This window comes from Sphingomonas chungangi, assembly GCF_013778325.1.
GTDB lineage: Bacteria > Pseudomonadota > Alphaproteobacteria > Sphingomonadales > Sphingomonadaceae > Solisphingomonas > Solisphingomonas chungangi.
Genome location: NZ_JACEIB010000008.1, coordinates 1 through 111,581 on the forward strand (window position 1 = coordinate 1; position 111,581 = coordinate 111,581).

Consider the following 111,581-nt stretch of genomic DNA (forward strand, 5'->3'; position numbering starts at 1 on the left):
TGAACCTGCTGCGCTTCATTCCGTCCGACTCCTTCGCGTCGGACTCTACCCAAAATCGGTCACATTCCAGGGGCGCACGTCAACAGCCATGCCATCACCCGACTCAAACAACGAAAAATCCGCGGAAGAAACACGCAGCCGCATCATGCGGGCGGTGCGACGAGCCAATACCCGACCCGAAATTGTGGTTCGCAGGCTGTTGCATCGAATGGGACTCAGATTTCGCCTCCATCGACGCGGGTTACCGGGTACACCGGATATTGTCCTACCGGGGCGCCACACGGCGATCTTCGTGCATGGCTGCTTCTGGCACCGACATTCGGGATGCCGGATGGCGTCCATGCCGAAAACACGTATCGACTTTTGGCAGCAAAAGTTCGACCGCAACGTCGAGCGTGACCGCGACAACGAGCGAGCCTTGGTCGATCAGGGCTGGCGTGTGCTGACCGTATGGGAATGCGAGACTCGCGACCTAGAGGCGCTAGCGGAGCGGTTGCGACACCTCTTTCACATCGAGCGCTCCAAGTCGGCTGACGCAGACAGCGCAAGCAGCGGCGGCCGTTGCTGCGAAACTTAAATACTAGAGCATCAGCCGAATCATCGGACCGGTGCGCTGCATATTTGCTGCCCACCTGTTTGGGGCACATTACTCCTGCAAAAACACGCTTGCTGCCTGCTGCACAGCGGCCGAAGGCGCGGCACGAGACGGCGATGACAGCATCTTGCTGTCCATTCGCTGTCCACCCCCGCCCCCTCACCGCACCCTCACCGCATCACCACGGACGACAAGCATAGGAAAACCCCGAAAAACCAATGGTTTTCCGGGGTTAATCTGGTGGGCGCGGCAAGGATTGAACTTGCGACCACTGCGATGTCAACACAGTGCTCTACCACTGAGCTACGCGCCCGTGGGGGGTGCCTCTAGCCATGCGGTCATCCGATGGCAAGCGGCTTTCCTCCGATTTTTACAGGTCGCCCTCCGCCACCGTGCCGAGGCCGAAGATGCGGTCCACCTCCAGCACCAGATCGCGCAGGTGGAAGGGCTTGGAAAGCACCTTGGCGTTCGGATGGGTGATGCCGCCCTTCAGCGCCACCGCCGCGAAACCGGTGATGAACATCACGCGCATGTCGGGCGCGATGCGGCCCGCGCGCTGCGCAAGCTCGATGCCGTCCATCTCGGGCATCACGATATCGGTGAGCAGCAGGTCGAAGCTCTCGCTTTCCAGCAAGGGCAGCGCCGCCGTGCCGCAATCGACCGCGGTGACGTGATAGCCGACCTTCTCCAGCGCGCGCGTCAGATACTCGCGCATCGAGTTGTCGTCCTCGGCCAGCAAAATCCTGATCATCGTCCGTCCAAACGCCCCCGCCGGCTGTCTTGATCCCTGGCGGGCTTGACCCCGCTCCTGCGCGTCGATCGTTAAGATTCGGCAAGTGCCGAACGCTTGCCCGACGCGCTTGCGATCCCTAGCAGATTAGCATGACCGCGCATCCACCGGAACCGAGCGCCTATGCCAGGTTGGGACAGGCCGGCGCGCGTTCGCCGCTGGTCGTCGCGGTGCCGCATGCCGGGCGCCATTATCCGCCCGAGATGCTCGCGGCGGCGCGCCTTCCCCAATCCGCGCTGGAGACGATCGAGGACCGTCATGCCGATCTGCTGGTGGCCGATGCCGTGCAGGCCGGCGCGGTGGCGATCGTGGCGCGGATGGCGCGGGCCTATGTCGATCTCAACCGCGATGAGCGCGAGATCGATCCGGTGCTGCTGGGCGAGCGTGCCGCAGCCGGAACCTGGCTGACGTCGCCCAAGGTCGCCGGCGGGCTCGGCGCGATACCAAGCCGGATCGCGGCGGGCGGCACCGTCTGGGCGAGGCGGTTCGATGCCGAGGAGATCGAGGCGCGGATGACCGCGGCGCATCGGCCCTATCATGCCGCGATCGGGCAGGCGATGGACGAGGCGGTGGCGGTACACGGCATCGCCATCCTGATCGACTGCCACTCCATGCCCCCTCTGGCGGGCCGGGGCGCGCATGCTCGCCTCGTGGTGGGCGACCGGCATGGCCGTTCCGCCGAGCCGCGATTCGTCGCCGCCGCGATCGACGCGGCCAAGCGCGAAGGTCTCACGGTCGCGCGCAACCACCCCTATGCGGGCGGCCATACGCTGGACCGGCACGGCAATCCCCGCGAGGGCCGTCACGCCATCCAGATCGAGCTGGATCGCAGCCTGTATCTCGATGCCCAATTGCGGATGCCTACCGAAGGCCTCAGCCGTGCCCGCCGGATCATCGCTGCCATCGCCCTGGCGCTGGAAGACGAAGCGCGGGGCACCCTGCTGGCTGCCGAATAAAAAAACCGCCCCGCGTTTTCACGCGGAGCGGCCAAGGTTCAGGGAGGAACGCGCCCGAAGGCGCGTCGTGCGCGATCACGAAGGGGGGCATGACCGCGCACTTCTCTAAATAGGCGAGCGCGCGATTGGTTCAAGAGATTCGGTGCAAAAAAATCACGGCTTCGACTAAATGTGTATGCGAGCCGATTAAATGCTTGACTCGAAGCGATCAGCCGCCCGGCAGCATCCGCGCCACCGTGCCGTCCCGATCGACGAAACGGTGCTTCAGCGCGGCGCAGATGTGCAGCACCAGCAGCGCGATCATGAGGTAGGCGAGCTGCTCGTGCCGCTCGGCGACCATGTGGCTGACCTCCTTGTCCTGTGCGACCGGAAACATCGGCAGCGGGAAGAGGCCGAAGAATTCGAGCGGGTGGCGCTTGGGGCTGGCCGAAGTGAAGACCCAGCCCGACAGCGGAATCAGGATCATCAACGCATAGAGCAGCCAATGCACCGCATGCGCCAGCCCCTTCTCCCATTTCTTGACCGTCGCGGGCAGCGGCGGCGGCCGGTGGGTGAAGCGCCAACCGAGCCGGACCAGGCTCAGGATCAGCACCAGCATGCCGATCGACTTGTGCAAGGGGATCGCGCCGCGCAGCAGCGATTCGTGCAGCAGCCCGATCGTGAGATTGATGATGACGAGGACTGCGATCGTCCAGTGCAGCACGATCGCCACCCGGGTGTAGCGAGCGGTCCCGCCGAAACCGAACACAGTCCCCATATCGACCCTCCCTAGGCGATCATCCCAGCATCGGTCCGTTTGGCGGCGGCAGCATGCCACGCTGGGACTGGCGGCCGAAGATATCCGCCATGCGCTGCAGCGAGAATAGGTGCGCGTAGACGAGCGCCATCAGCCCGTTCTGCAGCCACTTGCGGGCGACGTCGCCGCGCAGGTTCTTCACCGCATCCTCGGAGATGATCTGGAAGCCGCGATAGATGTAGGGCTGCGCCGCGCCGGTCGGCTGCGCGCTGAACTCGCCATCGGTCAGCAGCTTCTGCTCCTTGATGTCGTTGAAGAAGCCAGTGGTCATCGCGCTGGCCTGCTCCACCTGCTCGCAGAATTGCAGGACCGCCTTGGTCCGCTCGCTGGGCTGGCCGTCCTGGAAGATCGGCTCGCCCTCGTCGAACTGACCGATCACCTCGGAGGTGGGATCGACGCATAGCGAGAGATCGTCCGTGTCCGGGCTGAGCCGCGCGAGCAGGAACGGGTAGCGGCGGACATAGGCCGGCACGTACCAGTCGTCCGGGAACATGCCGCGCTCGTCGACGATGACGTTCACGCCTTCGTTCAGACCCATCAGCGCGAGCGGCACGGGGTTGTCGCCCAGCGAGAAGACGATCGGGTAGAAGCGGCTCGCCTGGATGAACTCTTCGACCAGCAGCGGCACGGCATGCGCGTTGTTGAGGAACTTCGCGCCATCCACCGCGCGCAGCTTCCAGTCGCCATGCTGCTGCGACGAGATCGGGACGAGTTCGTTATAGAAAAGCGGCAGGCCCTGCTGGGGTGCGCTCGCCATGACATCTTACTCCTGAAAAATCCGGTCGGCACGGCCCCCCCGCCCCGACGAAGCCCCGTCGTCTATTGGCCGGAGCCGTCTTCTGCAAGCGGCAGCAGGGCTCCGGGGTTCATGATTCCGGCCGGATCGAGCGCCGCCTTGATCGCGCGCATCGACGCCAGTCGCACCAGATCCGCCAGCGCGGCGAAGTCGGCGCGCTTGAACCGGCCGATGCCATGTTCGGCGGAAAGCGTCCCACCCGCCTCGGTAACGAGGCCGTGGACGAAGCGCGAGACGGCGGCCGCCTGCGCGGCGAACCAGGCCTTGTCGTCGCCGCCCGCCGGCGCGCGGACGTTGAAGTGGACGTTGCCGTCGCCGAGATGGCCAAAGGCGATCGGGCGCGTGCCGGGAAAGCGTGCAACCACTGCCGCGCTCGCCTGCGCCATGAAGGCCGGCATGTCGGCAACCGGCACGGCGATGTCGTGCTTGGCGGCCATGCCGTCGCGCGCCTCGGCTTCGGAAAGGCTCTCGCGCAGCTTCCAAAGTGCTTCCGCCTGCGCCTCGCTAGCCGCGACCATCGCGTCGCCGGCAAGCCCGGCCTCGATCGCGCCCATCAGTTCCGACTGAAGCCGCTCGCCGATATCCGCGCCGCCCACCGCTTCGACGAGCACATTCCACTCCCACGCGTGGGACAATGGGGGCCGCGTATCGGGGATGTGGCGCAGCACCAGTGCCAGCCCCTCCGCAGGCACGAGCTCGAAGCTTTCGACGGCTTCGCCCAGCCGATCCTCCAGCCGCCGCAACAGGGTGAGCGCGTCGCGCGCCGAGCGCAGCCCGATCCAAGCCACAGCGCGCGCCTCGAACGCCGACACCAGCCGCAACGTCGCGGCGGTGACGAGTCCGAGCGTCCCTTCGCCTCCAATCAACAGCTGCTTGAGATCGTACCCCCGATTGTCCTTGCGCAAAGGCGCGAGGCCCTGGAACAGCGAACCATCGGGCAGCACCGCCTCGAGCCCCAGTACCAGCGACCGCATCGGCCCGAAGCGCAACACCTGCGTGCCGCCCGCATTGGTCGAGACGAGACCGCCCACCGTCGCATTGCCCTTGGCGGCCAGAGACAAGGGGAAGCGCCGCCTCCGCTCCCCCACCGCTATGTGGAGATCGGCAAGCACAACACCCGCCTCCGCAACTACGGCGTTGTCTTCTGTCGAGATCGAACGGATCGCCCGCATCCGCCGCATCGACACGAGGAGCGCCCGCCCCTCTGCCGGCCCGGCCGGCGTCGCGCCGCCGACCATCGAGCTGTTGCCGCCCTGCGGCACGATCGCGACGCCTTCGGCGCCTGCACACGCCACCACGAAGGCCGCATCCTCCGCCGTCGCGGGCGAGACAAGCGCCGCCGCCGCCCCGGTCACTCGCCGGCGCCAGTCGGTCAGCCATGGCGCGAGATCGGCCGGATCGGTGGTGAAGCCGCGCGGCCCGAGCCGCGCGGCAAGCGCGCGCAGTAAGTCGGGGGAAGGCATCGGATAAGCCATGCTCGTTCCTAGCTTCCCACCCCGATCCGAGACAATCGCCATTGTCCGGACATGCATTTCACCACTGAAATTCATCGACTGTTCAACACCGTCCGGTCAGCGTCCCCGCCGTCATGACAAGGATCCCCATGAGCCGGCGGCGATGATCTCGCTCGCGCTGGCCTCCCTTCTCGCGGTTCCCTCTGCCCAACCGGCGCCGCACGGCGACGCGGCGAACGGCATCCAGGTCGCCGACGTCGTGGTCAGCCAGTCGATCATCATCCGCGTGCCCGCGCGGCGGTCCCAGCGCTACCGGCCCGCCGGAGAGCCGCCGGCGGCACCGGCCTTCAAGGAGCATAAGGGGCCGAAATGCATTGATGCCGCCACGATCGGCGGTGCTGCGGTGACGGCCCCCAACAGCGTCGATTTCATCGTGAAAGGCGGCAAGCGCATGCGCGCCGTCCTGGAAGACGAATGCCCTGCGCTCGATTATTATTCGGGTTTCTACTTCCGCGCGCCCGCCGACGGCAAGCTTTGTGCGGATCGCGACTCGATCCATACCCGCTCGGGCGGCGAGTGCCAAATCGACAAATTCCGCGCGCTGACGCCGATAGATCCCGGCAGATAGCCCCTTCCGCCTTGACTCTGGCGGCTTAAACCTTCAGCGCGGCGACGTTCCCGCGTGCAGGCTCGCATGCGGGCCAATCCGGATTCCCGCATGAGCTTCGCCGATCTCGGCCTGTCCGACGAAACCCTCCGCGCCGTCACCGAGGCGGGCTATACGGAGCCGACGCCCGTGCAGGCGGCCGCGATCCAGCCCGTGCTGATGATGCGCGACCTGATCGCCATCGCGCAGACCGGCACCGGCAAGACGGCGAGCTTCGTGCTGCCGATGATCGACATCCTCGCTCACGGTCGCGCCCGCGCCCGCATGCCGCGCTCGCTGATCCTCGAGCCGACGCGCGAGCTGGCCGCGCAGGTCGCCGAGAATTTCGAGAAGTACGGCAAGTATCACAAGCTCTCGATGGCGCTGCTGATCGGCGGCGTGCAGATGGGCGACCAGGTGGCGGCGCTGGAAAAGGGCGTCGACGTCCTCATCGCGACGCCCGGCCGCCTGATGGACCTGTTCCAGCGTGGCAAGATCCTGCTCACCGGCTGCTCGATGCTCGTCATCGACGAGGCGGACCGGATGCTCGACATGGGCTTCATCCCCGACATCGAGGAAATCTGCACCAAGCTGCCGACCAGCCGGCAGACCCTGCTCTTCTCGGCCACCATGCCGCCGCCGATCAAGAAGCTGGCGGACAAGTTCCTGTCCAACCCCAAGCAGATCGAGGTGGCGCGCACCGGCTCGACCAACGCCTCGATCGAGCAGGCGCTGGTCAGCACCACCTCGCGCGGCAAGCGCGACACCCTGCGCGGCCTGCTGCGCGCCGAGGACGTGAAGACCGCGATCATCTTCGCCAACCGCAAGACCACGGTGCGCGAGCTCAACCAGTCGCTCAAGCGCCATGGCTTCGCATCCGGCGAGATCCATGGCGATATGGAGCAGGCGCAGCGTATCGCCGAGCTCGATCGCTTCAAGGCGGGCGACATCAACATCCTCGTCGCCTCCGACGTCGCCGCGCGCGGGCTCGACATCAAGGGCGTCAGCCACGTCTTCAACTTCGACGCGCCCTGGCATCCGGACGACTATGTCCACCGCATCGGCCGCACCGGCCGCGCGGGCGCGACGGGCAAGGCCTTCACCCTCATCACCGATGAGGACGCCGAGAACATCGCCAACATCGAGAAGCTGACCGGCCAGACCATCCCGCGCATCGAGGGCGCCAAGGCCGAAGCGCCCGCTCCGCGCGAGGCCCGCCCTGCGCGTACCCCGCGCGAGGAACGTGCCCCCCGTGAGGAGCGCACGCCTCGCGAGGAGCGCGGCTCCGGCCGCCGCGACCGGGATCGCGCTCCGCGCGAACGCGATCGCCGTGATGCCTCGGCCCCGCAATATGCAGCCGGACCCGAGCCGATCGCGGCCGATGCCGACGCCAACTGGAACGGCCCCGTGCCGGCCTTCCTCAGGGTCAGCTTCGAGGACTGACCTCTTTCCGTAACCGTTTCGCCATTTCTTAACGCCTCACCGCTATCACCATTCCAGCGCACGGATCTCGGATCCGCCGGGGGGCGGCAACCGTGGGCATGAGGGATGGGGCGGCCGCGCACGTGAGCGAGAGCAGAGGCACATTCGATCGCATCCGTGCCCTTCTGGAGGAGGGCGCGATCGCGCCCACGCCGTCCAACTACGATTTCCTCTATCGCTACGTCACCGGTGCCGACCCGCAGCTCGTCGATGCGGTGGACGTCGCGCGCCGGAATAACGGCGCTCTCGCCGATCGCACCATCGCCCATATCCGCCGCGAGCTTTATGGCACCGGCCGTCAGGGCGTGGGCCGCATCCTCGAGGATACCGAGGCGCAGCTGGCGCGGATGAACGACTATGTCGAACGCCAGGATGCTGGCGCGCGCGACTATGCCAGCAAGCTCAGCCGTTCGGACATCGATGCCTCCGCCACGCTGGAGCGCCAGCGTCAGATGCTCGCCGAGATGATCGAGGCGACCAACCACATGCTTTCGACGACTGAGCAGCTGCAGGCCGAGCTCGCCGCGTCGAGCCGCGAGATCGACATCCTGAAGCAGGATCTCGAGATCGCCCGCGTCGATGCGCGTTCGGACGCGCTGACTGGCCTTTCCAACCGCAAGGCCTGCTGCGACTATCTGGACGCGCAGCTCGAGCGCGCCCGCAATGAGGGTCGCCCGCTCAGCCTGATCTTCCTCGACATCGATCACTTCAAGAAGTTCAACGACAATTTCGGCCACCGTATGGGCGACGAGGTGCTGCGCCTCGTCTCGGCGAGCCTCGAGCGCTTCTTCCACGGCCGCGGCTTCGTCGCGCGCTGGGGCGGCGAGGAGTTCGTGATCGTGATGCCGATGCACGAGGCTGAGGAGGCAAGCCAGTTCGCCGAGCGTTTCCGCCAGCATATCGGCAGCCGCGCGGTGAAGGCGCGCCAGTCCGGCCGCGAGGTCGGTCGGGTCACGCTGTCGCTGGGCGTGGCCGGGCTGCTGCCCGAGGACAGTGCCCAGACGCTGATCGACCGTGCCGACGCCGCGCTCTACGACGCCAAGGCCGACGGCCGCGACCGCGTGGTCTGCTGGAAGGCCGCAGCGTAAGGCGCGAGCCTTACTGGCAGGCCATCCCCGGATCGAGCAGCTTGCGGACGACCCACTCGCCGGTCTTTTCATCCTGCCTTCCGATCAGCTCGTACACGCAGGCGCCGTGGAAGAGGAAGTTGCCCTTGCGGAAGCTCGCCATCTGCTCGCCCGACTGGAAGTGCCAGGGCGGCTGAGGCCCCGGCCGGCCACGCGAATCGAGCGTCCAGATATAAGCGCGTTCACCGGATGCGAGATTCCATACCTCGATCGGAGGGCCGTAATGCGCAGCGACATCGGTGATCGGCCGACCGCGATAGCCCGAAAGATCGGTCGATGCGCACCCCGCCAGCATGACGCACAGACAATCCGCTTCACGGCGATACGCCAGCCCGGCCGGCGGTCGATCATCCCGGTCATGGCCCCTCCCTGCCGTAACGAGGCAGCGGGAAGCGACCGCCTGCGTCAATCCCGCCGCCGCTAACGGCTTTTCAACCCTTTCCAGGCGATAAGCGACGCTCGACTATCCACGGAAGGCCGCTCATGCTCAAACTCTGTGCCGGCATCTGCTGCCTGATGGGCGCGGTCGTGATCACGTATATCGTCGGCTCGGGCGGCGCGGGCCGCTCGGCCGCCATAGCGCCGGCGTGGATCTACGCCCACTATTGAGCGCGGACGTCAGGCCGACGCCCGCTCCCGCGTCGCGCTGAAGCGCACCTTGGGCGCGCGCTCGGCGACGTAGTTCACCTCCCAGGCATCACGCGCGAGGAAGACGGGGGCGCCGTCGCGGTCCTCGGCCATCGCGCCCCCGCGCCCTTCCATGAAAGCCTTGAGATCGGCCGGGTCATCGGCCGAGAGCCACCGGGCGGTTTCGAACGGCGCGGGCTCGAACTCGGCGGCGACGTTGTACTCGGCCTGGAGGCGCGAGATCAACACTTCGAGCTGGAGCTGGCCGACCACGCCGACGATCCACTGCGATCCGACCAGCGGCTTGAAGAGCTGGGTGACGCCCTCTTCCGCCATGTCGACGAGCGCGGTGCGCAGCTGCTTGGTCTTGGTCGGGTCCAGAAGCCGGATACGGCGAAGGATTTCCGGCGCGAAGTTGGGAATCCCGGTGAAGGTGATCGCCTCGCCCTCGGTCAGCGTGTCGCCGACGCGCAGCACGCCGTGGTTGGGGATACCGATGATGTCGCCGGGCAGCGCCGTCTCGGCCAGCTCGCGATCCTGCGCGAAGAAGAAGATCGGCGAGTTGATCGCGATCGTCTTGCCGGTCTGCACCTGCTTCAGCTTCATGCCGCGCCTGAACTTGCCCGAACAGACGCGAAGAAACGCAATTCGGTCACGGTGTTGCGGGTTCATGTTCGCCTGCACCTTGAAGATGAAGCCCGAGACATTGCCTTCGTCCGGCGTGATCGGGCGCGGGATGGCGGGCTGCTGGCGCGGCGGCGGGGCATAGTCGCCGATCGCGCCGATCAGTGCGTCGACGCCATATTCACGCAGCGCGGAGCCGAAGAAGACCGGCGTCTGGTCGCCGTGACGGTAAGCGGCGAGGTCGAAGCCGCCATAGCCACCCAGCGCCAGTTCCGCCTCCTCGCGCAGCCGCGCGGCGCCTTCGGGCGATACGAGGGTTTCGAGGCGCGGATCGTCGAGACCGGTCAGATGTTCGTCGGTTTTATCAGGCCTTGACAGAGTATTGCGCCGGAAATCGAAGAGACCTTCGTAGATGCCGCCCATGCCGATCGGCCAGTTCATCGGCGTGACGTCGAGCGCCAGCTTGTCGGCCACCTCGTCCAGCAGCACGAAGGGATCGAGGCCTTCGCGATCGACCTTGTTGATGAAGGTGGCGATCGGCACGGAGCGCAGGCGGCACACCTCGAACAGCTTGCGGGTCTGCGCCTCGATCCCCTTGGCGGCATCGATCACCATCACCGCCGAATCCACGGCGGTCAGCGTGCGGTAGGTGTCTTCCGAGAAGTCCTCGTGGCCCGGCGTGTCGAGCAGGTTGAAGGTCAGCGTCTCGCCGGTCGAACTCGGTCGCTCGAAGGTCATCACGCTCGACGTGACCGAGATTCCGCGCTGCTGCTCGATCTTCATCCAGTCCGATCGGGCGCGGCGGTTGTTGCCGCGCGCGCGGACCTCGCCGGCGAGGTGGATCGCACCGCCGGCGAGCAGCAGCTTCTCCGTCAGCGTGGTCTTGCCCGCGTCCGGGTGGGAGATGATCGCGAAGGTGCGGCGGCTCTCGGAAGGATTCATGCGCGGCCATGTAGCGTATCGGCCCGCAAAAGCGAGGGGGCGCTATTGCGGATCGGGCTTCCGGTGATTGGGCAACTCCTTGGGGTGCGCCTTCGCCCAATCCCGGGCGACATCGTTGAGCGAATGCGGCTGATAGACGCGGATACCCGAATTCGCCGGCTGAACGAGCGGCGCGGACGACATCGGCGCCGGCGCGGAGCGGCCGGCCTGATTGTCGATCCGCGCGCCGATGCGGTGGGCGCCATTGCTGCCCGACGGGCTATGATCCGCGAACAGGTTGTTGTGCGCATCCTCCATCGTCTGGGCGACGGCGGGCATCGGCAAAACGGCAACGGCAATAGCAATCAGTGCGCGCATCGGTGTCTCCCTGCCGGATCATATCCCATCACTGGGCTGCCAGCACGTTGTTGCTGCGGTCATGATCGGGCAGCCTGTGATCCGGATCGAGCGTCGCCCTCACCACCCGCTTGCCCGGCGCGATCACGATGTCGCTCGCCGTCTGCCGGATCCACGTCTCGGCTGGCAGGTGAATGTCCTCATGCGAGCTGTCCGCATATTCGACGCGCAGCGTCACCGGCATCACCATCGGGTCGCGATTCTCGACCGTCACCAACGTGCCGCCGTTCGCGGCCGGAGCGATCTTCGTCACCGCAACGTCATAGGTCGAATTGGTGAGGTACCAGCCGCGCCACCACCAGCTCAGATCCTCGCCCGCCTCGCTCTCCATGAAGCGGAAGAAGTCGGAGGGCTTGGGGTGCTTGAACGCCCACAGCGCGATGAAACGGCGGAAGGCGGGATCGAAACGCTCCGGCCCGAGAATCTCGTTGCGCAGCAGGACGAGCCCCAGCGCCGACTTGAAGTAGGTTACGGGGTGGCGATACTTTTCGATCACCGTGTCCGCGCGGCTGAGGATCGGCGGCGCGGCCGGATCGGCGAGGATCGGCAATATCTCGTCCACCGGGTTGCCGCCGCCCGGTGCGAACTCGCTGTCGCGCTTCGGGCCGAACTCGCCCTTGTTGAAATCGTCGCTCTCGAACGTGTCGATGAAGGTGTTGAAGCCCTCGTCCATCCAGGCGTCGCGCCTTTCGTCGAAGCCGACCATCATCGGGAACCACGAATGCCCGATCTCGTGGGCGGTGATCCAGAACAGCTCCTTGTCCTTGTCGGTGATGCCGTCGAAGACGATGCCCGGATATTCCATGCCGGATGCCGGCCCGGCGATGTTGATCGCCGCCGGCCACGCATAGGGGTACCAGCGCTTCGACATATTCTCGACCGTGTCCTTGACGTACTGGGTCGAGCGGTCCCACGCCTGCGGCCCGGCGCTCTCGGCCGGATAGTAGGACATGGCGAGCGAGGTCTTGCCGTTCGGCAGGATGATCCGCGCGGCATCCCAAGCGAACGCGTCGGACGCGGAGAAGGCGACGTCGCGCGTATCCTCCATCCGATAATGCCACGTTTTCGTGCCCGCCGCCGGGGCGGTGCCGATTTCCGACGGGGCCACGATCTTCACCGTCGCATCTGAGTTCGCGGCCTGAGCGAGCCGCGCCCGCTGCCGTGCGGTCAGCACCTCCTGCGGGTTCTGGAGCGCGCCCGATCCGGCGACGATCATGTTCGCCGGCACCGTCACCCAATAATCGAAATCGCCGTATTCGAGATAGAATTCCTGCGCGAGATACGGGAGCGTGTCCCACCCGCGCACGTCGTCATAGACGGCCATGCGCGGATACCATTGGGCGAGGTCATAGATCGCACCGCCCTTCACCGGACCCCACGCCATGCGCCCGCCGAAGGCGCCGGGAATATCGAAGCGGTAGCGGACATGGACCGTCACTTGCCCGCCCTTGCCCGCAAGGGGTGTCGGCAGGCGGATCTGGAGGCGGGTGTCGCTCTCGACGGTCTGAGCCGCGACGCGCTTGCCGCCCTGCTCCACCTCGACGCTCTCGATCGTATAGCCGTCGGTCGAGCCGGCGCTCATATATTTCGCCATTGCCGGCTCGGCGCCGTCCTTGCCGCGCGAATGCGGGCGGTACAGGTTCTGGTCGAGTTGGAGCCACAGCACGTCCAGCGTATCGGGCGAATTGTTGGTGTAGCGGATCGCCTCCTCGCCGGAGAGCGCATGGGCTTTCGTGTCGATCGTCGCGCGGATCTGGTAGTCGGCGCGGTTCTGCCACCATGAAGGCCCCGGCTGGCCGCTGCCCGAACGGACCGGATTGATCGGCCCCGGCAGACTCAGCGGCGCGAAGGCTGTGTGAGGATCGTAACCGGCAGCCTGCGCGCCACTTACCGCCAAAGCCGCCACACCGATCCACAAGCTCGCCCGCATCAACGCCTCCGCCACATAACGGTACGTTCGTGCAACAAGTCGTTGCCGGATGCGAGCGGGAATGTCAGCCGAGACAGTAGACGATCGCCTCGATCGCGCGCCGGGTCTCGTCGACCGAGCCGACCGCGATCGTGTCGACTCCGGCCTTGTCGGGCACCGAATAATCGTTGCCACCGGGATAGACGGCATCGCCCATGAAGATCATCTCGGACTTGGCGATGCCCGATTCCTTGACGAGGCGCTCGATCCCATAGGCCTTGTCGACGCCCTTGCGGGTCACGTCGATCGAGGTCGATCCGCCGATATTGACGGAGAGATCCGGCAGTTCCTGCTGCGCCGCTTTCTGCATAGCCTCGCGCTTCCTGCGATCCGGGTCCCATGCCTTCTTGGCATCCAGTGGCGCGTCCTGCCCGCATCCGGAGAAGGTGATCTGGCTGCCGCGATCCTCGATCTGCGGCCCCCATGTCTTCTCGTTGCGGAAGCCCGCCGCATCCACCGCCTTGTCCAGCGCGGCGAGGATATCGCGCTTCTCGGCCGCCGAGAAATCCTCGCGATAGACCGCACGCCAGTGACCGTCGGTGCAACGATACAGCTTGGTGCCGGTGGTCGGCATGATCCAGAGCCTCTCGCGCAGCGCCTTCCGGGGAAGCCGCCCGACCACCTGCTTCTCGAACTGCGGCCAGTCGCCGCCTGAGATCACGCAGACATGCGCAACTTCCGTCAGCCGCGCGAGACGATCGGCCATGTCCTCGTCGAGCGGAGCCTTGCTCTCCGCGAGCGTCCCGTCGAGATCGAATGCGATAAGCTTCTTCATGGGCAGCATTACTCGCGAAACGGGGGAATGATCCGGGTTGACCATTGCTCAATGCATCCCAGATAGGATCTTCGCGTTTCCATCCTGAAACAAGCCCCTTGCGCACCGCATGGAAATGATGTTCGGCGCGCAGGATTTCTTTTGTCATAAATCCGTAACAGGAGAGTTCCCGATCCGTCAGGTTGCTGCCCTTCCCTACCGCGTCGAAGCCGATGGATCGATGCGCGTGATGCTGATCACCAGTCGGGAGACGCAGCGCTGGGTGATCCCGAAGGGTAATCCGATCAAGGGTTTGCGCGCGCACGAGGCCGCGGCGCAGGAGGCATTCGAGGAAGCGGGGATCGAGGGCATTCCGTGCCCGGCGCTGATCGGCCAGTATCGCTACACCAAGCGTCGCAAGACCGGCGTGGCGCGGGTCGTCGACGTCGATGTATTCCCCCTCGCCGTGACCGGCCAGGCTACCGAATGGCCCGAGCAGGACGAGCGGACCTGCAACTGGTTCACGCTCGCCAACGCCGCCAGCGCGGTCGACGAGCCGGAACTCAAGGGCATTATCGCGGGCTTCCGCGAGCCGCCGCCGACGCCCAGCATCGGCGATCGCGGCGTCGCGATGCGCGAGGAAATGGGGAGGAAGTTCGCCTTGCTGCGCTGGTTCCAGAAACTGCTGCCATCCGAAGGTCGCTTCTTCGAACTGTTCGAGGCGCACACGGCGACCCTGGTGGCCGGCGCCGATTCTCTGGCACGCATGCTGCAGGGCGGGCCGGACCTCGACGCCCACATCCGCGAGATCGTGACGCAGGAGCAGAATGCCGACGATATCGCGCGCGAAGTGCTGCAGGACGTGCGCCGCACCTACGTCACCCCGTTCGACCGCTCGGCGATCACGGGGCTGATCGGCGTGATGGACGACGCCATCGATCAGATGAACCAGACCGCCAAGGCGGTGCAGCTGTTCGAGGTGCGCGAGTTCGCGCCACAGATGCGCGACATGGCAGGCATCATCGTCGAGGCCGCGCGGGTGACACAGGAGGCGATCCCGCTGCTCCGTTCGCTCGCCCACAATGCCGGGCGGCTGCATACGCTCACCGGTCGCCTGGTCGAACTGGAAGGCCATGCCGACGAGATCCACGACCGGGGCCTGAAGGCGCTGTTCAAGGCGAGCCAGAGCGATCCCATGCGCTTCGTGGTCGGCCAGGAGATTTACGCCCACCTCGAGAAGATCACGGATCGCTTCGAGGATGTGGCGAACGAGATCCAGGGTCTCGTGATCGATCACGCCTGATCCGATGGGTCATCTCGCTTTCCCGCTGCTGGTCGCGCTGATCGGCGTGGCCTTGCTGTTCGACTGGCTGAACGGATTGCACGACGCCGCCAACTCGATCGCGACCGTGGTCTCCACGCGCGTGCTCAAGCCGCAATATGCGGTGGCGTGGGCGGCCTTCTTCAACTTCATCGCCTTCCTGTTCTTCGGCACCCACGTCGCCTCGACGGTCGGCAAGGGGATCGTCGATGCGCATGTGATCGACGCCGGGGTGATCTTCGGCGCGCTGATGGGCGCGATCGTCTGGAACGTGCTGACCTGGGTGCTGGGTATCCCCTCCTCCTCGTCGCACGCGCTGGTCGGCGGGCTGATCGGGGCCGGCACCGCCAAGGCGGGCCTCTCCGCCGTGGTGTGGAGCGGCGTGATCAAGACGGCGGCCGCGATCGTGCTGTCACCCACCATCGGCCTGCTGCTGGCGCTGGTGCTGGTGCTGATCGTCGCGTGGACCTCGATCCGGATGACGCCGCTGCAGGTCGATCGCCGCTTCCGCAAGCTCCAGCTGGTCTCGGCCTCGCTCTATTCGCTCGGACACGGCGGCAACGACGCGCAGAAGACGATGGGGATCATCGCGGTATTGCTCTATTCGCAGGGGATGCTCGGCGGCGAGTTCCATGTGCCTTTGTGGGTGGTGCTGTCCTGCCAGACGGCGATGGGGCTCGGCACGCTGATGGGCGGGTGGAAGATCGTCCACACCATGGGATCGAAGATCACCCGCCTGACCCCGCCGCAGGGCTTCTGCGCGGAGACGGGCGGCGCGATCACCCTGTTCCTCGCGACGTTGGGCGGCATCCCGGTATCGACCACGCACACCATCACCGGCGCGATCGTCGGCGTGGGCGCGTCACGGCGGATGTCGGCGGTGCGCTGGAACGTCGCATCCGGCATCGTCGTGGCGTGGGTCGTGACGATCCCGGCCGCCGCGATCGTCGGCGCGCTGTTCTACGAGCTGACGCGGCTGTTCTGATCGGCCGCGAAATGCCTATATCGGCGCCATGGCCGATCTCTTCGCCGATACTGTCTCGCAAGCCGCCGTCCCGGCCGATAATGCCCCGCTCGCCGACCGGCTGAGACCGCGCATGCTGTCCGAAGTCGTCGGGCAGGAGCATCTGACGGGGCCCGAGGGCGCGATCGGGCGGATGGTGGCGGCGGGGCGCCTCTCGTCGATGATCCTGTGGGGCCCGCCCGGCACCGGAAAGACCACCATCGCGCGCCTGCTCGCCGACGCGGTGGAGTTGCGCTTCGTTGCGATCTCGGCGGTATTCTCGGGCGTTGCGGACCTCAAGAAGGTGTTCGCCGAAGCGCGTGATCATGCCCGCACCGGTACGCGCACCTTGCTGTTCGTGGACGAGATCCACCGCTTCAACCGCGCCCAGCAAGACGGCTTCCTGCCTTATGTCGAGGATGGCACGGTCATCCTCGTCGGCGCGACCACCGAAAATCCGAGCTTCGAACTCAACGCCGCGTTGCTCTCACGCTCGCAGGTGTTGATCCTCAATCGTCTTGGCTCGGGCGCGCTCGGCGAACTGCTCAACCGCGCCGAACAGATTGAGGATCGCCCCCTTCCCGTCACACCGGAAGCACGCGGCGCGCTGATCGCCTCGGCGGACGGCGATGGCCGCTTCCTGCTCAACCAAGCCGAGACTTTGTTCGCGATCGAGGTGGAGGAGCCGCTCGATCCTCAAGCGCTCGCCGCTCTGCTCCACCGCCGCATGGCCGTGTACGACAAGGATCGCGAGGGGCATTACAACCTCATCTCCGCGCTCCACAAGGCGGTGCGGGGCTCCGATCCGCAGGCGGCGCTCTACTACCTCGCGCGGATGCTGGAGGGCGGCGAGCAGCCCTTGTTTATCGCGCGGCGGCTGGTGCGGATGGCGATCGAGGATATCGGGCTGGCCGATCCGCAGGCGCTGGTCCAGTGCATCGCCGCCAAGGATTGCTACGATTTCCTCGGCTCTCCCGAAGGCGAACTGGCGCTGGCGCAGGCCTGTCTCTATGTCGCCACCGCGCCCAAATCGAACGCCGGCTACAAGGCCTTCGGCGCGGCGAAGCGGTCGGCGAAAGAAACCGGGTCACTGATGCCGCCCAAGAACATTCTCAATGCCCCGACCAAGCTGATGAAGCAGGTCGGCTATGGCAGCGGCTATCAGTATGACCATGACACCGAAGATGCCTTCTCCGGTGACAATTACTGGCCCGAGGAGATGGCGCCGCAGACCTTCTACACCCCCGCCCCACGAGGCTTCGAGGCGAAGATCCAGGAGCGGCTGGCCTACTGGGACCGCTTGAGGAAGGAGCGGCAGGGCGAATGATCTGGGACGATGTCGTCGCGCACGCGCTGACCCTGCCCGGCACCGAGCTGACAGCCTACTATGGCGGCCCGGCGGTCAAGGCGAACGGCCACCCGCTCGTCACGCCGGGGCGCGAGAAGGGCAGCTTCTGCCTGCACATCGATCAGGACACCAAGGCTATCCTGATGGAAACCAGTCCGGAAACCTTCTGGCAAACGTCGCATTATGACGGCTGGCCTTCGGTCTTGGTCCGCTACGACAGCGCCGATCCAGAGCGGGTGCTGGCGATGATCGAGCGCTCGCACGATTGGGCGATGAGCCGTAAGCGGCCGCGCCCTCGCAAGCGGTGAGACACTTCGAGCGCTTCGCCTGCATCGACTGGTCTGGCGCGACGGGAGCGTTCCAGCCCGGCATCGCCGTCGCCGTGTGCGAGCGGGGCGGACCACCGGCGCTCGTGCAATCGCAGGGGCAACACTGGTCGCGCGAAGAAGTACTGCACTGGCTGCCGGAGCAGGGCGATTGCCTGATAGGCTTCGATTTCTCCGCCTCGCTGCCCTTCGTCGATGCCCACGCATTCTTTCCCGGCTGGAGCGAGAGTCCCCCCGATGCCCGCACGCTCTGGGCACTGGTCGATCGCATAGCGAGCGACGAACCGAATCTCGGCGCCAACCGCTTCGTCGACCATCCCGAAGCATCACGCTATTTCCGCCGCCACGGCGGGCGCACCGGCGATCGCTTCGGCCACGGGATCGGCCGGATGCGCGTGATCGAAAGTGCCGCACGAACCGCCGGCGTGACCCCGACCTCCAGCTTCAATCTCGTCGGCGCCTCCCAAGTGGGCAAGGCGAGCCTCACGGCGATGCGCCTGCTCCATCAGCTGGGCGGCCGTGTGCCCGTCTGGCCGTTCGATCCGGTGCCGGAAAGCGGGCCGCTGATGGTCGAGCTCTATACGAGCCTTGCCGCCCGCGCCGCCGGTGTGCCCAAGGGCCGCAGCAAGCTGCGCGACGCGCAATCGCTCGACGCAGCGCTGGCCGCGCTGGGCGATCCGCCGCATGCAGCGCTCGCCCGCTATGACGACCATATCACCGACGCCATGATCGGCGCCGCATGGCTGCGCCGCGCCGCCGGGAACGAGGCGCTGTGGCACCCGACCGCGCTCACCCCGTCGCTCGCACGCACCGAAGGCTGGACCTTCGGCCTTTCATGACGCAAAGAGCGCCGGCATTTTGTTTTTGGGCCGGATTAGCACAGCGGTAGTGCAGCGGTTTTGTAAACCGAAGGTCGGGGGTTCGATCCCCTCATCCGGCACCACATCCCGATCATCGCGACGCGCGCGCGACCAAGCGACGCTTTCCGTCGACCAGCCTCCATGTAACGCGCTTGCAACAACATTTCGGCTCCGTCACCATGGTGCTGCAGGGGTGTTTCGGATGTAGGCGTCTAGACCTGTGCTGAAGCGTCGTGCCCCTGTGCAAAGAAGGGGTCCGTCTTAATGAAACAGTGGCTTCACTGCGCCTCCGTCGCGTCCGCGGCACTCGCCTGCGCAATCGCCCAGCCTGCCTTCGCCCAATCGAGCACGCCGCCCGCAGGCGACACGGCCGGCACGCCGGCGGCGACGCCGAATAGCGAGATCATCGTCACCGGATCGCGCATCCGCCACAACGCGTTCGACCAGCCCTCGCCCGTCACCTTCGTGGACAAGGCGGACATCGACCGGACCGGCCTCTCCGCCATTGCCGACGTGCTGCAGCGCCTGCCGAGTGCGGGCGGCGGCCTCAACACCAAGAACAACAGCTCGGGCAATCTGGGCAACCCGCAGGACGGCGGCGGCGTCGGCGCCGGCGCGGCGGAGATCGACCTGCGCTATCTCGGCTCCAAGCGTACGCTCGTGATGGTCGACTCGATGCGCTTCGTGAACGCATCGTCGGCATCGGGCGTGCCCGGTTCGGTCGACCTCAACTCGATCCCGCAGGCGGCGATCGAGCGCGTCGAGGTGCTACAGGACGGCGCCTCCTCGATCTACGGATCGGATGCGATCGCGGGCGTGGTCAACATCATCACCAAAACCAAGCAGGACGGCCTCGAAGTCTCGCTCCAGCACGGCCTCTACAAGGAGGGCGACGGCTTCACGCGCAATTACGACGCCAGCTACGGCTTCCACCTCGACGGCGCCGGCACCGATGTCGTGTTCGGCGGCAGCTACACCCAGCAGAAGCCGGTGTTCCGCGCCGATCGCGCCTTCGCGCTCTTCTCGCATCCCTTCATCACCTCGTGCGACAGCAGTTGCTCGTCTGCGACGCCGCTCGGCCGCTTCATCATCGGCGACGATTTCGACGGCACGCTGAACGGCGTCGTCCAGGGCAGGCCAGCCTACGACCCGGCCGATCCCTACGGCCCGACCAGCGACTTCCACGCTTTCAGCAATGCGGATCGCTATAATACCGCGCCGCTCAACTACCTGCTGACCCCGTACAAGCGCTACGCCGCCTTCGCCACGGTCACGCAGCCGCTCGGCGATCACATGAAGTTCAGCAGCAAGTTCTTCTTCAACCGTCGGCAGTCGGCCAACCAGGCGGCGCCGTTGCCGCTATTCGTCGGTCCCGGCGCGGGCAACGGCAACCTGCTCGACAATATCGATATCTCCGGCAGCAATCCCTACAATCCGTTCGGCGACCTGTGGGCCGGAAACCCCAATGAGCCGGCCGCCAACTACGGCGAGGTCGCCCGCCGCCTCGTCGAAAACGGCCCGCGCCACTACACCCAGACGGTCGACACCTATTATGGCACCGCGACGCTCAGCGGCGACTTCCAGCTGTTCGGCCACCAGTGGAACTGGGACGTCAACGGCGTTTACGGCAGGACCAGCGCGCACCAGACCTTCACCGGCAACGTCAACGCCCTGCACGTCCAGCAAGCACTGGGGCCGATCGCCAACTGCACCGATCCGTGCGTGCCGCTCGACCTGTTCGGCGGCGAGGGCACGATCACGCAGGCGATGCTCAACTGGATAGCCTTCACCGAGCATGACAAGTCGATGCAGAAGATCTGGGACGGCACCGTCAACGTCACCGGCGGCCTGTTCGACCTTCCCGCCGGTACGGTGAGCGTGGCGCTCGGCTACGAGCATCGCCACCTCGCGGGAAGCTTCACGCCCGATCCGATCATCCAGGCCGGCCATGGCGCCGATATTCCCGCGCAGGCGACCGCCGGCAGCTACAACGTCAACGAGGTCTATGGCGAGCTTTCGGTGCCGCTGCTCAAGGACAAGCCGTTCTTCGAGGCGCTGAACGCCTCGTTCGCGGCGCGTTATTCCGACTACTCCACCTCGGGCTCCAAGGTGACGCTGAAGGGCGGCGGCGACTGGAAGCCGGTGAAGGACGTGATGCTGCGCGGCACCTATGCGCAAGGCTTCAGGGCTCCCGCGATCGGCGAGTTGTTCGGATCGCTCTCCCGCTTCGACGCGCCGGTCACCGATCCGTGCAATGGACTGAACGCGCCGGGCTTCAACGCCACCGTCCGGCAGAACTGCATCAACGCCGGCGTGCCCTCCACCGGCAACTTCAACCAGACCGGATCGCAGCTCGGCGTGCTGACCGGCGGCAACACCGCGCTCAAGCCGGAAACCTCGCGCAGCTGGGTCGGCGGCGGCGTCTATTCGGCCAGCTGGGCGCAGAACTGGGCGCGCGTGCTGACGCTGGAGGCGAGCTACTTCAACATCCGCATCAAGGACGCGATCGGCGCGGTCGATCCGCAGACCATCCTCGATCGCTGCGCCAATACCGGCGACGCGGTGAGCTGCAACGCGATCAGGCGCAACCCCTCGGGATCGCTGCAGGGCCAGGTGACGCAGATCGTCGGTACGCTCGAGAACATCTCCAGCATCAAGACCGACGGGCTCGATCTCAACCTGACCTACCGCTCGCCGACTTTCGCGGCGGGCAGCTTCGGCCTCTCGTGGCAGAACACCTTCACGCTCAAATATGACGAGATGTCGCCGACCGCCGACGGCACCAGCACAGTCAAGCGCGCGGGAACGGAATCGGGCACCCAGGCCTATCCCAAGTACAAGTCGGTCGCGACGATCGACTGGTCGCTGGACGGGTTTAGCGTCTCGATCACCGGCCGATACATCAACAAGGTGCATGAATCGGGCGGCGATTTCGCCGGTCACGAGCTGGGCGCCCGCCTGTACGGCGACGTGCAGTTCCTGTGGGACACCAAGGTCTCGGGCCGCGACTTCACCTTCGCGGTGGGCGTGAACAACATCGCCGGCACCGCGCCGCCGGCTTGCTACAGCTGCTCGCTCGCGAATTACGACCCGGCGGTCTACGATCTGCCGAGCCAGTTCTTCTACGCGCGCGTCGGCGTGAAGATGTGAGGCTGAGGGGCCTTCCGGCATTCCGCCGGGAGGTCCCGACGCTCCGGAGCATTTACCGAACGCAAACCTTGTTTCGCTACACCGCAGCCTTCCGTCGATCATCCGGGCTGCGCCATGTACCGTCTATCATCGCTCGGCCTCGCGGTCCTCATGTCCGTGACGTCGTGCGTACCGCCTGAGACGCTGGCACCATATCCGGTGGCCGAGGCCGCGCACCCCGCGCCCAAGGCGGCGCACTGGGTGTCGCCGGGCACGATCCTGGCCGCCATGCCCGAGATGCCGGTGGCCCCGCCGCCGCCGCCCGGCGAGGCGCCCGCCCCGATCGAAGGTGCCCCCTCCTTCGTCGCGCAGGAGCAGAGCGCCGACGACGCGAGCCGCGCGCTCGATTGCCTCACCGCCGCCGTCTATTACGAGGCGCGCTCGGAATCCGACGACGGCCAGCGAGCCGTCGCGCAGGTGGTGCTCAACCGCGTGCGCAATCCCGCCTTCCCGGGTTCCGTTTGCGGCGTGGTCTATCAGGGATCGTATCGCACGACCGGCTGCCAGTTCAGCTTCACCTGCGACGGCTCGCTCGCCCATCGCCGCGAGCCCGGCGCGTGGGAGCATGCCCGCGAGGTCGCATCCGCCGCACTTTCCGGCGACGTCTATGCCCCGATCGGTGCGGCGATGTATTATCACACCACCGCCGTGCACCCTTATTGGGAAGACAGCCTGACGCCGGTGACGACGATCGGCGCGCACATCTTCTATCGCTGGAGCAACGCGCTCGACAACAGCTTCGAGTTCCGCCAGCGCTACGCCGGCATCGAGCCTGTCGGCGCCGGCCAGAGCGGCTGGGATGACGCACGCGCTGTGCTGGTACGCTACGGCACCACCGAATCCGCGGGCGTGATGGTCCATCGCGGTGGCGCGACCGAGACGGATGTCGCCTCCTCCACTGGCGGGATCGATCCCTCGCAGCCGGCGACGCTGGCGACCATCGCGGGCGTCACCATACACACCGGCGGCGGCATGGCGAGCGGCGGCAACGCGCCGGGCGTGCGGCTGCACTACGGCAACGGCGCATCCAAGCCTGTCGAGGCGGCAGTTTCGGCGGCCGAGACGGCGGACGCCGCCCCGGCACCGGACGCACCGGCCGCCGATGCCGCTACTTCGCAGCCGACTTCGGCAGCTCGAGATTGAGGTAGGTCGTCACCAGGGCGGCGCGCAACGCGTCCTCTTTGGGCTCGACACCGGCGGCGTGGCCGCCCTCGATCGCCTCGTAATAGAAGAACGGATCGTGCAGATCCTCCAGCCGCGCCGCGAACTTGCGGGCGTGGCCGGGATGCACGCGATCGTCCCGCGTCGAGGTGTAGATGAAGGGCGTCGGGTAGCGCACGCCCGCCTTGAGGTTCTGGTAGGGCGAATATTTGGAGATGAACGCCCAGTCGGCGGGCACGTCGGGATTGCCGTATTCGCCCATCCATGAGGCGCCCGCGAGCAGGTGCGAGAAGCGCTTCATGTCGGTGAGCGGCGATCCGATGATCGCGGCGCCGAACAGGTCCGGCCGCTGGGTGATCGCCACCGACGCCATCAGCCCGCCGTTGGATCGGCCAGAGACGGCGATACGGCCCTTCTGCGTGATCCCCGCCTTCACCAGATCCTCCGCCACCGCGTAGAGATCGTCATAGGCGTTCTGCCGTTTCTCGCGCAGCGCCGCATCGTGCCAGGCGGGGCCGTACTCGCCGCCGCCCCGGATGTTGGCGAGGACATAGGCGTTGCCCTCCTCCACCCAGTAAAGCGCCGCAGGACCCGAGCGATAGGGCTCGTTGATCAGGTAGGTCGGCGTCTGCGCCAGCTCGAACCCGCCATAGGCATGCATGTAGGCGGGGACCGGCCCCTTCAGGTCCTTCCGGTGGACGAGAAAGTACGGGACCTTCGTGCCGTCCTTCGAGGTCGCGAAATGCTGTTCGACGACCATGTTCGAGGCATCGAATTTCGCGGGCAGCGCCTGCACCGCGGCCGGCGCCGCGCCGGGCGTCACGCGATAAAGCGTCGGCGGGGTCAGCATGCCCTCGACGGTCGCGAAGGCCATGTCGCTGTCCGATGCCGCGGCGTCGAGGTGGATGGTGGACTTGTCGGCGAGCGCGATGGGCTGCCCGCTCCACGTGCCGTTTGCCGCGCGGCTCAGCGCGACGAGGCGGCCGGACACATCATCGAGCAGCTTTACCCAGACCACCGACTTGCCGGCGCCGACGTCCTCGACCGCCTGGTGCGCATTCGGCTCGAATACCGTCTCGATCGCCGGCGTCTTGCCGGCCAGCGCATCGGGGATCGAATAGGCCACGACGCTGCCCGCCTTGTGGCCCTGCCAGTCGCTCTTCAGCGTCGCGATCGCGCGGCCGTCCAGCACGTCGTCGAGATCGGCATCGTCGGGCAGCGGCGACGGCACCAGCCTGCCGTCTCGCGCGATATGGCTGAGCTTGTGGTGATAGAAATCGACGCCGCGATCCACCACCGGCCAAGTCCGCCCGCCATCGACGATCACGCGCGCATTCACCGAGACGTCGCTCTGCTGCCCCTCGCTCACCAGCGTGGCGGCCGAGAGCGGCGTGCCGCGCTTCCACAGCTTCACGATCCGCGCATAGCCGGAATCCGTCATGCTGCCCGGCCCGAAATCGGTGCCGACGTACAGGGCGTTCGGCCCCGCCCAGCTGACTTCCGTCTTGGCCTCGGGAAGCGAGAAGCCGCCGTCGACGAACCGCGCGCTCGCCATGTCGAACTCGCGCTCGATCACCGCGTCGCCACCGCCGTCCGACAGCGCGACCATGCATTTCACATAGGCCGGCGACAGGCAGGTCGCCCCCTTGAAGACCCATTTCCTGCCCTCGGCCTTGCCCAGCGCGCCGACATCGATCAGCGTGCGCCAGACCGGCTTCCCCGCCGCGAAAGCGTCGAGCGGCGAGCTACGCCAGAGGCCGCGCGGATGCTCGGCATCCTGCCAGAAGTTGAGTACCTGCCCGCCCTGCACCCGATCCGGCTCGGCGATCTTCTGCGTATCGGACAGGAACGCCAGCGCGCGGGACTGGTATTCGACGAAGTGCGGCTGCTTCTCCAGCGAATCGAGCGTGCGCGCGTTCCACGCCTTCACCGTCGCCATCGCTCTGGCGCCGTCGACCTGCTCGAGATCCAGATGCGGATCGGCCGGCGACGGCATGGTTTCGGCGTGACCGCCTGCCGCCAGAAGACAGGCAGCGGCAATGCCCCAACCCAGTTCGCGAATTTGCACGGTGATGCCTCCCATTCCAGAACGCTCTCTCATAGGCGTGCGAAACATCCCGACGGAAGCGCGGAACTGCATCCCGCCAAAGTGCAGGCCATCCGCATTTGCAACAAGATTGATACAGACAGATACCAAGATTGCCGCATTGCAATCATCGTGTCAGCCGATCGCGTGCTGCATCCGCTTCGTCGCAGCATTATGCGAGGCTCAGATAAGATTCAAAGAAACTAACAAGTTGCCCGATGCTAATCCTGACTGACTGATGAATAGTGTGCCCGCATCGCAACACCACAGCGATCAAATGATGCGGCGCAATGGAAACAAGTCGCTGTAGCAAAACTGTCATTCCCAAAGCCTAGCGGCCCTCCCTATCGAACCATAGCGACCTGAACAGGGATTCGCTTCAAGGGGGTTGCTTAGACATGCTTACTACCAGAATCATCGCGCGCGCCTCGGTCTCGGCGCTGGCGCTCGCGGCCATCGCGCCGGCTTTTGCGCAGTCCACCGGTACGCAGGAATTCGACAAGAGCCAGATCGTCGTCACCGCCAAGAACGGCGACAGTTCGGTTGCGGGCACGGCCGTCTCGTCGACGCCCAAGGCGAAGACCGCGCTGACCGACGAATTCATCGGCCGCCAGCGCGCCGGCCAGTCGATCGACGACATCATCAACATGTTGCCGGGTGTCAGCTTCCAGAATAACGGCCCGTACGGCGATGCCGGCGGAACACTCACGATCCACGGCTTCGACTCGTCGCGCATCTCGCAGACGTTCGACGGCATCCCGCTCAATGACTCGGGCAATTACGCGCTCTACTCGCAGGAGCAGGTCGATCCCGAGATCATCAAGCAGGTGGAGGTCAGCACCGGCTCGACCGACATCGACAGCCCGACCGCCTCGGCGACCGGTGGCACCGTCAACTACACCATCCGAGATCCCAGCGAGGATTTCCACGTCCGCTTCGCGGGCTCGATGGGGCAGTGGCAGTTCATGCGCCTGTTCGGCGTCGTCGATACCGGCGATTTCACCAAGTACGGCACGCGTGCCTTCGTCTCCGCGAGCAAGCAGAGCGACGTCAATCCGTATGACTCGGGCTCCAAGCTCGATCGCAAGCAGGTCAACGCCAAGGTCTATCAGCCGATCGGCAGCAATGGCGACTTCGTCTCGGTGACCGGCTTCTACGATCGCAACCGCGGCGACCATTTCAACGACTTCACGCTCCAGGAATCGAGCTTCCCCGGCTCGGCGAGCGACATCAGCGCGAAGCCTCCGATCTGCACCGTCGCCGCTGCGACGCCGGGCAAGGCCGACAAGCCCAATGCCTGCGCCACATCGGCAGCGGGCTATTACGGCTACACCCAGAACCCCACGAACATCTGGCAGATCCACCTGAACTCGCGCTTCACGCTCGCCAACGGCCTGATCCTGACGGTCGAGCCGAACGTCGGCTATACCGAAGCCAACGGCGGCTCGATCGTGACCGCGACGGAAGGCAATTACACCAAGAAAGTGAATGGCCAGACCATCTACGGCTTCATCGGCGGCAAGCCCTATCTGGGTGGCGTCGATCTGAACGGCGACGGCGACACGCTCGACACGGTCAGCGTGGATGCGCCTTCTAACACGATCACCCACCGCTACGGCGTGATCGCCAACCTGATCTGGCACATCGCGCCCACCCAGACGGTGCGCGTGAACTATACGCTGGATCACGCCAAGCTCTACCAGACCGGCGAGCTCGGCTACCTCGCTGCCGATGGCCGCCCAGTCGCCTCCTTCCCGAAGAACGATCCGATCCTGGATGCCAGCGGAAACCCGATCGAGAAGCGCGACCGCCTGTCCTATTCGATCCTGAACCAGGTTTCGGGCGAGTATCGCGGCGAGTTCTTCGACAACAAGCTGGTGCTCCAGGCCGGCGTCCGCGCGCCGTTCTTCAAGCGCGACCTGAACAACCGCTGCGTTTCGGAATCGGGTGGCAACGGTTACGTCGACTGCTTCAACGATCCCGCCTCGCAGGCCGCCTTCCTTGCCGCCAACCCGTCCTACCAGGCACCGCAGAGCCGCCACGACAATTATAACAAGGTGCTGCCGAGCGCCGGTTTCACCTACAATTTCACGCCGCACGTGAGCGCGTTCGGTGATTACTCGCAGGGCCTACAGGTGCCGAGCACCGACACGCTCTACGACGGCTTCGCCTTCCCGGTCGGCGATCCGGCGGCAAAGCCCAAAATGGAGACGAGCTACAACTTCGAAGGCGGTCTGCGTTACAAGTCGCACAATATCCAAGCGCAGCTGTCCGGCTGGTACACCAGCTTCCACAACAAGATCGAGGAATCGACGATCGAGGACCCGCAGAACCCCGGCGGCCTCCCCATCACCGTCTATACCAATCTCGGGACCGTGCATAAGTACGGCTTCGACGGCAGCATCTCCTACGCGCCGGACCACCACTTCACGCTCTATGCGTTCGGTTCGTACCTGCACTCGAAGATTCTGGACAATCTCCAGCAGGGCCTCTGCACCGCCAACAACGTGAAATTCGGTGACTCGGGCGGCCTCACCGGCACCTGCATGAGCCGCACCCAGCCGATTATCCGCGCAACCGGCGGCAAGCAGGAATCGGGTTCGCCGTCCTACATGTTCGGCGGCCGCGTACAGGGCAGCTTCGGCCCGCTCGAAGTCGGCGTGCAGGCCAAGCGCACCGGCCCGCGCTACGTGAACGACCAGAATACGCCGGTCCTCAACGAGAACGATCTCAGCGAAGCCGTCTATCCGGCCAAGACGCCGTCCTACACGCTGGTCGATCTCGACGCGCGCCTGAACCTCGGGTTCCTCGGCCTCAACGACAAGACCTACCTGCAGCTGAACGTGACCAACCTGTTCGACAAATTCTATGTCGGCGGGTTCAGCGGCCAGGTCGGCAACCTCAACTATCCGGCGCAGTACGTCTATGTCGGCACGCCGAGAACCTTCAGCGGCACCGTCAACATCGCGTTCTGATCAACGGACCGGAAGGCTCGTTACGCTGGGGTGGCAGGCGCAAGCCTGCCGCCCCTTACTTTTTCGTCATGCCAGCATTTCGGCACTGACATCAGCGCGCAACACACGCATAAGATGCGCGCCGACAATGCCTTTTCCCCGCCTCCCCGCCTCGATGTTGCTCACCGCCTCGCTGCTGGCGCTCGCCGGCTGTGGGGGCGACAAGAAGCAGCCGCCCAAGCCGACCCCGACCGTCGGCGTCATCGTCGCCCAGCCCGGCAGCGCCGCGATGGCGACCGAGCTGCCGGGGCGCACCGACGCCTTCCAGGTATCGGACGTGCGGCCACAGGTGGCCGGCATCATCCTCAAGCGGCTCTTCACCGAGGGCGGTATCGTCCATCAGGGCCAGCCGCTCTATCTGATCGATCCGGCGCTCTATCGCGCCGCCGTCGCCCAGGCGCAGGGCCAGCTCGCCTCCGCCCAGGCGACCGCCGTCGCCGCTAAGCTCAAGGCGGATCGCTACACCGATCTCGAGAAGATCAACGCCGTCGCCAGGCAGGATGCCGCCGACGCCCGTGCCGCCGCCGGTGAGGCCGAGGCCGCGATCGTCCAGCAGCGCGCCAATCTGCAGACCGCGCAGATCAACCTTCATTACACGCGGGTCAACGCGCCGATCTCGGGCCGGATCAGCCGCTCGACGGTGACGCCCGGCGCTCTGGTGACGGCGAGCCAGACCGACGCGCTCGCCTCCATCACCCAGCTCGATCCGATCTACGTCGATATCCAGCAGAGCTCGACCCAGCTGCTCGCGCTCCGCCAGGCGATCGCCAAGGGCGGCGCGATGCCGGACAAGGCGGCGGTCAAGCTCAAGCTGGAGGACGGCACGGATTATCCGCTGACCGGCAGCCTCGAATTCTCCGAGGTGCAGGTCGATACCTCGACCGGCGCGGTGACGCTGCGCGCGCGCTTCCCCAACCCGAACGGCCTGCTCCTGCCGGGGATGTATGTCCGCGCGGTGGTAAGCCAGGCGGTGCAGCAGAATGTGTTCCGTTTGCCCGAGGCGGCGGTGACGCATGACGCCAAGGGCCAGGCATCGGTGCTGGTGGTCGGTGCGGACGGCAAGGTCGCCTCGAAGAAGGTGACCGACAACGGCCTCAGCGACAATCAGTGGGTCGTCTCCGGCGGCATCGCGGCCGGCGACAAGATCATCGTGCAAGGCAGCAGCAAGGCCAAGCCCGGCCAGGCGGTGCGCGCCGTTACGGCCAGCGACAACCCGGCCGTGATCGACCAGAAACCGGGCGGCCAGAAGGGCGCCGCCGACAGCAAGGGCGGTCAGTCGGGCGCCGCCCAATGATCTCGCGCTATTTCATCCAGCGGCCCATCTTCGCATGGGTGATCGCGATCGTGATCATGCTCGCCGGCATCGGCGCGCTGACCCGCCTGCCGATCGAGCAATATCCGGACATCTCGCCCCCCACGGTCGGCATCAACGCCACCTATCCGGGCGCGTCGGCCGAAGTGCTCGAGGATTCGGTCACGCAGGTTATCGAGCAGCAGCTGACCGGCCTGGACGGGCTGCTCTACTTCCAGTCGACGTCGAGCGATTCCGGCACCGTCACGATCACCGTCACCTTCGCCAACGGGACCAACCCGGACATCGCGCAGGTGCAGGTGCAAAACAAGGTGCAGCAGGCGCTGCCCCGCTTGCCCCAGCAGGTGCAGCAACAGGGCCTCACCGTCCAGAAGCGCCAGCCCGATTACCTGCTGATCGTCGGTCTCTACGACAGTTCGGACCAGTCGACCTCGGCGGACGTCGCCGACTTCATGGTCTCCAAGCTGCAGGACCCGCTGAGCCGCGTGAACGGCGTCGGCGAGGTGGACGCGTTCGGCACCCAATATGCGATGCGCGTCTGGCTGGACCCGTTCAAGCTGAACGCGCACCAACTGATGCCGTCGGACGTGACGAACGCGATCGAGGCGCAGAACGTGCAGGTCGGCGCCGGCCTGATCGGCGCGCAGCCATCGGCGCCCGGGCAGGAACTCAACGCCACCGTCACCGCCCAGTCGCGCCTGACGACCCCGCAGGAATTCCGCGATATCATCCTGAAAACCGAAACCGATGGTTCGGTGGTGCGCCTCAGCGACGTCGCGCGCGTCGAGCTCGGGCAGGAACAATATACGTCGGTCTCACGCTACGACGCCCACCCTGCCGCCGGTCTTGCGGTCAGCCTCGCGCCGGGTGCCGACGCGCTCAAGACCTCGGAGGCCGTCCGCGCCAAGGTGCAGCAACTGTCTGACACTTTCCCGGCCGGCTACAAGGTCGCCTACGTCCGCGACAGCACGGACTTCATCAAGCTCTCGGTCGCCGAAGTCGAGAAGACGCTGATCGAGGCGATCATCCTCGTCGTCATCGTCATGTACGTCTTCCTGCAGAGCTGGCGCGCCACTTTGATCCCGGCGATCGCGGTGCCGGTCGTGCTGCTCGGCACCTTCGGCATCCTCGCCGCCGCCGGCTATTCGGTGAACACGCTGACCCTGTTCGGCATGGTGCTGGCGATCGGCCTGCTCGTCGACGACGCGATCGTGGTCGTCGAGAATGTCGAGCGCATCATGGAGGAGGAGAAGCTCTCCCCCTATGATGCTACCGCCAAGTCGATGGAGGAAATCTCCGGCGCGCTGATCGGCATCGCCATGGTGCTCTCCGCCGTGTTCCTGCCGATGGCCTTCTTCGGCGGATCGACCGGCACGATCTATCGGCAGTTCTCGATCACCATCGTCTCCTCGATGGTGCTGTCCGTGATCGTCGCCCTGATCCTGACCCCGGCGCTGACATCCACCCTCCTCAAGCCCAAGCATGAGGAGGAGGGCCACAAGCGCGACAACGTCTTCACCCGCACGTCGGATCGTTTCTTCGGCTGGTTCAACCGCACCTTCGACAAGGGCGTCAATAAATATCAGGGCGGCGTCGGTTATGTGATCGAGCGCACGCGCTGGTTCATGATCGCCTTCGTGGGCGTCGTGGCGCTGCTCGGTTTCCTGTTCATCCGCCTGCCCACCGGCTTCCTGCCGACCGAGGATATCGGCCAGGCGATCGTGCAATATTTCCTGCCGGCCGGCGCAACGCAGGATCGCACCAACAAGGTCAGCCAGGCGGCCGAGAACTACTTCCTGCACAAGGAAGGCGACGTGCAAGACATGTTCGCCAATACCGGTCGCAGCTTCTCGGGTACCGGCGACAATACCGGCCAGGCTTTCCTGCTGCTCAAGCCGTGGGACGACCGCAAGGGATCGAAGAACAGTGCGCAGGCGGTCGTCGATCGCGCGCAGAAGGCGATGGGCGGCCTGCGCGACGCGCGTGTGTTGACGGTGCTGCCGCCCGCCATCCGCGGCCTCGGCCAGACCAACGGCTTCACGCTGGAGATCCAGAACCAGGGCAATCTCAGCCGCGAGGACTTCGCGGCGGCCAAGGACAAGATCATCGCCGAGGCCAATCAGGACCCGATCCTCGACGCGGTGCGCCTCGGCTCGCTGGAGGACACGCCCCACCTGCATATCGATGTCGACGAGGCGAAGGTCGGCGCGCTCGGCCTGGCGCAGGCGGACGTCAACTCCACCCTGTCAGCCGGGTTCGGCGGCACCTACGTCAACGACTTCATCGATCGCGGCCGGGTGAAGCGCGTCTACATCCAGGGCGACGCCCCCTATCGCGGATCGCCCGAGGATCTCGCCGACTGGCACGTCCGCTCGACCAACGGCACAATGGCCCCCTTCTCGTCCTTTTCGACGACCAGCTGGACCAAGGCGCCTTCGACGCTGCAACGCTTCAACGGCGTGTCATCCTACGAGATCCAGGGCCAGGCGTCGGCGAGCAGCAGCTCGGGCGCGGCGATGGACGAGATTCAGAAGCTTGCCGAGCAGGTTCCCGGGATCGGCACCAGCTGGTCCGGCCTCTCCTATCAGGAGCGGCTGTCGACTGGGCAGGCACCGTACCTTTATGCACTGTCGGTTCTGGTGATCTTCCTGTGCCTCGCGGCGCTCTACGAGAGCTGGTCGATCCCGATCTCGGTCCTGATGGTGATCCCCTTGGGCGTGATCGGCGCCGTGCTCGCGGTGATGGTGCGGGGTCTCGACAACGACATCTATTTCCAGGTCGGCCTGCTCACCACCATCGGCCTTTCGGCCAAGAACGCCATCCTGATCGTCGAGTTCGCCGAGTTCGCCGAGGAACGCGGCAAGACGCCGATGGAGGCCGCGATGGAAGCCGCCAAGCTGCGCCTGCGCCCGATCCTGATGACCTCGCTGGCCTTCGTGGCGGGCGTGATCCCGCTCGCCATCGCGACCGGTGCCGGCGCGCAGAGCCGCGTCGCGATCGGCACGGCGGTGGTCGGCGGCATGATCACCGCGACCAGCCTCGCCATCTTCTTCGTGCCGATGTTCTTCGTGCTGGTCCGCTGGCTGTTCACGCGCGGCGGGCACAAAGGCCACAGCGACGCGGCATTGGAGGCCTGACACCGCGATCAGGTTTGACGCGTGCGATTGCAAAGACTAGCGCGGCGATTGCAGGAGTGGATTCGCCACCCGGCGGGCGCGGTCGAGAGCCGCGCGGATGTCCGCAAGGATATCGCGAGATAAACCGGGCGGCCGAGGCCGACCCGCTCCGTCCGCGCCCGCCTTACCTCTTCGCGATCACGTAGAGCAGCATCGAGGCCAAGATCACGCCGATCAGCCCGCCGATCTCGGCCCGGCTGCCCAGCGCGATCGCGACCAGCATCGATCCCGAACCCAGCACCACCCACAGGCCCAGCCACGGCAGGCGGACAGGCTCCCCGGCCTGCGCCACTTCGCGCACACGCAGCCGCCATGCTGCAAGACAGCCTGCAATATAGAGCGCGCAACTCGCCAGCGCGGCGAGCACCACCAGCTCCTCGAACGTGCCCGTAACCGCCAGTATAACGCCGATCACCGCATGGGTTATGATGGCATTGGCGGGCACCTGCCGCTTCGAAAGCCGCCCGAGCGGCGCGGGCAGGAAGCCGTCGCGCGCGAAGGCGAAGAGCAGGCGCGGTGCGCCGAGCAGATCGCTGCCGAGCCAGATCGCCATCGACAGGGCCGTCCCGATCAGCAGCAGCAGGCCGAGACGCGGGTCGATCAGCGCCATGGCGTCCGCGAGCGGCGCCTTCGAGGCACCCAGCGCATCGCCGAGCAGCCCCTGGGCCACGCACTGGATGGTGATATAGGCCAGCGTCACGAAGGCCATCGCCGAGATCAGCGCGCGCGGCAGCGTACGCGCCGGATCGCGTACCTCCCCACTCGCGCCGAGCGAGGTTTCCATGCCCTGGAAGGCGAAGAGGGAGAGCAGTATCGCGCGTCCGATGCCGCCCGCATCGGGGGCCGCACCGATCGAGAGCTTGGCCGGATCGAGGAAGAACAAGCCGATGCCGACGAACAGCAGCAGCGGCACCAGCTTCACCGTCGCTCCGGCGGCGAGCAGACGCGAGGCGGTGCGCACCCCGAGCAGGTTGATCCCGACCAGCCCGCCCAGCACGCCGACGATGATCAGCAGTCGCGGCGCAGGCCCAGCGAGTGCCGGCACGAGCTTGCCCAGGGCATCGGCCAACCCGGCCGCGATGCCGCCCGACGCCAGCACGCAGCCGAGCCAAGTGAGGATGCCCGCCACCAGCCCCACCATCGGCCCGAACGCCTCGCCCACATATCCGTAGGGGCCGCCCGAGGTCGGCACCCGGCTGCCGGCCTCGGCGAAGCACAGCACCACCGCCGCCATCGCCAGAGCACAGAGCAGATAGGCGATTAGCGCATAGGGCCCGGCGGCACGCGCCATGCCGGCGGGCAGCGAGAAGATGCCCGCGCCGATCACCGCATTCACCGTTGCGGTGGCGAGGGCATAGGTGCCGATGCCGCGATCCAGCCCCTCGTCGCGCGCCGATCCGCCGCCGGCCATCAACGGCGCTCCGCCGCCGTCTTGTCCCGCTCAGCCCGGAATTCGCTGTCCTCGGACCAGTTCGGCCACTCGCGTGAATTGGCGAGATCGCGACCGAGATCGTAGAGCAGGCCCACATCCTGCGCCATGCCGGAGAGATCCCAATCGGCCGACCATTCGTCACCCGGCTGGTGGTATCGGTTGGCGGTATAGTCCTTGGCCAGCGCATCGCCCTTCTCGCGCCCGCCATTCACCAGGTCGCGGCCCGATCCGAAGCTGATCGCCGGCACCCCGCGCTTGGCCATCGAGAAATGGTCCGAACGATAGAAGCCGCCCGCCTCGACACGCGGATCGGGCGTGTAGGAGCGGCCCTGCTTCCTGCCTTCCGCGATTAGGTCGTCGAGCAGGCCGAGCTTCGCGGTGCCCGAGATCGTGAAATCCTTCGTCGGCCCCGTGACCGACAGCGCATCCATGTTGATCACGCCCGCCGTGGTCGCCAGCGGATAGACCGGGTTCGTCGCGTAAAATTCTGAGCCGAGAAGCCCCTTCTCCTCCGCCGTCACCGCCATGAAGACGAGGCTGCGATCGGTGCGCGGCAGCGAGGCGAAGGCGCGCGCCAGTTCCAGAAGCGCCGCCTGCCCGGTGCCGTTGTCGACCGCGCCGTTGTAGATACGATCGCCCTTCGCATCCGGTGCGCCGACTCCGAGATGATCCCAGTGGGCGGTGTACATCACCGTCTCGCCCGGATGCTTCGTGCCGGGCAGCCGCGCCAGCACATTGTGCGAGGTGATGGTGGAGACGTTGGCGGTGTAGGCGGCGCTCATCGTCGCCTTGAGCTCGACCGGCTTGAAATCGCGCGTCTGTGCCTGCTTCTTCAGCGCCTCGAAATCGAGACCGGAGGTCTGGAACAGCTTCACCGCCAGATCGCGCTGGATCCACGCCTCCATCGCCGTGTGGCTGGCCTTCGGATCCTTGCGGACGATATCGAACTGCGGGTTCGTGTTGCTGTTCTTGACCGTCGCCCAGCCATAGGAGGCAGGATCGGTCTCGTGGATCACGATCACGCCCGCCGCGCCCTGCCGCGCGCCTTCCTCATATTTGTAGGTCCAGCGGCCGTAATAAGTCATCGCCTTGCCGCCGAAATCGCCCTGCCCTGTTTCGTAATCGGGATCGTTGACCAGCACGACCATGATCTTGCCGTGCAGGTCGACGCCCTTGAAATCGTCCCAGTTGCGCTCGGGCGCCTTCACGCCGTAACCGACGAAGATGAGCGGCGCATTGTCGATGGCGATCGTCTTCTCGCCGTCCATCGGCGCGCGGATCGCGATTTCGTTACCCTGCACCAGCGGCGTCTTCGCGCCCGCAATGTCCATCGCGATGTCCGGCTGTCCGACGATCTCGGAACGGAGCAACGGCACGTCCTGAGTCCAGCCGCGCTTGCCGTTCTTCAATGGGCCGCCCGGCTGGAGCCCCGCAGCCTGGAATTGCTGGATCAGGTAAGCGAGCGTCTTGGTCTCGCCCGCGGTCGCTGGCCCCCGCCCCTCGAACGCATCGGACGACAGGGTGCGGATATGGCCGGACAGGCGCTGGGGCGAGAATAAGGGTTCGGGCGGCGTAATCGCCAGGACTCTGGCAGGAAGAGCGGCAAGCAGGCAGGCAAGCATGAAACGCATGTACGGCCCCTTTCTTGGCCCGCCGAACCTATCCGCCACGCCCGAAAAGAAAAGGCTGCCGCCCGATCATCCGGACCTTCTCGAGGCCTGTGTCGCAAATCCGCGCAGCTTCGTCGATTTTCGTTAACCAAAACTGGTAAATAATTCCCCAGATAAAAAGACCTGTAGCAAGATGCGAATCAGGCGGAGGCATGATAATCTGTGATCGCTCCGGGGGGACGCGTCATGTCAAAATTGCTCTGTTCCTTTCTTGGTCACAATCGAGATCGCAAAAGTGCCTGGCATGACGGCCTGGACTGGCGTGCTTATTGTCGAAGATGCGAAGCACCGATGATCATGGACCATCAGACCCAGATCTGGCGACTGTTCGAGCCGCGCCGCGATGACAGCCCCTTCCGCAAGCCATCGCCGCGCGATGAGCGCGATGACCCCTGATCAATCGATGGAAGCTCGGCGAATTTCGTCTATTCGCCCCGTCCGCGCACGATCTGGCGGGCCAGGCGATAGATCGTCCGGCGTTCCGGCGAACGGCTCTGCTGGGCCTTCATGAGCAGGATCGTTTCGGCCTGATCACCATGCTTGTCGATGGCTTCGACAGCCTCATCGCGTGCCAGCCTGCGCTCCCGATCACTCGGGAAAAAACCCATGAACGACATTTGCCTATCCCCGCCCGAATCGAGCGTTTGATAGACCTGCGGCGAAACAATTCCAAATGCTCATGCTGCACCGCACCCCGGAATGGCACATGCTTGCGGCAACTACTGGCCACGAAATTTTACGAGGCGACCACCATCCGATAGACACTTTTCATCGACATACGCGGCTCGGCACGCGTTTCAGGGGAAATCCGATGAAGTTCGTCTGGTTCACCAAGTCCAATGGCAAGCCCGTCGCGATCAATCCGAACGGATCGGCGCTATTTTCTGCGCTCACAACAATCCCGCAGAATCGCTGATCAGCTTCGGCAAGGACGATCAGGTGATCGTGGACGGCACACCCGAGCAGATCGTTGCGAAAATTCTCGACGCGACGGGCTGACTTTCGGAAAAATCTGCTGCCTGGATTCCCTGCGAGGATCGCAGGACCCGTTACACCAGTGTGTCAACCCGCTGTAAATACAATCCTCCTCGAGACGCATACCACACCCATTTGTCCCATGTTTGTGTCGCACTCGGCATGCCGAAAGCAGCGTCAGAGAAAAAGAAGTTTCTTCTCTGACGTCTCGGCGGAAGGTGATTGCCGTCAGCTCGAAGCCGCCCTTCCGAGCGCGGTACTCCCTTGCAGCGCTCCATCACTTCGATGGTCCGGGCGGCCGATCGCGTGGAGCACGCCGCACTGCGCTTTTGTCGGTCTGGAGCAGGCGTTCCGAGTGAAATCCGACATTGGCGATTGCCAACTTGCGAGTCTCCTGGGCCTGCGCCTAAGCCGCTGACGGTCACGAAATCGAAGGGACAGGCGCTCCATGCGGATATCATCCAGGCAGGTCGGCATGCTCGCGCTCTGTGCAGCACTCGCCGTCGAAACCGCGGCGGCGGCACCCCGACCGGCGTTCTCCAACGCCGGGACGATCCGCGCCGCCGACGATGGCTGGGACATCGTCAACTGGGATGAGGCGCACAAGCGGCTGCTGGTTGCCCATGGCAAGGACGTGCTCGTGATCGACCCGGGCCAGAGCGCCGAAGTGCGCTCGGTGGGCAGTATCGAACATGCTCACGGTGTGGCAGCGATCCCCGGCACCAACGCGCTTCTCGTCAGCAGTGCGCACGACAACACCGTGCGCATCCTCGACGAGACCAGCGGAGCCGAGGTGGCGCACATCCCAGTCGGTGCGGATCCCGACGCCGCGATTGTGTCTGCCAAAGGCGACAAGGCCTATGTGATGGATTCGGATGGCGGCGCGGTTTCCGAAATCGACCTCGCTCGCCATGTCGAGACGCGCAGGATCGCGCTCAAGCCTGGCCTCGAATTCCCGGTGCTGGTTTCCCCCGCCTTGCTTGCCGTGAACAACGAGACGGCCAGCGAGATCGACCTGGTCGACCTGCTCGCCGGAAAGGCCGCCGGCATCATCGCGTTGCCCGGTTGCGAGGGGCCGACGGGCATGGCCTACGATCCCGAGGCCGGGCTCTCGCTCAGCGCGTGCGGCAACGGCAAGGCTGCGCTTGTCGATCCCAAGACCCGGCAGATGGTGAGTCTCCTGTCCATCGGGCTCGGCCCCGACACCGCGATCTGGGACGGGGCGCATCATCGCTTCCTCGTCCCCTGCGGCAAGAGCGGGACGCTCTCGATCATCCGCATGGACGGCCGCAAGGCGGTCGAAGAACCATCGATCCCGACGGAGACGAGTGCGCGCACCGCCGCCCTCGACCCGGACACGGGCCGGCTCTATCTGCCCGCCGCCCGGTTCGGTCCGGCCGTACCCCCCGCCCACCACGGTCCGATGGTGGCCGGCAGCTTCCATATCCTCGTGATGGCTCCGGGTTCATGAAAGCGAATTCCGTAGGAATTGCGGAGTGGCCGACGATGCTCGCGCCGCGTTGACCAGGGTTCCGGCGGCCACGCTCGGTTTCTGGATCGTCAAGATCCTGTGCGCCACGCTGGGCGAGACCATGGGCGATTTCCTTGACAAGCCGGTCGCTTGCAACCCCATTCTCGCGGCTATGATCATCGTGCTGATTGCGCTGCTGCCGCAGCGTGCGGGGCAGCGCCCCGACACGATCAGCCGAACGCGCAGCTGACGCCTTAAGGCTGGGCCGTCAGTGCAATGGTGAACTGCTCCGGCGTGCAGAGCCCCGGATGATCCGGGACCGAGCATCCCTTCGGCATGAGCGCCACCTCATAGGGGTCGTCGGCAGCCAGCGGGCGAGCGGACCGGATCTGCTCGAGAGCCTGCGAGCGGTATGTTATGCGTACGTAGTGGCGGCCATTCCGGTCGTGCAGGCGCGTCAATACCAGCGCGCCTCCGGGAATCGGATCATCTGCGGCAAGACCCGGTACATGCCAATCGACCGCGAGCAGGCCGCCCAGATCGGCGACGTTCGCATCGTGGCCGGAGATCACCGTCACGATGGCCGGCCCCGACAACCCCTGCTCGATCAGCGGAATGATGGCGTTGAGATGGGCGGCGGCAAGATATCGGGGACGTGCCAGCAGGCGAAACTCGATCGCGTGGAATTCCGACAGCGCGGCGATATCACCGGCGTTCGCCCGGCCCCATCCGACCTCGGCGATGGGTTTGCCCTCCGCATATTCGAGCAGCAGCGTCTGGGCTGCGCTTGCTGCCTCGCCGAGCGCGCCCGTCAACTTGGGCGCCTTGCCCGGCGTCGCCGGAACGATCGCGCTCGGCTCACCACCGATGCCGCATCCGCCGGTCTCCCCTCCGCACAAGATCGCATCGAGTCGGGCGATGAGCGGCTTCGCCTGGATCGCAAGCGCTGCCACGCCACCCGGCCCGGCGGCGTTTCGCGCGGCTTCGGTCGCGCGATCCGGATCGTAGCCCGACTGCATGGCGGGGATACCATCGAACACCGGATCATGCTGCCCCTGTGGGGGGTGCTCGCTGACCAGCCCGCACGCCGGGGCTACCGCGTGGAGCCAGGTTTCGGCTGTCGCGATGGTGCGCTCATCGCTGTCGGCGATCACGCGGACCGTGCCGGCGGCAGGGCAACCCGTGGCCGGCAACAGTCCCGCGTGCCGCAATTCGGCTCCGTCCCAGTCGGCCATGCGCGTGATCGCCAGCGCACCATGCGCGGTGAGCCAGCCCGGCGGCACGTCCCAGCCCGGCCAAGCCTGGCTGGCGATTCCCGGCGGCATCGCCGGCTCATGCGTCGGTGGCCGCACGCCATGGCGCATCAGCATCACGACGTGATCCACGATGAGCCCGTCGGGGACCGGCATATGGGCGCTGCTCGCGAACGGCGCGCCCGCGAACAGGATGCCGGCGGCGGCGAGATGCGCGATCGTCCTCATGGTTGTTCCCTCGCTCATTCCGCCGTCCTATCGATCGAAGTTGATACGGACGCCGCCCAGGAAATCCCGGTCGTAATATTCGCGCTGCACGGGATATTGGCGGCTCGACGTCTGGGTGAATTCCAGCTTGGTGTTGGTGAGGTTCTTGGCCTCTGCGAACACATGGACGCGCGGGGTCACCGCAAAATCGATGCTCGCGTCGAGCCGGAAGCGCGGTTGCGAGTACAGGTCGGTCGCATCGGAATCGCCTACCGCCCACAGATTGCGCGATACATAGGTCGAGGCGACCTCCGCCTTGAAGCGCGGGCTCTCGTAGAAAAGCGATGCGTTGAAGTTGATCGGCGAGGTCTGCGGCAGGGTATGCGTTTCGCCCTGGCGGATTTCGCCATGCGAGCCGACCAGAGTGACGTTGCCGTCGAAGCCGAAACCGTCGAGCGGCTGCGGCAGGAAGGCGAAGCGTTCATGCACCTGAGCCTCGAGGCCATAGGCATGCGCCGCGCCGATGTTCGAGAAGCTGTCCAGTTCGACCACGGTGTCCGTGAAGGGGCCGCCCGTGTACGTCACGCCGCGCTGGGTGGTCGAGATGATGTAATTGTTGAACCACTTGTAGAAGACACCCACGGACAGGAAGCTGTCCTTGCTGAAGTAATATTCGATGGTGGCGTCGAGATTCTTGCCGTAGGTCGGCTTGAGGCTGGGATTGCCTTGGCTGACCACGTCGTTGACCGTGTCGTAGCTGCGCGCGGCGCTGATCTGCTGGAAGCCGGGGCGCCCGATCGCGGTCGAGAATGCGGCACGAACTTGCAGTTGGTCGTTCAAGCGGTAGCGCAGGTTGAGTGCAGGAAACACGTTCGTATAGCTGGTATGATTGGCGTTGAGCGTGACGTTGCCGGCTTCGTCGATGGCGTTGGCGCGGTAGGTCGCGCGGGTCGCCTCGACACGCACGCCACCGACCAGGGTCAAATTGCCGAACGTACCGGTATATTGGGCGTATCCGCCGTAAACGTCCTCGCTGTCATGCGCGAAGGCGGTCGGATCGTCGACGAGCGTATCCTGGGTCAGACCTTCGATCGCGTGGTAGTCGGGTTTGCTGCCGATATTGTAGGCGCCACCGTAGAATATGTCGTTCCCGCTGCTCGCATAATCCGCATAGGTCGCGCCGTCCGGCACCGACAGGTCCGCCGCCGCCGCGGAGGCATGACGCGCGCGCTGGCGCAGGTTTCCGCCGATCTTGATTGCGCCAATATCCTCGCCAAGCGGGACCGTGAGGTTCGCGATCGCGCTGAATTCGCTGTCGCTGTTGGCGGATGGCCCGTTATCACCCTTGAAGCTGGAGAAGTTCGAGGGATCGGTGATATCCGTGCCATCGGCAGTGTGGAAAACGGGGACGTCCGCGTTGGTGTTGTTATAAACTGCCGTCACGCCCTTGTCGGCGAAGGTCGTGGAGTAGGAATAGGGAAAACGGTCGCGGCCCTTCGTATAGGCGACCTTTCCATCGAGCTTGATCCCGCCAAAGCTGGTCTCGCCGCCGCCCTCGATCAGATCGTTGTGGACGATCTCCTTGGTCGAGATGGCTTTCTGGTCGAGCTCCACGCCGCTCGAGGTGATGTCTCCGGTCGCATTGTCCACGGAGACGATGTTGTCGGCGAGGTTCTTCAGGACGAATTCGTGCTTGTTTGCGCGCTCGACATAACCGGTGTCGAGTCCGCGCACATACAGGCGGGTGTTCTCGTCTGGACGGAAGACGATTCCGCCCGAAAGGCCCTGCCGGGTACGCTGGTAAATGTAACGCCGCGGCTGGACATCGTCGAACGCCTTGCTGGCTAGAAAGGCGCTGGTGCCGGCCGGAACGACGGTCGGGTCGTTGATATAATCCGCCTCGACATCGTCGATGTTGCGCTTGTCCCGATCATAAGCATAGGACAGCACGACGCTCAGTCGATGCTCGTTACCGGTCTGGCCGAACCCGCCGCCAACGGTGATGTCGCCCCGTTCGCGCAAGGTGCCGTGCAGCGTCTCGTCGCCAAGCCCGCCGCTCCCCTCGATGAGCAGCGACTGGTTCGCGGCGATGTCGCGGGGGAGGATGTTGACGAGGCCGCCGAGTCCTTCCGCGTCGTATTCGGGGTTGAGTGATTTGATCACCTCGATGCCGCCCAAGATGCCGGACGGAAAAGCGTCCAGCGCGACGGCGCGGCTTCCGCCCTGCGGTGAGGAGGGATTCGACGCGGTCAGGTGAACACCGTCATAACTTGTCCCGTTGAGGTCCGCGTCCATGCCGCGGATGTTGACGAACCGCCCCTCACCCGTGTCGGTCTCCAGCGAAACGCCGGGAATACGCTGCAGGGCCTCGGCGGCATTGGCATCGGGCAACGCGCGGATCTGTTCGCCGGACCGGATGTCGATCACGTTGGAGGCGTTGCGCTTCACCTCGCTGCTCTGCTGGCGGATGCCGGTCACGACGATCGTCGGCCCCGGTGCCGTGCTGGTGGCGTCGTCGGCCCATGCCGGCTGAGCGACGGCCAAACCCATGATCGCTACGGAAGTGCTTAGGATAGCTTTGGATGTCATGCCCGTTCCCCTGATCCGCGGGCGCTCGCCTAACCGCGCCCACGTCGCGCTGTGGCGGTGCGATGATTTTGTGACAGCCCGGCGAACGCCCTCACCGGTCGGGCGAATGTGGCCAACTGCCAATGTTTGTTGCACTTCGGAGACGCTCCGGACTCTTGGCGAGGAGGGCCTAGGTCGACTAGGGCTGACGGTGGAAGACCGTCGCGGGAGGCGTGCGTGGATGTCCTGGTGGTCGAAGACGACGCGCGCACCGGCGAGCTGATCTGCGCCGGCCTCGCTGCGCGAGGGCATCGTGCGACCCTCGTAGCCACGGGGTCCGCCGCGCTGGCCGCGATGGAGCGCGGCCGGTTCGATGCCGCCGTGCTAGACCGAATGCTACCCGACATGGATGGAATGGAGGCGCTGCGCGAACTCCGCCGCCGAGGCAGCCGCCTGCCGATCCTCGTCCTGACCGCGCTTGGCTCGGTGACCAATCGGGTCGAAGGCCTCGATGCGGGTGGAGACGACTACCTTGTCAAGCCCTTCGCGCTGGACGAACTGGTCGCGAGACTGGGTGCGCTCCACCGTCGCATAGCCGAGGCGCCCGCAAAAATCGTGATCGATGAATTGGAGATCGACCTCCTGTCCCGTCACGTTCATCGGGGCGGCCGCTACGTCCCGCTGCAACCCCGTGAATTCGACGTGCTGGCGCTGATGGCGCGCAATGTCGGGCGGCCGATCACGCGCAAGATGTTCCTCGAGCAGATCTGGCAGATCCATTATGACCCGAGCACCAACGTCGTGGACAGCCACGTCAGCCGGCTTCGCGGCAAGCTCCGAAGCTCGGGTCAAGGCGACCCGATCGAAACGATCCAAGGTATCGGCTATCGCCTGTGCGATTCTGGATAGGGTCGCGCGCAGCGCCGCCTACCGGCTGTCGTTTGCCTATACTGCCGTCTGTGCGACGGCCGTGGCCCTGCTCGGGGCAGCGATCTACATTGCGGCACATGCGTCGTTCGTGAGCCTGCAGGACGAGGATCTCGCCAAACAGACCGCGACGCTGAAGAAGGAATATGCCGAGGGTGGCCGACCGGATCTTCTCGCGGCGATCGTGAAGCACGCGCGCAGTCCCGCCAACAGCTTTCGCTATGGTCTCTACGTCGATGGGCGGGCGATCGCGAGCGACATCGACGCGCCCGCACAGCCGCCGGGAGTGCGCGATTTCGTCTATCGCGACGCACGAGGTGCTCGCGACGACGCACGCGGCGTCACCACCCGACTGCCCGACGGTAGCCTGCTGCTGGTCGCTGTCGACTCCGGCGGGCTGGAGCGTCTCGATGCCGTCATCATCACCTTGTTCTCGCTGGCGCTCGGCGTGATATTGATGCTCGGACTTGTCGGCGCCATCCTCCTGGGCCGCCATCTCGCCCGCCGGCTCGATCGCATATCGGCGACCGCTGAGGCCATCGCCGGCGGCGACCTGTCACACCGTCTCGATGTTCCATCAGGCAGCCTGGACGAGTTCGATCGTGTCGGGGCATCGCTCAACGCCATGCTCGACCGCATCACCGGCCTGTTGGAAGAGCTACGCCAGGTTTCAAACGACCTCGCACACGATCTGCGCACCCCGCTCGCCCGGTTGCGGAGCGAGATCGAATCCGGCTTGACGGCTCCGTCCGATGCGCCATCCCTGCGCGCAACTCTCGAGCGCGCCCAGGCGCAGAGTGACTCCCTGCTCTCCCTGTTCGGCGCAATCCTGTCGCTAGCCGAGGTCTCGGCCGGCGGGCGGCAGTTCGACTTCGTTGAGATCGAGCTCGGAGCCTTGGCGCGGGAGGTGTGCGAGATGCACGCGCCGGCGATCGAGGATAGCGGTCGCAGCCTCCACGTCTCGATGTCCCAGGAGGCTCTAACGATCCGGTGCGAACCCGCGCTGATACGGCAGGCGATCAGCAACCTGCTCGATAACGCCCTCATCCATACGCCGGCGGGCACCACGATCCGCCTCGTCGTCCAGCCCGCAGAGCATCAAGCCAGGATCATCGTCGAGGACGATGGCCCAGGCATCCCGGAGGAAGATATGCAACGCGTGCTCAAGCGCTTCGTCAGGCTCGATCGCAGCCGCCTGACCCCCGGGCACGGGCTCGGGCTCAGCTTTGTCGGGAGCGTCGCTGCTTTGCACGCGGGCTCGCTGGAGCTCGAGAGCGCCCGTCCGGGGCTGCGGGCTATCGTTCTGGTGAGCCGTGCGGCCGACGCGTCGGCTCGCAGCAATCGATCCTGGCCACCGGTCATTCCGGCGAGCGCTTCGCCCCTCCCTTTCGCACGGCCATCTTGACCTCCGGGCGGTATAGGAACCGATGCGACGCCCGGCACGATCGTCAGTCGACTGGCGGATGGCGTGGACTTACCACGTGCACAACGATCGGGACGTGCGAAATCGCGAAATCCAGGTGGTCCATGCTTGTCGACGGCGGCGAGCTGCGTCTCCGCACCCGCCCTCTCTTGGAGCCGGCGAAGCACACGGACCTGTTACATCGATCTGAGATGCGCCGACACCTTGATCGGCGTTGCGCCTCAGATACTTCGTGGATGCCTGCAAGAGCGTCGGCCCCGTTCAGACGGGCGTATTGGAATGCAGCACCCGAAACCCAAGCTATACGCCCCTGCGGCTGCAACCCGAAAAGAGCATCCCGATGCTCGAATTCCGTGCCGGGCCGGGGCAGCACTCGATCAGAAGCGTTCTGCCCGCACTCGGCCCGCGCCGCCAACTGCTCGGCTCCAAGCCGTTCGGCATGGGATGCGTCGTACATTTGTGTCGCACGAGCGGGATCACCCCGCCGCCCAGGCGGCGTAGAGCTCTGGATCACATCAATTTTGCGAAAATGCCTGGATGCCCCGCGAGGATTCGAACCTCGATTAACGGAGTCAGAGTCCGGAGTCTTACCTTTAGACGACGGGGCACCGACAGGCAGGCGCGCCATCTAGATTCGCACGGCCACGCTGTCAACGCCGCATGGCCTTGCGGCCGACCGTTCTCGCATATACGTTCATATCCAAGCAGCGGCGGGATCATCTGCCGGGACATGTACGAGGATGAGCGGCCGATGGCGCACGATGCCGCCAGCGTCCGGCCGCGTGCCGGGCCGAAACCCGGTTCGCAAGGCCGTAAGCCTCCGCCGCCGAGGCGGGATACCGAGCGCCGCACTTACGCCGCGCTCGATCTGGGCACCAACAATTGCCGTCTGCTGATCGCCCGGCCCTCGCCCGAGGGCTTCACGATCATCGACGCATTTTCGCGAATCGTGCGGCTGGGCGAAGGTCTCGCCACGTCCGGCCGGCTGTCCGACGCGGCGATCGAGCGGGCGATCGCGGCCTTGTCGATCTGCGCGGACAAGCTCCGGCGGCGCCACGTCACGCTGGTGCGCTCGGTCGCGACCGAGGCCTGCCGCCGCGCCGAGAACGGCCGCGACTTCGTGCAGCGCGTGCACGAGGAGACCGGCATCCGGCTCGACGTGATCGGTCCGGGCGAGGAGGCGCGGCTTGCGGTGCTCGGCTGCCAGGCGCTGCTCCCGACGGGCGAAGGCCCGGCCCTGATCTTCGACATCGGCGGCGGATCGACCGAGCTCGTGCTCTGCGAAACGATCGGGGACGGCACCTGCCGCATCCTCGACTGGTTCTCGGCGCCCTGGGGCGTCGTGTCGCTCACCGAGGCGGAAGGCGGCAAGCGCGGCGACGATGCCGCGCAGGCGCTGGCCGCCTACCAGCGCATGAAGTCCCGCGTCGCCGGCGCCTTCGCCGATTTCGCGCAGACGCTGCCCCGGCCCGAGATCGCGCCGCGCCTGCTCGGCACGTCCGGCACGGTGACCACGCTCGCCAGCCTGCATCTCGGCCTGCCCGCCTACGATCGCCGGGCCGTCGACGGCCTGGTGGTGCCGGCCGACGCAATGCGCGGGATCAGCACGCGTCTTTCCGGCATGACGGTCGCCGAGCGTGCCACTGTGCCCTGTGTCGGCAACGAGCGCGCCGATCTCGTCGTCGCGGGCTGCGCGATCCTGGAGGCGATCCTCGACATCTGGCCGGCGGAGCAGCTCGGCGTGGCGGATCGCGGCATCCGCGAGGGCATCCTGCGTTCGCTGATCGCGCGCGACGCGCATTTCGGCTAGGGGCCACGCATGACGACGAAACGCCCCGGCTCGGGGCTACGCCAGCGGGTCAAGACCGCGCGCAACCGCACTGCCGCCTCCACCCGCTGGCTCGAGCGCCAGCTGAACGATCCCTACGTGCAGCGGGCGAAAGCCGAGGGCTATCGCAGCCGCGCCGCCTACAAGCTGATCGAGCTGGACGAACGTTTCGGTTTCCTGCGCGGCGCGCAACGCGTCATCGATCTAGGCATCGCGCCGGGCGGCTGGACGCAGGTCGTGCGCAAGATGTGCCCCAGGGCCAAGATCGCGGGGATAGACCTGCTGCCGGTCGATCCGATCGACCAGGTGACCATCTTCCAGATGGACTTCCTCGACGACGACGCCCCGCGCCTGCTCGACGAGGCGCTGGGCGGGCCGGCCGACCTCGTTCTGTCGGACATGGCGGCCAACACCGTCGGCCACCAGCAGACCGATCACCTACGCACCATGGCGCTGGTCGAGGCGGCGCAACTTTTCTCGACAGAGGTGCTGAGAAAAGGCGGCACCTTCGTGGCGAAGGTGCTGGCCGGCGGCGCGGACAATGCGCTGGTGGCGGAACTGAAGCGTAACTTCTCGACGGTGAAACACGCCAAGCCACCGGCGAGCCGCAAGGAATCGAGCGAGTGGTACGTGGTGGCGCAGGGCTTCAAGGGGCGCCTGGAGGCCGAATGATCCGCTCGTCCTGAGCGAATTCGAAGGACGGGCCGCAAGCACAAACCCGAGGCACGCACTTCGACTTCGCTTTGTGCGAACGGGGTGGGTGTTGCAGGCGGAGAACCCCAACCACATATCCGCACCCGTAACCAAGAGCGGGAATTTCATGAGCGAAGACAAGATCGGCTGGCACGGCACCACGATCCTCTCGGTGCGGCGCGGCGGCAAGGTGGTGATCGCCGGCGACGGGCAGGTCTCCATGGGCAATACGGTGATGAAACCCAATGCACGCAAGGTGCGCACCCTCCACGACGGCAGCGTGATCGCGGGCTTCGCGGGCGCCACCGCCGACGCCTTCACCCTGTTCGAGCGGCTGGAGGCGAAGCTGGAGCGCCATTCCGGCCAGCTGATGCGTGCCGCCGTCGAGCTGGCGAAGGACTGGCGAACCGACAAGTATCTGCGCAACCTGGAGGCGTTGATGATCGTCGCCGACAAGGAGGTGACCCTGATCCTCACCGGCAACGGAGACGTGCTGGAGCCCGAGAACGGCATCGCGGCGATCGGCTCCGGCGGCAACTACGCGCTGTCCGCCGCGCGCGCGCTCGTCGACTATGAGCCCGATGCCGAGACGATCTGCCGCAAGGCCATGGCGATCGCCGCCGAGGTCTGCGTCTTCACCAACGACCGGCTGACCGTCGAGACGCTCGGCAGCGCCGCCCGACCAATCACCCCTCTCCCGCTTGCGGGAGAGGGAGGGGCCCACCGCGAAGCGGTGGGAGGGTGAGGATTCTTCTTAGAGGATCGTCGCCCAGCCTCGAAAAAGAAGACCCCCACCCAACCCTCTCCCGCGAAAAGTGGGAGAGGGCTTGAAGGACCAGGAATGAACGACGCCCTCACCCCCAAAGCCATCGTCCGCGCGCTGGACGAGCACATCATCGGCCAGACCGACGCCAAGCGCGCCGTCGCGGTGGCGCTGCGCAACCGCTGGCGCCGCCAGCGCCTCGGCGCCGACCTGCGCGACGAGGTTTCGCCGAAGAACATCCTGATGATCGGCCCCACCGGCTGCGGCAAGACCGAGATCAGCCGCCGCCTCGCCAGGCTGGCCGATGCGCCCTTCGTGAAGGTGGAGGCGACCAAGTTCACCGAGGTCGGCTATGTCGGCCGCGACGTCGAGCAGATCGCGCGCGATCTCGTCGAGGAGGCGATCCGGCTGGAGCGCGAGCGCCGTCGCGTCGCCGTGAAGGACAAGGCCGAGGAGGCCGCGCTCGGCCGCCTGCTCGATGCGCTGGTCGGCAAGGATGCGTCGGAGGCGACGCGCATTGCGTTCACCCAGCGCTTCAAGGACGGCACGCTCGACGACAAGGAGATCGAGCTGGAGCTGGAGGATCAGCCGCAGACCCCGTTCGAGATCCCCGGCATGGGCGGGCAGGTCGGCATGATCAACCTCAGCGACATGATGGGCAAGGCGTTCGGCGGCAACAAGCCGGTCAAGCGCCGCAAGCTCGCCGTGCACGATGCGTGGAAGAAACTGGTGGAGGAGGAGAGTGACAAGCGCCTCGACAGCGACGACCTCAACCGGGCGGCGCTGACGGACGCCGAGGCCAACGGCATCGTCTTCCTCGACGAGATCGACAAGATCGCGGTCAGCGACGTGCGCGGCGGTTCCGTCAGCCGCGAGGGCGTGCAGCGCGACCTGCTGCCGCTGATCGAGGGCACGACGGTCGCGACGAAATACGGCCCGATGAAGACCGACCATGTCCTCTTCATCGCGTCCGGCGCCTTCCATGTCGCCAAACCGAGCGATCTGCTCCCCGAATTGCAGGGCCGCCTGCCGATCCGCGTCGAACTGAAGGCGCTGACCGAGGCGGATTTCATCTCGATCCTCACCGACACGCGGGCGAGTCTGACCCAGCAATATGTCGGGCTGATCGGCACCGAGGGCGTGACGATCTCCTTCACCGACGACGGCATCCGGGCGATCGCGAAGATCGCCGCTCAGGTGAACGAGACGGTAGAGAATATCGGTGCGCGCCGGCTGCAAACGGTGATGGAGAAGCTTCTGGAAGAGGTCAGCTTCGATGCGGAAGACCGCAAGGGCGAGGCACTCGTCATCAACGCCGCCTATGTCGAGGCGCAGCTTGCCGACGTTGCGAAAAACACCGATCTCAGCCGTTATATTCTCTAGCCAGCCGCTTCCAGCCAGGCCCGGATCGCGGCGCTGACCGCGTCCGGCGCCTGCCATGGGGCGAAATGGCCCGCGTCGATCGCCGTCAGGGTGAAGTGCTCGATCAGTGCATCCAACCCCTCGATCTGGCAGGGCAGCAGCGCGACATCGCGCAGCGCCCATATCACGAGCGTCGGCATCGGCAGCGCCGGAAAGGGAGCGTCGAGAAACGCCGGGCGATCGGATATCTCGTCGATGCCGGGCACGATCACCGCGCTCGCGCGATACCAGTTCAGCATCGCCGTGAGCGCTCCGGGCTGCGACCATTGATCGAGATAGACCGGCTTCTCGTCCGCCATCGCATCGAGATCGGCATGCGGGCGGAAGCTGCTGTCGAAGAACGCGCTCAGCCCGATGCGCGCGACATGCTGCTCGAAATCCGGGTTGCGGAAGGCGGTGATATATTGGCTGGCCTCGCGCTGGTCCCGATCGTCGAACAGCGATCGCTGGAAGATCAGCGGGTGGGGCGCGTTGATGATGACCAGCCGTTCGATCCGATCGGCGAGCCTCAGCGCCGCCATCCAAGCGACCACCCCACCCCAGTCGTGACCGACCAGCGTGAACCGGTCGATGCCGAAATGGTCGGCGAGCGCCGCGAGATCCGCGACCATTCTCTCGGGCTTGTAGTCGCTGACCGCCATTGGCTTGTCCGATCGCGCGAAGGCGCGCTGATCGGGCGCGATCACGAAATGATCTTGCCCGAATTCGGCGATCTGGTGGCGCCAGGTGCGGTGTGATTCCGGAAAGCCGTGGAGAAAGATCATGGCGGGTTCGGCGCGGCTTCCGGCCAGCGCGACATTCAGCGCGATGCCGGTCGACAACCCGACCCGCTCAAGCTCGAATCCGCCCATCCGTCTCTCCCAGCCTTCTCGCGCCCGTATGGGGCCGCCTGTCGTTCGAGCATAGCGGCATCGGCAACGAAAGCTCCGCTTATCGCTCGATAAGGCCAAGCCGCTCGACACCGGGCCGATGCTCGCTCAAGAAGCTCGCGATGTTCGCACTTGCAGCACCCGTTCTCTTCGTTCTCATCTGGTCCACCGGCTTCGTCGTCGCGCGAGCGGTGGTCCCGTTCGTGTCGCCCGAATTGTTCCTGGCGGCACGCCTGTCCCTGACCACCCTGCTACTGGGCGCCGCAGCATTTGCCGCGCGCGAGACGTTTCCGCGCGGGCGGCGGCTCGGGCTGCATCTGCTCGCCGGCGCGATGTTGCACGGTTTCTACCTCTGCCTGAGCTGGTGGGCCGTCTCGCGCGGCATGCCGGCGGGGATCATGTCGCTGCTCGGCGCGCTCCAGCCGTTGATGGTGGCGGTGGCGAGTTTCCTGTTCCTGCACGAACGTCTGGCGCCACGCGGGTGGACGGGCCTTGCGGTTGCGATAACCGGTGTCGGCTGCGTGCTGGCGCCGACGGTGATGAAGGGCGGCGTCGGATCGGTCGACGTCTGGGGGACGATCGCGGCGGTTACCGCGATCATTGGCATGACGGCGGGCACGATGATCCAGCGCGGCGTGCTCGCCAGCGATCCGATCCGCGTGTCGGGCGCGGTGCAGAATGCCGGCGGCGCGGCGGTCGCGCTCCTCGCGACGCTGGCGATCGGGCAATATCGCTGGGAAAACGTGCCGATATTGTGGGCCGGCCTGGCCTGGTCAGTGCTGGCGCTGTCGGCCGCCGGCCTGTCGCTGCTGGTCTGGATGGTGCGCCATCAGGGTGCGACCCGCGTTTCGGCGCTGCTGCTGCTCGTGCCGATGCTCGCCGCGATCGAGGCGTGGATATTGTTCGGCGAGAGGCTCGGCCCGGTTCAGATCACCGGCTTCGCGCTGGCCCTGGGTGGCGTCCTGCTCGCCCGCGCCGCGCCCAGGCAACCGATCGCCGAGCCGGCCTGAAACTGGTCAAGGCGATGGCGGCGGGGCACCCACCTCGTCGAGCAGCAGCCACATCTCGGCCGGCAGCTTCGAGGCGAAGACCGCGATATCGAGCCCGGTGACGATCGATCGCACATAGGCCTTGTCGCTCGCCCCCGCCGTCACCATCGCGACGCGATCGCCGGCCCGGAACGTCCGACGCATCTGGGTAAGGATATGCTCCTCGCGCGCATAGCCCTGTCGGGTGGCCTGCGAGATATCGGAGAGCACCCTGATCGGTTTCCCCTCGCGGCGCAGGTCCCCGATCATCCGGCGGAGCGCGCTATAATGATCGTCGACATCCGCCTGCGTCCACTCGCCGAGCCCGGACACGTAGATGATGCCCGTCTCCTCGTCCCACACGCGTTCGATCATGACCTCTTGCTCCGGAAACCGTCGGAATAGGTGGTTTTCTGCGGAATAGAAAGCGCGACGGGGGCCGATAGGCGCAAGCCGGAAGGGATTTTTTGGTACGGGTGGTCGGACTCGAACCGACAAGATGTTGCCATCGGCGGATTTTGAGTCCGCTGCGTCTACCAATTCCGCCACACCCGCATGCCGACGGGCGTTGGCACCCTCGGATCGAATGGGAGGGGCTATAGGGTCCTCTTGCGGAGATTGCCAGACGGGATGTGGCGCCGCCGCGTCAATCGGTCCGCAGCGTTTCCCGCAGGATGAGATGACTGGCGCGCAGCTCGATCATCGTCGCCGCCAGCCGCCTCGGGCCATCGTCGGCCGAGCCGTGATTCAGTCGATATCGGCGCGCGGTGGCGCGCTGCCTGTCGAGAAATCGGATCCTGTCGCGATCGGGCATGTCCGCGCTCCTCTCGTCGATGGAGAAGCCGGCGCGCTCCCGCTGCTGACATTACGGAAAACGCGCCGGCCGACGACCCCAGCCGTCCCGAACAGGCTGACTCGACCATGGTTACCAACAGGTTAACGGCTGCGTGTGATGGCGGCTCGTGCGATCAGGCGGTCCCTGCGCGCTGCCGGCGGACGATCTCGAAGGCGATCGCGATCCAGTCATCCGAGCGCGCCACTTCACTGGTGGCGAGCGTCCACATCGCCAGCACGTCCTCCAGACTGCGCCCCTCCGCCGACTGGCGGATGCGCTCGGGCGCCATCGGTGACTGCATGAAGCGGTTCCTGATCCGTGGGTGGCCGGCGATCGCGGGGGAGCGTTTGCGACCGCCGGCACAGTCCCCCTAACGACCGGCTGTGGCCATGCTTAACGCCGCTTCGACCATCGTCTGAGGAAATTTATCCCTGCAAGCTCAGCGACTTCCGAATCTCGGTTCGCCCGTCCGCATCGGTGACGGCGTAGGTGAAGCCGGGCATCAGCGCGAAGGCGCCAACCGCGCCGTCATGGCCGAGCGCCAGGAACCCGACCTGCTCGTCGCGGACCGCAGCGCCGCGCAGCTTGACGATATGAAGCACCGCCTCGCGACACGCGTCGGCCGGGGCCATGCCGGCCCCCATCGAGGCGACGATGCGGGCGCTACCGGCGATGCGGATCACCTCCTCGCCGACGCCGCTCGACGTCGCCGCGCCGACGCCCGCCTCAACATAGAGACCGCAACCGACCTGCGGGCTGTCCCCCACCCGACCGCGCATCTTGAAGGCCATGCCCGAGGTGGTGCAGGCGCCGGCCAGCCGCCCGGCGGCATCGACACCGAGGATGCCGATCGTATCGTGGTTCCAGGCACCGCCCGGCGTGCGGTTCTCGATATTGGCGACCGGCTGGTAATGCGCGGTCCCGAGCCATTCGCGCCACGCCGCCTCCGTCGCCGGCGTGAGTACATTTTCCTTGGGGAAGCCGTTGGCGAGCGCGAAGCGGGTGGCGCCCTCGCCGACCAGCATCGTGTGAGGTGTCTTCTCCATCACCGCGCGCGCCACCGAGATGGCGTGGACGACATCCTCCAGCGCCGCGACCGCGCCGACGCCGCCGGCATCGTCCATGATCACGGCGTCGAGCGTCACATGCCCGTCGCGATCGGGATAGCCGCCGAGGCCGACCGAATGGTTGTCCGGATCGGCTTCCGGCACGCGGGCGCCGGCCTCGACCGCATCGAGGATCGATCCGCCTGCAACCAGCTTCGCATGCGCTGCTGCGTTGGCGGCGGCGCCGAAATCCCAGGTCGAGACGATGACCGGACCGCTCGGAGACTTCGCGATCGCGGGAGCGGCGGCGGTCGCCGAGAGCAGACCTGCGCTACCTATGACGGCGCGACGGGACGGGCGGATGGTCATGGCGATGCTCCCTGATCGAGCGCGGCCCGCAGTGTGCGGACGATGGCCTCATCGGTTGCGACTGCGGGGCGGCTTGTCAAAACCAAGAGCGGCGACCTTGGTCTCCCCCTCGATCACCGGCACGCTGGCCGAGCCGTGCAATTCGCTCACCCCCGTGACGGCGAGCAGGCCGGCGGCATTATTGGGTCGCACCCCGCTGCCAACCATGATCCGGCAACGATCACCAGCCCGCACCACCATGCGCGCGATCGTCGCCGCCCCCTCCTCGACCGATCCTCGACCGATCCTCGACCGATCCTCGACCGATCCTCGACCGATCCTCGACCGATCCTCGACCGATCCTCGACCGATCCTCGACCGATCCTCGACCGATCCTCGACCGATCCTCGACCGATCCTCGCGCACCCGATGCGGATGCGCAACAGCCTCAATGGCCGGCGGGCATCGCCACGGCATGATGATCCGCGCCCTTCACCCGCGATGCGGCAACGGCGAAGATCAGGATGCCGACATAGCCGATCACCGGCACGATGAAGGCATGGCCGAAGCTGCCCGTCGCGTCCGTGATCTTGCCGGCGATCCAGGGCAATATCGCACCGCCGACGATCGCGACGCACAGCAGCCCCGCCGTCGAGGAAGCCGGCGCCGAGGAGCGCTGGAGGGTCAGCGAGAAGATCGTCGGGAACATGATCGAGTTGAACAACCCGATCGCCAGCGCGCACCATGCCGCCGCCGGGCCGCTCAGCAGGAAGGCCGCGAGCGACAGGCCGACATTCACCGCAACCATGATCGACAGCAGCACGGCCGCCGGGAACACCGCGAGCAGCACCGAACCCACGAAGCGGCCGGCGAGCGCCCCGCCCCAATAATAATTGGCGGTCATCGCGCCCGCCATCGCGAGGCTGACGCCCAGCACTTCGGGCCGGTTGAGATAGTTGATCATCAGCGATCCGATCGTCACCTCGGAGCCGACATAGAGGAAGATCGCCGCCGCGCCGGCCAGCGCCCAGCCGCAGCGCAATGCCGCGAAGGCCGAACCGGCCTCCGCCTGCCCCGCGCCGTTCTCATGCGGCACGGCGGTCTCGATCCGCTGGCGCATGACGAAGATCAGCACGCCGAGCGCCGCGAGGAACGCCGCGATCACCAGGAAGGCGTGGTTCACCGCCGCCAGCCCAGCCGCGCGTGAGGCCTCGTCTGTGATCGTCGCGCCGCCATTCTTGAAGATGTCGCCCGACAGCATCAGCGACGCGCCAAGATGCACGCCCAGCACCACGCCGAGCGAGTTGAAGGCCTGCGCGAAGGTCAGCCGGAAGTGCGAACGCTCGGGCGCGCCCAGAGCCGCCGCCAGTGGATTGGCCGCGACCTGCAGCATGGTGATGCCCGCCGCCAGCGTGAACAGGGCCATCAGCACCAGCACGTAGGTCCGCAGTTCCGAGGCGACGAGCACGACGAAGCAACCGGCGATCATCACGCCGAGCGCCGCGAGGATCGAGCGGCTCGGCCCCAGCCTTCCGACCACGGCCGCCGCCGGCAGCGAGAAGACGCCGTAGCCCAGGAAGAAGGCGAACTGGGTCAGCATCGCCTCGGCCGTGGTGAGGCTGTAGATGCCCTTGAGCGCCGCGATCAGCGGATCGTTGTTCGACGTGATGAAGCCCCAGGCGAAGAACAGGCAGGTCACGGTCACAAAGGCGGGCAACACGCCCGATGCGGCACGGCTCGGCATTCCACTCTCCTCGTCGCCGGCTCGATCGGGTAGCCAGCGAGACAGCGCTATCATCGGAAGCGGCCGATCGAAAGAGGCAGCATGGCTCAGATCGTCGGGGGAACACGCCGGCAGCGTATGCGATTTCCGATTGCCGAAATTTCATGAAGGCGACTCGGCTCGTTTCGCGCCCGAATCAGCGTCGTTCCGGGCTTGGAACGAGACGAGCGATGATGTCGCGGGCGAAATTAATCGGGAACCGCCTGCGGTTGCTGGGGTTTGGCCTCCCTGCGAGACCTGTTCACTCGCCGACCACGGTTGGAGGAACGATAACCATGAAGATTCTTCTTTTCGCGTCCGCGCTGGCGCTGAGCACCGCTGCCATCGCACAGGACGCGTCCACCCCGCCGCCTCCGCCGGCTGCCCCTGCGACGCCCGATGCGTCCGCTCCGCCGGCGATGCCGGCCACGCCGGATGCGTCTGCCCCCGCGGCCGCGCCGGCGCCCGACACCTCGGCTGCCCCGGCCGCCGCGCCGATGGCGGGCGATTCGAGCAACATGTCGAGCGCGACCTCGTCCGCCTCGTCGACCGACGACAGCAACCTGCCGATGTGCTCGAAGACCGTCACCGACAAGTGCAAGCAGGGCGGCAAGGGCATGATGCACCACAAGAAGATGATGCATCACAAGAAAATGTAAGCTTGGAGAGGAGCCGGGCGGCCCCGTGACCGCCCGGCGATTTCCCTGAGGCGGTCTATTCGGCCGCTTCGGCCTGAACAGGCTCCTTCCACACCAGAACGGGCTTGCGCGCGGCCGCCGTCTCGTCGAGGCGGCGGCGCGGTGCGTATATGGGGGCGGCCTTCAGCGCCGTGTCGCCCGCTTTGGCCCGCTCCGCCACGCTGCGCAGCGCGCCGATAAACTGATCGAGCGCCGCCTTGCTCTCGGTCTCGGTCGGCTCGACCAGCATCGCGCCGTGGACGACCAGCGGGAAATAGACCGTCATCGGGTGGAAGCCCTCGTCGATCAGCCCCTTGGCGACGTCCAGCGTCGAGAAGCCTTCCGCGAAGTTCTTATCCGAGAAGATCGCCTCGTGCATGCACGGGCCGGACGGCGCGAATGGTGCGTCCATCACGCCTTCCAGTGAGCGCAGGATGTAGTTGGCGGAGAGCACCGCGTCCTCGGACACCTGCTTCAGCCCGTCCGCACCGTGGGACAGCATATAGGCCGCCGCGCGGGTGAACATGCCCATCTGGCCGTGGAAGGCGACCATGCGGCCGAACGCCTTGCTGTGGCCTTCCTCGGCGACCGTCTCCTCCTCGACGAGGACGTAGCGGTCATCGTGCTTCTCGACGAACGGCAGTGGCGCGAACGGCGCCAAAGCCTCGGAGAACACCACCGGCCCCGAGCCCGGCCCGCCGCCGCCATGGGGCGTCGAGAAGGTCTTGTGCAGGTTGATGTGCATCGCATCGACGCCGAGGTCGCCCGGCCGCACCCGGCCGACGATCGCGTTGAAGTTGGCGCCGTCGCAATAGACGTAGCCGCCGATGGCGTGCACCGCCTCGCCAATCGCGATCATGTCGCGCTCGAACAGGCCGCAGGTGTTGGGGTTGGTGATCATCACGCCCGCGACCTCGGGCGACAGCGCGGCCTTGAGCGCATCGAGATCGACCCGGCCGTCCACGGTCGCCGGGATGCCCTTCACCTGATAGCCCGCGAAGGCGGCGGTGGCGGGGTTGGTGCCGTGCGCGCTTTCGGGGACGAGGATGATCTTGCGCGCGTCTCCCTTCGCCTCGTGCGCGGCGCGGATCGCCAGCAGGCCGCACAGCTCGCCATGCGCGCCCGCCTTGGGGCTCATCGCGATGCCGGGCATGTTGGTGAGCGCCTTCAGCCACTCGGCGACGAGATGAATGACGGCCAGCGCGCCCTGCGTGCCGTCGACCGGGGTGAGCGGGTGGAGATCCGCGAAGCCGGGCAACCGCGCCATCTTCTCGTTGAGGCGAGGATTGTGCTTCATCGTGCACGACCCGAGCGGGAACAGGCCGAGGTCGATCGCATAATTCTGCCGGCTGAGGCGGGTATAGTGCCGCACCGCCTCGGGCTCGGAAAGGCCGGGCAGGCCGATCGGCCTGTTGCGCTCGAGACCCGCGAGGCGCGACGCCACCTTCGGCCGCTCGGGCAGATCGACGCCGGTGCGATCCAAATCGCCGATCTCGAAGAGCAAAGGCTCCTCCAGCATCAGCGCCCTGTTGCCGGTGTAGGTGGCGGGCGCGTCGCTCTCGCCGCCCGCGCTCATTTCGGGGCGCCAGCCCGACTGGTTGATCGCGCTCATGCCAGCGCCTCCTCAAGAGCGCCGCACAGCGCTTCGACATCCTCGCCGGTGGTCGTCTCGGTGACGGCGACCAGCAATCCGTTCTCACGCCCATCCCCATCCGGATAGAGCCGGCCGAGCGACACTCCGCCCAGCACGCCGTTGCGCGCCATCTCGCGCACCACCGGCCGCGAGGGCTTGGGGAGCGTCAGCGTGAACTCGTTGAAGAAGGCGCCGTCCATCACCTTGACGCCCGGCACCCGCGCCAGACGATCCGCCGCCTGCACCGCCAGCGCATGATTGAGCGCCGCGAGATCGCGCAGCCCCTTCTCACCCAGCAGCGTCATGTGCACGGTGAAGGCCAGCGCACAGAGGCCGGAATTGGTGCAGATGTTCGACGTCGCCTTCTCGCGGCGGATATGCTGCTCGCGGGTCGAGAGTGTCAGCACGAAGCCGCGCTTCCCGTCCGCATCCACCGTCTCGCCGGCGAGGCGGCCGGGCATCTGGCGGACATGCTTTTCGGCACACGCGAACAGGCCCACGTACGGCCCGCCGAACTGCAGGCCGACGCCGATCGACTGACCCTCGCCCACCACGATGTCCGCGCCCATCTCGCCGGGCGACCTGATCAGGCCGAGCGACACCGGCTCGGTGACCACCGCGATCAGCAGCGCACCCTTGGCGTGGCAGGCCTCGGCCAGCTCGGAGAGATCGGCGACGCGGCCGAGGATGCCGGGATTCTGCACCACGACGCAGCTGGTCTCCGTGTCGACGGCGGCGATCAGGCGCGCCATCTCCATCTCCGCAGTGCCGTCGAGCTTCGGCAGCGCCGTCTCCAGCACGTCGCCGGTGAACTTCGCCATCGTCTCGCAGACCGAGACGTAATGCGGGTGCAGCCCGCCCGAGAGGATCGCCTTGCCGCGCCGCGTGATCCGCCGCGCCATCACGATCGCCTCCCAACAGGCGGTCGATCCGTCGTACATCGAGGCGTTCGCCACCTCGCAACCATACAGCCGCGCGACCTGCGTCTGGAACTCGAACAGCGCCTGCAGCGTGCCTTGCGCGATCTCGGGCTGGTAGGGCGTGTAGCTGGTCAGGAACTCGCCGCGCTGGATGATATGATCGACGCTGGCGGGAACGTGGTGCTTGTAGGCACCCGCACCGAGGAAGAAGGGGCCGTCGCCCGCCGCCTGGTTCATCCGTGCGAGGCGCCCAAGCTGGCGCTCGACCTGCAGCTCGGTGGCATGCATCGGCAGGCCGGGCACGGTGCCGGACAGGCGGGCGGCGCCGGGCACGTCGACGAACAGGTCGTCGATCGACTTGGCGCCGATGACGCCCAGCATCGCCTGCCGGTCTTCGGGTTGGAGGGGCAGATAGCGCATCAGGCGGGCTTCCTCATGGAAAAGCGGAGGCGGACATAATCGGCGAGCCAGCCGCCGTCGGGCTGGCGGAGCGCGGCTTCGGTGCGGCGCTCGACCGCTTCGCCGATCACGGCCTGCTCCTCCTCGGGAATGCCGTCGGCATCCATCAGGCCGGAGCGGAAGGTGCGGACCCAGCCGGCGACGCCGGTGGGCAACGGCGTCGGGCGCGGGATCAGCCGCGCCTCGATGTCAGTGAAGCCGGCGGCGGCGTAGGTGGCGGTGAAATCCTCGACGGACGGATACCAGTGCGTGTCCTGCGGGCGCACCGGATGTCCGCGCTCGGCCAGCTCCTCGCGCACCGCCGCCCAGATCGTCGCGACATTGCCCTCGCCGCCCATCTCGCCGACGAAGCGGCCGCCGGGCTTGAGCGCCGCGAACACACCGCGCGCGACGCCGTGCTTGTCGAGCATCCAGTGGAGCGCAGCGTTGGAAAAAGCAGCGTCGTACTCCGCCGGCAGATCGAGCGCCTGCCCGTCCGCCACGGCGACATCCAGCCCGCGCGCCTTGGCCGCCTCGATCATCTCGGGCGAGGCATCGACGCCGAACACGCGGGCGCCGGCCGCGACCAGCTTCTCGGTCAGCACCCCGTCGCCGCAGCCGACATCGAGGATGCGCTCCCCAGGTTGAGGGGCGAGCAGTTCTACGACCGGTGCGCCCATCGCGGGCACGAAGGCTGCGTTCTTGGCGTAATCGCCGGGCGACCAGCGTGAAGCGGAATTGACTGCCACGATCTTATCTCCCTCCGTTCGTCCTGAGCGAAGTCGAAGGACAGGCTGCAAGCGCAGCGTGTGAGGCCCACACTTCGACTTCGCTCAGTGCGAACGGGTCCACTTGATCAAATGCTATCCACGAACGCCTTGTACGCGGCCTCGTCCATCAGCCCGTCGAGCTCGGACGGATCGGACAGCGTCAGCTTGAAGAACCAGCCGTCGCCCTCCGGCGCGGTGTTGACCAGCGAGGGATCGTCGGTGAGCGCGGCATTGCCCTCGGTCACTTCGCCCGAGACCGGCGCGTAGACGTCCGACGCGGCCTTCACCGACTCCACGACGGCGGCTTCCTTGCCCTTCTCGACTTTCGTGCCGGCGGCGGGCACCTCGGCGAAGACGATGTCGCCGAGCTGGGCCTGCGCATAATCGGTGATGCCGACCGTCGCGGCAGTGCCCTCGACGCTGATCCACTCATGATCCTTGGAGAAATAGACGGTTCCCATGGTCAGGCTCCCTTGCGGTGATAGCGGTGGGGGACGAGCGGCATCGGGGTGACGATGCCGGTGAAGATCTTGCCGCGCTGGTTGAGCGTGATGCTCGCGCCGGGCGCGGCGGAGGCGGCGGGCACGTAGGCCATCGCGATCGCCTTGCCGAGCGACGGCGAATACCCGCCCGAGGTGACGCGACCAACCTCGCTGCCCTCGCCATCGAGCACGGCGGCGCCTTCGCGCACCGGCTGGCGGCCCTCGACCACCAGCATCACGCGCTTGAGGATCGGGCCGTTCTCACGCTCCAGCATGATACGGTCGTGGCCGGGGAAGCCGCCTTCCTCGCGGCGGCGCTTGGAGAGCGCGAAGCCGAGAGCGGCGGCGACGGGCGTGGTCTCCGGATCGAGATCGTGGCCGTAGAGCGGCAGCCCCGCCTCCAGCCGCAGCGAATCGCGCGCGCCGAGGCCGATCGGCTTCACCTCCGACTCGGCGCAGAGCGCATCGGCGAGCTTTTCGGCATCCTCGGCGGGCACTGAAATCTCGAACCCGTCCTCGCCGGTATAACCCGAGCGGCTGACCCAGCAGTCGATGCCGGCGATGGTGAAGGCGCCCGCGGTCATGAAGGTCAGCGCCTCGACGCCCGGCGCGAGACGTGCCAGCGCCGTCACCGCCTCCGGCCCCTGCAGCGCCAGCAGCGCCTGCTCGTAGAGGTGCGAGAGTGTGATGTCATCGTCGAGATGTTCGCGCAGATGCGCGATGTCGTCCCACTTGGTCGCGCCGTTGACGACCATGTAATAGCCACCCTCGGCGTCGAACGGCGAGGCCGCCGGCAGCCGCGTGACCATGAGATCGTCTAGGATGCCGCCATTGTCGGCCAGCAGCAGCGAGTAACGCTGGCGTCCCTCGCCCAGCCCCTTGATGTCGGCGGGAAGCAGCATTTCGAGCGCTTCGGCGACTTCCTCGCCGGTGAAGACCAGCTGGCCCATGTGGGAAACGTCGAACAGCCCGGCATGCTCGCGCGTCCAGAGATGTTCGGCCATGATGCCTTCATACTGGATCGGCATGTGGTAGCCGGCAAACTCGACCATGCGGCCGCCCTTCGCGCGGTGCCAGGCGTCGAGCGGCAGCGCCTCGACGGTCTCCACGAAGTCTTCTGTGGCGGTATCGGTCATCAGGGCCTCCGTGCCGGTAAGACGAGGCGACGCGGGCGGATTCGCCCTGTCATCCTCGCCCCCTCTGTCACGGAACCTGAGAGCTTTCGCGCGCTCTTGCGAGGGCGCTTACCCCTTCGGTGGGGCGACCGGCCGATTCACGACCCTTCGCCCGCTTTCCAGAGTGCCCTGATCTGCCCGCGCGGTCCCGAGGCCTGAGAGATTCCGGGGCGGTTGCTCCTTCGGCGGCGACGGCCCGAAGTCCGCCACGCTCTCCCGCGTGTACAGCCGGCGGTTGCCCGCCGGAGACGGGTTCGGAGTGGGGGATGCGGGAGCGCGAGTCAATGCGAGTCCCGCCGCACTCGGAAAAATCCCGTTCGCACTGAGCGTAGTCGAAGTGCGGGCTGCAAACGCAGCGCCTGCCGCCCGTCCTTCGACTACGTTCAGGACGAACGGTGCGCTTGAATGACGCTCAGATCACTTCGTCGCGTTGTAGGCCAGCTGCTCCTGGGTCAGCTGGAAGCCGACCAGCAGCTCGAAGCTCGCCTTGGCCATCGCCGCGCGCACCGTCGGATCGGTCATCGGATCGACGGTGGCATCGGCATCGTCGGCGTTGCGCTTGCGGATCAATTTGTTGCGGATGTTCTCCGGCAGGGTTGCCTCGGCGCGATTGACGGTGGCGCTCGCCTGGCCGTTGGCGGTGGCGAGCAGCTGGCCGTCGTCGAAGTGGACAGAGATTCGACTGATCGACTTCGACGCGACCTCGGTGCCGCCGTGCATCACCACCGCGAAATAGGGCAGCACCACGTCGCGGCTCCCATGCGGATCGCTGCGCCGCGCCTCGACCTTGAAGGTCACATTGCTGTTGAGGTTGGGCGATTCGGCCGCCTCGTCCCTGTTCGGCTTCTTGCCGTTGTCCTCGCTGTCGTCGCACTGGCCGTGCACGTCGGTGAGGACGGCCACGACATCGATCGCGCTCGCATCCCGGCTCTGCGCCGGATTGAAGAGCGTCACGTCGCCGGCATAGGCCGGAACGCCGACGGCCGGGCAGCTGGTGCGCTTCACCTCCTGGCCGATCGAGCCGCCGATCGCGGTGATGTCATTATCCTTGGCGCAGCCTGCGAGGACCAAGGGAGCGAGCAGGAGGGCGAGCGGCAGGCGCTTGGTCATCGACAAGAGGGCATGTCCTGAATGGGGAACGGTCGGGCGCGGATCATAGGAAGCGCCTTCCGTGCAGGCAAGCAATCGCGTAAGGGCTTCCCCGAGATGATCCAGGCCGACACCGCTGCTCTCGAACCCGTCGCCGGCGGGCTTCCCCCGCTCGACCTGCTGATCGCCGCCCCGCGCGGCTTCTGCGCCGGCGTGGACCGGGCGATCCGCATCGTCGAGCTGGCGATCGAGAAATACGGCGCGCCGGTCTATGTGCGGCACGAGATCGTCCACAACAAATATGTCGTGGACGAACTGCGCGAGAAGGGCGCGATCTTCGTCGAGGAGCTGGACGAGGTGCCGGACGATGCGCCGGTGGTCTTCTCCGCGCACGGCGTGCCCAAGATCGTGCCGTTCAAGGCGTCCGAGCGCGGCCTGACCTGGCTGGATGCGACCTGCCCGCTCGTCTCCAAGGTCCATCGCCAGGCCGAGCGGCTGTCCGAACAAGGCCGCCACATCCTCTTCATCGGCCACGAAGGCCACCCCGAGGTGATCGGGACGCTGGGGCAGTTGCCCGACGGCGCGATGACGCTGGTGGAGACCGAGGCGGACGTCGCCGCGCTGGAGGTGGCCGATCCCGCCAACCTCGCCTTCCTCACGCAGACCACGCTCTCGGTGGACGACACCGCCGCGATCGTCGAGGCGCTCAAGCGACGCTTCCCGATGATCCAGGGGCCGCGGGGCGAGGATATCTGCTACGCCACCTCGAACCGGCAGGCGGCGGTGAAGACGATCGCCCACCGGTGCGATGCCATGCTGGTGATCGGCGCGCCCAACTCCTCCAACTCGCTGCGCCTCGTCGAAGTGGCCGAGCGCGAGGGCGCGCGGGCGATGCTGGTCCAGCGCGGCGAGTGCATCGATTTCGACTGGCTGAAGGGCGTCCGCACGCTCGGCATCACAGCCGGCGCCTCCGCGCCGGAAGTGCTGGTGCGCGAGGTGGTCGATCGCCTCGCCACCCGCTATGCGGTCCGCGAGCTCGAGGTGGAACACACGATCGAGCGCATGATCTTCAAGCTGCCGCGCGGGCTCGCCGCCTGAGCGGCGGCACACGCGGGGGAAGCGAGTGGCGGTCTACACCCATGTTCCGGCCGAGGAGATGGCCGAACTGCTGGCGCGATATGGCGTCGGCGCGCTGCGATCGTTCAAGGGCATCGCCGAGGGCGTCGAGAACAGCAATTATCTGGTCGAGGCCGAGGGCGCGCGCTTCATCCTGACGCTCTACGAGAAGCGTGTGGATGCGGGCGACCTGCCCTTCTTCCTCGCGCTCCTCGATCATCTCGCCGATCGCGGCCTGCCGGTGCCGAGGGCACTCAAGGACAAGGATGGCGTCCAGATCCAGACGATCGCGGGACGTCCCGCCTGCCTGATCGAATTTCTGGAGGGGGTGTCGCTCTCCCATCCCACGCCCGCACAAGCCCGGGCAACGGGTGAAGCGCTCGGGCGGATGCACGGCGCGCTCGCCGATTTCGCACCGGAGCGGCCCAACACGCTCGGCCTCGCCGGCTGGCATGACCTGGCGGGGCGCTGCGGCACGGCCGTGGACGAGATCGCACCCGACTTCTCGAAGCGCATCGCCGACGAACTCGCCTGGCTCGATGCGCGTTGGCCCGCCGACCTGCCGCATTCGGTCATCCATGCCGATCTCTTTCCCGACAATGTGCTGATGCTCGGCGATCGGGTGACGGGCATGATCGATTTCTATTTCGCCTGCTCGGAGATCCGGGCCTGGGATGTGGCGGTGACGCACAGCGCCTGGGCCTTTTCGTCCGATGGACGCGATTTCGATGTGGGCGTCGGAAAGGCGCTGCTCGAAGGCTATCAGGCGGCGCATCCGCTCACCGACGCCGAGCGTGCCGCTCTCCCCGTGCTGGCGCGCGGATCGGCTCTCCGCTTCACGCTGACGCGTACGTGGGACTGGCTCAACACGCCGGCCGATGCACTCGTCACTCGCAAGGACCCGCTTGCCTTCCTGCGCCGGCTCGATTTCTACGCCCAGCATCCGGAGTGCTTTTCCGCGTGACCGACGAACTGCCGCTGGTTTCCATCTTCACCGACGGCTCGTGCAAGGGCAATCCCGGCCCCGGCGGCTGGGGCGCGCTGCTGCGCACGGGCGAGACCGAGAAGGAGCTCTCCGGAGGCGAAGCGCTCACCACCAACAACCGCATGGAGCTGACCGCCGCGATCCGTGGGCTGCAGGCGCTGAAGCGCCCCTGCCGGGTGCTGCTCACCACCGACAGCCGCTATGTGATGGACGGCCTGACCAAGTGGATTCATGGCTGGCGCAAGAACGGCTGGAAGACCGCCGACAAAAAGCCGGTCAAGAATGCCGATCTCTGGCAGGAGTTGCTCGCCGCCGCCGCCCCGCACCGGGTCGAGTGGAAATGGGTGAAGGGCCATGCCGGGCATGACGAGAATGAGCGGGTCGACCAGCTGGCGAGTAATGAGGCGCTGAAGTTTCGCTGATCGGCCCGAATCGACCGAGGACGCCGTTCATGCTGAGGAGCCGCTGAGCCTGTCGAAGCGGCGTCTCGAAGCACATTGCGCATGCCCTTCGAGACGGGCCTTCGACCACGCTGCGCTCCGCTCCGGCCCTCCTCAGGGCGAACGGGGTGTTCATTCTTTCATGCTTCTGGCGCCCGCCGATCCAGAAAATCGTCGATCGCGGCCAATGCCGGCAGGCGATTCTCGTCGGCCTCGCGCAGCAGTTCGTGGCGGCCGGTGGGGAAGAGCTTCAGCTCTGCGTCCGGCAATCGCTTCGCCGCAGCTGCGATCGCCTCGTCGCGGACCAGCTTGTCGAGCCCGGCGGCGAGCAGCAGCACCGGCGTGCGCACCCCCTCCAGCTCGCCCTTGCCGGCGATGCGACGGTCGCCGGCCAGCGCCGCGCCGATCCAGTTCCAGGTCGGCGGGCCCATCGCGATGCCGGGGATGGCCCGCTTCCAATATTGCGAATCCTCGTAGCGCGGCTTGCTGGCGGTAAGCCGCAGATATCGGCGCGGATTGGAATAATTGTCGCGGAAGATCGCGCGGTGGCCGAGCCGCGCCAGCTTCGCGCTGCCGACCACCGCGCTCGCCACGATCCGCGGGATGTACCCGGTGTTGAGCGCCAGCATCGGCGCGACCAATACCAGCGCGTCGACGGTCAGCCCCCTCTCGGCGCAGGCGCGCAGCGCGACATGGCCGCCCATCGAATGCGCGACCAGCACGTGCGGGCCCGGCGTCCGCGCCTTCCAGTCGGCCACGAAATCGGCGAGATCGTCGATCAGCGGATCGAAGCTCAGCCGGTCGTCGGGATCGAGCGTGCCGGTGAAGGCACGCGATCCGCCCTGCCCTCGCCAGTCGAACCCCTCGATATCCCAGCCGAGGCCGTGCCAGTGATCGCAGGCTTCCAGATATTTCTCGATATAATCGGCCCGACCCGACTGAAACAGCAAGCTGCCCCGCCTCACCCGCTCCGCCGGCCAGCGATAGGCGCGGTGCGGCCAGCCGTCCGCCGCGCGCCAGACGCCGAAATCCAGCCCATCCGGATAGGCACGACGATCGAATTCCGATTCGGATGAAAGGGTAGCGGTCATTTTTCCGCTGGTTACGGTTTGGCAAGCGGTGCCGTCTAGTAGGAGCGGTCATGCACACCGCGCTCACCGGACTCCTGACCAGCGGCCTGATCGCCGCGTTGATCTACGCCACGTGGACGGATATCCGCGCGCGGATCATCCCGAATCCACTCAACGCCGGCATCGCGCTAGTCGCGCCGCTCTGGTGGTGGGCCTGCGGGGTGGCGCCGTGGCCGGGCATCGCGATCCAGCTCGCAGTAGCAGGCGTCGCCCTGCTGATCTTCGCGGGTGCCTTCGCGATCGGCGCGATGGGTGGCGGCGACGTCAAGCTGATCGCGGCGCTGGGCCTGTGGCTCGCCCCGCTCGATTTCATGAAGATGATCGTATGGATGTCGATCGGCGGCGGAATCCTCACCGTCGCAATGCTCGCGCGACACAGGCTGCGCCGAATCGAGACCCCGCTAGAAATTCCTTACGGGGTCGCAATAGCGCTCGCGACCATTCCAGTGCTCGCCGAACCGTATTTTAACCAATTCGCGCGATGAAGCTCAATCGCAACTGAACCTAGGCCTGCAGGGGGCGGAAAACGTCATGGACGGAAAGAAGATCGCATTGCTGGTGGGCGCGTTGTTCGTCGCCGCAGTGACAGCCATCATGGCGAAGAACATGTTCGGCACGGCCGCTGCTCCGCAGGCCGTCGCCGCCATGGCGCCGCAGCCCACCGGGCCGCAGGTCCTCGTCGCGACCAAGCCGCTGCCGGTCGGCACCATCCTGGGGCCGGACTCGGTGCGCTTCCAGCCCTGGCCGAAGGATCTGGTCGACGGCGCCTATTACGTGAAGGGCAATGAGGGCGCCGATCCCGAGAAGCTGATCGGCACCGTCGTCCGCTCCGAAGTCACCGCCGGCCAGCCGGTCACCCAGGGCTCGCTCGTCTCCCCGCAGGATCGCGGCTTCCTCGCCGCCGCCCTGACGCCGGGCATGCGCGCCGTCACCGTCTCGGTGGGTGGCGCCTCGGGCGTCGCCGGCTTCGTCTTCCCGGGCGACCGCGTCGACCTGGTGCTGACCACCGACGTGAACGTCAACGCCACCGCCTCGACCGCCGCGAGCTCGCCGATTCAGGTCCAGGTGAAGGACGATCGCCCGCTGCAGACCTCCGAGACGATCATGCGCAACGTCCGCGTGCTCGCCACCGACCAGCGCTACGACAATCAGCCGACGCCCGAAGGCAAGACGCAGGTGTCGAACTTCTCGCTGGTGACGCTCGAGACGACGCCGAAGATGGCGGAGAAGATCGCGGTCGCGCAGAAGCTCGGCTCGCTTTCGCTCTCGCTGCGCCCGCTCGCCGATACCACCACCGATCTCGAGAAGGCGATCGCCGCCGGCGACATCAACGTGCCGGCCGGCACCGATCCCAAGGCCGAGAAGAAGATGGTGCTCGATGTCGCCAGCGAGCCGCAGGACTCGTCGACCACCTTCACCACCGGCGCCGAGGTCTCGCGCTTCGCCCGTGGTGCGGGCCGTGGCGGCAACATGTTCGCGCAGAACGGCGGCCGTTCGGCCCCGGCTGCGATGCTCGCTCCGGCAGCTCCGCCGGTCATCCATGTCGCTCGCGGCAACGCCGTCACCGACACGCCCGTGGGGGGTAAGTGAAAATGTCGATGCTGAAGATCACGCGCCATGGCGCGGCCGGCTCCGCGCTGGCTGCCGTCCTGGCCCTGGGCCTCGCCGCGATCCCCGCGGTTCCGGCCTCCGCCAAGTGGCACCCGGCCCCGAAGCGCGCCCGGCTTACCAGGGTCTCGGCCCCGGTCGCCGCGCCGCTCACCGGCCAGGTGATCACGCTCTCCACCGGCCGCGGCCAGCTGATCATGCTGCCCCGCCCGATGAGCGACCTGTTCGTGGCTGATCCCAACATCGCCGATGTCCAGGTCCGCTCGCCCACCCGCCTCTATGTGTTCGGCAAGGGCGCCGGCGAGACGACCCTCTCGGCGACGTCCAAGGACGGCGCGGTGGTGTTCGCCGCGACCATCCGCGTCGGCACCAACATCGGCAACGTCCAGCAGATGCTGAAGGTCGCCATGCCCGAGGCGCAGATCGTCGCGACGCCGATGAACGGCGTGGTGGTACTCACCGGCACGGTGCAGGCGCCCGACGACATCGAGGAGGCCAGCCGCCTCGTCCAGGCCTTCGTCGGCAAGGACATACAGGTGGTCAGCCGCCTGAAGACGGCGACGCCGCTGCAGGTGATGCTGAAGGTCCGCTTCTCCGAGGTGAACCGCGACCTGTCGAAGAATATCGGGTTCAACATCCTGACACGCGACACGTCGGGCAGCGGCTTCCTGTTCGGCGCCTCGCAGGGCAATGCGGGCACGATCTCGACCGTGCCCGGAACGCCCACCCCCGGTGGCCCGGTCGACAGCAACGGCGCGCACATCGGCGACACGCTCTACAATCTTGCGGCGGCCGCTTCGGGCACGACCCGCTTCGGCTTCATGGGCCACATGCTCGGCCTCGACATCCTGACCGCGCTCGATCTCGCCGAGACCGACGGCTATGCGACCACGCTCGCCCAGCCGACGCTGACGGCGCTCTCGGGCGAAACCGCCAGCTTCCTGGCGGGCGGCGAGATCCCGATCCCGGTTCCGCAGTTCCAGGGCGTGACCACCATTGAATACAAGCAGTACGGCGTCAGCCTCGCCTTCACCCCGACGGTGCTGGGCGACGGCCGCATCTCGCTGCGAGTCCGCCCGGAAGTGTCGCAGCTGACCTCGTCCACGGTCAGCATCCAGGGCTACCAGATCCCGGGCCTCACCACCCGGCGCGCGGAGACGACGGTGGAACTCGGCTCCGGCCAGAGCTTCGTGATCGGCGGCCTGCTCAACAACAACACGTCGAACTCGGTGAACAAGGCGCCGTTCCTGGGCGACCTACCGATCCTCGGCCAGCTCTTCCGCTCGAACGGCTGGAAGCGCTCCGAGAGCGAGCTCGTCATCGTGGTCACGCCGTACCTGGTGAAGCCGGTCAGCGACAGCAAGATCGCGCTGCCGACCGACGGCTACCGCATGGGCACCGACGCGCAGGAAGTCCTGCTCGATCAGCATAGCGACAGCACGCCTGCCAAGAAACGCGCCAAGCCCGTCGCGACGCCGCCCGTCACCCAGCCGGCGGTCGGCCCCGGCTTCTCCGGCAACTGAGGACAACGCTCATGGCACACAGCATCTCCAAGCTCCGCGCCGCGACGGCGGCTGTCGCTCTCCTCGTCGGCGCGGGCGCGGCCCATGCCGAAGGGCCGGTCAACCGCAGCGTGGACTCGGTCCACCAGCCGATCGTCAACCGCACCGATTACGTACTCGACGTCGCCGCGACCCCGTCGGGCCTGGCGCCGGGCGAGATCGATCGCCTCGCCGGCTGGTTCGACGGCCTCGGCCTCGGCTATGGCGACACCATCACGCTCGACGATCCGTCGGGCTGGCGCGGCGGTGCCGCGCAGGACACGGTGGGCGGCGTCGTCGCCCGCTACGGCATGCTCGTCAGCCACGAGGGCGCGCCTGTGACGGTCGGCCACCCGGCCCCGGGCACGATCCGCGTCGTGGTCAGCCGCGCGGTCGCGCATGTCGAGGGCTGCCCGGATTACCGCCGCGGCAACTTCGCCGACGTCGCGGGCTCGACGGCCTCCAACTACGGCTGCGCCACCGCCACAAACCTGGCGGCGATGATCGCCAATCCGCAGGATCTGGTCGAGGGTCACTCCTACGATCGCGCGGCCGACGCCAATCTCAGCGTGAAGGCGATCAAGGCCTATCGCGACGCCGCGACCACTGGCGCCGGCGGCCTGAAGGAAGTCAGCAGCAAGTCGTCGGGAGGCAATTGATCATGAACGCCCCGTTCCATCCCCGTTCCGCGGCGCTGCGCGATCCGTTCGCGGCGTTCGTGTGCGACGACCAGACCGCCGACGCGCTGCGCCCCGTGGCCATCGAGATGGGCTGGCCACCGGAGAAGGTGCACAAGGGCGGCCTGCGCAATGCGGTGCAGACGCTCGCCGTTTCCGCCTCGCCGATGATCCTGTTCGTCGACATGTCGGAGAGCGGCGATCCGCTCAACGACATCAACGCGCTGGCCGAGGTCTGCGAGCCGGGCACGGTGGTGATCGCCTCCGGCCAGGTCAATGACGTGCGTCTGTATCGCGATCTCGTCGCGAGCGGCATCCAGGACTATCTGCTGAAGCCGTTCAGCCCGGATCAGGCGCGCGAGGCCTTCGCGCACGCGCAGCTGACCCTGTCCGGCCCGCGCACTCCCGAGCATGTCGCCGACCGCCCGCACCTGGTGGCGGCGGTGATCGGCGTGCGCGGCGGCGTCGGCGCCTCGACGGTCGCGTCGTCGCTCGGCTGGCTGATGGGCGAGAATGAAGGGCGCTCGACCGCGCTGCTCGATCTCGACATCCACTTCGGCACCGGCGCGCTGGCGTTCGACGTCGAGCCGGGCCGCGGCCTGACCGATGCGATCGAGAATCCGAGCCGCATCGACGGCCTGTTTATCGAGCGCGCGATGGTGAAGGCCACCGAGAAGCTCTCGGTGCTCTCCGCCGAGGCGCCGCTGAACCAGCCGCTGCTGACCGACGGATCGGCCTTCTACCAGCTCCAGGAGGAACTGAAGGCCGCGTTCGAATCGACCGTCCTCGATCTGCCGCGCCACATGCTGATCCAGCATCCCCACCTGCTGCACGACACCCAGTCGGTGGTGCTGGTCACCGAGCTGACGCTGGCCGCCGCGCGCGACACGATCCGCATGCTGAGCTGGCTGAAGGCCAACACGCCAGGCGCGCAGGTGACGGTCGTCGCCAACCGCGTCGTCGCCAGCGCAGGCGAGATCAGCCGCAAGGAGTTCGAGGATTCGATCGAGCGCAAGGTCGATCTGGCGATCCCCTACGACGCGAAGCTGTTCACCCAGGCTGCCAAGCTGGGCAAGCCGCTCGCCGAGGTCGCCAAATCGAACAAGACCGGCGCTCCGCTGGTCGAGCTCGCGCGCAGCATCAGCCGCGCGGCCGAGGCCGGCGAGGGCAAAGATGCCGGCGGCGAGGGCAAGTCGCTGATGGACAAGCTCGGCGACTTCAAGTCGCTGCTGCCCAAGCGCAAGGCGAAGTGATGATCCGGGCCGCCGCCCCCGTCATGGGGCGGCGGCTACGGTGGGTTCAAGGTTACGGGAAGGCGATCGGCTGATGTTTTCGGCATTGCTCATGGCATTCAGCGGCTGCGTCTCGCTCGGCCTGATCTTGCTCGCCTTCTCCGGCCCGAACGCGGCCAAGGCGAAGACCCGCCGTATGGAGGGCCTGAAGAACCGGCATTCGGGCTTCAGCACCGAAGCCGCGATGCAGGCGCAGATGCGCCGCCAGCTGACCCAGCGCGACAGCAAGATGGACGGTTACGCCAACCGCTTCCTGCCCAAGCCCGACATGCTGCGCCTGCGCCTCCAGCAGACCGGCAAGAGCTGGACGATGGGCCAGTATTTTATGGTCTGCCTCGGCATCGCAGCCGTGGTGGCGCTGCTGCTGATCATCGAGCATGTGCCGATCGCGATCGGCCTGTTCGCCGGCCTCGCCGTCGGCATGGGCCTGCCGCACAAGGTGATCGGCATGCTGATCAAGCGCCGCGTCGCCCAGTTCAACTCCAAGTTTCCGGACGCGATCGAGCTTCTGGTGCGCGGCCTGCGCTCGGGTCTGCCGATCACCGAGACGCTGAGCGTCGTCGGCCACGAGGTGCCCGGCCCGGTCGGCGTCGAGTTCCGCCTGATCGGCGACCGCATCAAGATCGGCCGCACCATGGAAGCGGCGATGCAGGAAACGGCCGATCGACTCGGCACGCCCGAATTCCAGTTTTTCTGCATCACGCTGCAGATCCAGCGCGAGACCGGCGGCAACCTCGCCGAGACGCTCGCCAACCTGGCCGACGTGTTGCGCAAACGCGCGCAGATGAAGCTGAAGATCAAGGCGATGTCGTCGGAATCGAAGGCCTCGGCCTATATTGTCGGCTCGCTGCCCTTCTTCGTGTTCGGCACGGTCTATTTTATGAATCCGAACTACATGATGGGCTTCTTTCACGAGACGCGCCTCATGATCGCCGGCGGCATCGGCCTGACGTGGATGGGCATCGGCGCCTTCATCATGGCCAAGATGGTCAACTTCGAGATCTGAGGCGGGAGCAAGAGACATGGGAAACCACCCCTCCATCCTCGGCATCGACGCCATGGTGCTCGGCACCTTCATGGCGGCGATGGCCTGCATCGCGGTGCTGTTCGCGCTCTATCTCGCGACCACCGTGCGCGATCCGATGGCCAAGCGCGTCAAGGCGCTCAATGAGCGCCGCGAGCAGCTGAAGCTCGGCATCACCGCCTCCACCTCGAAGCGCCGCGCGAAGCTCAACGCGCGCAACGAAGCGACCGACAAGATGCGCTCGGCGCTGTCCGGGCTGAAGGTGCTGCAGGAAAGCCAGCTCAAGGCCGCGCAGATCAAGCTGCTGCAGGCCGGCATCCGTTCGAAGGACGCCGCCGTCGCGGTGATCTTCGCGCGCATGGTGCTGCCGATCGTGATCGGCGGCACCGCGATCATCGGCGTGTATCTGCTCGGCTGGTTCCCGGCCTGGGGTCCGCTCAAGCATTACGGCTTCGTCGCCGGCGCGCTGGTGCTGAGCTACAAGGGCCCGGACATCTGGCTGAAGAACAAGATCACCAAGCGATCGAGCGAGATCCGCAAGGGCCTGCCGGACGCGCTCGACCTGCTGGTCATCTGCGCCGAGGCCGGCCTTACCGTCGACGCCGCCTTCGGCCGCGTCGCGAAGGAGCTGGGCAAGGCCTATCCCGAGCTCGGCGACGAGTTCATGCTGACCGCGATCGAGCTCGGCTTCCTCACCGAGCGCCGCCAGGCCTTCGAGAACCTGTCCACCCGCGTGGCGCTGGATTCGGTGCGCGGCGTCGTCACCACCATGATCCAGACGGAGAAATACGGCACCCCGCTCGCCTCGGCGCTGCGCGTGCTGTCGGCCGAGTTCCGCAACGAGCGCATGATGCGCGCCGAGGAAAAGGCCGCGCGCCTCCCCGCGATCATGACCGTGCCGCTGATCCTGTTCATCCTGCCGGTGCTGTTCATCGTGATCCTCGGGCCGGCGGCCTGCTCGATCAGCGACGCCATGTCCTCGGGCAAGATGGGGTAACTTTGTCGCGGGTCCGGCCCGCTCCCCCGCCCAGCCTCCCGACGCAATCATACTGACGTCGGGAGGCTGGGCGGGGAGCGGGCCGGTGCCGTCTCAAACGATCCGGCGGGAACGTCGCCCCCTCTTCGTCGGTTCTGCCTCCGTAACAAGAGGAGGCTGCCATGGGCTTCACCCCGAACCAGTGGGCGATCGTCGCCCTCGTGCTCATCCTGGGCTGGCTGATCGGCCTGCTCTCCCGCTCCGGCGGCGCCAAATGGCGCCGCGCCTACGATGCCGAGCTGGCCGAGCGGCGCAGCGCGGAAAGCCAGCTCGCCGCCGCCCGCGAGCGGATCGCCGTGCTGGAACGGCAGGTGGCGGGCCATCCCGTCGGCCCCGGCACGGCGGGCGCGATCGGTGCCGCCGCTGCCGGAAATCGTGATGATCTCGCGCTGATCCGGGGCGTCGGGCGGAGCGGCGAGACCAATCTCAACGACGCCGGCATCTACCGCTATCGCCAGATCGAGGCGCTGTCCGATTCCGACGCAGCCACGTTGGAGACACGTCTCGGCATGAAATCCGGCACGATCGCCTACGAGGAATGGCGCGAGCAGGCCGCGTTGCTGCGCGAGAAGGGCGTCGACGCCCACCGCACGCGCTGGGGCACGCCCGCCTGACGCCCGGAGCCTAGACAAACGGGCCGCATCCATCCAAGGATCGCGGCCCTATGCACGACATCATCGGCCACGTCGCGACGTGGATCATCTCCGTGATTTCCGCGATGGGCTATTGGGGCGTTGCGCTGCTGATGGCGATCGAGAGCGCATGCATCCCGCTCCCGTCCGAGATCATCATGCCGTTCGCGGGCTATCTCGTCTCGATCGGCCAGCTCAACCTGATCGGCGTGGCCACGGCGGGCGCGATCGGCTGCAACCTCGGATCGATCCCGGCTTACTATGCCGGCAAATATGGCGGGCGCGCCTTCATCCTGAAATGGGGCAAGTGGGTGCTGATCGGCGCCGACGAGCTCGACAAGGCGGAGCGCTTCTTCGCGCGGTTCGGCAATTTCTCGATCCTGATCGGGCGCATGCTGCCGGTGATCCGCAGCTTCATCGCCTTCCCCGCCGGCATGGCGCGGATGAACCAGCTACGCTTCCACATCTACACCTTCATCGGCAGCTGGCCGTTCTGCTACGTGCTGGCGCTGATCGGCAAGCATATGGGCGCGGCGTGGAACAACGACCCGCAGCTCAAGGCGGTGATGCACAAGCTCGATCTGGTGGTGGTCGGCGCGATCGTGCTCGCCGGCGCCTTCTACGTCTGGCATCGCGTCCGGGCGATGCGGAAGGGCTGAGCCCTCTCCCGTTTTTCACGGGAGAGGGCCAGAGAAGTCAGCCCTGCTGGGCGCGGGGCTGGCCACCGCCGTTGCCGCCGCGACCACGACCGCCGCGACGGCGGCCATTGCCCCCGTTACCACTATTCCCGCCGGGGCCGGAGCGCTGCGGGCGCTCGCCGCTGCCATTCTGCTCGGCACGATCGGGGCGACCGGCCTCGACCGGGCTCCAGTTGGAGCGCTGCGGGCCGGGATGGCCGCGCCCGCCGAGGGGGTTCGCAACCGGGCCGCGCGGCGAGGCGTCACGCGAGGTCTCGCGGTTGGTGCCGCCGCGATGGACCTGGCCGTGCTGCGGACGGCCACGACCACCGCCGCGCCCGTCGTTGCGGCCGCGCGAGCCCAGCGCATCGCGCTCGCGATCGTCCTTGGTGCCCATTTTCGGCAGCGGCAGGCGCTTCAGCTCGACGACGAAATTCTCGGGCAGCGGCAGCTCGGTCGGGTGAACCCGGGTGAGCTTGGTCACGTCCTTCATGTTGCCGCGCTCTTCGGGCGAGACGAACGCCATCGCCATGCCTGAGGCGCCGGCGCGCGCGGTGCGGCCGATGCGGTGGACATATTGTTCGGGCACGTCAGGGATGTCGAAGTTGAAGACGTGGGTGACGCCGTCGACGTCGATGCCGCGCGCGGCGATGTCGGTGGCGACCAGGATCGGGGCCGAACCGTCGCGGAAGGCGGCGAGCGCCTTCTCGCGCTGCGGCTGGCTCTTGTTGCCGTGGATCGCGGACGCATTGATGCCCGCCGCGCCGAGGTGGCGGACGATGCGGTCGGCGCCATGCTTGGTGCGGCTGAAGACGAGCGCGCGGCCGATCTCCAGCTCGCGCAGCTTGAGCGTCAGCAGCGCCTGCTTCTCGGCCTGGTTGACGTAGGTCAGGAACTGCTCGACGCGCTCGGCGGTCGAGGCGACGGGCGCCACCGCGACCTTCACCGGATCGGTCAGGAACTTGTCGGCGAGCTCGCCGATCGTCTTGGGCATGGTCGCCGAGAAGAAGAGCGACTGGCGCTGCTTGGGGAGCAGCGGCACGATCCGCTTGAGCGCGTGGATGAAGCCGAGATCGAGCATCTGGTCGGCCTCGTCGAGCACGAAGATCTCGACTGCGCGCAGGCTCAACGCGCGCTGGTCGATCAGATCGAGCAGGCGGCCCGGCGTGGCGACGAGGATGTCGACGCCGATCTGCATCTGGCGGATCTGACGGCCGACGGGCACGCCGCCGAACACCGTCGCGACCGACAGCTTCAGGTTCTTGCCATAGGCGCGCATCGAATCGGCGATCTGCGAGGCGAGCTCGCGAGTCGGCGCCAGCACCAGCATGCGGCACGTCTGCGGCAGCGCGCGCTTCGGATTGGCCGAGAGGTGGTGGAGCGCCGGCAGCGCGAAGGCCGCGGTCTTGCCGGTGCCGGTCTGTGCGATGCCGAGCAGGTCGCGGCCCTTGAGCAGCGGCGGAATGGCCTGCGCCTGGATCGGCGTCGGCGTCACATAGCCCTCGGAATCGAGCGCGGCCTGGATCGGGGCCGCGAGGCCGAGGTCGGAAAATTGGGTCAAGGTTGGTAGTCCATATGCATGGCCGCACGCAGCTCCCCGAACGGGAGGCGCGGCAGCGGGTTCGATGACGACCCGCGTGAAAGGGGTAGCCCTCAGGCAAAGCGTCGCGCTGGGACCGGCTGCTCGATCCGCCCATTTCTCGGGCGGCGCGCTTCACGCGGCACCGGTCCACGGCCATGCGAGCCGTCGACGCGCGGGTCCTATGGCGTGTTGCGTTGCAAAAAGCAACATGAACCTCTTGTAAGTTGCCATTCGAAACGGAACTGGCGATCCATACGAGCGTTGCGTCGCGAAAATGGGAGGTAACCCATGAATGACATGACCCGGGTCGCGCGCCGGACGGCGACCTCCATACCCCCGGCCTTCGCAGTGCCGAAGCGGCCCTTCATCCTGCGCGCCGGCAAGCGGATCCGTCGGCAGGTCGATGCGATCGTCGCGCGATCCTCGCGGGTGCCGAACGACCCGGTACTCGATCCCGCCCTCTTCTCCTGGACGCAGTTGCTGCGCGACAATTGGCGGGCGATCCGCGAGGAAGCGCTGGCCGTCACACGGAACGAGGAGGCCGTGCCCGCGCTGCGCAAGGTTTCGCCCGATCACGCCCGCATCGCCGAGGACGACAAGTGGCGCAGCTTCTTCCTGATCGGATACGGCGCGCGGATCGAGGAGAATATCGCGCGCTGCCCGAGGACGGCGGCGGTGCTGGCGCAGGTGCCGGGGCTGAACAGCGGCTTCTTCTCGATCCTGCGGCCGGGCACGCACATCCCCGAGCATCGCGGCGTCACCAAGGGACTGATGACCTGCCATCTCGGCCTGCAGGTGCCGACGAGCGGATCGGTGCGGATGAAGGTCGGGCCGGAGACGGTGGGATGGGCCGAGGGTGAAACGCTGGTCTTCGACGATACGTATCACCATGAGGTCTGGAACGACACCAATGAGACCCGGATCGTGCTGCTGGTCCAGTTCGAGCGTCCCTTGCGCCAGCCGGGAAAGCTGGTGGCAGACTTGTTCGTTGGCGGCATTCGCCGATCGGCCTTCGTTAAGGAGGCCACCGACAATATCGCGTTATGGGAACAGAGCATTCGCAAGGTCGAGGCGATGGCCAACCTTTGACGACGCACATCGCTTAAAATGAACTTGACATAAGTCGGGCGTTAATCGGCAATTCATTTATTAACGACCGATTTCAATTTATCTTTCCAAACCCTCATTTCATCGCAACAACGGAAGCTCTTTGGGTGTCGAACGGTTGGATCGTGCATGAGCTACGACCAGACCATGCTCCGCCTGGGCTCCACCGCGATCGCCGCGGTCCTGGCCCTCTCCGCCACCCCGGTGCTCGCGCAGAGCAGCGATGCGTCCAGCGCAGCCGCGCCGGTCGCCATCACGCCGCCGCCGGCTCCGACCGTGACGCCCGCTCCGGCGCCCGACGCTGCGGCGCCGGTGACGCTGAGCGCGCCGGCTGCCGCTACCCCGGCCCCGGCCGCGCCGATGGCGACCTCGTCGCAGCCGGTGATGCACGTCGAGGATGCCAGTGCCGACAGCACTCCGACGGCTTCTACCGCAGCCCCCAAGGCCGCGACGCATCGTGCTGCCGTCAAATCGGACGCTGCGCCGAAGGAAGGCGCGAAGACGACCGCCGCCGCCTCTTCGGCTTCGGCTGTTCCGACGCCCGCTCCGGAAGCGGTGGCTACGACGGCAGCAGCCCCTGCCCCTGCCCCCGCGCCCGTCACCCAGCCGGCTCCCAAGGCCCAACCCGCCGCCGCGCCGAATCCCGCCGCGCAGGGCGTGAGCGATGATACGCTGATGATCGCCGGTGCCGGCGGCCTCGGCATCATCCTGCTCGCCGGCGGCGGTTACGCCCTGATGCGTCGCAAGCGCGACGAAGAGGACTATGTGACGCCGGTCTATGAGCCGGAGGCGCAGGCCCCCGCTCCCGAGCCGGTCGTCGCGGCGCCGGTCGCCATGGCCCCGATCGCGGCGACGCCCGCCCCGACCGAGCCGCTCGTCGAGCAGCCGCTGCCCGAGGGTTTCGACATCTCGCGCTACGGCCGTCACGCGCAGGCCGCCTTCCGTGGCCCGACGCCCGACAACGCCTCGCTGTCGCTCAAGCACCGCCTGAAGCGCGCTGCCTTCTTCGACCAGCGCGAGCGGGCCGCTGTGGAGGCAGGCACCATGCCGGAGGTCGCGGCAGCGATCGAGACCGCGCCGCAGACCATCACCCGCCCGGCACCGGCCGAACAGCTGGTCTATCGCCCGCAGCGGGTGGCGAAGACGGGTTTCCGCCCCGCCTTCCGAACCTCGCCGGCCCGCTAAAGCTGCCCAGGCGAATCGACCGCCGCTCCGCATCGCGGGGCGGCGGTCTTGCGTCGTTCGACTTTCTCTATCGGGACGAACAGCTTTTCGAGGCTTGCGCCCGCCAGCCCGACGCCCCAAGTGGGCGCCATGCTGATCGAGACTGAAACGACGCCCAACCCGTCGACGCTCAAGTTCCTCCCCGGTCGTCCGGTGATGGAAGCTGGCACCCGCGATTTCGCCGATCCGGAGGAGGCCGAAACCTCTCCGCTCGCCGAGGCGCTGTTCACGCTGGGCGATGTCGAGGGCGTGTTCTTCGGCCGGGATTTCGTCTCGGTGACGGTCGGTGCCGGCAGTGACTGGCGCGATGCCAAGCCGCAAGTGCTCGGCGTGCTGCTCGATCACTTCGCCGGCGGTGCGCCACTGTTCCGCGACCTCCCCAATAACGGTATCGACGTGGCCGGCGACGAGGAACTGCCCTCCGACCCCGAGGATGCCGACATCGTCGACCAGATCAGGGACCTGATCGACACCCGCGTTCGCCCGGCCGTGGCCAAGGACGGCGGTGACATCGTCTATCGCGGCTTCCAGAAGGGCACGGTCTTCCTGGCGATGCATGGCGCCTGCTCGGGCTGCCCCTCCTCCACCGCGACGCTCAAGCAGGGCATCGAGCAGCTTCTGAAGCACTATGTGCCGGAAGTGGCCGAAGTCCGAGCCATCTGACATTCCGCAAGGGGGTCCCATGACCAAGACGCTCGACGACGCCGGCCTCGACCTGATCTTCCGCGGCGCGCGCACGTACAACGGCTATACCGATGCGCCCGTCACCGAGGGCGACCTGCGCGCGATCTGGGACCTGATGAAATGGGGCCCGACCTCGGCCAACATGTCGCCGGCGCGCATCGTCTGGGTGACGACGCCGGAGGCCAAGGAGAAACTGGCCGTCCTCACCTCCTCCACCAATGCCGACAAGATCCGCAAGGCGCCCGTCACCGCGATCATCGGCATGGACATGGAATTCTACGAGAAGCTGCCGCAACTCTTTCCGCACGTCGATGCACGGCCCTGGTTCGTCGGCAACGACGCGCTGATCGAAAGCGGCGCCTTCCGCAACAGCACGCTGCAGGGTGCCTATCTGATCGTCGCTGCCCGTGCGCTGGGCTTCGACACCGGCCCGATGTCCGGCTTCGACAACGCCAAGGTCGACGCGGCGTTCTTCGCGGGCACACCGGTCAAGTCCAACTTCATCTGCACCCTGGGCTTCGGCGATCCCTCGACCGTCTTCGATCGGCTGCCCCGGCTTGACTTCGAGGACGCCAACAGCATCCTCTGACGGGATGATCCTGGCGATCGACACTGCCACCGCCGCCTGCTCCGCCGCCCTGATCGAAGGCGACGGGGTGCCCCTTGCCGTGTCCGAAACGGTGGGACGCGGCCATGCCGAGCGGCTGGTGCCGATGGTCGAGGCGCTGCTGCGCGATGCCGGCGGCGTGGTGCCGGACGCGATCCTGGTCGATTGCGGGCCGGGGAGCTTCACCGGCGTGCGCGTCGGGCTCGCCGCCGCGATCGGCATGGGCATGGGCTGGGGCGTGCCGGTGCGTGGCTGCTCGTCCATGGCACTGGTCGCCGCCGCATGCTTCGCATCCGATCCGGGTCTGGAAGCATGCGCCGTGGCGCTGAACGGCGGCCATGGTGAGCTGTTCGTACAGCGCTTCGCCACCCATCCGTTCGCCATGACCAGCGATCTGGTCTCGCTACCGCCCAGCGAGGCCGCACGTTTCGCTTCCGAAGACGTGGTTGCCGGATCGGGTGCGAGCGCGCTGGTGGAAGCGCGCGGAACCGGCACGGCGATCGATGCCCTGCCCAATGCCGCCTCGGCTTCACTACTGCCGCCCGCCTTCGCCACCCTGCAGCCCCGTCCGCTCTATGGCCGCCCACCCGACGCGAAGCCGAAGGCCGCATGAGCACGCTGCACAGCCCGGCCACCGATCTGATCGAGGGCGGCGTCACCGATCTCGACGAGGTGATGGCGACCATGCAAATCGCTTTCGATCCCGCCTTCGGCGAGGCATGGACGCGCAGCCAGTGCTCCGGCATCCTGGGCCTGAACGGGGTGTGGCTGCTGCTCGCGCGACAGGACGGTCGTGCCGCCGGCTTCGCCCTCTCCCGTGTCGTGCTGGACGAGGCCGAACTGCTGCTGCTCGCCGTGCAGCCCGCCCAACGACGCTTCGGCATCGGCCGCGCGCTGCTCGCCGCCGTGGCGGAGGAAGCACGCTTTCGCGGCGCGGCGCGACTCCATCTCGAAATGCGGGAGGGCAATCCCGCCGCTTATCTCTATGAAGCCGCCGGTTTCGCGGAAATCGGCCGTCGAAAGCGCTATTATCGGGGACGAGACGGATCGTCTTTCGATGCCATCACATTGGCTTGCCGATTATAGACCCCGTAATCCTACAGAGTTAACGAAGAAGAGCTTGCACTTCCGGCAATCATGCGACACAGCAAGCCCAGTTCTCCCCCCAGGGACCAGTGTGTAGCGTCCCTATTGTACGAGGTACCTTAGCATGACCGACGTGGTCGACATGACCGAAACGCTGATCACCCTGACCGCGGACATCGTTTCGGCGCATGTGAGCAACAACAGCGTTGCGGTGAACGATGTCTCCGGGCTGATCCAGAACGTCCACAGCGCCCTCACGCAGCTCGGCACCACGGCTCCGGAGCCCGAGGTGAAGCAGGAGCCCGCCGTTTCCGTGCGCGCGTCGATCAAGCCCGATTATATCGTCTGCCTCGAGGACGGGAAGAAGCTGAAGATGCTCAAGCGGCATCTGATGACCCATTACAACCTGACCCCGGAACAGTATCGCGCCAAGTGGAACCTGCCGGCCGACTATCCGATGGTCGCGCCGAACTATGCCGAGCAGCGCCGCAGCCTCGCCAAGAAGATCGGCCTCGGCACGCGCAAGCGCCGCGGCAAGTAAGGCGCATTTTCGCGGGAAGTGCGAGCGGTTCGCGCTTCCCGTCCCGCGCATCACCGCCTACATGAAGGCCCATGCGCAAGATCGATCTTGAGGCGCTGTGCGCCGAGAAGGGCCTCCGTATCACCGAGCAGCGGCGCGTAATCGCGCGCGTGCTGTCCGAGGCGGAGGATCACCCCGATGTCGAGGAAGTCCATCGCCGCTCGTCGGCGATCGACGCGGGTATCTCGATCGCCACCGTCTATCGCACGGTGCGGCTGTTCGAGGAGGCCGGCATCCTCGAGCGGCATGATTTCGGCGACGGGCGCTCGCGCTACGAGGCCTCGCCCGAGACCCACCACGACCACCTGATCGACGTCGAGAGCGGCAAGGTGATCGAGTTCGTCGACGAGGAGCTGGAGCTGCTCCAGAAGCGCATCGCGGAGAAGCTGGGCTTCCGCCTGGTCGATCACCGGATGGAGCTCTACGGCGTGCCGCTGAGCCGCAAGGACTGACGACGCACGATGCGCGCGTGGGGCCGGCTGGCGCTGATCGTGGCGCTGCTGGCCGTCCATCTGCCGCTGCATGGGCTGTGGCGGCTTTTCCGGCGGCATTCGCCTTGGCCGCGCCTCTTTCTCGGCCGTGTCGCGTGGGCGTGCGGCATCGACGTGCGCGTGGTGGGCCAGCCGCTGGCGGCTGACGTGCTGTACGTCGCCAATCATCTGAGCTGGCTCGACATCCTCGTCATCGCCGGCGCCACCGGCAGCCGTTTCGTCGCCAAGGGCGAGGTGCAGGACTGGCCGGTGATCGGCTGGCTGGCTGGCCTCAACGATACCGTCTTCGTCATGCGTGCCGAGCGCGGCAGGGTGCACGAGCAGGCCGGGCGACTGCGCGAGGCGCTGGCCGAGCACATGCCCGTCACGCTCTTCCCCGAAGGCGGCACCGGGCTCGGCGGGTGCGTCGGCCCATTTCGCGCCTCGCTGCTGGAGGCGCTGCTGCCACCGCTGCCCGGCGTGATGCTCCAGCCGATCGCGCTGGACTACGGTGCCCATGCCCGCGCCATCGCCTGGCCCGACGAGAATGATACGGCGACGGAGGCGATGCGACTGCTCTCGATGCCGGGGCGCCGGACGGCCGTACTCCGCTGCCTGGTGCCGATCGATCCGGCCGGCATGCCGGATCGCAAGCTGCTCTCCAGTGCGGCCCGCGCGGAATTGTGCGCAGCGCTTGGCGAGTCCGCCCCGCTCGCTGTATAGGCGCGCGCCATGTCCCAAACGCGCCCCGTCCCGAAGACCTTCGCGGTCAAGTCCTTCGGTTGCCAGATGAACGTCTATGACGGCGAGCGCATGGCCGAATTGCTCGCCGCGCAGGGCATGTCGGCGGCGAGCGAGGGCGAAGGCGCCGACCTCGTCGTGCTCAACACCTGCCACATCCGCGAGAAGGCGGCCGAGAAGGTCTATTCGGACATCGGCCGCATCGTGAAGGATGCCCGTGAAGACGGCCGCGACAAGCCGCTGATCGCCGTCGCCGGCTGCGTCGCGCAGGCCGAGGGCGCGGAGATCCCGAACCGGGCGAAGGCCGTCGACATCGTCGTCGGCCCGCAGGCCTATCACCGCCTGCCCGAACTGGTGGCGGACGCCGCCGCCGGCCGCTCGGCGCTCGATACGGACATGCCCGCGATCGCCAAGTTCGGCGCGCTGCCCGCCCGCCGCAAGGTCGGCCCCACCGCCTTTCTCACCGTGCAGGAGGGCTGCGACAAGTTCTGCACCTACTGCGTCGTGCCCTATACCCGCGGCGCCGAAATCTCGCGGCCTTGGGGCGAGATCGTCGACGAGGCGAAAGCGCTGGTCGGTGCCGGTGCGCGCGAGATCACCCTGCTCGGCCAGAACGTCAACGCCTGGTCCGGCGAGGACGACACCGGCGCCGCGAAGGGCCTCGACGGCCTGATCCGCGCGCTCGACCGGCTGCCCGGGCTGGAGCGCATCCGCTACACCACCAGCCACCCCAACGACATGACGCAGGGCCTGATCGACGCGCACCGCGACGTGGCGAAGCTGATGCCCTTCCTGCACCTGCCGGTTCAGGCCGGATCGGACCGCATCCTGAAAGCGATGAACCGCAGCCACACGCGCGATTCCTACCTGCGCATCATCGATCGCGTCCGCGCCTCACGGCCGGATATCGCGCTTTCCGGCGACTTCATCGTCGGTTTCCCCGGCGAGACGGAGGCCGAGTTCCGCGAGACGCTCGATCTCGTCGACCGGATCGGCCACGCGCAGGCATTCAGCTTCAAATACAGCCCCCGCCCCGGCACCCCCGCCGCGACGATGGACGGCCAGATCGCACCCGAGGTGATGGACGAGCGGCTCCAGCGCCTGCAGGCCCTGCTCAACGCGCAGCAACACGCCTTCAACCGCGCCACCGTCGGCGCGCGCACCCGCGTTCTGATCGAGCGCAAGGGCAAGCTGCCCGGCCAGATGCTCGGCAAGTCGCCCTGGCTGCAATCGGTCCACCTCCAGACCGATGCGCCGATCGGGACGATGGTGGAGGTCGACATCACTGCCGCCGGGCCAAACAGCCTCGGCGCGGTGGAGCAGGTGCGCGCCGCCGCCTAATCGGCTCGCCAGTCGGCGATGACGATTTCCTGGCCGAGCTTGATGGATAACAGATGGCCGACACCGTCCGCGCGAAGCGTGGCCGACGTGTCGCCATCCTCCACTTCGAAGCATCGCGAACCATCCGCCGCGGGGCACGCGTCCACCGACTCGATTTTCGCGGGGTCGATCGCGGCCATCACCGCCGCGCAGGGCTGCTTGTACCCTTCGCAGGTCATCGCCGCTGGCGGCGTGGCCTGTCCCTGACGCAGCAGCCAAAGGCCCTCCACGAGCGTGTCTTCGTCGGGCGCACCGATGAAGTCGGTCTTGCGGGGATCGATGGCCGCGCAATCCCGGTCGGCCTGGACCTGACCGGCAGCGTCGAGCTTGTCGAGGCTCGCGGGATCGACTGCTCCCCGCAGGCGATAGTGGCTGGTCGATTCGACCGCGCTTGCGGCGACGGGCGTGTCGGCATCGCATGGCCCATCCTCCGCCGGCCGAAAGCGGATCACGACCGTATCGCTGACGCAGACGCCTCTCGTTGCGGTGCCGCGCGGGCGGGTGTAGAACCACAGATCGGAAAGCGGCCTCTTGGGCGGATATCCGGGGCGCCCCCGAAACGGGCTCGGAATCAGGAGATCGGAAAGCTGCGCCATGACCCGCCGCTTCGCCTGCTGGTCCGTGTCCGCGCGGATCTCGGTCTTGCTGATCGGTTCGGCCGCGTGGGCCGCACCGCTCAGGGCCACAAGCAACATCAGACCAGCCCTGCGCATCGTATCCACTCCCCGCCGGACCATCCCGCGCCGGCACCGCACGTCGTGACTCGACGGTCGCAGAAGCGTACCATCATGCGAGATCTCAAGCCCATGGAGTCAGTTATGCGCAGCATGTTGCTTCTCGCCCCCCTGCTCATCGCCGCCGCGCCGCCTGCCGACAAAGCCGGACCCGGCAAGGGCTGCATGAACCATGGCGTCGACTACGCCACCGGCCAACCCGAGCCGGGCGGGTTCCAGCGGCTCGACCAGCTGCCGCCCGCCAACGAATATCTCACCGTGATCCACTCGATCGATGGCTGCCAGAAGCCGGTGATCGTGCGCTACAACGTCGATGGCCGGTCGCTGCCCGCCCATTGAAACCAGCCCGTCATCGTGGTTAACCTCCCTTCAACCATGCGCGGATAGCGTGGCCATATCGTAGCCGTTTCGGGGCGAACCGGCCCCAAGGAGAGGACATGGTTCGGGGGGATCCATGGCCGACGCAGTTCTCAAGCTCGCCTACGAAGTGTCGCGCGTCACCGAGGAGAAGGTCGCGCTGATCGACGATGTGATGCGCCGCACCGGCGTGCTAGCGCTCAACGCCCGGCTGGAGGCGGCGCGGGCCGGCACGGCAGGCGCCGCCTTCGCGGTGGTGGCGCAGGAAATGGGATCGCTCGCCGGAGACATCCGCGCGATCAGCGGCGATCTGCGCGAGGCAGTCGCCAACAATATCGAGAAACTGCAAAGCGCCGGCTCGCAGATCCAGTTCGAGCTGCGCGGCGAGCGCTTCGCCGATCTCGCCCGATCGGCGGTCGAGATCATCGACCGCAACCTCTACGAACGCTCCTGCGACGTGCGATGGTGGGCGACGGACAGCGCAGTGGTGGACGCGCTGGCCAATGGCGACGGCCGGTCGCTCCGCTTCGCCAGCGAGCGACTGGCGACGATCCTGCGCTCCTACACCGTCTATCTCGATCTCTGGGTGGCAGATCGCAAAGGCCGTATTGTTACCACGGGGCGGCCGGACATCTATTCGAGCGCGGTCGGCGCGGACGTGTCCGGTACCGAATGGTTTCAGAAGGGCATGGCGACGACCAGCGGCGACGACTTCGCAGTTTGCGACATCCAGCGCAGTCCGATGCTCGGGAGCGCGGCGGTGGCGAGTTACTCGACGGCGATCCGCGCCGGTGGTGCCCGCGACGGCGAGAGGCTCGGCGCGCTCGGCATCTTCTTCGACTGGGCACCGCAGGCTCAGGCGATCGTCGAGGGCATCGGCCTGACCGGCGAGGAGCGCGAATCCTCCCGCGTGATGCTGCTGTCCTCCAAGAATCTCGTGCTGGCCTCGTCGGACAGCAACGGCATGCTCACCGAGACCTACGGCCTGCGCCACGAGGAGCGCGGGCGCGGCTATTACCGCACCGCCGACCGCATCGTCGCCTTCGCCCGCACGCCGGGATACGAGACCTATCGCGGGCTGGGCTGGTGGGGCTGCATTGAGCAGGTACAGAGGCTGGATGAGTGACAGTGTTGCTTCCGTGCATCGTGTGCGGGGCACCGCACGCCCCGTCTCGAAGCCTCTAGCAATTGTCACACGCCCGGCTCACCATCCTCTCCAGAGACTCGAACTCGAAAGGACCGGATGAGCCGCAAGCCCGTACCCGCGCAGGCCGGAGACAAGGCCCGCATCGAAGTGGTGTTCGACAAGCCCCAGCTGCTGGGCCGCCTCTTCGGAGAGTTCGACCAGAACCTCATCGCGATCGAGAGCCGGCTCGGCGTCTATATCTCGGCGCGCGGCAACAAGCTGGTGATCGAGGGTTTCGCCGACTCGATCGGCCGCGCACGCGACGTGCTCACCGGCCTCTACAACCGCATCGCGCAGGGGCAGGAGATTGATGCCGGCGCCGTGGAGGCGGTGATCGCCATGTCGAACGAGCCGGTGCTGGACGGCATCATCCGGCAGGACGTCAGCCAGCCGCCGGCGGTGATGATCCGCACCCGCAAGAAGACGATCGTCCCCCGATCGGCCACCCAGATCCGCTACATGGAGGCCTTGGCGCGCGACGAGATCGTCTTCGCGCTCGGGCCGGCGGGCACCGGCAAGACCTATGTCGCGGTGGCGCAGGCGGTGCAGATGCTGATGCAGGGGCAGGTCGATCGCCTGATCCTGTCGCGCCCGGCGGTCGAGGCCGGCGAGCGGCTCGGCTTCCTGCCCGGCGACATGAAGGAGAAGGTCGATCCCTATCTCCGCCCGCTCTACGACGCGCTCTACGACATGCTGCCGGCCGAGCAGGTGGAACGCCGCATCGCGTCGGGCGAGATCGAGATCGCGCCGATCGCCTTCATGCGCGGCCGCACCTTGAGCGACGCCTTCATCATCCTCGACGAGGCGCAGAACACCACGCCCGCGCAGATGAAGATGTTCCTCACCCGCTTCGGCCAGAACAGCCGCATGGTGGTGTGCGGCGATCCCCGACAGGTCGACTTGCCCGATATCGGCAAATCGGGCCTCGCGGACGCGGTGGCGAAGCTGGAGGATATCCGGGGCATCGCGATGATCCGCTTCGGCGCGGGCGACGTCGTGCGCCACCCGCTGGTCGGCAAGATCGTCGAGGCTTATGAGGGGCCGGATGCTTGAGGCCACGTTGTTTATTCACAACGTGGAGGACGAGTCTGTACCCAACGGCCGCCATCGGATTACGCTCGCGCCCTTCGAACTCGCCGATCCCGAAGGACTGACCGTTTATGGAATCGCGGCGGCTGATGAAGCTGCGACCTGGCTCACGGGCATGATCTATAATCCTGTCATTCTTCGCGGGCGATTGAAGATCGGAATGCAGGACGACGGCTATCTTTATCGCGTAAACGAAGGTGGCGATAAGCTGCGTCTCGGGACGTATGAGACCGTCGCCCAAGCGCGGCTCAAGATTCATTTGTGATTGGGATCAGGTCAATCCATGCTTCTCGTTGAAACCGATGCCGAGGGCTGGCCCGAATCCGATCGCTGGCAGGCGATCGCGGACAAGGCGGTGCGCGCGGCGATCCTCCATTCGCCGGACAAGCGCTTCCTGACCGAGCCGACGCAAATCGAGGTGTCGGTGAAGTTCACCTCTGATGACGAGGTGCACGCGCTCAACCGCGACTATCGGCAGAAGGACAAGCCGACCAACGTCCTCTCCTTCCCGATGGTGCAGGAGGATCTGCTCGAGACGATCGACCAGAATAGCGATGACGGCGAGGTGCTGCTCGGCGACATCGTGCTGGCCCACGGCGTCTGCGCGCGCGAGGCGGAGGAGAAGGGCGTGACCGTCGAGGCGCACGCCACGCACCTCGTCGTCCACGGCACCTACCATCTGCTCGGCTACGACCACATGACCGATCAGGATGCCGAGGAAATGGAAGCCGCCGAGCGCGAGGCGCTCGCGAGCCTGGGCATCGCCGATCCGTATCTCGTCGACGACGAATAGCACCTCGACTCGCCCCCTCCCCACCCGCTAGAATCGCGGTCGCAACAAACAGGGGTTCCTCCACACCGTCATGCCCGACGATTCCAGTAGAAGCCCCGCCGGAAGCGGCGGGAATTTGTGGTCCGGCCTGCGCCAGCTGATCTTCGGCGAAGGCTCCGAACCGACGCTCCGCGACCAGATCGAGGAAGCGATCGAGGAGCATGAGGGCGATGCGCCCAACGCGCTCGACCTGTCGCCGGTGGAGCGCATCATGCTCCGCAACCTGCTCGATTTCGGCGAGCGCACGGTGCGCGACGTGGCCGTTCCGCGCGGCGACATCATCGCCGTGGAGGAGGATGCGACCTTCGAGGAATTGGTCCAGCTCTTCGCCGAAGCCGGTCATTCGCGCCTGCCCGTCTATCGCGAGACGCTCGACACCGTCACCGGCATGATCCACGTCAAGGATGTGTTCGCGATCCTCGCCGGCGTCGCCCCCAAGCCTGCCAGCATCACAGCGCTGATCCGCCAGCCGCGCTACGTGCCCGAGGCGATGGGCGTGATCGAGCTGCTCGCCGAGATGCGCGCGACGCAGACCCACCTCGCCATCGTGGTGGACGAATATTCGGGCACCGAGGGCCTCGTCACCATCGAGGATCTGGTCGAGGAGATCGTCGGCGACATCGAGGACGAGCATGACGAGGCGCCCACCCTGCTGCTCGTGCCGCTGGACGACGGCGCCTGGGACGCCGACGCGCGCGCCGAGCTGGAGGATGTCGGCGAGACGGTCGACCCGCGCCTCGCCGAGACGGACGAGCCGATCGATACGCTGGGCGGCCTCGCCGCCTCGATCGCCGAGCGCATCCCGCAGATCGGCGACATGCTGGAGCACGAAAGTGGCTGGACGCTGGAGGTGACCGACGGCGACCAGCGGCGCGTCACGCGGCTGCGGCTGCACCCGCCGGCGGCGGAGATCGTGGCGGAGTAGCGGCACCTTGCGGTGAGGGGCGGTAAGCGCCTAACCCGCGCGTCATGACCCGCACCCACATCCTCGCGACCGGCACCAGCCGGGGCATCGGCGCCGCCATCGCCGCGCGACTCGATCGTCCCGACGTCCGCCTGATCGGCCATGCCAGCCGGCCGGGCGCCGCCGACACCGTCCCCGCCGATCTCGACGAGCCCGGTGCCGCGCACGCGCTATGGGCCGAGGCACTGGACCGGCTCGACGGCCGCATCGACGTGCTGATCAACAATGCCGGTATCTTCGAGGCCGCGCCAATCGACCTGCCGGACGCCGACTGGCTCGCCGCCTGGGAGCGGACGATGCGGATCAACCTCACCGCGTCGGCGGAGCTCTGCCGGCTGGCCGTCCAGCATTTTTCCGGGCGAGAACGAGGCGGCCGGATCGTCAACGTCGCCAGCCGCGCCGCCTATCGCGGCGATTCGCCCGCGCACTGGCATTACGCCGCCTCCAAGGCCGGCATGGTGGCGATGACCAAGTCGATCGCGCGGGGCTATGCCGGGCACAACATCCTCGCCTTCGCGGTCTGCCCCGGCTTCACCATGACGGGCATGGCGGAGGAGTATCTGGCCAGCCGGGGCGGCGAGAAACTCCTCGCCGACATCCCGCTCGGCCGCGTCGCCGATCCCGCCGAAGTGGCCGAGACGGTGCGCTGGCTTGCGCTCGACGCACCGGCATCCGTCACCGGATCGATCATCGATGTGAACGGGGCCTCCTATGTCCGCTGAAAGCTGGAAGATCACCCTCCCCTGCACGCGCGAGGAGGGCGAGGCGCTCGCCTTCGCCACCGACCCCTTCCCCGGCATGGAGGAGCCGCCGGTGCTCAATACGCTGGAGCCGGACGAGGATCGTCCGGAGAACTGGCTGGTCGAAGCCTTCACCGAGGGCAAACCGACGCCGGAGGTGATCGCGGCGGTGCAGGCGCTGGTCCCATCCGCGGCGCGGCTCAAGCCCGTCGTCGAGAAGGTCGAGGAACAGGACTGGGTGACGCTCAGCCAGTCCGGTCTGGAGCCGATCCGGGCGGGCCGCTTCTACGTCCACACCTCGGCGCACGGCGCGGTGATCCCGTCCGACGCGACGGTGTTCCGGATCGACGCCGGACGCGCCTTCGGGACGGGCCACCATTACACGACCACCGGCTGCCTGATGATGCTCGATCGGCTGAAGCGTCAGGGTGCCCGCTACCGGATGATCGCGGACGTCGGCACCGGCACGGGCCTGCTCGCCTTCGCGGCGATGGCGCTGTGGCCCCGCGCGCATGCGGTGGCGACCGACATCGATCCGGTCTCGATCGAGGTCACCGCCGAGAACGCGCAGGCAAACGGCGTCAACGAGGATCGGCTGGCTCTGGCCGTGGCCGAGGGCGTCGACCACCCGCTCTATCGCGAGCTCGCGCCGTTCGATCTGGTGATCGCCAACATCCTGGCCCAGCCGCTGATCGAGCTGGCGCCGTCCATCGCCGCGACCATCGCGCAGGGCGGCACGCTGATCCTCGCCGGGCTGCTGAACACGCAGGCCGAGGCGGTCACCGCCGCCTATCGCCGCGAGGGGCTGCGTCCGGCCGACACGATCCGCAACGGCGACTGGTCGATCCTGATGCTGCGCAAGCGGCGGCGGATGCGCTGAGGCCTCGACAGGCGCCTCCCGCCACGCCACAGAGACGATCGTGACCCCCAAGCGCATCCTCCTGATCGTCGGCGGCGGCATCGCGGCCTTCAAGGCCTGCGAGGTGCTGCGGACGCTTCGCAAGCGCGGCCACACCGTGCGGTGCGTGCTGACCGAGGCGGGGGCGCAGTTCATCACGCCCCTCACCCTCGCCGCGCTCTCCGAGCAACCGGTCCACACTTCGCTCTTCGAGCTCAAGGACGAGGTGGAGATGGGGCATATCGAGCTCAGCCGCGAGGCCGATCTCGTCGTCGTCTGCCCGGCCACCGCCAATCTGATGGCGCGGATGGCGGCGGGGATCTGCGACGATCTCGCCACCACCTTGCTGCTGGCCACCGACAAGCCAGTGCTGTGCGCGCCCGCCATGAACGTGCGGATGTGGCTGCACCCCGCCACCCAGCGCAACGTCGCCCAGTTGCGCGCCGACGACGTGACCGTGATGGAGCCCGACGAGGGCATGATGGCCTGCGGCGAGTTCGGCCCCGGCCGCCTGCCCGAGCCGGACGCGATCGTCGCGGCGATCGAGGACGCGCTGCAACGGCCGATCCCTGCGCGGCTGCTGAGCGTTTCGGCTGCGCCCGCCAGCAACCCCAGCTATTCCGGCCCGCTCACCGGCCGCAAGATCGTCGTCACCGCGGGTCCCACCCACGAGCCGATCGACCCGGTGCGCTACATCGCCAACCGCTCCTCCGGAAAGCAGGGTTTCGCGATAGCCGAAGCCGCAGCGAGGCTCGGTGCGGAAGTGACTTTGGTGGCGGGTCCCGTCACCCTTCCCACTCCGCCGGGCGTGAAGCGCGTCGATGTCGAGAGCGCGCGGGAGATGCAGGCGGCGGTCGATCGCGCGCTGCCCGCCGATGCCGCGATCATGGTCGCCGCCGTCGCCGACTGGCATGTCGATGCCGCCGCGCAGAAGATCAAGAAGCAGCCCGACGGCACGCCCCCCGCGCTCGCGCTTGTCCAGAACCCGGATATCCTCGCCGGCCTCGCCCGCTCGGCGAAGCGCCCGCGCCTGCTGATCGGCTTCGCCGCCGAGACCAATGACGTGGTCGCCTACGCGCGGGCCAAGCTCGCCGCCAAGGGCTGCGACTGGATCGTCGCCAACGACGTCTCCGGAGACGTGATGGGCGGCGACAGCAACAGCATCCACCTCGTCACCCGCGACGGCGTCGAGGACTGGCCGAACCTTCCCAAGCAGGCGGTGGCGGAGCAACTCGCCGCCCGCATCGCCGATGCCCTGTCGGAGCCGCGATGATCGAGATCCAGCTGAAGCGCCTGCCGCATGGCGAGGGCCTCCCCGCTCCAACCTACGCCACCACCGGCGCGGCGGGGCTCGACATCGTCTCGGCCGAGGACATCGTGCTCGGGCCGGGCGACCGCCATGCGGTGGCGACAGGCTTCGCGGTGGCGATCCCGGCGGGCTACGAGATCCAGGTCCGGCCGCGCTCGGGCCTCGCGCTCAAGCACGGCATCACCTGCCTCAACACGCCAGGCACGATCGATGCGGACTATCGCGGCGAGGTGAAGGTGATCCTCGCCAATCTCGGCGTCGAACCCTTCGAGGTGAAGCGCGGCGAGCGGGTGGCGCAACTGGTGCCGGCGGAGGTGACGGCGGCGCGCTTCCTCGAGGTCGAGACGCTCGACGAGACGACGCGCGGGGCCGGCGGCTTCGGCTCGACGGGGCGCCACTCGCTGCCGTGACATTCCTATTTTTCCGTTCGGTTCGAGCAGCTTCGAGCGAAGTCGACAAGCGTCCGTCGAGAATCCTTTCTCGACTTCGGTTCTCGACGGGCTCGAACCTGCGCTCGAAGCGAACGGATATGCTTGCAGATCGACCATGATCCTCTCCGATTCCCAGCTCGATCGCTACGCCCGCCACATCGTCCTCAAGGAGATTGGCGGCGGCGGACAGACCCGCCTGCTGGGCGCGCATGTGCTGGTCGTGGGGGCCGGCGGGATCGGATCGCCAGTGATCCAGTATCTCGCTGCTGCCGGGGTGGGAAAGCTGACCGTGGTGGACGACGACGTCGTCTCGCTCTCCAACCTCCAGCGCCAGACCCTGTTCGCCACGCGCGACGTCGGCGCCAAGAAGGTGGTCGCCGCCGCGAACTCGGTGCAGCGCATGAACCCCGACGTACGCTTCCTGCCGGTCGATCGCCGGCTGGATGCAGACAGCGCGGCACGGCTGCTCGACGGCGTCGACGTGGTGGTGGACGGCACCGACAATCTCGCCACCCGCCTGATCGTGTCGGACGCCGCGACCGCCGCGCGCGTGCCGCTCGTGTCGGCGGCCGTCGGCCAGTTCGAGGGGCAGCTTGCCGTCTATCGCGGCTGGGAGGATGGGCGGCCCTGCTATCGCTGCCTGGTCGGCGACGATCCGGAACGGCCGGACGTCAGCTGCGCCGATCAGGGGGTGCTCGGCGCGCTCACCGGCGTGCTGGGCAGTCTCGCCGCGATCGAGGCGGTGCGGCAGATCGTCCCGTTTGGCGAGGAGACGGCGGGCAAGCTGCTGCTCGTCGATGCGCTCGCCTTCCGTTTCCACATGATGGCGCTGCCCAAGAATCCGAAATGCCAATGCGCGGCCTGACCGTGATCGTCACCCGTCCGGGCAGCCTCCGCGCCGGGCTGGAGCTGGCGGCGGCGAACGCGGCTCTGGGCGGCCGGGCACGACTGTTCGCGCAGGGCGAGGCGGTGGCGGCGCTGGCGCTGCCGATGCGCGCGCCGCACGATCCCGATCATGCGGCGGCCGGCCTGCCGGCGCTGGCCGCGCTTTTCGAGGAAGCGCAGGCGCTGGGGGTCGAGGCGATCGTATGCCAGAGCGGGCTCGCGCTGATGGGCGTGACGGCCGACATGCTCGATGCGCGGATCAGCTTCGGTGGGCCGGTGAGCGTGATGCAGACCCTAGGTGAAGACAGGCTAGCCACGCTTTAGGCCGAGACTTGGCCGATTTCGCCAATTTATGGTTGTCGAAAAACGGTATCTGACCACCCGCTTTCGAAAAAACCCGTAATCTGGCGCTTCGGCGGAATTGGCACGGCCGATGCAAAGCATGGTGCGCAGGCCGAACGGCCTGCCGAACGGAACCAGAAAGGAATTTGCCATGTCCACCACCGCCCGCCACTCCGCCCTCGGCTTCGCCATCGCCTCGCTGGTGCTGGGTGCCTCCGCCCCGGCCTTCGCTCACTCCACTCCCGCCATGCTTGCAGATGGCAGCCGGATGACACTCGACCAGAGCAGCGGCAACTTTTGCCTGTCCGAGAAGATCACCGGCTCGAACGTCCCCGTCGTCACCTGCAAGAGCCAGAGCGACTGGGCCAAGGACGGCCTCGCGATCAGCGTGAAGTAAGTGCGGCTGGACGCGACTCGCCGCTCTGCGCGGCGGCGAGCCGCCCTCGCCTTCATCCCGAATCTGTACGATACCGCCTCGGGCCCGCACCGATAAAGGAGGTCCCATGAGACTGATCATCGCCCTCCTGCTGCCCTGGCTGCTGTTCTTCACCATCGGCCGGCCGATCGCCGGGATCGTGTGTCTGATCCTGCAGGTCACCCTGATCGGCTGGCTGCCCGGCGCGATCTGGGCAGTCTATGCGCTCAGCGAGTGGGATACCGACCGCAAGATCGCCGCATATCGGCGAGGATGGTGAGTTATTCGAGTCTTCCCCTTGTTGCTTCCCCTCCTGGAAGGGAGGGGAAAATGAACGTCACGCCTTCTTCTTCGCCGCCGGCTTCTTCGGAGCAGCCTTCTTCGGCGCCGCCGCCTTCTTCACCGGCTTCTTGCCTTTGGCCGGTCCCTTCGCCGCACGCTCCGCCAGCAGTACCAACGCCTCGTCGAGGGTCAGCGCTTTGGGATCCTTGGCCTTAGGGAGCGTCGCGTTGGTGGTGCCATCGGTGACGTAGGGGCCGAAGCGGCCCTCCATCACCTTCACCTCGGCACCGTCCGGATTGGTGCCAAGCAGTGCGATCGGTTCCCGGCTTGCGCCCTGCCGCCGACCACCGCCGGCCGCCGCCTCGGCAAGCTTCACCACCGCCGCGTTCATGCCCGTCTCGAACACGTCCGTCGTCGACTGCAGCCGCGCATACTTGCCATCATGCGCGAGATACGGTCCGTAACGCCCTATCGATGCGGTAATATCCTTGCCCGTCTCCGGGTGCGGGCCGATCGTGCGCGGCAGCGACAGCAGCTTGAGCGCCAGCTCCAGCGTCAGCTCGCCAGCATCCTTGGGGATGGACGAGCGCTTGGCCTCCTTGCCCTCGCCGAGCTGGATATACGGCCCGAACCGCCCCGCCTTGCGCTCGACCGGCAGCCCCGTCTCGGGATCGGTGCCGAGCGTCTCCGGCCCGGTATCGGCGCCATCGTTGGCCGCGCCCGCCTGCGCGAAACGGCGGGTATATTTGCACTCGGGATAGTTGGAGCAGGCGATGAACGCGCCGAACCGGCCGCCCCGAAGAGCAAGCTGCCCCTGCCCGCAATTGGGGCAGAGGCGCGGATCGCTGCCATCCGCCTTCTCGGGGAACAGGAAAGGCGCGAGAAACTTGTCGAGCTCCGCCGTCACCTCGGAGGGCTTCTGCTCCATCACTTCGGCGGTCTTGGGCTTGAAGTCCTTCCAGAAGGCTTCCAGCACCGCCTGCCACTGGGCGCGACCGCCGGAAATGTCGTCCAGCTCCTCCTCCAGCTCTGCGGTGAAATCGAAGCTGACGTACTTCTCGAAGAAGCGTTCGAGGAACGCCGTCACCAGCCGCCCGCTCTCCTCGGCATGGAAGCGATTCTTCTCGATACGAACGTAGGAACGGTCCTTAATCGTCTGAAGAATCGAGGCATAGGTCGAAGGCCGCCCGATCCCCAGCTCCTCCATCTTCTTGACCAGCGACGCTTCCGAGTAACGCGGCGGCGGCTGGGTGAAATGCTGCTCGGCCTTCACCGCCTTCACCGCCGGCGAGTCGCCGTCCTTGAGGCGCGGCAAGCGGCGCGAATCCTCGTCGCCCTCATCATCGCGGCCTTCCTCGTAAAGCGCGAGATAGCCGGGGAAGAGCACCACCTGCCCGGTCGCGCGCAGCCCGAGCTGGCCGGTGCCGTCCGCCAGATCGACGGTGGTGCGCTCCAATCGGGCCGACGCCATCTGGCTGGCGGTCGCACGCTTGAAGACCAGTTCGTAGAGGCGGGCATGATCGCCCGACCCAGCGCGCTCGCGGCCGAAATCGGTCGGCCTGATCGCCTCGTGAGCCTCCTGCGCGTTCTTCGCCTTGGTCTGGTAGATGCGCGGCTTGTCGGGGACGTAGCCGCCGTCATAGCGCTCGGCGATCGCCTTGCGGGCGGCGGAAATGGCGCTTTCGTCCATCTGCACGCCGTCGGTCCGCATGTAGGTGATCAGGCCGTCCTCGTAGAGATTCTGCGCCACCCGCATCGTGTGGCTGGCCGAGAAGCCCAGCTTGCGCGCCGCCTCCTGCTGGAGCGTCGAGGTCGTGAAAGGCGGCGGCGGGTTGCGGGTGAGCGGCTTGGTCTCGACCGACACCACCGTCAGCCGCGCCGCCTCGACATCGGCCTTGGCGGCGAGCGCGTCGCCCTCCTGGCCGATGGTGAGGCGATCGATCTTCTGCCCCTTCCACTTCACAAGCCGTGCGAGGAACGGGACAGAATCCTGTTCCATGTCGGCGGTGACCGACCAATATTCCTGCGCGCGGAACGCCTCGATCTCGCGCTCGCGATCGACGACGAGGCGCAGCGCCACCGACTGCACGCGCCCCGCCGACTTGGCGCCGGGCAGCTTGCGCCACAGTACCGGCGATAGGGTGAAGCCCACCAGATAATCGAGCGCGCGGCGCGCCCGGTAGGCGTCGATCAGATCCTCGTCGAGCGCGCGGGGCTCGGCCATCGCCTTCAGCACGGCCGGCTTGGTGATCGCGTTGAAGGTGACGCGCTGGGTGTCCTTGGGCAGCGCGCGGCGCTTGGCCAGCACCTCCTGCACGTGCCACGAGATCGCCTCGCCCTCGCGATCGGGGTCGGTGGCGAGGATCAACGCGTCGGCGCCCTTGGCCTCGTCGGCGATCGCCTTGAGCTGGCGCGCCTTGTCCGCATAATTCTCCCACTCCATGGCGAAGCCCTCGTCGGGGTTCACCGAACCGTCCTTGGCGGGCAGGTCCCGGACGTGGCCGTAGGAGGCGAGCACCTTGTAGCCCGGGCCGAGATATTTCTCGATGGTCTTGGCCTTGGCGGGGGATTCGACGACGACGAGCTTCATGATGTCGGGGATATCCTTACGTGTACGCGTACGAGAGTGGGAACCGCCTGCCCCGTTCGTCAAGCGCGTGACGCGCCGTCGCGAAAAAGGAAAAATGCGCCCGCCGCGATCAGTCCGAAGCCGATCAGTTGGTTCACCGTGATCTTCTGCCCCAGCACCCACACCGAGAAGCCGCAGAAGATGGTCAGCGTGATCACCTCCTGCATGCCCTTCAGCTGGGCGGCCGAATAGACGTTCGATCCGTAGCGGTTGGCCGGCACCGCCAGGCAATATTCGGCGAAAGCGATGCACCAGCTGACGACGATCACCAGCCAGAGCGGCTTGTCCTTGAACTTCAGGTGGCCGTACCAGGCCGCCGTCATGAACATGTTGGAGCCGATCAGCAGCAGGATCGGCAGCAGGCGGGGCGGGATCATCCGTAGGTCGGCCTCTGCAATGCGAAGATGCCGCCGATCCACAGCGTCAGCGCAGCACCGAGACCGGTCACCATCGTGCCCGTCGCGCCCCGGATCGCGAAGCCGGCGACGGCGCAGGCCATCATCGCTGCGGTGAGCGCCTGGAAGCGGCGCAGATTGGCGGCGAGACCGATCGGGATGAAGTGCAGCGACACCACCGCCGCGATTCCTGGCAGGATCACGTCGTCCATGTGCGCGGCGTGGAAGATGTTCACGATCAGCAGGATCCCCACCGCCTCCGCCATGGTCGACCACATGATCACACGACCCGTCTGGATGCCGCCGGGCGGATCGGGCCGCACCACGCGCTGGATTGCACGGATCACGATCGGCGCCGCCAGCACGAGGCCGAGCAGCAGGATCGGGCTTGCCTGCCCCACGGTGGGCGCAAGCCCGGCCATGAAGAAGGCGGTGGCGAAGATCGCGAAGATGAGTGCACCCCACGGGCCCATGGATACTGCCTTGTCGACTCGGGTCAGGCGAGGCTTACCTGACCACCGGCGTGACGTTCCAGCCTGCCGGCAAGTTCCAGTTCCAGCAGCACGGTCTGCACGATCGCGGGCGGGCAACCGGATTGCCGGACGATCTCGTCGACCGGCGTCGGCACCGGGCCAAGCAATTCGATGACGGCGCGACGATCCCCCTCCTCCGCATCGCCTTGAACCGGTGCCTCATAGGAATGGGTCGGCTCGCTCACCATACGCGGGTCGATCGGGCGGAGCATCTCCAGCACGTCTTCGGCGGTCTGGATCAGGGTGGCGCCCTCGCGGATCAGCAGGTTGCAGCCCTGTGCTCGCGGATCGAGCGGGGAGCCCGGCACCGCCAGCACCTCGCGCCCATATTCGCCGGCATAGCGCGCGGTGATCAGCGATCCGGACTTGGGCGCCGCCTCCACCACCAGCACCGCCTGGGCGAGGCCGGCGATGATCCGGTTGCGATAGGGAAAGTGGCGCGCGCGGGGCTCGATGCCGGGCGGCTGCTCGGCGATCAGCAGACCTTCATTGGCGATCCGCTCCTGCAGATCGGCATTTTCGGGCGGATAGGCGACGTCGATGCCGCCCGCGATCACCGCGACGGTGCCGGCCTCGATCGATCCCTGGTGCGCCGCCGTATCGATGCCGCGTGCGAGGCCCGACGCGACGGTGATGCCGCGCTCGCCCAGTTCCGCCGCGATGCCCCGCGCGAAACGGCAGGCCGAGGCGGAGGCGTTGCGCGCGCCGACCATCCCCAGCACCGGCCGATCGAGCAGCGCTCTTTTGCCCCGCACGATCAGCGCCGGCGGAGCAGTCGGGATCGTCGCCAGCATCGCCGGATAGCCGGGCAGGCCGAGGAACAGATAGCGCGCGCCGGCCTTCTCCACCGCCTCGACCTCGCGCTCGATCGCGCCGCGCGGCGGCACGGACGGCGGCTTGCCACCGCCCCGCCGCGCCAGATCGGGAATCGCCTCCAGCGCCGCCGCGGCCGTGCCGAAACGGGCGAGCAATTGCGCATAGGTCACGGGGCCGACGGTCGGCGTCCGCATCAGCCTCAGCCGGGCGATGCGATCCTCGCGATCGACGCGCGAGCCGCCGCCTGCGCCGCCCGCTTCGTCGATCCCCCCGTGCATGGGTCTAGCCCTTGCTGCCGAAGCGCGGTTCGGTGCCGTCGAGCAGCCGCTCGACATTGGCGCGGTGCTTCCACAGCACCACCAGCGCCAGCAGCAGGAACGTGAGCGTCAGGTCGGACCGGTTGATGATCGCCGCCGCCACCGGAGTCGCGATCGCCGCCGTCATGCCGCCGACCGAGCTGTGCCGGGTGATCGCGAAGGCCGCCAGCCACACCAACGCGAAGGTCAGCCCGCACGGCCAGGACAAAGCCAGCGCGATGCCGAGGAAGGTCGCCACCCCCTTGCCGCCCTTGAACCGCAGCCAGACCGGATAGACGTGCCCCAGGAACGCGAAAGCGCCCGCGACGATCGCCGCCAGCGACGGCGGGCTCGGATCGGGCCAGACATGCCCCACCAGAACCACCGCCACCGCGCCCTTGGCGGCATCGAGCAGCAGGGTGAGGATCGCCAGTTCCTTGCGGCCGGTGCGCAGCACGTTGGTGGCGCCGATATTGCCGGAACCGAGCGTGCGCGGATCCTGCGCCCCGCCCGCGCGCGTGACCAGCAGGCCGAACGGGATCGATCCCAGCAGGTAGCCGATCAGGGCGGCAGCGCCCAGCACCAGCCAGTTCGTAGCAATCAAGGACGCGACCTCTCCGTGATGGCCCCCAAGCATAAGCACTGGTGCCGCCAGCGCAACAATCTGGATTTAGGTGGGTGAGCGGCCCGAGCCCATTCGTGCTCCGGCGGAGGCCGGAGCCCTGGCGGCGGACGCAGCGCCAGCCCCACAACGCTCCGGCCTTCGCCGGAGCACGGAGTTGCTACGTGGGGCGGTAGACAGCGCCCATCGCCCCCGCCTACACCCCGCCTCCCATGGACGCATCCCGCCCCCTGCTCGTCTTCGATTCCGGTGTCGGCGGCCTCTCCGTTCTGGATGCGATCCAGCGCCGGCTGCCGACCGCGCCGATCGTCTACGTCGCGGATTCGGGCGGTTTCCCCTACGGCACCAAGAGCGAGACCGAGATCGCCGCGCGCGTGCCGGCCCTGCTCGGGCGACTGGTGGAGCGCTACCGCCCGCGCCTGATCGTGATCGCCTGCAACACCGCGTCGACCATCGCGTTGGCGGTTGTCCGCTCGGCGCTGGACCTGCCGATCGTCGGCACCGTCCCTGCGATCAAGCCGGCCGCGCTCGCCAGCAAGACCCGCGCGATCGGCGTGCTCGGCACCGACGCGACCGTCCGCCAGCCCTATGTCGATCGCCTCGCCGCCGAATTCGCCAGCGATTGCATCGTGTTGCGCCACGGTTCTGCGCGGTTGGTCGAGCTGGCCGAGGCGGCGTTGCGCGGCGACCCGGGCGATCCGGCGGATTACAAAAGAGTCATGGATGGCCTGTTCGGCCTTCCCGGCGGCGACACGGTGGATATTGTGGCGCTCGCCTGCACCCACTTCCCGCTGGTCGCCGATCAGCTTGCCGCCGCCAGCCCGCATCCCGTTACCTTCGTGGATGGTGCCGAGGGAATCGCCCGCCGCGTGGCCCATCTCACGGAAGGCCAGCCGTGGCCGGACGTCGCGCCCGAAGGCATCGCGGTGTTCACCTCCGACATCGACGCCACACCGCTCCACATCGCATTGGCGGCACGCGGCCTGTCCCGGATCGAGCGCCTCTGAGCGAGTGGGACGATTTGTCCCATCGCATTTCCTCCCTAGGTCTGGCTGGAAATTTCGGGCATGACCGGCTATCGAGCCGGCCAAGACCGGACGCGGGATTGAGGTGGCCACTTTGGATTACAGCCGTGTTTTCGCCCAGGCGATCGACCGACTCCACGCCGAGGGGCGCTACCGGGTCTTCATCGACATCCTGCGCAACAAGGGCATGTTCCCCAACGCGCGCTGCTTCCATGGCCATAACGGGCCGAAGCCGATCACGGTCTGGTGCTCGAACGACTATCTCTCGATGGGCCAGCACCCCAAGGTGATCGCCGCCATGGAGGAGGCGCTGCACGATGTCGGCGCGGGCGCCGGCGGCACGCGCAACATCGGCGGCAACACCCACTATCACGTCGATCTGGAGCATGAGCTCGCCGACCTGCACGGCAAGGAAGGCGCCCTGCTCTTCACCTCGGGCTATGTCTCGAACGAGGCGACGCTCTCCACGCTCGCCAAGGTGCTGCCGGGCTGCATCATCTTTTCGGACGAGCTCAACCACGCGTCGATGATCGCGGGCATCCGCAATTCGGGCTGCGAGAAGCGCGTCTTCCGCCACAACGACCTCGTCCATCTCGAGGAGCTGCTGGCCGCCGAGGACCCGGAACTCCCCAAGCTGATCGCCTTCGAGAGCGTCTATTCGATGGACGGCGACATCGCGCCGATCGCCGAGATCTGCGATCTCGCCGACAAGTATAACGCGTTGACCTATCTGGACGAGGTGCACGCGGTCGGCATGTACGGCGCGCGCGGCGGCGGCATTTCGGAGCGCGATGGCGTGGCGCACCGCCTCACCGTGATCGAGGGGACGCTGGGCAAGGCGTTCGGCGTGATGGGCGGCTATATCGCCGCCGACAGCCAGATCATCGACGTGATCCGCAGCTACGCGCCGGGCTTTATCTTCACCACGTCGCTGTCGCCGGTGCTGGTCGCGGGCGTGCTGGCGAGCGTGCGGCACCTGAAGGAATCGTCCGCCGAGCGCGAGGGCCAGCAGGCCGCCGCCGCGACGCTCAAGCGCCTGATGGCGGATGCCGGGCTGCCGGTGATGCCGTCGGTGACGCATATCGTGCCGCTGCTGGTCGGCGATCCGGTGAAGGCCAAGCGGATCAGCGACATCCTGCTCGCCGAATATGGCGTGTACGTGCAGCCCATCAACTACCCGACCGTGCCGCGCGGCACCGAGCGCCTGCGCTTCACGCCCGGCCCGAGCCACTCCGAAGAGATGATGGTAGAGCTGGTCGGCGCGCTGGTCGAGATCTGGGACCGGCTGGAGCTGCGGCAGGCGGCTTGACGCCTGTCAGGCGTTCCATGCCGCCTTCTGCAGGACGACCCGGTAACCGTCGGGATCCTCGAACGTCAGTCCATCACGATCCCAATAGGGATTGAAGGGCGGCGCCGGATCGAAGCCTGCAGCCCGCATCCGATCCACGGCCGCCTGCCATTCTGCCGGATGGGGCAGGTAGAAGATCAGCAGATGATCCTGTGTCGGCGCGCGGCCCACGGCATGAGTTCGCGCCCGCGTAAACTCGAAATGATAGGGCGCCCCGGGACTCCCGAGCATCATGCCATCGACCCCGTCATGATCTTCGAAGCGATAGAGCAGGTCCAGCCCCAGCCCCTCCCGATAGAAGCGCAACAGCGCGTCCAAATCGTCGCTCGGCCTCGCCACGCGCAGCTTGGGCGCGACGCTCATCCCTTCAGCACATCCTTGCATCCGCCCTTGGCGCAGGCCTGCCCCATCTTCGCGTCGAGCCGCGCCAGCACATCGCCACCGCCATGCTTGCCGCTCCACTCGCGGAGCTTCTTCGCCCAGTCGCCGGCCTTCTTCTCCGTCCGCTCGGCATAGCCGCTGCTGTTGGCGCCCAGTGCGTCGATCACCATCCCGGCGGACTGCTCCACCGCCGCCTTGTCGTCGGGCGTCATCCGCATCACGCCGTTCGAATAGAAGATCGCCCACTGGATGCGTGTCGCCGGCCCCTGCGCGGTCTCGGCGGCCTGCTTAAGCCAGCCGATCGCGGCGGGATAATCCTTGGTCTCTTCCTTCAGGCCCGCGAGATCGACCATGAAGTAATACGGCGCCACCGCCTTGGGCAGTTCGCTCCTCAGCAGCTTTTCGGCACCGGCCCGGTCGCCCGCCTCGTCGAGCAGGTCGCCGGCGCTCGGCATCACCGCCTGGCGCATCTGCGGGTCGGTCGCCCCCTTGTCCGCCATGGCGACGCGCTGGCGCACCTTGGCCATTACGTCGGGCGTCACCTTGCCGCCGTTGAGCCCCTTGGAGAGCGTGATCTCGGCCTCAGCCGTCGCCAACCGGTCGTAGAGCGGGATGCTGTCGTCCGCCGCCAGGCGATCCAGCGCCGCCGTCAGCTTGTCGCCCAGCGCCTTCCGTTCGGCCGGATCGGGCAGCGCGAGAATCAGGCCGGCGGCGCTGCCCACCTCCTGCCGGTTGGCCTTCACCTCGTCATAGTCGGCGAGGATCGCCGGCAGCACGGCACGCACCTGCGCCTGCTGGGCGGCATCGAGCTTGGGCTTGTCGCCCGTACCGCCACCGAGCAGCAGGCTGGTGAGCGTGAAGTGGCGCTTCATCGCCGGATCGGGCGCCGCATCGGCCAGCTTGGCGAGGAACGCCGCCGCCTTGGGATAGTCGCCGAAATGCTTGGGATCGTCGAACCAGTCGAAGCTGGCGAGCAGGCGCCAGTCGTCCGCCGACAGGCTCTTGGGATCGTCGGCGCGCTTGAGCAGATCCTCGGTCGATGAGGTGCGTGTCGCAGCGACCTCGAGCACGTCGGCCAGCTGGCCGGAGGTCGATCCGCCCGAGAGCCGCGTCACCTCCTGCCGGTCCGGCGTGAGGATGATGACGGTCGGATAGCCCTGGATGCCGAACTTCGCGCCCCACAGCTGCGCGTCCTTGGCGTCGCCGTCGAGGTGGACGGGGATGAAGTTGGCGGTTTCGGCGATGAAGGCCGGGTCCTTGAACAGGGTCTGCTTCATCAGGTTGCAGGGCGGGCACCATTTCGCGCCCCAGTAGAGCAGGACCGGCTTCTTCGCCTCCTTCGCTTCGGCAAAGGCGTCATCGACATCGCCCTCGCGCCAGGCGATCTGCCGGGCGGAGGCCTGCGCAGCGGTCCCGCTGTTCGACTGGTCCGCCTGGCTGTGACATCCCGCCAGAGCGATACCGAGCACCATCAGGCTGACCGCAACACGCATGACCATCTCCCTGTTCGTCCGCATCTTTTTAGGCAGCGGCAGGGAAAGTGGAAGCCCCGTCAGGTCAGTGCGAAACCCAGCCCGATAGTCAGCGCGCCGAGCGCCAGCGAGAGCGGCAGGCGCAGGTTCATCCACCACGGCGGCACGAGGCGCCTGCGGTCGAGCATGCGGTCCACCAGCGGGGTCAGCGCGATCACGAGGCCGAGCAGGGTCGAACAGATCACGGGCATGTCCGCCGAAAGCCCGTAGAGGATGGTCGCCAGGATCGCCGGCGCCACCGCGATCACGAGCAGCCGCGGACGCTGTTCCTCGGTCGCGCGGGTCGACGCGACGCCCCACCAGATGCCGCCGAGGAAGCTCAGGATCATCGCCGCATAGGTGAGTGCGAGACCGCCGATCTTGCCCGGCAGCGCGGAATCCGGGTCGACGCCCGCCGCCAGCCGCACGAACAGCGCGATCAGCATCGGCAGCAGCCCCATCGCCCCCAGCACGATCGCCGGCATGGGCGGCCGCCGCCCCCGATCGTACGCCACCAGCTCGCCTTCGCTCATCGAACGATCCCGATCCCCACCCGCAATCGCGTCTGCTTGCGGTTATAGTCCAGCAGGTCCTCGCCATAGCCGGTGAAGCCCTGGACGACGACATAGAGCGGCAGGTCATGCCAGATATGGGTCAACGGATAGCTAAGATCGGCGTCGACCGATCCCTTGCCGGTGGAGAAATTCAGCCGGCTCCAGGTGGATAGCTTGAGCCCCTGGTCCTGCCCGATCGAAAAGGCGAGCGCCTGGTGGCCGCGATAGCGCGCGATATCCTCGTTGCCGTCACGGTTGATGATGTAGTGGAAGATGCGCGGGCCGATCGAGGCGGTCCAGCTGCCGATCGGCACGTCGAGCGTCGGCTGGATGTAGAGGATGTTGTAGCTGCGCGAGGCGGAGCCGTCCCGTCCGTTGGATTCGTGCAGATAGCCGCCGCGCACGTTCAGCTGGTCGCCCGCCTCGTTCTTGGGCAGCGTGTAGATGTAGAGGAATTCGGGCTGGTAGTTCACGTCGCGGAACGGCGCGCTGTTCGCGCCGAGATCCCAGAACATCCGCTGGGTGTAGGCGAAGTGGAAGCCCGAATACCAATGGCCGTCGCCAGGATGGCCGAGCAGCTGGTATTTGAAGCTCAGCTCCAGCTTGGCATCGGTATCGGTGCCGTGACCCAGCACCGCGTAGATCGGATTGTAGGTGGAGAGATTGCCGAGCAGCGGGTTGTTGGGGCGCGGTGGTGGAACGGGAGCAGCGCTCGCTTCACGGGCCGTCTCGGTCGGCGGAGCGATCTGCGCGCTTTGGATGTCATCGCCGGCCTCGCCCAGCGCGAAGGCGTAGCCGTCCGATCCGCTATCGACTGACAGCACCGCCCGGCCCGCCACCCCGGCCGGGCGCGCGACGGCGTAATCGACCTGCGCATAGCCGTTGCCGGCAATCGTGACGGGCGGCCCCTGCCGCTTCATCTCGACGGGAACGTCACGACCATCGGCATGGAGTATGGCGTAGAGCGTATCCGCTACCGGTCGATCCGGACCGCCCACCGTGTTCAACAGAATGACGTGAGCGACGATGGGCCCCTCGCCTTCCTCCTGCACCGAGCGGAAGGAGACGGCCAGCGGCGGCAACGGGATCGGCGGCGGCGGGGGCGCGGCCGCCAGCAACGCCATAGACAACGCGACGATACTCATACGTCCTGCCCCCTTTCGCACACCCTGATTACGCTCAATCGCGGCAATAGCCCTCGCCGGGTTTCACCGTCAGACAATCCTTCTTGGTCGCGAGATATTTCAGGCCCGTGGCCATGCCGTCGGTTTCACGCAAGGTCTGGTCGCCGTCGGGGCGGCGGAACTGGATCACATCGCCCACGCCCGTCCCCTCAAACACACCCTTGTCGTCCAGCGTATATTGTTGGGTGAGCGTGTAGTGGCCCGCGCCCTTTTTCTCGTCCTTGGCGATGACGAGGTTCAGCCCCTCGACGCCGCGCCAGCGGCCGACCCACTTGTCGGTCGGAATGCCGGGATCGACCAACTTGCCCATCCTGTCGTTGAGCTTGCCGATCCGCGCCTCGTCGGTCGCAGACGCATTGTCGATCCGGTTGGAGGCGCGATCGCCCCAGTCGTCAGTGCGATCGGCGAGATTGTCGGCGGCGTTGCCGAAGCTGTTGGCGGTCGCGCTCGCGGAATTGCCGATGTCGCTCGCCGTCTGCTTGCAGCCGGCCAGCAGCACCAGCACGGCCAGCGCATATCCTGTCTTCGTCACGTCACACTCCCTTTGCCTTGTCGGGACCACGCTCCTAAGGAGGCGCCATTCCCCGACTCGACGGAGCCGAACGCTCATGGCCATCGCCATCGCATCCGACCACGCTGCCTTCGCGATGAAAGCCGAGATCGCCGATTGGTTGCGCGCCGAGGGCCACGAGGTCCTCGATCTTGGTCCTGCAAACGACGGCCGCGTCGATTATCCGGACTACGGCTACAAGCTCGCCGAAGCAGTCGCGGACGGCCGGGCGGAGCGTGGCATCGCGCTGTGCGGCTCCGGCATCGGCATCTCGATCGCGGTCAATCGCCACCCCCGCTTGCGCTGCGCACTCGTCTCCGAGCCGCTGTCGGCGCAGCTTTGCCGCGAGCATAACGACGCCAACGCCATCGCGCTCGGCGCCCGCCTGATCGGCATCGAGCAGGCCAAGGCCTGCATCACCGCTTTCCTCACCACCGGCTTCGCCGGAGACCGCCACACCGGCCGCGTCGACAAGCTGACGCACCCCGCCTTCGCGAAGGAGCCCGCATGAGCACGCAACCCAGCCTCCAGCCCGCTTCCATCCCCGAGATCCGCAAGTCCGGCTTCTTCACCCAGAACCTCGCCGATGCCGATCCCGCCATCTTCGCCGGCGTCGAGCACGAGCTCGCCCGCGAGCGCCACCAGATCGAGCTGATCGCGTCCGAGAACATCGTCTCCAAGGCGGTGCTGGAGGCACAGGGCTCGGTGTTCACGAACAAGTATGCGGAAGGGTATCCGGGCAAGCGTTATTATCAGGGCTGCGCGCCGTCCGACGAGGTCGAGCAGATCGCGATCGATCGCGCCAAGCAGCTGTTCGGCTGCGGCTTCGCCAACGTCCAGCCGCATTCGGGCGCGCAGGCCAACGGCGCCGTCATGCTGGCGCTGACCAAGCCCGGCGACACGATCATGGGCCTCAGCCTCGATGCCGGCGGCCACCTGACCCACGGCGCCAAGGCGGCGATGTCGGGCAAGTGGTTCAACGCCGTGCAGTACGGCGTCACCCGCGACACGCACCTGATCGACTATGACGCGGTCGAGGCGATGGCGATCGAGCACAAGCCGACGTTGATCATCACCGGCGGGTCCGCCTATCCGCGCCACATCGATTTCGCCCGCTTCCGCGCCATCGCGGACAAGGTCGGCGCGAAGTTCATGGTCGACATGGCCCACTTCGCCGGCCTCGTCGCGGGCGGCGCGCACCCCTCGCCCTTCGGCCATGCCGACGTGGTGACGACCACCACGCACAAGACGCTGCGCGGGCCGCGCGGCGGAGCGATCTTCACGAATGACGAAGCGATCGCCAAGAAGATCAACTCGGCGGTGTTCCCCGGGCTTCAGGGCGGCCCGCTGATGCACGTCATCGCCGCCAAGGCGGTGGCCTTCGGCGAGGCGCTGCAGCCCGAGTTCAAGGCCTATGCCAAGGCCGTGATCGAGAATGCCAAGGCGCTCGCCAGCCGCCTCCAGGAGCGCGGCGCGGAAGTCGTCTCGGGCGGCACCGACACGCATCTGGCGCTGATCGATCTCAGCCCGCTCGGCGTCACCGGCAAGGATGCGGACGAGGCGCTGGAACGTTCCGCGATCACCTGCAACAAGAACGGCATCCCCTTCGATCCGCTGCCGCCGGTGAAGACCAGCGGCATCCGCGTCGGCTCGCCGGCGGGCACCACGCGCGGCTTCGGGGTCGCCGAGTTCCGCGACATCGCCGACATGATCGCCGATGTGCTGGAAGGAATGCGCAAGAATGGCGAGCAGGGCGATGCGCAGATCGAGGCCAATGTCCGCGAGCGGGTCCGCGCGCTCTGCGAGCGCTTCCCGATCTACTGAACTTTCAACCTCCGTTCGCACTGAGCGAGGTCGAAGTGCAGCCGCAACGCATGGCCTTCGACTGCGCTCAGGCCGAACGGGGGTGGTGATAAAGGTGCCCCATGCGCTGCCCCTTTTGCGGACATGAAGACAGCCAGGTGAAGGACAGCCGTCCCAGCGAGGACGGCGCGTCCATTCGCAGGCGGCGCCAATGCGAAGGCTGCGGCGGCCGCTTCACCACCTTCGAGCGCGTGCAGCTGCGCGAGGTGACAGTCGCCAAGTCGAGCGGCAAGCGCGAGCCGTTCGAACGCGTGAAGCTCGAGCGCTCGATCGAGGTCGCCTGCCGCAAGCGCCCGATCACCGCCGAGCAGATCGATCGGCTGGTGTCCGGCATCCAGCGCCAGCTGGAGACATCGGGCGAGACGGAAGTGACCGCCACCCAGATCGGCGGGCTGGTGATGGACGGGCTGAAGGGCCTCGACCCGGTCGCCTACATCCGCTTCGCCAGCGTCTACAAGGATTTCACCGAGGCGAAGGACTTCGAGGAGTTCGCCGGCACGGTGAACGAGGTGGGGAAGGCATGAATTTCTCGGCGTATCTGCTACGCTGCTCGGACGGCAGCTATTATGCCGGGCATACCGACGATCTGGAGCAGCGTGTCGCGCAGCATCAGGCGGGGGAGCTGTCGGGCTATACGCATGACCGGCGGCCGGTGGAATTGGTGTGGAGCGAGAGCTTCGGCACGCGCGAGGAGGCTCTTGCCGCCGAACAGCAGATCAAGGGTTGGTCGCGTGCGAAGAAGGAAGCATTGATCAGGAGCGATTGGCAAGCGATCCGATCGCTGGCGAGCCGGGCGATGCTTCGAGACGCCGCTTCGACAGGCTCAGCGGCTCCTCAGCACGAACGGAATTCTTTTGTATCCGTTCGTGCTGAGGAGGGACTGAGCGAAGGCGAAGGCCCGTCTCGAAGCACAGCCACAACACAAACCCCGCCCCCCGTCATCGTCCTCGTCCGCCCGCAGCTCGGGCAGAATATCGGCAAGGCGGCGCGCGCCATGCTGAACTTCGGCCTCGTCGAGATGCGCCTCGTCGCGCCCCGCGACGGCTGGCCCAACCCGGAGGCCGGCCCCGCCGCGTCCGGCGCCGACATCGTGCTGGAACAGGCGCAGGTGTTCGAGACGGTCGCCGACGCCATTGCCGATTGCACCAACGTCTACGCCACCACCGTGCGCAAGCGCGGCGTCACCAAGCCGGTCGTGACGCCCGTGCAGGCGGCGGACGAGATATGGGCCGCGCCCGGTCGATCGGCGATCCTGTTCGGGCCGGAGCGCTCGGGCCTCGAAACCGACGACGTCGCCGTCGCCCGCTCGATCCTGACGGTGCCGATCAATCCGGAATTCGGCTCGCTCAACCTCGCGCAGGCGGTGATCCTGGTCGCGTACGAATGGTCCAAGAGTCGGCAGCTCGCCCAGCCGCCGGCGGTGGAGATCGATCCCCCCGCTCCGCAATCCGAGCTGGACGGCATGATCGCCCAGCTCGACGCGATGCTGGAGACGGCCGGCTTCTTCTTCCCGCCCGATCGCACGCCCGCCACCAAGCGGACGCTGCGCACGATGCTGACCAAGCCGGGCTGGAACAGCCAGGAGGTCCGCACCCTGCGTGGTGTGCTATCCGCCCTGGCGAACCCCCGCCGGCGCTAGCCCGCGATCCAGCCGATCGACTCGAACGTTGATTTCTGGCACTATCTTTCCATCCCCAGATATGCAGCAGATTGAACATATCCCAGGGGACCCAAGGGAAAGAGGCGAACGCTCCGTCCTGAAACAGGGTGCGATACCTCACGAACAGGAGACTGCTTTAGATGATTGCCCAGCGTGTTGCCGCGGTTGCGGTGTTTGCGATGTTCGCGTCTGCTCCACTTTTTGCCCAGGACGCCGCGCCTGCGGCCCCCACCGCCGCGCCGGCCCCGCCGGCCAAGCCGGTGAAGGAAAAGAAGGTCTGCCGGTCGGAAGCTGTTCTCGGCTCCAACCTGCCCAACGTGACCTGCCACACCAAGGGCGAGTGGGCCGCGATCGACGGCCAGAACCGCGCCAACGTGCAGAATATGCGCGACGCCGGCGGCTTCACCCCGCACTGAGTCCTTTCGACAGACTTGACCGGGCGGCGCTCTTCTGCAATGGGCGCCGCTCGCAATTGGCCCCGCACGTCTGGTGAAGCGGGTGCCCTGTTGCCTCTATCGAGGCGGCAGCGCGGTTCCAGGCATTTCCGATCTCCCCTCTGCGGGCGGTCATGACGCAATTGAAGGAAGACGTATGTCGAAGCGCAGCAGCGCCAAGTACAAGCTCGATCGCCGCATGGGCGAGAACATCTGGGGCCGCCCGAAGTCGCCCGTCAACAAGCGCGAGTACGGCCCCGGCCAGCACGGCCAGCGCCGCAAGGGCAAGGTTTCGGACTTCGGCATCCAGCTGAAAGCTAAGCAGAAGCTCAAGGGCTATTACGGCGACGTCACCGAGAAGCAGTTCAAGAAGGCCTATACCGAGGCCTCGCGCATGAAGGGCGACACGGGCCAGAACCTGATCGGCCTGCTCGAGCGCCGCCTCGACGCGGTGGTCTATCGCGCCAAGTTCGCGCCGACCATCTTCTCGGCCCGCCAGCTGGTCAGCCACGGCCACGTCCGCGTCAACGGCGTGAAGTGCAACATCGCCTCGCGCCTCGTGAAGGTCGGCGACATCGTCGAGCTCGGCGCCAAGGCCGCCGAGATGGCGCTGGTGATCGAGGCGCAGGGCCTCTCCGAGCGTGAGGTTCCCGATTACCTGGCGCAGGACGGCACCACCAAGGTCTCCTACCAGCGCGTGCCGGCCCTCGACGAGGTGCCCTATCCGGTGAAGATGGAGCCGAACCTGGTCGTCGAGTTCTACTCGCGCTGATCCGGCGGCTTCAAGCCACAGGAAAAAGGGCGGTTCCCGCGAGGGAGCCGCCCTTTTTTATTGCCCCGCGCTCCTCCGCTCGCCCTGAGGAGGGACTGAGCGAAGCGCAAGCGAAGTCGAAGGCCCGTCTCGAAGGGTGTCGCGCGACGGCTTTGCTTCGAGACGCCGCTTCGACAGGCTCAGCGGCTCCTCAGCACGAACGGATTGGCGGGAGACCTTTCCCACCGCCCCCTCACCCCCCGATATGCATGCTCTGCCGCAAAAACGTATCCGCCCGGCGCAGCATGTCGGCGCGGATTTCGCCGCTCGGCAATTGGTGGTCGAGGTCCGGATAGACGATCAGCCCGGTCTGCTTGCCGGCCGCGCGCAGGCGATCGTTCATCAGCCGCGATTCGGCGATGTTGACGTTCAGGTCCTCTGTGCCATGGAACATCAGCACGGGCGACTTGAAGGCATCGGCATGGCGTGCCG

Annotated in this window: 112 protein-coding genes, 4 tRNA genes, 1 pseudogene and 2 riboswitches (1 of these 119 running past the window's edge); of the genes and pseudogenes, 72 read left to right on the forward strand and 45 right to left on the reverse strand. The window is 66.8% G+C overall.

The annotated features are described in order from the left end of the window. Positions 1–577 (forward strand): very short patch repair endonuclease (locus HZF05_RS12880; RefSeq protein ID WP_246331992.1); only part of this gene is annotated, 577 nt, incomplete at its 5' end. Positions 578–833: 256 nt separating this feature from the next. On the opposite strand, the gene HZF05_RS12885 is transcribed toward HZF05_RS12880, so the two are convergent. Together HZF05_RS12885 and cpdR are read right to left on the reverse strand one after the other, a co-directional pair. Next, a tRNA-Val gene (locus HZF05_RS12885) sits at positions 834–908 on the reverse strand. Positions 909–965: 57 nt separating this feature from the next. Next, a complete protein-coding gene (cpdR, locus tag HZF05_RS12890) occupies positions 966–1,346 on the reverse strand; it encodes a cell cycle two-component system response regulator CpdR (protein WP_160362640.1) in 381 nt (126 codons plus the stop codon). Positions 1,347–1,477: 131 nt separating this feature from the next. On the opposite strand from cpdR, the gene HZF05_RS12895 reads away from it, so the two are divergent. Next, positions 1,478–2,341 (forward strand): N-formylglutamate amidohydrolase, encoded by an 864-nt coding sequence (locus HZF05_RS12895; protein WP_160362641.1) that lies wholly within the window; start codon positions 1,478–1,480, stop codon positions 2,339–2,341. Between the two features lie 208 nt (positions 2,342–2,549). Here the strand turns inward: HZF05_RS12895 and HZF05_RS12900 are convergent, their stop codons facing one another. From HZF05_RS12900 to HZF05_RS12910, 3 genes are all read right to left on the reverse strand, one after another. Then, positions 2,550–3,098 carry a cytochrome b gene (locus HZF05_RS12900; RefSeq protein WP_160362642.1) on the reverse strand — a complete coding sequence of 183 codons (549 nt, stop codon included), beginning with the start codon at positions 3,096–3,098 and terminating at the stop codon, positions 2,550–2,552. Positions 3,099–3,117: 19 nt separating this feature from the next. Then, complete coding sequence (locus HZF05_RS12905; RefSeq protein ID WP_160362643.1) at positions 3,118–3,894, reverse strand: SapC family protein; 777 nt, start codon at positions 3,892–3,894, stop codon at positions 3,118–3,120. Between the two features lie 62 nt (positions 3,895–3,956). Continuing rightward, positions 3,957–5,408, reverse strand: coding sequence for an FAD-binding oxidoreductase (locus tag HZF05_RS12910; protein WP_160362644.1), 1,452 nt, complete (start codon positions 5,406–5,408; stop codon positions 3,957–3,959). A gap of 142 nt (positions 5,409–5,550) precedes the next feature. Between HZF05_RS12910 and HZF05_RS12915 the strand changes: the two genes are divergently transcribed. From HZF05_RS12915 to HZF05_RS22315, 3 genes are all read left to right on the forward strand, one after another. Next, positions 5,551–6,015, forward strand: a complete 465-nt coding sequence (locus tag HZF05_RS12915) for a hypothetical protein (protein WP_160362645.1) — start codon at positions 5,551–5,553, stop codon at positions 6,013–6,015. 90 nt (positions 6,016–6,105) lie between these two features. After that, entirely contained in the window at positions 6,106–7,476 is a 1,371-nt protein-coding gene (locus HZF05_RS12920; RefSeq protein WP_160362646.1) for a DEAD/DEAH box helicase, read from the forward strand. Between the two features lie 122 nt (positions 7,477–7,598). After that, the gene (locus tag HZF05_RS22315) at positions 7,599–8,603 is read left to right on the forward strand and encodes a diguanylate cyclase (RefSeq protein ID WP_160362647.1); all 1,005 of its coding nucleotides are present in this window, start codon (positions 7,599–7,601) and stop codon (positions 8,601–8,603) included. 10 nt (positions 8,604–8,613) lie between these two features. Here HZF05_RS22315 and HZF05_RS12930 read toward each other — a convergent pair whose 3' ends face one another. Then, complete coding sequence (locus tag HZF05_RS12930) at positions 8,614–8,937, reverse strand: hypothetical protein (protein ID WP_160362648.1); 324 nt, start codon at positions 8,935–8,937, stop codon at positions 8,614–8,616. A 188-nt stretch (positions 8,938–9,125) separates the two neighbouring features. On the opposite strand from HZF05_RS12930, the gene HZF05_RS22155 reads away from it, so the two are divergent. Then, entirely contained in the window at positions 9,126–9,251 is a 126-nt protein-coding gene (locus HZF05_RS22155) for a hypothetical protein (protein WP_281367513.1), read from the forward strand. Between the two features lie 9 nt (positions 9,252–9,260). On the opposite strand, the gene HZF05_RS12935 is transcribed toward HZF05_RS22155, so the two are convergent. The 4 genes from HZF05_RS12935 to HZF05_RS12950 all read right to left on the reverse strand — a co-directional run bounded on the left by HZF05_RS12935 (position 9,261) and on the right by HZF05_RS12950 (position 13,975). Next, positions 9,261–10,835 (reverse strand): peptide chain release factor 3, encoded by a 1,575-nt coding sequence (locus tag HZF05_RS12935; protein ID WP_160362649.1) that lies wholly within the window; start codon positions 10,833–10,835, stop codon positions 9,261–9,263. 42 nt (positions 10,836–10,877) lie between these two features. Continuing rightward, positions 10,878–11,192, reverse strand: coding sequence for a hypothetical protein (locus HZF05_RS12940; RefSeq protein ID WP_160362650.1), 315 nt, complete (start codon positions 11,190–11,192; stop codon positions 10,878–10,880). A 28-nt stretch (positions 11,193–11,220) separates the two neighbouring features. Further along, positions 11,221–13,161 (reverse strand): M1 family metallopeptidase, encoded by a 1,941-nt coding sequence (locus tag HZF05_RS12945; protein WP_160362651.1) that lies wholly within the window; start codon positions 13,159–13,161, stop codon positions 11,221–11,223. Positions 13,162–13,225: 64 nt separating this feature from the next. Further along, positions 13,226–13,975: an HAD-IIB family hydrolase gene (locus HZF05_RS12950; RefSeq protein WP_160362652.1), complete on the reverse strand. Its 750-nt coding sequence runs from the start codon at positions 13,973–13,975 to the stop codon at positions 13,226–13,228. A 172-nt stretch (positions 13,976–14,147) separates the two neighbouring features. Between HZF05_RS12950 and HZF05_RS12955 the strand changes: the two genes are divergently transcribed. The 8 genes from HZF05_RS12955 to HZF05_RS21645 all read left to right on the forward strand — a co-directional run bounded on the left by HZF05_RS12955 (position 14,148) and on the right by HZF05_RS21645 (position 23,144). Continuing rightward, entirely contained in the window at positions 14,148–15,257 is a 1,110-nt protein-coding gene (locus HZF05_RS12955; protein WP_160362746.1) for a DUF47 family protein, read from the forward strand. A gap of 4 nt (positions 15,258–15,261) precedes the next feature. Then, positions 15,262–16,260 (forward strand): inorganic phosphate transporter, encoded by a 999-nt coding sequence (locus tag HZF05_RS12960; RefSeq protein ID WP_160362653.1) that lies wholly within the window; start codon positions 15,262–15,264, stop codon positions 16,258–16,260. Positions 16,261–16,288: 28 nt separating this feature from the next. Next, entirely contained in the window at positions 16,289–17,605 is a 1,317-nt protein-coding gene (locus HZF05_RS12965; RefSeq protein ID WP_160362654.1) for a replication-associated recombination protein A, read from the forward strand. Further along, on the forward strand, positions 17,602–17,934 hold the full coding sequence (locus tag HZF05_RS12970) for an MmcQ/YjbR family DNA-binding protein (RefSeq protein ID WP_160362655.1): 333 nt from the start codon (positions 17,602–17,604) through the stop codon (positions 17,932–17,934). The genes HZF05_RS12965 and HZF05_RS12970 overlap by 4 nt, the downstream gene beginning before the upstream one ends. Continuing rightward, positions 17,931–18,791, forward strand: coding sequence for a hypothetical protein (locus HZF05_RS12975; RefSeq protein ID WP_160362656.1), 861 nt, complete (start codon positions 17,931–17,933; stop codon positions 18,789–18,791). Before HZF05_RS12970 ends, HZF05_RS12975 begins: the two co-directional genes overlap by 4 nt. Positions 18,792–18,820: 29 nt before the next feature. Continuing rightward, a tRNA-Thr gene (locus tag HZF05_RS12980) sits at positions 18,821–18,895 on the forward strand. Positions 18,896–19,076: 181 nt separating this feature from the next. Beyond that, positions 19,077–21,962, forward strand: coding sequence for a TonB-dependent receptor plug domain-containing protein (locus HZF05_RS12985; protein ID WP_160362657.1), 2,886 nt, complete (start codon positions 19,077–19,079; stop codon positions 21,960–21,962). Between the two features lie 114 nt (positions 21,963–22,076). Beyond that, positions 22,077–23,144 carry a cell wall hydrolase gene (locus HZF05_RS21645; RefSeq protein ID WP_220129840.1) on the forward strand — a complete coding sequence of 356 codons (1,068 nt, stop codon included), beginning with the start codon at positions 22,077–22,079 and terminating at the stop codon, positions 23,142–23,144. Here the strand turns inward: HZF05_RS21645 and HZF05_RS12995 are convergent. Further along, positions 23,110–25,245, reverse strand: a complete 2,136-nt coding sequence (locus HZF05_RS12995) for a prolyl oligopeptidase family serine peptidase (RefSeq protein WP_160362658.1) — start codon at positions 25,243–25,245, stop codon at positions 23,110–23,112. The genes HZF05_RS21645 and HZF05_RS12995 overlap by 35 nt on opposite strands. 401 nt (positions 25,246–25,646) lie before the next feature. Here HZF05_RS12995 and HZF05_RS13000 point away from each other — a divergent pair, with 401 nt between their 5' ends. The 3 genes from HZF05_RS13000 to HZF05_RS13010 all read left to right on the forward strand — a co-directional run bounded on the left by HZF05_RS13000 (position 25,647) and on the right by HZF05_RS13010 (position 32,711). Further along, positions 25,647–28,223 (forward strand): TonB-dependent receptor, encoded by a 2,577-nt coding sequence (locus HZF05_RS13000; protein WP_160362659.1) that lies wholly within the window; start codon positions 25,647–25,649, stop codon positions 28,221–28,223. A gap of 127 nt (positions 28,224–28,350) precedes the next feature. Then, positions 28,351–29,556: an efflux RND transporter periplasmic adaptor subunit gene (locus HZF05_RS13005; protein WP_160362660.1), complete on the forward strand. Its 1,206-nt coding sequence runs from the start codon at positions 28,351–28,353 to the stop codon at positions 29,554–29,556. Continuing rightward, positions 29,553–32,711 (forward strand): efflux RND transporter permease subunit, encoded by a 3,159-nt coding sequence (locus HZF05_RS13010; protein ID WP_160362661.1) that lies wholly within the window; start codon positions 29,553–29,555, stop codon positions 32,709–32,711. Before HZF05_RS13005 ends, HZF05_RS13010 begins: the two co-directional genes overlap by 4 nt. 163 nt (positions 32,712–32,874) lie before the next feature. Here the strand turns inward: HZF05_RS13010 and HZF05_RS13015 are convergent, their stop codons facing one another. The 3 genes from HZF05_RS13015 to HZF05_RS13025 all read right to left on the reverse strand — a co-directional run bounded on the left by HZF05_RS13015 (position 32,875) and on the right by HZF05_RS13025 (position 36,469). Then, positions 32,875–34,161: an APC family permease gene (locus HZF05_RS13015; RefSeq protein WP_160362662.1), complete on the reverse strand. Its 1,287-nt coding sequence runs from the start codon at positions 34,159–34,161 to the stop codon at positions 32,875–32,877. Continuing rightward, positions 34,161–35,813, reverse strand: a complete 1,653-nt coding sequence (locus tag HZF05_RS13020; RefSeq protein ID WP_160362663.1) for a M28 family metallopeptidase — start codon at positions 35,811–35,813, stop codon at positions 34,161–34,163. The genes HZF05_RS13015 and HZF05_RS13020 overlap by 1 nt, the downstream gene beginning before the upstream one ends. Before the next feature lie 464 nt (positions 35,814–36,277). Continuing rightward, entirely contained in the window at positions 36,278–36,469 is a 192-nt protein-coding gene (locus HZF05_RS13025; protein WP_160362665.1) for a hypothetical protein, read from the reverse strand. A gap of 56 nt (positions 36,470–36,525) precedes the next feature. On the opposite strand from HZF05_RS13025, the gene HZF05_RS13030 reads away from it, so the two are divergent. From HZF05_RS13030 to HZF05_RS22160, 3 genes are all read left to right on the forward strand, one after another. Then, positions 36,526–36,768 carry a hypothetical protein gene (locus HZF05_RS13030; RefSeq protein WP_160362666.1) on the forward strand — a complete coding sequence of 81 codons (243 nt, stop codon included), beginning with the start codon at positions 36,526–36,528 and terminating at the stop codon, positions 36,766–36,768. Positions 36,769–37,275: 507 nt separating this feature from the next. Beyond that, entirely contained in the window at positions 37,276–38,298 is a 1,023-nt protein-coding gene (locus HZF05_RS13035; RefSeq protein WP_160362667.1) for a YncE family protein, read from the forward strand. 25 nt (positions 38,299–38,323) lie between these two features. Beyond that, on the forward strand, positions 38,324–38,548 hold the full coding sequence (locus tag HZF05_RS22160; RefSeq protein WP_343046889.1) for a COG4705 family protein: 225 nt from the start codon (positions 38,324–38,326) through the stop codon (positions 38,546–38,548). Positions 38,549–38,552: 4 nt separating this feature from the next. Here the strand turns inward: HZF05_RS22160 and HZF05_RS13045 are convergent, their stop codons facing one another. Together HZF05_RS13045 and HZF05_RS13050 are read right to left on the reverse strand one after the other, a co-directional pair. Continuing rightward, positions 38,553–39,779 carry a histidine-type phosphatase gene (locus HZF05_RS13045; protein ID WP_160362668.1) on the reverse strand — a complete coding sequence of 409 codons (1,227 nt, stop codon included), beginning with the start codon at positions 39,777–39,779 and terminating at the stop codon, positions 38,553–38,555. A gap of 27 nt (positions 39,780–39,806) precedes the next feature. Further along, on the reverse strand, positions 39,807–42,347 hold the full coding sequence (locus HZF05_RS13050) for a TonB-dependent receptor (RefSeq protein ID WP_160362669.1): 2,541 nt from the start codon (positions 42,345–42,347) through the stop codon (positions 39,807–39,809). Positions 42,348–42,563: 216 nt separating this feature from the next. Between HZF05_RS13050 and HZF05_RS21910 the strand changes: the two genes are divergently transcribed. Both HZF05_RS21910 and HZF05_RS21915 read left to right on the forward strand, forming a co-directional pair. After that, on the forward strand, positions 42,564–43,235 hold the full coding sequence (locus HZF05_RS21910) for a response regulator (RefSeq protein WP_160362670.1): 672 nt from the start codon (positions 42,564–42,566) through the stop codon (positions 43,233–43,235). A gap of 475 nt (positions 43,236–43,710) precedes the next feature. Beyond that, on the forward strand, positions 43,711–44,658 hold the full coding sequence (locus HZF05_RS21915) for a sensor histidine kinase (protein ID WP_246331998.1): 948 nt from the start codon (positions 43,711–43,713) through the stop codon (positions 44,656–44,658). A gap of 552 nt (positions 44,659–45,210) precedes the next feature. Here HZF05_RS21915 and HZF05_RS13060 read toward each other — a convergent pair. Continuing rightward, a tRNA-Gln gene (locus HZF05_RS13060) sits at positions 45,211–45,284 on the reverse strand. A 143-nt stretch (positions 45,285–45,427) separates the two neighbouring features. On the opposite strand from HZF05_RS13060, the gene HZF05_RS13065 reads away from it, so the two are divergent. The 4 genes and pseudogenes from HZF05_RS13065 (at position 45,428) to hslU (ending at position 49,343) form a co-directional block, all read left to right on the forward strand. Then, a complete protein-coding gene (locus HZF05_RS13065; RefSeq protein ID WP_160362672.1) occupies positions 45,428–46,486 on the forward strand; it encodes a Ppx/GppA phosphatase family protein in 1,059 nt (352 codons plus the stop codon). Between the two features lie 9 nt (positions 46,487–46,495). Continuing rightward, positions 46,496–47,176, forward strand: a complete 681-nt coding sequence (locus HZF05_RS13070) for an RlmE family RNA methyltransferase (protein ID WP_160362673.1) — start codon at positions 46,496–46,498, stop codon at positions 47,174–47,176. Between the two features lie 148 nt (positions 47,177–47,324). Further along, positions 47,325–47,870 (forward strand): annotated as a pseudogene (gene hslV, locus HZF05_RS13075) (ATP-dependent protease subunit HslV); the annotation flags it as partial. Between the two features lie 168 nt (positions 47,871–48,038). Beyond that, positions 48,039–49,343, forward strand: a complete 1,305-nt coding sequence (hslU, locus tag HZF05_RS13080; RefSeq protein WP_160362674.1) for an ATP-dependent protease ATPase subunit HslU — start codon at positions 48,039–48,041, stop codon at positions 49,341–49,343. Here the strand turns inward: hslU and HZF05_RS13085 are convergent. After that, positions 49,340–50,233, reverse strand: coding sequence for an alpha/beta fold hydrolase (locus HZF05_RS13085; protein ID WP_160362675.1), 894 nt, complete (start codon positions 50,231–50,233; stop codon positions 49,340–49,342). The genes hslU and HZF05_RS13085 overlap by 4 nt on opposite strands. Positions 50,234–50,373: 140 nt before the next feature. Between HZF05_RS13085 and HZF05_RS13090 the strand changes: the two genes are divergently transcribed. Then, a complete protein-coding gene (locus tag HZF05_RS13090; protein ID WP_160362676.1) occupies positions 50,374–51,261 on the forward strand; it encodes a DMT family transporter in 888 nt (295 codons plus the stop codon). Positions 51,262–51,267: 6 nt separating this feature from the next. Here the strand turns inward: HZF05_RS13090 and HZF05_RS13095 are convergent, their stop codons facing one another. The 7 genes from HZF05_RS13095 to HZF05_RS13125 form a co-directional block, all read right to left on the reverse strand. Continuing rightward, complete coding sequence (locus HZF05_RS13095) at positions 51,268–51,654, reverse strand: hypothetical protein (RefSeq protein ID WP_160362677.1); 387 nt, start codon at positions 51,652–51,654, stop codon at positions 51,268–51,270. A 93-nt stretch (positions 51,655–51,747) separates the two neighbouring features. Continuing rightward, a tRNA-Leu gene (locus HZF05_RS13100) sits at positions 51,748–51,834 on the reverse strand. 91 nt (positions 51,835–51,925) lie between these two features. Continuing rightward, positions 51,926–52,093 carry a hypothetical protein gene (locus tag HZF05_RS13105; RefSeq protein ID WP_160362678.1) on the reverse strand — a complete coding sequence of 56 codons (168 nt, stop codon included), beginning with the start codon at positions 52,091–52,093 and terminating at the stop codon, positions 51,926–51,928. Positions 52,094–52,247: 154 nt separating this feature from the next. Further along, positions 52,248–52,415, reverse strand: coding sequence for a hypothetical protein (locus HZF05_RS13110; protein WP_160362679.1), 168 nt, complete (start codon positions 52,413–52,415; stop codon positions 52,248–52,250). A 124-nt stretch (positions 52,416–52,539) separates the two neighbouring features. Continuing rightward, entirely contained in the window at positions 52,540–53,529 is a 990-nt protein-coding gene (locus HZF05_RS13115; protein ID WP_160362680.1) for a glycosylasparaginase, read from the reverse strand. A 48-nt stretch (positions 53,530–53,577) separates the two neighbouring features. Next, positions 53,578–53,985, reverse strand: a complete 408-nt coding sequence (locus HZF05_RS22165) for a copper homeostasis protein CutC (RefSeq protein WP_160362681.1) — start codon at positions 53,983–53,985, stop codon at positions 53,578–53,580. Continuing rightward, entirely contained in the window at positions 53,957–55,252 is a 1,296-nt protein-coding gene (locus HZF05_RS13125; RefSeq protein WP_181638866.1) for a sugar MFS transporter, read from the reverse strand. Before HZF05_RS13125 ends, HZF05_RS22165 begins: the two co-directional genes overlap by 29 nt. A gap of 314 nt (positions 55,253–55,566) precedes the next feature. Here HZF05_RS13125 and HZF05_RS13130 point away from each other — a divergent pair, with 314 nt between their 5' ends. Beyond that, entirely contained in the window at positions 55,567–55,929 is a 363-nt protein-coding gene (locus tag HZF05_RS13130) for a hypothetical protein (protein ID WP_160362682.1), read from the forward strand. Between the two features lie 55 nt (positions 55,930–55,984). On the opposite strand, the gene gcvPB is transcribed toward HZF05_RS13130, so the two are convergent. From gcvPB to HZF05_RS13160, 6 genes are all read right to left on the reverse strand, one after another. Beyond that, positions 55,985–57,559: an aminomethyl-transferring glycine dehydrogenase subunit GcvPB gene (gene gcvPB / locus HZF05_RS13135; RefSeq protein ID WP_160362683.1), complete on the reverse strand. Its 1,575-nt coding sequence runs from the start codon at positions 57,557–57,559 to the stop codon at positions 55,985–55,987. Then, positions 57,556–58,920 (reverse strand): aminomethyl-transferring glycine dehydrogenase subunit GcvPA, encoded by a 1,365-nt coding sequence (gene gcvPA / locus HZF05_RS13140; RefSeq protein WP_160362684.1) that lies wholly within the window; start codon positions 58,918–58,920, stop codon positions 57,556–57,558. The genes gcvPB and gcvPA overlap by 4 nt, the downstream gene beginning before the upstream one ends. After that, positions 58,920–59,687, reverse strand: a complete 768-nt coding sequence (locus tag HZF05_RS13145) for a methyltransferase domain-containing protein (protein ID WP_181638867.1) — start codon at positions 59,685–59,687, stop codon at positions 58,920–58,922. Before HZF05_RS13145 ends, gcvPA begins: the two co-directional genes overlap by 1 nt. A 107-nt stretch (positions 59,688–59,794) precedes the next feature. Next, positions 59,795–60,169 carry a glycine cleavage system protein GcvH gene (gcvH, locus tag HZF05_RS13150; RefSeq protein WP_160362685.1) on the reverse strand — a complete coding sequence of 125 codons (375 nt, stop codon included), beginning with the start codon at positions 60,167–60,169 and terminating at the stop codon, positions 59,795–59,797. Between the two features lie 2 nt (positions 60,170–60,171). Then, complete coding sequence (gcvT, locus tag HZF05_RS13155; protein ID WP_160362686.1) at positions 60,172–61,326, reverse strand: glycine cleavage system aminomethyltransferase GcvT; 1,155 nt, start codon at positions 61,324–61,326, stop codon at positions 60,172–60,174. A 54-nt stretch (positions 61,327–61,380) separates the two neighbouring features. Beyond that, positions 61,381–61,498: riboswitch (glycine riboswitch) on the reverse strand. After that, positions 61,499–61,594: riboswitch (glycine riboswitch) on the reverse strand. Between the two features lie 188 nt (positions 61,595–61,782). Continuing rightward, entirely contained in the window at positions 61,783–62,475 is a 693-nt protein-coding gene (locus HZF05_RS13160) for an efflux RND transporter permease subunit (protein ID WP_181638868.1), read from the reverse strand. 96 nt (positions 62,476–62,571) lie between these two features. Between HZF05_RS13160 and ispH the strand changes: the two genes are divergently transcribed. The 3 genes from ispH to rnhA are packed head-to-tail and all read left to right on the forward strand — an operon-like array spanning position 62,572 to position 64,977. After that, positions 62,572–63,552 carry a 4-hydroxy-3-methylbut-2-enyl diphosphate reductase gene (ispH, locus tag HZF05_RS13165; RefSeq protein WP_160362688.1) on the forward strand — a complete coding sequence of 327 codons (981 nt, stop codon included), beginning with the start codon at positions 62,572–62,574 and terminating at the stop codon, positions 63,550–63,552. A 25-nt stretch (positions 63,553–63,577) separates the two neighbouring features. After that, the gene (gene thrB, locus HZF05_RS13170) at positions 63,578–64,534 is read left to right on the forward strand and encodes a homoserine kinase (RefSeq protein WP_160362689.1); all 957 of its coding nucleotides are present in this window, start codon (positions 63,578–63,580) and stop codon (positions 64,532–64,534) included. Then, positions 64,531–64,977 (forward strand): ribonuclease HI, encoded by a 447-nt coding sequence (gene rnhA / locus HZF05_RS13175; protein WP_160362690.1) that lies wholly within the window; start codon positions 64,531–64,533, stop codon positions 64,975–64,977. Before thrB ends, rnhA begins: the two co-directional genes overlap by 4 nt. Before the next feature lie 158 nt (positions 64,978–65,135). On the opposite strand, the gene HZF05_RS13180 is transcribed toward rnhA, so the two are convergent. Beyond that, positions 65,136–66,086: an alpha/beta fold hydrolase gene (locus tag HZF05_RS13180; RefSeq protein WP_160362691.1), complete on the reverse strand. Its 951-nt coding sequence runs from the start codon at positions 66,084–66,086 to the stop codon at positions 65,136–65,138. Positions 66,087–66,136: 50 nt separating this feature from the next. Here HZF05_RS13180 and HZF05_RS13185 point away from each other — a divergent pair, with 50 nt between their 5' ends. The 9 genes from HZF05_RS13185 (at position 66,137) to HZF05_RS13225 (ending at position 74,594) form a co-directional block, all read left to right on the forward strand. After that, on the forward strand, positions 66,137–66,610 hold the full coding sequence (locus HZF05_RS13185) for an A24 family peptidase (protein WP_160362692.1): 474 nt from the start codon (positions 66,137–66,139) through the stop codon (positions 66,608–66,610). 46 nt (positions 66,611–66,656) lie between these two features. Further along, positions 66,657–67,715: a Flp pilus assembly protein CpaB gene (gene cpaB / locus HZF05_RS13190; RefSeq protein WP_160362693.1), complete on the forward strand. Its 1,059-nt coding sequence runs from the start codon at positions 66,657–66,659 to the stop codon at positions 67,713–67,715. A gap of 2 nt (positions 67,716–67,717) precedes the next feature. Then, positions 67,718–69,256, forward strand: coding sequence for a type II and III secretion system protein family protein (locus HZF05_RS13195; protein ID WP_160362694.1), 1,539 nt, complete (start codon positions 67,718–67,720; stop codon positions 69,254–69,256). Positions 69,257–69,267: 11 nt separating this feature from the next. Then, the gene (locus HZF05_RS13200) at positions 69,268–69,933 is read left to right on the forward strand and encodes a CpaD family pilus assembly lipoprotein (RefSeq protein WP_160362695.1); all 666 of its coding nucleotides are present in this window, start codon (positions 69,268–69,270) and stop codon (positions 69,931–69,933) included. 2 nt (positions 69,934–69,935) lie between these two features. Beyond that, on the forward strand, positions 69,936–71,204 hold the full coding sequence (locus HZF05_RS13205) for a CpaE/TadZ family protein (protein ID WP_160362696.1): 1,269 nt from the start codon (positions 69,936–69,938) through the stop codon (positions 71,202–71,204). A 73-nt stretch (positions 71,205–71,277) separates the two neighbouring features. Then, a complete protein-coding gene (locus tag HZF05_RS13210) occupies positions 71,278–72,249 on the forward strand; it encodes a type II secretion system F family protein (protein ID WP_160362697.1) in 972 nt (323 codons plus the stop codon). 16 nt (positions 72,250–72,265) lie between these two features. Then, entirely contained in the window at positions 72,266–73,264 is a 999-nt protein-coding gene (locus HZF05_RS13215) for a type II secretion system F family protein (protein WP_160362698.1), read from the forward strand. Between the two features lie 161 nt (positions 73,265–73,425). Further along, complete coding sequence (locus HZF05_RS13220) at positions 73,426–73,917, forward strand: hypothetical protein (RefSeq protein ID WP_160362699.1); 492 nt, start codon at positions 73,426–73,428, stop codon at positions 73,915–73,917. Positions 73,918–73,967: 50 nt separating this feature from the next. After that, positions 73,968–74,594: a DedA family protein gene (locus HZF05_RS13225; RefSeq protein ID WP_160362700.1), complete on the forward strand. Its 627-nt coding sequence runs from the start codon at positions 73,968–73,970 to the stop codon at positions 74,592–74,594. Between the two features lie 37 nt (positions 74,595–74,631). On the opposite strand, the gene HZF05_RS13230 is transcribed toward HZF05_RS13225, so the two are convergent. Beyond that, positions 74,632–76,173 (reverse strand): DEAD/DEAH box helicase, encoded by a 1,542-nt coding sequence (locus HZF05_RS13230; protein WP_160362701.1) that lies wholly within the window; start codon positions 76,171–76,173, stop codon positions 74,632–74,634. Positions 76,174–76,482: 309 nt separating this feature from the next. Here HZF05_RS13230 and HZF05_RS13235 point away from each other — a divergent pair, with 309 nt between their 5' ends. From HZF05_RS13235 to miaB, 10 genes are all read left to right on the forward strand, one after another. Then, positions 76,483–77,283 carry an aspartyl/asparaginyl beta-hydroxylase domain-containing protein gene (locus HZF05_RS13235; protein WP_246331994.1) on the forward strand — a complete coding sequence of 267 codons (801 nt, stop codon included), beginning with the start codon at positions 76,483–76,485 and terminating at the stop codon, positions 77,281–77,283. Between the two features lie 147 nt (positions 77,284–77,430). Continuing rightward, on the forward strand, positions 77,431–78,486 hold the full coding sequence (locus tag HZF05_RS13240; RefSeq protein ID WP_160362702.1) for a hypothetical protein: 1,056 nt from the start codon (positions 77,431–77,433) through the stop codon (positions 78,484–78,486). A gap of 129 nt (positions 78,487–78,615) precedes the next feature. After that, on the forward strand, positions 78,616–79,188 hold the full coding sequence (locus HZF05_RS13245; RefSeq protein WP_160362703.1) for a NifU family protein: 573 nt from the start codon (positions 78,616–78,618) through the stop codon (positions 79,186–79,188). Between the two features lie 19 nt (positions 79,189–79,207). Then, the gene (locus HZF05_RS13250) at positions 79,208–79,798 is read left to right on the forward strand and encodes a malonic semialdehyde reductase (RefSeq protein WP_160362704.1); all 591 of its coding nucleotides are present in this window, start codon (positions 79,208–79,210) and stop codon (positions 79,796–79,798) included. A 4-nt stretch (positions 79,799–79,802) separates the two neighbouring features. Continuing rightward, a complete protein-coding gene (tsaB, locus tag HZF05_RS13255; RefSeq protein WP_160362705.1) occupies positions 79,803–80,429 on the forward strand; it encodes a tRNA (adenosine(37)-N6)-threonylcarbamoyltransferase complex dimerization subunit type 1 TsaB in 627 nt (208 codons plus the stop codon). Next, positions 80,426–80,902 carry a ribosomal protein S18-alanine N-acetyltransferase gene (rimI, locus tag HZF05_RS13260; RefSeq protein ID WP_160362706.1) on the forward strand — a complete coding sequence of 159 codons (477 nt, stop codon included), beginning with the start codon at positions 80,426–80,428 and terminating at the stop codon, positions 80,900–80,902. Before tsaB ends, rimI begins: the two co-directional genes overlap by 4 nt. A 124-nt stretch (positions 80,903–81,026) precedes the next feature. Beyond that, entirely contained in the window at positions 81,027–81,443 is a 417-nt protein-coding gene (locus HZF05_RS13265) for a Ros/MucR family transcriptional regulator (protein ID WP_160362707.1), read from the forward strand. Between the two features lie 71 nt (positions 81,444–81,514). After that, the gene (locus HZF05_RS13270; RefSeq protein ID WP_160362708.1) at positions 81,515–81,934 is read left to right on the forward strand and encodes a Fur family transcriptional regulator; all 420 of its coding nucleotides are present in this window, start codon (positions 81,515–81,517) and stop codon (positions 81,932–81,934) included. A 9-nt stretch (positions 81,935–81,943) separates the two neighbouring features. Next, on the forward strand, positions 81,944–82,675 hold the full coding sequence (locus HZF05_RS13275) for a lysophospholipid acyltransferase family protein (RefSeq protein ID WP_160362709.1): 732 nt from the start codon (positions 81,944–81,946) through the stop codon (positions 82,673–82,675). 9 nt (positions 82,676–82,684) lie between these two features. Further along, positions 82,685–84,034 (forward strand): tRNA (N6-isopentenyl adenosine(37)-C2)-methylthiotransferase MiaB, encoded by a 1,350-nt coding sequence (gene miaB / locus HZF05_RS13280; RefSeq protein ID WP_160362710.1) that lies wholly within the window; start codon positions 82,685–82,687, stop codon positions 84,032–84,034. Here the strand turns inward: miaB and HZF05_RS13285 are convergent. Further along, the gene (locus HZF05_RS13285; protein WP_181638869.1) at positions 84,031–84,768 is read right to left on the reverse strand and encodes a hypothetical protein; all 738 of its coding nucleotides are present in this window, start codon (positions 84,766–84,768) and stop codon (positions 84,031–84,033) included. The genes miaB and HZF05_RS13285 overlap by 4 nt on opposite strands. 123 nt (positions 84,769–84,891) lie before the next feature. On the opposite strand from HZF05_RS13285, the gene HZF05_RS13290 reads away from it, so the two are divergent. The 14 genes from HZF05_RS13290 to HZF05_RS13355 all read left to right on the forward strand — a co-directional run bounded on the left by HZF05_RS13290 (position 84,892) and on the right by HZF05_RS13355 (position 94,535). Further along, a complete protein-coding gene (locus tag HZF05_RS13290; protein WP_160362712.1) occupies positions 84,892–85,146 on the forward strand; it encodes a hypothetical protein in 255 nt (84 codons plus the stop codon). Positions 85,147–85,261: 115 nt separating this feature from the next. Then, on the forward strand, positions 85,262–86,290 hold the full coding sequence (locus tag HZF05_RS13295; protein WP_160362713.1) for a methyl-accepting chemotaxis protein: 1,029 nt from the start codon (positions 85,262–85,264) through the stop codon (positions 86,288–86,290). A gap of 117 nt (positions 86,291–86,407) precedes the next feature. Continuing rightward, positions 86,408–87,403 carry a PhoH family protein gene (locus HZF05_RS13300; RefSeq protein ID WP_160362714.1) on the forward strand — a complete coding sequence of 332 codons (996 nt, stop codon included), beginning with the start codon at positions 86,408–86,410 and terminating at the stop codon, positions 87,401–87,403. After that, positions 87,396–87,704, forward strand: a complete 309-nt coding sequence (locus HZF05_RS13305; protein WP_160362715.1) for a hypothetical protein — start codon at positions 87,396–87,398, stop codon at positions 87,702–87,704. Before HZF05_RS13300 ends, HZF05_RS13305 begins: the two co-directional genes overlap by 8 nt. A gap of 18 nt (positions 87,705–87,722) precedes the next feature. Beyond that, the gene (ybeY, locus tag HZF05_RS13310; protein ID WP_160362716.1) at positions 87,723–88,232 is read left to right on the forward strand and encodes an rRNA maturation RNase YbeY; all 510 of its coding nucleotides are present in this window, start codon (positions 87,723–87,725) and stop codon (positions 88,230–88,232) included. A gap of 70 nt (positions 88,233–88,302) precedes the next feature. Beyond that, positions 88,303–89,196, forward strand: coding sequence for a hemolysin family protein (locus HZF05_RS13315; protein WP_160362717.1), 894 nt, complete (start codon positions 88,303–88,305; stop codon positions 89,194–89,196). A gap of 44 nt (positions 89,197–89,240) precedes the next feature. Continuing rightward, positions 89,241–89,957, forward strand: a complete 717-nt coding sequence (locus HZF05_RS13320) for an SDR family NAD(P)-dependent oxidoreductase (RefSeq protein WP_160362718.1) — start codon at positions 89,241–89,243, stop codon at positions 89,955–89,957. Then, a complete protein-coding gene (locus HZF05_RS13325; protein ID WP_160362719.1) occupies positions 89,947–90,855 on the forward strand; it encodes a 50S ribosomal protein L11 methyltransferase in 909 nt (302 codons plus the stop codon). The genes HZF05_RS13320 and HZF05_RS13325 overlap by 11 nt, the downstream gene beginning before the upstream one ends. A 40-nt stretch (positions 90,856–90,895) precedes the next feature. Then, positions 90,896–92,146 carry a bifunctional phosphopantothenoylcysteine decarboxylase/phosphopantothenate--cysteine ligase CoaBC gene (gene coaBC / locus HZF05_RS13330; RefSeq protein ID WP_181638870.1) on the forward strand — a complete coding sequence of 417 codons (1,251 nt, stop codon included), beginning with the start codon at positions 90,896–90,898 and terminating at the stop codon, positions 92,144–92,146. Then, entirely contained in the window at positions 92,143–92,592 is a 450-nt protein-coding gene (gene dut, locus HZF05_RS13335; protein ID WP_160362720.1) for a dUTP diphosphatase, read from the forward strand. Before coaBC ends, dut begins: the two co-directional genes overlap by 4 nt. A 136-nt stretch (positions 92,593–92,728) precedes the next feature. Next, a complete protein-coding gene (locus tag HZF05_RS13340) occupies positions 92,729–93,478 on the forward strand; it encodes a HesA/MoeB/ThiF family protein (protein WP_160362721.1) in 750 nt (249 codons plus the stop codon). Next, complete coding sequence (locus HZF05_RS13345) at positions 93,460–93,822, forward strand: DsrE family protein (protein ID WP_425505622.1); 363 nt, start codon at positions 93,460–93,462, stop codon at positions 93,820–93,822. The genes HZF05_RS13340 and HZF05_RS13345 overlap by 19 nt, the downstream gene beginning before the upstream one ends. Before the next feature lie 169 nt (positions 93,823–93,991). Next, positions 93,992–94,237, forward strand: a complete 246-nt coding sequence (locus tag HZF05_RS13350) for a hypothetical protein (RefSeq protein WP_160362723.1) — start codon at positions 93,992–93,994, stop codon at positions 94,235–94,237. Positions 94,238–94,343: 106 nt separating this feature from the next. After that, on the forward strand, positions 94,344–94,535 hold the full coding sequence (locus tag HZF05_RS13355; protein WP_160362724.1) for a YqaE/Pmp3 family membrane protein: 192 nt from the start codon (positions 94,344–94,346) through the stop codon (positions 94,533–94,535). 57 nt (positions 94,536–94,592) lie between these two features. Here HZF05_RS13355 and topA read toward each other — a convergent pair whose 3' ends face one another. The 5 genes from topA to plsY are packed head-to-tail and all read right to left on the reverse strand — an operon-like array spanning position 94,593 to position 99,810. After that, a complete protein-coding gene (topA, locus tag HZF05_RS13360) occupies positions 94,593–97,127 on the reverse strand; it encodes a type I DNA topoisomerase (protein ID WP_160362725.1) in 2,535 nt (844 codons plus the stop codon). A 59-nt stretch (positions 97,128–97,186) separates the two neighbouring features. Further along, complete coding sequence (locus HZF05_RS13365) at positions 97,187–97,543, reverse strand: DMT family protein (protein WP_160362726.1); 357 nt, start codon at positions 97,541–97,543, stop codon at positions 97,187–97,189. Then, complete coding sequence (locus HZF05_RS13370; RefSeq protein ID WP_160362727.1) at positions 97,540–98,034, reverse strand: hypothetical protein; 495 nt, start codon at positions 98,032–98,034, stop codon at positions 97,540–97,542. The genes HZF05_RS13365 and HZF05_RS13370 overlap by 4 nt, the downstream gene beginning before the upstream one ends. 23 nt (positions 98,035–98,057) lie before the next feature. Next, positions 98,058–99,188 carry a DNA-processing protein DprA gene (dprA, locus tag HZF05_RS13375; RefSeq protein WP_160362728.1) on the reverse strand — a complete coding sequence of 377 codons (1,131 nt, stop codon included), beginning with the start codon at positions 99,186–99,188 and terminating at the stop codon, positions 98,058–98,060. A gap of 4 nt (positions 99,189–99,192) precedes the next feature. Further along, a complete protein-coding gene (gene plsY, locus HZF05_RS13380; protein ID WP_181638871.1) occupies positions 99,193–99,810 on the reverse strand; it encodes a glycerol-3-phosphate 1-O-acyltransferase PlsY in 618 nt (205 codons plus the stop codon). A gap of 230 nt (positions 99,811–100,040) precedes the next feature. On the opposite strand from plsY, the gene murI reads away from it, so the two are divergent. Further along, a complete protein-coding gene (gene murI / locus HZF05_RS13385; protein ID WP_160362729.1) occupies positions 100,041–100,835 on the forward strand; it encodes a glutamate racemase in 795 nt (264 codons plus the stop codon). Positions 100,836–100,947: 112 nt separating this feature from the next. After that, complete coding sequence (gene hemA, locus HZF05_RS13390) at positions 100,948–102,162, forward strand: 5-aminolevulinate synthase (protein WP_160362753.1); 1,215 nt, start codon at positions 100,948–100,950, stop codon at positions 102,160–102,162. 6 nt (positions 102,163–102,168) lie between these two features. On the opposite strand, the gene HZF05_RS13395 is transcribed toward hemA, so the two are convergent. The 5 genes from HZF05_RS13395 to HZF05_RS13415 are packed head-to-tail and all read right to left on the reverse strand — an operon-like array spanning position 102,169 to position 106,363. Then, positions 102,169–102,564: a VOC family protein gene (locus tag HZF05_RS13395; RefSeq protein WP_160362730.1), complete on the reverse strand. Its 396-nt coding sequence runs from the start codon at positions 102,562–102,564 to the stop codon at positions 102,169–102,171. Further along, positions 102,561–104,075: a thioredoxin family protein gene (locus HZF05_RS13400; RefSeq protein ID WP_220129841.1), complete on the reverse strand. Its 1,515-nt coding sequence runs from the start codon at positions 104,073–104,075 to the stop codon at positions 102,561–102,563. The genes HZF05_RS13395 and HZF05_RS13400 overlap by 4 nt, the downstream gene beginning before the upstream one ends. A gap of 59 nt (positions 104,076–104,134) precedes the next feature. Next, positions 104,135–104,626, reverse strand: a complete 492-nt coding sequence (locus tag HZF05_RS13405; protein WP_160362732.1) for a DUF3429 domain-containing protein — start codon at positions 104,624–104,626, stop codon at positions 104,135–104,137. Next, positions 104,623–105,792, reverse strand: coding sequence for a phospholipase A (locus tag HZF05_RS13410; RefSeq protein ID WP_160362733.1), 1,170 nt, complete (start codon positions 105,790–105,792; stop codon positions 104,623–104,625). The genes HZF05_RS13405 and HZF05_RS13410 overlap by 4 nt, the downstream gene beginning before the upstream one ends. Before the next feature lie 34 nt (positions 105,793–105,826). Further along, positions 105,827–106,363, reverse strand: coding sequence for a hypothetical protein (locus HZF05_RS13415; RefSeq protein ID WP_160362734.1), 537 nt, complete (start codon positions 106,361–106,363; stop codon positions 105,827–105,829). A gap of 76 nt (positions 106,364–106,439) precedes the next feature. Here HZF05_RS13415 and rpiB point away from each other — a divergent pair, with 76 nt between their 5' ends. The 6 genes from rpiB to rpsD all read left to right on the forward strand — a co-directional run bounded on the left by rpiB (position 106,440) and on the right by rpsD (position 111,110). Next, positions 106,440–106,892, forward strand: a complete 453-nt coding sequence (rpiB, locus tag HZF05_RS13420) for a ribose 5-phosphate isomerase B (protein WP_160362735.1) — start codon at positions 106,440–106,442, stop codon at positions 106,890–106,892. Then, entirely contained in the window at positions 106,889–108,205 is a 1,317-nt protein-coding gene (gene glyA, locus HZF05_RS13425; RefSeq protein WP_160362736.1) for a serine hydroxymethyltransferase, read from the forward strand. Before rpiB ends, glyA begins: the two co-directional genes overlap by 4 nt. A gap of 101 nt (positions 108,206–108,306) precedes the next feature. Next, a complete protein-coding gene (nrdR, locus tag HZF05_RS13430; protein ID WP_160362737.1) occupies positions 108,307–108,768 on the forward strand; it encodes a transcriptional regulator NrdR in 462 nt (153 codons plus the stop codon). Continuing rightward, positions 108,765–109,883, forward strand: coding sequence for a TrmH family RNA methyltransferase (locus HZF05_RS13435; protein ID WP_160362738.1), 1,119 nt, complete (start codon positions 108,765–108,767; stop codon positions 109,881–109,883). The genes nrdR and HZF05_RS13435 overlap by 4 nt, the downstream gene beginning before the upstream one ends. Positions 109,884–110,044: 161 nt before the next feature. Next, positions 110,045–110,320, forward strand: a complete 276-nt coding sequence (locus HZF05_RS13440) for a hypothetical protein (RefSeq protein ID WP_181638872.1) — start codon at positions 110,045–110,047, stop codon at positions 110,318–110,320. Positions 110,321–110,495: 175 nt separating this feature from the next. Continuing rightward, on the forward strand, positions 110,496–111,110 hold the full coding sequence (rpsD, locus tag HZF05_RS13445; protein ID WP_160362739.1) for a 30S ribosomal protein S4: 615 nt from the start codon (positions 110,496–110,498) through the stop codon (positions 111,108–111,110). A 232-nt stretch (positions 111,111–111,342) separates the two neighbouring features. Here rpsD and HZF05_RS13450 read toward each other — a convergent pair whose 3' ends face one another. After that, positions 111,343–111,581, reverse strand: the end of a protein-coding gene (locus tag HZF05_RS13450; RefSeq protein ID WP_246331995.1) for an alpha/beta hydrolase family protein. The gene runs 1,780 nt beyond the window's last position; 239 of the gene's 2,019 nt are visible here — the last part of the coding sequence; its start codon lies off the right edge, out of view; it ends in the stop codon at positions 111,343–111,345.

Excerpts from the sequence above, each read along its gene's own strand:
- gcvPB (WP_160362683.1), bottom strand. The coding sequence starts at position 57,559 with ATGAGCGCGATCAACCAGTCGGGCTGGCGCCCCGAAATGAGCGCGGGC.
- HZF05_RS21645 (WP_220129840.1), top strand. The coding sequence starts at position 22,077 with ATGTACCGTCTATCATCGCTCGGCCTCGCGGTCCTCATGTCCGTGACG.
- HZF05_RS12970 (WP_160362655.1), top strand. The coding sequence starts at position 17,602 with ATGATCTGGGACGATGTCGTCGCGCACGCGCTGACCCTGCCCGGCACC.
- HZF05_RS13290 (WP_160362712.1), top strand. The coding sequence starts at position 84,892 with ATGCGCAGCATGTTGCTTCTCGCCCCCCTGCTCATCGCCGCCGCGCCG.
- HZF05_RS13125 (WP_181638866.1), bottom strand. The coding sequence starts at position 55,252 with ATGCCGAGCCGTGCCGCATCGGGCGTGTTGCCCGCCTTTGTGACCGTG.
- HZF05_RS12945 (WP_160362651.1), bottom strand. The coding sequence starts at position 13,161 with ATGCGGGCGAGCTTGTGGATCGGTGTGGCGGCTTTGGCGGTAAGTGGC.
- HZF05_RS13240 (WP_160362702.1), top strand. The coding sequence starts at position 77,431 with ATGAGCTACGACCAGACCATGCTCCGCCTGGGCTCCACCGCGATCGCC.
- HZF05_RS13245 (WP_160362703.1), top strand. The coding sequence starts at position 78,616 with ATGCTGATCGAGACTGAAACGACGCCCAACCCGTCGACGCTCAAGTTC.
- HZF05_RS12895 (WP_160362641.1), top strand. The coding sequence starts at position 1,478 with ATGACCGCGCATCCACCGGAACCGAGCGCCTATGCCAGGTTGGGACAG.
- HZF05_RS13270 (WP_160362708.1), top strand. The coding sequence starts at position 81,515 with ATGCGCAAGATCGATCTTGAGGCGCTGTGCGCCGAGAAGGGCCTCCGT.
- HZF05_RS13110 (WP_160362679.1), bottom strand. The coding sequence starts at position 52,415 with ATGCAGTCACCGATGGCGCCCGAGCGCATCCGCCAGTCGGCGGAGGGG.
- HZF05_RS13115 (WP_160362680.1), bottom strand. The coding sequence starts at position 53,529 with ATGACCATCCGCCCGTCCCGTCGCGCCGTCATAGGTAGCGCAGGTCTG.
- HZF05_RS13000 (WP_160362659.1), top strand. The coding sequence starts at position 25,647 with ATGCTTACTACCAGAATCATCGCGCGCGCCTCGGTCTCGGCGCTGGCG.
- HZF05_RS12915 (WP_160362645.1), top strand. The coding sequence starts at position 5,551 with ATGATCTCGCTCGCGCTGGCCTCCCTTCTCGCGGTTCCCTCTGCCCAA.
- HZF05_RS13300 (WP_160362714.1), top strand. The coding sequence starts at position 86,408 with ATGAGCCGCAAGCCCGTACCCGCGCAGGCCGGAGACAAGGCCCGCATC.
- HZF05_RS13185 (WP_160362692.1), top strand. The coding sequence starts at position 66,137 with ATGCACACCGCGCTCACCGGACTCCTGACCAGCGGCCTGATCGCCGCG.
- HZF05_RS12940 (WP_160362650.1), bottom strand. The coding sequence starts at position 11,192 with ATGCGCGCACTGATTGCTATTGCCGTTGCCGTTTTGCCGATGCCCGCC.
- rpiB (WP_160362735.1), top strand. The coding sequence starts at position 106,440 with ATGGCCATCGCCATCGCATCCGACCACGCTGCCTTCGCGATGAAAGCC.
- cpdR (WP_160362640.1), bottom strand. The coding sequence starts at position 1,346 with ATGATCAGGATTTTGCTGGCCGAGGACGACAACTCGATGCGCGAGTAT.
- HZF05_RS12995 (WP_160362658.1), bottom strand. The coding sequence starts at position 25,245 with ATGGGAGGCATCACCGTGCAAATTCGCGAACTGGGTTGGGGCATTGCC.
- HZF05_RS13305 (WP_160362715.1), top strand. The coding sequence starts at position 87,396 with ATGCTTGAGGCCACGTTGTTTATTCACAACGTGGAGGACGAGTCTGTA.
- dut (WP_160362720.1), top strand. The coding sequence starts at position 92,143 with ATGATCGAGATCCAGCTGAAGCGCCTGCCGCATGGCGAGGGCCTCCCC.
- HZF05_RS13435 (WP_160362738.1), top strand. The coding sequence starts at position 108,765 with ATGAATTTCTCGGCGTATCTGCTACGCTGCTCGGACGGCAGCTATTAT.
- HZF05_RS12950 (WP_160362652.1), bottom strand. The coding sequence starts at position 13,975 with ATGAAGAAGCTTATCGCATTCGATCTCGACGGGACGCTCGCGGAGAGC.
- HZF05_RS13250 (WP_160362704.1), top strand. The coding sequence starts at position 79,208 with ATGACCAAGACGCTCGACGACGCCGGCCTCGACCTGATCTTCCGCGGC.
- HZF05_RS13410 (WP_160362733.1), bottom strand. The coding sequence starts at position 105,792 with ATGAGTATCGTCGCGTTGTCTATGGCGTTGCTGGCGGCCGCGCCCCCG.
- HZF05_RS12960 (WP_160362653.1), top strand. The coding sequence starts at position 15,262 with ATGGGTCATCTCGCTTTCCCGCTGCTGGTCGCGCTGATCGGCGTGGCC.
- HZF05_RS12910 (WP_160362644.1), bottom strand. The coding sequence starts at position 5,408 with ATGGCTTATCCGATGCCTTCCCCCGACTTACTGCGCGCGCTTGCCGCG.
- HZF05_RS13220 (WP_160362699.1), top strand. The coding sequence starts at position 73,426 with ATGGGCTTCACCCCGAACCAGTGGGCGATCGTCGCCCTCGTGCTCATC.
- hslU (WP_160362674.1), top strand. The coding sequence starts at position 48,039 with ATGAACGACGCCCTCACCCCCAAAGCCATCGTCCGCGCGCTGGACGAG.
- HZF05_RS13340 (WP_160362721.1), top strand. The coding sequence starts at position 92,729 with ATGATCCTCTCCGATTCCCAGCTCGATCGCTACGCCCGCCACATCGTC.
- HZF05_RS13350 (WP_160362723.1), top strand. The coding sequence starts at position 93,992 with ATGTCCACCACCGCCCGCCACTCCGCCCTCGGCTTCGCCATCGCCTCG.
- rimI (WP_160362706.1), top strand. The coding sequence starts at position 80,426 with ATGAGCACGCTGCACAGCCCGGCCACCGATCTGATCGAGGGCGGCGTC.
- HZF05_RS13205 (WP_160362696.1), top strand. The coding sequence starts at position 69,936 with ATGAACGCCCCGTTCCATCCCCGTTCCGCGGCGCTGCGCGATCCGTTC.
- HZF05_RS13315 (WP_160362717.1), top strand. The coding sequence starts at position 88,303 with ATGCCCGACGATTCCAGTAGAAGCCCCGCCGGAAGCGGCGGGAATTTG.
- HZF05_RS13030 (WP_160362666.1), top strand. The coding sequence starts at position 36,526 with ATGCTCATGCTGCACCGCACCCCGGAATGGCACATGCTTGCGGCAACT.
- HZF05_RS13295 (WP_160362713.1), top strand. The coding sequence starts at position 85,262 with ATGGCCGACGCAGTTCTCAAGCTCGCCTACGAAGTGTCGCGCGTCACC.
- HZF05_RS13210 (WP_160362697.1), top strand. The coding sequence starts at position 71,278 with ATGTTTTCGGCATTGCTCATGGCATTCAGCGGCTGCGTCTCGCTCGGC.
- HZF05_RS13405 (WP_160362732.1), bottom strand. The coding sequence starts at position 104,626 with ATGAGCGAAGGCGAGCTGGTGGCGTACGATCGGGGGCGGCGGCCGCCC.
- HZF05_RS13395 (WP_160362730.1), bottom strand. The coding sequence starts at position 102,564 with ATGAGCGTCGCGCCCAAGCTGCGCGTGGCGAGGCCGAGCGACGATTTG.
- HZF05_RS21915 (WP_246331998.1), top strand. The coding sequence starts at position 43,711 with ATGCTCGGACTTGTCGGCGCCATCCTCCTGGGCCGCCATCTCGCCCGC.
- HZF05_RS13095 (WP_160362677.1), bottom strand. The coding sequence starts at position 51,654 with ATGATCGAACGCGTGTGGGACGAGGAGACGGGCATCATCTACGTGTCC.
- murI (WP_160362729.1), top strand. The coding sequence starts at position 100,041 with ATGGACGCATCCCGCCCCCTGCTCGTCTTCGATTCCGGTGTCGGCGGC.
- HZF05_RS13005 (WP_160362660.1), top strand. The coding sequence starts at position 28,351 with ATGCCTTTTCCCCGCCTCCCCGCCTCGATGTTGCTCACCGCCTCGCTG.
- HZF05_RS12965 (WP_160362654.1), top strand. The coding sequence starts at position 16,289 with ATGGCCGATCTCTTCGCCGATACTGTCTCGCAAGCCGCCGTCCCGGCC.
- HZF05_RS13275 (WP_160362709.1), top strand. The coding sequence starts at position 81,944 with ATGCGCGCGTGGGGCCGGCTGGCGCTGATCGTGGCGCTGCTGGCCGTC.
- HZF05_RS13105 (WP_160362678.1), bottom strand. The coding sequence starts at position 52,093 with ATGCCCGATCGCGACAGGATCCGATTTCTCGACAGGCAGCGCGCCACC.
- HZF05_RS13045 (WP_160362668.1), bottom strand. The coding sequence starts at position 39,779 with ATGAGGACGATCGCGCATCTCGCCGCCGCCGGCATCCTGTTCGCGGGC.
- HZF05_RS12920 (WP_160362646.1), top strand. The coding sequence starts at position 6,106 with ATGAGCTTCGCCGATCTCGGCCTGTCCGACGAAACCCTCCGCGCCGTC.
- HZF05_RS13050 (WP_160362669.1), bottom strand. The coding sequence starts at position 42,347 with ATGACATCCAAAGCTATCCTAAGCACTTCCGTAGCGATCATGGGTTTG.
- ybeY (WP_160362716.1), top strand. The coding sequence starts at position 87,723 with ATGCTTCTCGTTGAAACCGATGCCGAGGGCTGGCCCGAATCCGATCGC.
- HZF05_RS13225 (WP_160362700.1), top strand. The coding sequence starts at position 73,968 with ATGCACGACATCATCGGCCACGTCGCGACGTGGATCATCTCCGTGATT.
- nrdR (WP_160362737.1), top strand. The coding sequence starts at position 108,307 with ATGCGCTGCCCCTTTTGCGGACATGAAGACAGCCAGGTGAAGGACAGC.
- miaB (WP_160362710.1), top strand. The coding sequence starts at position 82,685 with ATGTCCCAAACGCGCCCCGTCCCGAAGACCTTCGCGGTCAAGTCCTTC.
- HZF05_RS13215 (WP_160362698.1), top strand. The coding sequence starts at position 72,266 with ATGGGAAACCACCCCTCCATCCTCGGCATCGACGCCATGGTGCTCGGC.
- HZF05_RS13440 (WP_181638872.1), top strand. The coding sequence starts at position 110,045 with ATGATTGCCCAGCGTGTTGCCGCGGTTGCGGTGTTTGCGATGTTCGCG.
- HZF05_RS12930 (WP_160362648.1), bottom strand. The coding sequence starts at position 8,937 with ATGCTGGCGGGGTGCGCATCGACCGATCTTTCGGGCTATCGCGGTCGG.
- HZF05_RS13365 (WP_160362726.1), bottom strand. The coding sequence starts at position 97,543 with ATGATCCCGCCCCGCCTGCTGCCGATCCTGCTGCTGATCGGCTCCAAC.
- ispH (WP_160362688.1), top strand. The coding sequence starts at position 62,572 with ATGATCCAGGCCGACACCGCTGCTCTCGAACCCGTCGCCGGCGGGCTT.
- dprA (WP_160362728.1), bottom strand. The coding sequence starts at position 99,188 with ATGCACGGGGGGATCGACGAAGCGGGCGGCGCAGGCGGCGGCTCGCGC.
- gcvT (WP_160362686.1), bottom strand. The coding sequence starts at position 61,326 with ATGACCGATACCGCCACAGAAGACTTCGTGGAGACCGTCGAGGCGCTG.
- HZF05_RS12985 (WP_160362657.1), top strand. The coding sequence starts at position 19,077 with ATGAAACAGTGGCTTCACTGCGCCTCCGTCGCGTCCGCGGCACTCGCC.
- HZF05_RS13070 (WP_160362673.1), top strand. The coding sequence starts at position 46,496 with ATGACGACGAAACGCCCCGGCTCGGGGCTACGCCAGCGGGTCAAGACC.
- HZF05_RS13025 (WP_160362665.1), bottom strand. The coding sequence starts at position 36,469 with ATGTCGTTCATGGGTTTTTTCCCGAGTGATCGGGAGCGCAGGCTGGCA.
- HZF05_RS22155 (WP_281367513.1), top strand. The coding sequence starts at position 9,126 with ATGCTCAAACTCTGTGCCGGCATCTGCTGCCTGATGGGCGCGGTCGTG.
- HZF05_RS12905 (WP_160362643.1), bottom strand. The coding sequence starts at position 3,894 with ATGGCGAGCGCACCCCAGCAGGGCCTGCCGCTTTTCTATAACGAACTC.
- HZF05_RS13235 (WP_246331994.1), top strand. The coding sequence starts at position 76,483 with ATGAATGACATGACCCGGGTCGCGCGCCGGACGGCGACCTCCATACCC.
- rpsD (WP_160362739.1), top strand. The coding sequence starts at position 110,496 with ATGTCGAAGCGCAGCAGCGCCAAGTACAAGCTCGATCGCCGCATGGGC.
- HZF05_RS13160 (WP_181638868.1), bottom strand. The coding sequence starts at position 62,475 with ATGACCAAGCGCCTGCCGCTCGCCCTCCTGCTCGCTCCCTTGGTCCTC.
- HZF05_RS13370 (WP_160362727.1), bottom strand. The coding sequence starts at position 98,034 with ATGGGCCCGTGGGGTGCACTCATCTTCGCGATCTTCGCCACCGCCTTC.
- gcvPA (WP_160362684.1), bottom strand. The coding sequence starts at position 58,920 with ATGCGCTATCTGCCCCTCCAACCCGAAGACCGGCAGGCGATGCTGGGC.
- glyA (WP_160362736.1), top strand. The coding sequence starts at position 106,889 with ATGAGCACGCAACCCAGCCTCCAGCCCGCTTCCATCCCCGAGATCCGC.
- HZF05_RS22165 (WP_160362681.1), bottom strand. The coding sequence starts at position 53,985 with ATGCCGTGGCGATGCCCGCCGGCCATTGAGGCTGTTGCGCATCCGCAT.
- HZF05_RS13130 (WP_160362682.1), top strand. The coding sequence starts at position 55,567 with ATGAAGATTCTTCTTTTCGCGTCCGCGCTGGCGCTGAGCACCGCTGCC.
- HZF05_RS13090 (WP_160362676.1), top strand. The coding sequence starts at position 50,374 with ATGTTCGCACTTGCAGCACCCGTTCTCTTCGTTCTCATCTGGTCCACC.
- HZF05_RS13180 (WP_160362691.1), bottom strand. The coding sequence starts at position 66,086 with ATGACCGCTACCCTTTCATCCGAATCGGAATTCGATCGTCGTGCCTAT.
- HZF05_RS13200 (WP_160362695.1), top strand. The coding sequence starts at position 69,268 with ATGGCACACAGCATCTCCAAGCTCCGCGCCGCGACGGCGGCTGTCGCT.
- HZF05_RS13010 (WP_160362661.1), top strand. The coding sequence starts at position 29,553 with ATGATCTCGCGCTATTTCATCCAGCGGCCCATCTTCGCATGGGTGATC.
- HZF05_RS12900 (WP_160362642.1), bottom strand. The coding sequence starts at position 3,098 with ATGGGGACTGTGTTCGGTTTCGGCGGGACCGCTCGCTACACCCGGGTG.
- HZF05_RS13020 (WP_160362663.1), bottom strand. The coding sequence starts at position 35,813 with ATGCGTTTCATGCTTGCCTGCCTGCTTGCCGCTCTTCCTGCCAGAGTC.
- HZF05_RS13345 (WP_425505622.1), top strand. The coding sequence starts at position 93,460 with ATGCCAATGCGCGGCCTGACCGTGATCGTCACCCGTCCGGGCAGCCTC.
- HZF05_RS13065 (WP_160362672.1), top strand. The coding sequence starts at position 45,428 with ATGGCGCACGATGCCGCCAGCGTCCGGCCGCGTGCCGGGCCGAAACCC.
- HZF05_RS13195 (WP_160362694.1), top strand. The coding sequence starts at position 67,718 with ATGTCGATGCTGAAGATCACGCGCCATGGCGCGGCCGGCTCCGCGCTG.
- HZF05_RS13400 (WP_220129841.1), bottom strand. The coding sequence starts at position 104,075 with ATGCGTGTTGCGGTCAGCCTGATGGTGCTCGGTATCGCTCTGGCGGGA.
- tsaB (WP_160362705.1), top strand. The coding sequence starts at position 79,803 with ATGATCCTGGCGATCGACACTGCCACCGCCGCCTGCTCCGCCGCCCTG.
- HZF05_RS13285 (WP_181638869.1), bottom strand. The coding sequence starts at position 84,768 with ATGTTGCTTGTGGCCCTGAGCGGTGCGGCCCACGCGGCCGAACCGATC.
- cpaB (WP_160362693.1), top strand. The coding sequence starts at position 66,657 with ATGGACGGAAAGAAGATCGCATTGCTGGTGGGCGCGTTGTTCGTCGCC.
- topA (WP_160362725.1), bottom strand. The coding sequence starts at position 97,127 with ATGAAGCTCGTCGTCGTCGAATCCCCCGCCAAGGCCAAGACCATCGAG.
- HZF05_RS13325 (WP_160362719.1), top strand. The coding sequence starts at position 89,947 with ATGTCCGCTGAAAGCTGGAAGATCACCCTCCCCTGCACGCGCGAGGAG.
- HZF05_RS13355 (WP_160362724.1), top strand. The coding sequence starts at position 94,344 with ATGAGACTGATCATCGCCCTCCTGCTGCCCTGGCTGCTGTTCTTCACC.
- HZF05_RS13265 (WP_160362707.1), top strand. The coding sequence starts at position 81,027 with ATGACCGACGTGGTCGACATGACCGAAACGCTGATCACCCTGACCGCG.
- HZF05_RS13035 (WP_160362667.1), top strand. The coding sequence starts at position 37,276 with ATGCGGATATCATCCAGGCAGGTCGGCATGCTCGCGCTCTGTGCAGCA.
- gcvH (WP_160362685.1), bottom strand. The coding sequence starts at position 60,169 with ATGGGAACCGTCTATTTCTCCAAGGATCATGAGTGGATCAGCGTCGAG.
- HZF05_RS13085 (WP_160362675.1), bottom strand. The coding sequence starts at position 50,233 with ATGGGCGGATTCGAGCTTGAGCGGGTCGGGTTGTCGACCGGCATCGCG.
- HZF05_RS12935 (WP_160362649.1), bottom strand. The coding sequence starts at position 10,835 with ATGAATCCTTCCGAGAGCCGCCGCACCTTCGCGATCATCTCCCACCCG.
- HZF05_RS13015 (WP_160362662.1), bottom strand. The coding sequence starts at position 34,161 with ATGGCCGGCGGCGGATCGGCGCGCGACGAGGGGCTGGATCGCGGCATC.
- HZF05_RS13320 (WP_160362718.1), top strand. The coding sequence starts at position 89,241 with ATGACCCGCACCCACATCCTCGCGACCGGCACCAGCCGGGGCATCGGC.